This window comes from Vreelandella gomseomensis (genome assembly GCF_031451645.1).
In the GTDB taxonomy this organism is placed as follows: Bacteria; Pseudomonadota; Gammaproteobacteria; order Pseudomonadales; family Halomonadaceae; genus Vreelandella; species Vreelandella gomseomensis.
The window spans coordinates 56,149-171,491 of the sequence record NZ_JARWAI010000007.1 but is presented as its reverse complement, the minus strand read 5'-3'; the positions used below and the strand labels follow the sequence as shown (position 1 = coordinate 171,491).

Sequence of the window (115,343 nt, the reverse complement as noted above, 5' to 3'; positions counted from 1 at the left end):
CGGTTTTTCCACCTACGACGCCAGTATCGGCTACTTCGATAGCGCCACCATCGAAATGATCTGCGTGGGCTTCATGCTGATTTCGGCATTCAGCTTCAGCCTGCATTTCATCGCCTGGCGCGAAAAGCGTCTGACGCACTACTTCCAGGATCCCGAAGCGCGCTTTCTGATGCTGTTCCTGCTTGGGCTGTCCGTGGTCGCGGTGCTGTCGCTGTGGATCACCGATACCTACGACACCTGGCGCGGGCTGCGCCACGGCGTCTTCCAGGTGGTTTCGGTGGCGACCACCGCCGGGTTCGGGGTCGCGGACTTTTCCATGTGGCCCGGCGCGCTGCCCTTTCTGCTGTTCATGGCGGCGTTTGTCGGCGGGTGCTCGGGCTCCACCGCAGGCGGTATGAAAGTCATCCGCATCATCCTGATCATGAAGCAGGGCATGCGCGAGATCATGCGCTTGATTCATCCCAACGCGGTCATCGCCGTCAAGGTGGGCAAGGTCAGCGTTCCGGACGGCATCGCCCAGGCGGTCTGGGGCTTCTTTTCGGTGTATGTGCTGCTGTTCTTCCTGATGCTGGTCGGGGTGATGGCCACGGGCGTCGACCAGGTCACCGCCTGGTCAACGGTGGGCTCGGCCTTGAACAACCTGGGCCCGGCGCTCGGCGAAGCCAGCAGTCACTACGGCGACGTGCCGGAAGCGGCCAAATGGATCCTGGTGGTGGCCATGCTGCTCGGTCGTCTGGAGATTTTTACCGTGCTGGTGCTGTTCACGCCTGCTTTCTGGCGGCGTTGATCCAACCGGTACGGCCTGTTTATTTGTTGAGTTGAGACGTTTTCATGACCCAGGAAGATGTGACACCGACAGTGCCCGATAGCGACGCACTGCCCGCCACAAGCGGACCGCTCAAGGTTATCACGGTGGGGGATACCCGCTATACACTGCTCGGCACCGCCCACGTATCGGTGGAGAGCGCCGATGACGTGCGCCAGCTGATCGACAGCGGCGGCTTCGATGCCGTCGCCATCGAGCTCTGCAATGCGCGCCATCACAGCATGGCCAACCCCGACGCCATGGGCGAGCAGGACCTCTTCCAGGTCTTCAAGCAGGGCAAGGCCGGCATGGTCGCCGCCAGCCTGGCGCTGGGGGCGTTTCAGCAGCGCATCGCCGAACAATCGGGCATTCAGCCCGGCGCCGAAATGCGCGCGGCGGTGGAAAGCTGCCAGACCCACCGGCTGCCGCTGCTGCTGGTCGACCGCGACGTGGGCATCACCCTGCGGCGCATCTACCGCAATGTGCCCTGGTGGCAGCGCTTTTCGCTGTTCACCGGACTGCTGGGCAGCGTGCTTTCAAGGGATAACGTCTCGAAAGAAGACATCGAGAAGCTCAAGGAAGGCGATATGCTGGAGGCCACCTTCAGCGAATTTGCCGCCCAGTCGGAAGCCCTGTACAGCCCGCTAATCCGCGAGCGCGACCGCTACATGGCGCTGCGCCTAGCCGAAGACGCCCCCCCGGGGCGCTACCGCAACGTGCTGGTGGTGCTGGGCGCCGGGCACCTGAAAGGCACCGGCGAGCACCTGGATGCCCCGCTGCCCGATAACCCCCGCGACGAAATTGCCGCGCTGGAAGCCACGCCACCGCCTTCCAAGCTCTGGAAACTGGCGCCCTGGCTGATCACCGCCCTGGTGCTGGTGGGGTTTGCCATTGGCTTCTCGCGCAACACCGACCTCGGCTGGCAGCTGGTTACCGAGTGGTTCCTGATCAACGGCATCCTGTCCGCGGGTGCCACCATCGCTGCGCTGGCGCATCCGGTCACGGTGGTGGCCACCTTCTTCGCCGCCCCGCTCACCTCGCTCAACCCCACCATTGGCGCGGGCTTTGTGGCCGCCGGCGTTGAGCTTTACATGCGCAAGCCCAAGGTGCGCGACTTCGCCACCCTGCGCCACGACGTCGTGCAGCTCAAAGGCTGGTGGCGTAATCGCGTGTCGCGCACGCTGCTGGTCTTCATTCTCGCCACGCTGGGCTCGGCGGTGGGTACCTGGGTCGCTGGCTTCAGGATCGCCGGCGCCCTGTTTGGCAGCAGCGCATGATCACCGCAACGCCCGCCCTCGCGGGCGTTGCGCTGTTATCTGCCGGTAAAAACGTTAACCATGGCCGCTTGCCTGCCGGCCCAGCAGCCGTTGCATCGCGGGGGTTGGGTCGTCGATCCGATGGTAAAAACGGCTGGCGGCGTAGCTGTCGTTGAACACTTCGAAGTAGTCGTCCAACACGGCGGCGGCGGTCTCGTCGCCGCCCTGGCGCAACAGCTCAACGGCCACCTCGGCGGTGCACAGATGCGCACTGGACGCCGGCTTGCGTAGCCGATAGCGGGTTTCCCGCTGGGTACGCAGCGGCAGAACGGGCAGCGCGTCCAGGTAAGGGCTTTTGCGGAAGATACGCCGCGCCTGACGCCAGGTGCCATCGAGCAGAATATACACCGGAATTTTAGCGCTGCGTTTGGCGTCGCTGACCGCCTCCATCGAGACCACGCGGTCAGCGTAGTCCGGCTGGTCATCGGGAAAGATCACAAAGGGCGCGTAGCGCGGGTCTTCGAGCAGCGCCATCAACTGCGCATCCGGCGCGGTGCGATACCAGGTAAACACCTGGGTCTGCGCCAGCACGTCGCCAATCAAGCGCCCGGTGTTGGTCGGCTTGAAGTGCTCAAGCGGGTGCGTCAACAGCCATACCTGGGCGTGGCTCTGGGCGGTGACCCGGTACGGGCACAGACAGTTCAGCTCGGGCAGGTTGCAGCCCTCACAGCGCGTGACAAAGCTGCCCCTCGCCTTGAACTCACGCCGGGGCGGGCGCGGATGCCCCGTCGCCGGATCTCTCTCGGCACCTGGACTAATGGCATCAGCATTGTGCGTACCGGACTCGGAAACTGACATCTGCGCTCCCACGATTGGCAAGGGGCGCCGAGTATAAAGCAGGGTAGCGCTGATCAGCTAGAAGCGTATCTCTGAGGTCAGGACTACGAGAAAATGATTATGAGGCAGAAGAAAGCGCAAGCTTTTGGTCAATCCGCTCCATAATAGACGTCAAACTAGCCACTGACTCAATCGCCAGCGTCAAGATCGCCGCATTTTTATCGGGATCATCCGGATATTCATGGGCGAAGCGATTTCGCAGTATTCTCAGTGCTTGCCATTGCTCACTGTCTTCGATATAGCCCAGTTTTTCCAGACGATGTAGCTTATCCAGCATGGGGCGATCCTCATACGGCTCTTGTAAATACAGCAGCACAGAAGGAAGCAATCGCGCACCAATAGCGTCCTGCAATTTACCAAACCGAAGCACGAATTGATCCAGACTTTGGACCTCCGCATCACTGAGTCGCGTAAGGCGCTCGCCGGTAATGGGTAGCGACATTTGCAAAGACGACAACGCATAGCCAATGAAATGCCGATGACGCTGACACTCACGCCAGGCAGCAAGTAGACGCTGTTGCACACTATCTTGTGTCATAACGCAATACCAGATTGTTCGGCGATGCGGAAAATGGCGGGATGATTACCCAGACCGGGATAATCGATCAACATATCAATTTTCTGTTCGCCAAGCGCTTGCTGTAGCTGTACCTGGCAGCGCATTTCGGCTCGTACAATATCGTTGACGTCCTGCATGTCGGTGATGATCAGCAGATCTATATCACCGCCACGGCGACTATCATCGGTACGAGAGCCAAACAGCTTTACACGCGCCTGAGCCCCAAAGCAGTTTTTTACTGACTGGACAATCATTTGACGCTGATAGTCGCTCAAACGCATAGCGGCCCTCTCCGCCTACTTTTTTAACGGTTTCATTGCATAAAGGCTAGCATATTTCTTCACAGCCGCCGTAAACCGAAAAAGCTTGCAACGTTGACACCTGAGCAGGGACGCCGATAAAGTCTCGTCAACTTTCAAAAGCATATAGGTTTACCTGTGACCGCCACCTTCGCTAACGCCGCCACGGCTACCCCACGCCACGACTGGACGCTCGACGAGATCAACGCGCTTTTCGCGCTGCCGTTCAACGATCTGCTGTTTCAGGCCCAGCAGGTCCACCGGGCGCATTTCGATGCCAACGCGGTACAGGTTTCCACGCTGCTTTCCATCAAGACCGGCGCCTGCCCCGAAGACTGCAAGTACTGCCCCCAGTCGGGCCACTACAACACCCAGTTGGAAAAAGAGAAGCTGCTGGAGATCGAGAAAGTCGTCGAGCAGGCCAAGGCAGCCAAGGAGGCCGGCGCCAGCCGTTTCTGCATGGGGGCGGCGTGGCGCAGCCCGCGGGATAAAGACCTGGTGCTGGTGGAAGAGATGGTTCGCCAGGTCAAGGCCCTGGGGCTTGAAACCTGCATGACGCTGGGCATGGTCGACGGCGAACAGGCCAGCCGCCTGGCATCGGCGGGGCTCGATTACTACAACCATAACCTGGATACCTCGCCGGATTTCTACGGCGAGATCATCACCACCCGCACCTTCAGCGATCGCCTGGATACGCTTGCCACGGTGCGCGAGGCGGGAATGAAGGTCTGCACCGGCGGGATCCTGGGCATGGGCGAGGACGCCAAGGACCGTAGCGCGCTTTTGCAGCAGCTGGCCAAGCTGTCGCCGCAACCGGAATCCGTGCCGATCAACATGCTGGTGAAAGTGCCCGGTACGCCGCTGGAAAATGTCGAGGATCTGGATCCCATCGAATTTATTCGCGCCATTGCCGTGGCCCGCATCATGATGCCGCAAAGCCACGTGCGGCTTTCCGCCGGGCGCGAGCAGATGAGCGACTCGACCCAAGCGCTGGCGTTTCTGGCCGGCGCCAACTCGATCTTCTACGGCGACAAGCTGCTGACTACCGGCAACCCCCAGGCCGATCGGGACCGTGCGCTGTTCACCAAGCTGGGGCTGCACCCCGAGCGCCGCGAGACCTGCGAAGACGAGGCCACCCAGGCCCAGCGCCTGGCCCAGCAGGCCGAGCAGCATGCCCGCGCCGAGCGCGTGGCGGATCTGGCGGTGGATGCCAGTGTCTGACGCCTGGCGTGAACGACTGGCCAGCGCGCGGGATGACCGCCTGCGCCAACGGCGATGGCGAAAGCGCCGCGTCAAGCCTTCAGCGACCCTGGACTTCGCTGGCAACGACTATCTCGGCCTGGCTCAGGAACCGCGTGTTCAGAATGCCCAGGCCGAGGGTGCTCGGCGCTTTGGCGCCGGAGCCGGCGCCTCGCACCTGGTCAGCGGGCACCTGGGTACCCACGAGGCGCTGGAAGCGGCGTTAGCCGAGTGGACTGGACGCGAACGTGCCCTGCTGTTCTCGACCGGCTATATGGCCAACCTCGGCGTGCTGCAATCCCTTGCTGACGCCCACACGGCCATCTTTCAGGATCGTCTCAACCACGCGTCGTTACTCGACGGCGCGACGCTCAGCGGCGCCCGCTCCCGACGCTATCACCACCGCGATGGCGAGGATCTGCAGCGCCTGCTGGCCCGCAGCACGGCCACCCATAAGCTGGTGGTCAGCGACGGGGTCTTCAGCATGGATGGCGACGTCGCCGATATCGCCACGCTTGCCCGGGTCAGCCGCGAGCATAGCGCCTGGCTGATGATCGACGACGCCCACGGGTTTGGCGTGCTGGGCGAGAACGGCCGCGGCTGCGTGGAGGGTGTCACACGCGAGGACGTGCCGATTCTGGTGGGGACCCTGGGCAAGGCGCTGGGCACCGCAGGGGCGTTTGTCGCCGGCGATGCCGCGCTGATCGAGCATATCACCCAGTTTGCCCGCAGCTATGTGTACACCACCGCCCAGCCGCCCAGCATTGCCGCCGCCACGTTGGAAGCGCTGAGTATCGTTCGCCAGGAGCCCCAGCGGCGCCGGCAGCTTTTCGAGCATATCGCTACCTTCCGTCGCGAAGCGCCGTTGCTTGGCCTGCCGCTGGCCCACTCGGCGACCCCCATTCAACCGCTGATGCTGGGTAGCGAGGCGCGGGTGATGACGTGGGCAGACACGCTCGCACAGCGCGGCATCAGCGTCGGCGCCATCCGCCCTCCCACGGTGCCCGAGGGCGAGGCCCGCCTGCGCATCACGCTCAGCGCGCGGCACACTCAGGCTGACCTCCACCGCTTACTGGAAGGACTAAACGCCTGCCAACGCGAGGAGGCCGCATGCCACGCCTAGTGCTGCTGTCGGGCTGGGGGGTGGACCGGCGTATCTGGGCGTCGCTTGAGGCCCACTGGCCTGCCGACATCGACGTGCTCAGCGTCGACTGGCCGGGCTACGGCCACCAGCCCGCACTGCCGGAAAATGCTTCGCTGGATCAACTGGCCGACGCCATGGTCGACCGCCTTCCCGAGGATGCCGTCTGGGTCGGCTGGTCGCTGGGCGGGCTGTTGGCCACCGCGCTGCTGGACACGCTGCCCGCACCGCGCGGCCTCGTCCTGCTGGGCGCAGGCGAGCGCTTTTGCGGCGATGACGGCGTCAGCGACGACGAGCTTGCCAGCTTTCGGCGCGCGTTCGCCCGCGATCCCAGGGTGACCTGGCAGCACTTCTTGCGCTGGCAGGCCCAGGGCGAACCCAATCCCCGTCACGCCCATCGCCAGCTGCAGGCGCTGCTCGGCGACCAGCCGAGCGCCGATCATGCCACCCTGGCCGCCGGCCTTGACTGGCTGGCCACCCTCGACAATACCCAGCGTTTGAACACGCCTGCCTGCCCGGTGATCCGCCTGGTCGGCGAGCATGATCCGCTGGTCGGCCAGCGCGCCCGTGACCGCGCTCGTCGTCTCGCCTATGCCGGGCACTGCCCCATGCTCTCGCAGCCGGCGACGCTCGCCGCCGTGCTGGCCGAGCAGGCATCAGCGCTGGCCGTCAAGGACACCGTATGAGCATCGCAGCGCCAACGCACGCCGCTTCCAGGACGCCTGACTGGCAGGCGAAAGTCGCCCGCGCCTTTTCCCGGGCGGCCCCGCGCTACGACGCCCTGGCCAGCGCCCAGCGGCATATCGGTGAAGCGCTGTGGGCGCGCCTGCCGACAAGCGCCGGGCCGCGCGTGCTGGACCTGGGCTGCGGCACCGGCTACTGGACCCAGCGGCTGGCAATGCGCTATCCCGATGCCCGAGTGGCGGGGCTGGATATTGCCCCCGGCATGCTGGCCCACGCCGAGGCGCGTTACGGCCAGCAGATTGCCTGGCATCAGGGCGACGCCGCCGCGCTGCCGTTTGCCGACGGCGCCTTTGACCTGGTGTTTTCCAACCTGGCGATTCAATGGTGCCGCGACAGCGACGCGGTCATGCAGGCGCTTCATCGGGTGCTTGCCCCCGGCGGCCAGGCGTATATCACCACGCTATTGCCGGGCACGCTTGGCGAAGTCGCCGACGCCTGGCAGCGCCCCGAGGCGCTGCTTACCACGCCCAGTGCCGCCGAGCTCGAGCGTACCGTGGTCGATAGCGGGCTTGGGCTTGCGGAGCAAACAGCGACTTGGCGGACGTTTCACTACCCCGACCTTAACGCCGTAATGGCCTCCATCAAGGGCGTGGGCGCCCAGGTGGCGCGCGCCAACGCCCGGCTGACCCGTGGCGAGGTGGCCGACGCCCGCGCGCGCTATGACGCCCTGCGCGAGCCCCAGGGCCTGCCGGTGAGCTATCACTGTTTGACCCTGCACCTGGAAAAGACACCATGAGCACCTATTTTATTACCGGCACCGATACCGACGCGGGCAAGACCCTGGCCACCAGTGCCCTGCTGTATGCCGCCCGCGCGCAAGGTCTGAGCACGCTGGGGCTGAAGCCCGTTGCCTCGGGCAGTGATGCCACCCCTGACGGGCTGCGCAACCGCGACGCTCTGGCCCTTCAGGTGCAAAGCGTCCCGTCGGTCAGCTACGAAACGGTCAATCCCTGGGCGTTTGAACCGGCCATCGCGCCGCACCTGGCGGCCAGCGAGGCCGGTGATCCGCTGAGCCTCGACGCCATCGTCACGACGCTGGCGGCCACGCTTGAAGAGTTCCCGCGCACGCTGACGCTGATCGAAGGCGCGGGGGGCTGGCGGGTACCGCTCAACGCGCACGCGGATTTTTGCGACCTCCCCCGCGCCATGAACCTGCCGGTGATTCTGGTGGTGGGTCTCAAGCTTGGCTGCCTGAATCACGCCCGGCTCACCGCCGAGGCGATACTGGCCGACGGCCTGCCTCTCGCCGGCTGGGTCGGCAGCGTCGTGGATCCAGCGTTTGCCGCTGACCCGTCACGCTATGCCGCCAACCTGGCCGTCCTCGAGCACCGCTTGCCGGCCCCCTGCCTGGGCATCCTCCCGTTTCTCAATACGCCGGCAGCCGCTACCGCCCACCATTACCTTTCCCTGGCACCGCTACTCACCCTGGAGCCGCAATGAATTCGCCCGTTTGGCACCCCTACGCGCATCTTAAAACCCAAGCGCCCGCTCCCAAGGTCGTGGGCGGCAGCGGCGCTCACTTTACCCTGGAAAGCGGCGAGCGCCTGCTGGACGCCACCTGCTCCTGGTGGTGCATGATCCACGGCTACGGTCATCCGCGCCTTGTCGCGGCCATTCGCGAACAGGCCGGCGAGCTGTGCCATGTGATGCTCGGCGGCCTGACCCACGAACCCGCCAACGCGTTAGCCCGTGAGCTGGTGCGCATCACCCCGGACGGGCTGAACCACGTGTTCTACTCGGACAGCGGTTCGGTAGGCATGGAAGTGGCGATGAAAATGGCCCTGCAGTACCAGGTACTCACCGGTCACCCCGGCAAGCGCAAGATGCTCTCGCTGATGAAGGCCTACCACGGCGACACCGCCGGCTGCATGGCGGTGTGCGACCCGGAAGAAGGCATGCACAGCCTGTTTGCCGGGCTGCTGCCCCAGCACCATTTCGCACCGGCACCCACGGCGCCCTTCAATGCCACTGCCGCTGAGGTCGCGCACGATCTTGGCGCCCTGCGCGAGGTGCTTGAGCGCCATCACCACGAGATTGCCGCGCTGCTGATGGAGCCGCTGCTGCAAGCCGCGGGCGGGCTCAACATGACCTCACCGGACTATCTGCGCGGGGCGCGGGCATTGTGCGATGAGTTTGGGGTACTGCTGATCTTCGACGAGGTCGCCACCGGCTTTGGCCGCACCGGCGAGCTTTTCGCCGCCGACCACGCGGGCGTCACGCCGGATATGATGGTGCTCTCCAAGGGGCTCACCGGGGGCTACCTAGGGCACGCGGCGACGCTGGCCACGGACCGCATTCACGATGCCTTTATCGGCGACAGCGACCACCACGCCTTTATGCACGGGCCCACCTTCATGGGTAACCCGCTGGCCTGCCGGGTGGCGCTGGAAAGTTTGCGGGTGTTTGAGGAAGACGATTATCGGGGCAAGATCGCCGCGCTCAGCCAACTGCTTAGCCGCGAGCTGCTCGACGATGACGCGCTCAACCACCATCCGGCGGTGGCCGACGTGCGCGTACTGGGCGCCACGGCGGTCATCGAGGCACACTCGGCCGAGACGCTGAAAGGCGTGGGTGACTTCGCCCGGAAGCACGGCGTGTGGCTGCGCCCGATCGGCCGCTGGCTGTACACCATGCCCGCCTACATCACCTCAGAGGCCGAGATGACCCGGATTACCGACGTGATGAAGGCATGGTTTCTGGAAAGTTAGACGGTTCAAGGTAGAACCAAATTACCTTGTTTACGCCACTGATTGACCAGCGCAGGGACGCCTTCGCCGGCGGTGGTGTTGATCGCCAGCACCCCCGGCGGCGTTAACGTATCGGCATCCGGGTCGACCAGTGCGCAGGGGGTGTCCAGCTCGATGTACGAGAGCAGCGAAGCGGCGGGCATTACCGCAAGGGACGTGCCCACCACCAGGAAAAAATCCGCCTGGCTTGCGATCTCGCAGGCATCCTCGAACAGCGGCACTGATTCACCGAACCACACCACGTCGGGGCGCAGCTGGCTGCCCTTGTCGCACACGTCGCCAAGGGCAATGCCGCCCTTGGGCAGCGGGTAGCGCAGCCGCCCGTCCACGGTGGAGCGGGCCTTGAGAATCTCGCCGTGTAGATGCAGCACATGACGGGATCCGGCCCGTTCGTGCAGGTCATCGATATTCTGGGTAATGACACTGACCTTGAACCCATCCTGCTCCAGGGCGGCGAGCGCCTTGTGAGCAGCGTTGGGTTTGGCCTTGCGGATCTGGTCGCGGCGCTGGTTATAAAAGGTCAGCACCCGCTCCGGGTCGTGTCGCCAGCCTTCGGGCGTTGCCACCTCTTCCACCGGGTGCTCTTCCCAGAGGCCGTCGCTGGCGCGAAACGTCTTGATACCGCTTTCGACGCTGATACCCGAACCGGTAAATACCACCAGGTGTGGCGTTGATGTCATGATATCCTCATCTTTATCGCCTTCTGTTCGTTCTAATATACCAGTTGGCCGACGGTTCCCGCGAAACGCTGCTTGTTGCGGTAAGGGTAAACGTCGATCACCCGGCCATCGACGATCGCCCGCTGCAGTTCTTTCCAGTAGTCGGGGTCGAAGAGCTCCGGGTGCTGTTCCATGAACACGCGGCGTAGCGCCGCATTGGCGAACATGAAGGGGCCAAACTCCTCGGGGAAGATATCGTTGGGGCCGATGGACATACTCGAGGCATCCATCCCCTGGTTTTTCGGCATGTGCCGGAAGCGACATTCGGTGAGATAGCAGACTTCGTCGTAGTCGTAAAAGATCACCCGCCCGTGCCGCGTCACGCCGAAGTTTTTCAGCAGCATGTCACCGGGAAAGATGTTGGCCGCCGCCATCTGCTTGATGGCGTTGCCGTAATCCTTGAGCACCGTCACCTGCTCTGCCTCGCTGCACTCCTCCAGATAGATGTTCAGCGGCGTCATCATGCGCTCGGTATAGCAGTGCTTGATGATCACCTTGTCGTCCTTGAGCGAGACCGTCGAGGGCGCCACCTCCAGCAGATGCTCCAGGCACGCCGGATCGAAGTGATCCTTGCGCACGATGAAGTTGGAGAACTCCTGGGTATCCGCCATGCGGCCGACCCGGTCGTGACGCTTAACCAGCCGATACTTCTCGCGCACCACGGCATGGGTCACGTCTTTGGCGGGGTCGAACTTGTCCTTGATGATCTTGAACACCGTCCGGAAGGTGGGCAGCACGAACACCGCCATCACCATGCCGCGCACTCCGGGGGCGATAATGAACTGATCCTCGCGCTTGGCCACCTGCTGATTGAGCGCCCGGAAAAACTCGGTCTTGCCGTGCTTGAAGAAACCGATGGCGGCGTAGAGTTCTCCCGCCGGCTTGTGGGGCATCAGCTGTTTCAGGTACTGGACGAACTCCCCCGGCACCGGCACATCCACCTGAAAATAGGCCCGGGTAAACGAGAAGATGATCGAGACTTCATCGGTTTCGGTCAGCACCGTATCCAGATGAAGGCAAGGGTCGCCGCCCTGCTGCTCGCCAAAGCCCTCGCCGTGGAGAATCGGTAACACCAGCGGCACCTGCTCGCCGCCGCCCAGGATGCGACCGACCAGATAAGCCCCTTTGTTGCGATAGAACACGCTGTTCAAAAGCTCGATCTGGGCGTCGTCGGCCTGCCGTATCGCCTCGGGAAGCTGGGCGTCCAGTAGCTCGCTGCCAAGCCGGGTATCGCGCTCAAGGTCGGCAAACCGGTTGTCGAACGGGGCATCGCCAAGGGCCCAGGCCAGGGCACCGGGCCAATCACCGTTCACCGGATGACGACGGCACAGGTCAATCCCCGAGTGATGGGCGGCATCCTCCCGGGAGCTGTAGACAAACATCCAGTCGTTGCGGATATGACGGTGCTGGAACACCGAACAGAACAGCGAATTGAAAAACGTTTCGGCCAGTTCGTAGTCGAGCCGCTGGCTGATCAGGTCGGCGTAGTGGGTGCGCGCTTCGCGCCAGGTCTCGCAGTGGGCCAGCACCTCGTGGGCAAAGGTACGCTGCAGCCGGCCCAGGGTATCGTCGACTTTCTCCCCGTAAAGATTGATGCGCGCCGCCGAGGCCTGCTGGGCATCGCGCCAGGCCGCCTCGCGAAAGCGACGGCTGGCATCATAGGTAATCTGTTTAAAGCGAGCGCGGTACTCATCAAAACCGTGTAGCACGGTGGCCGCCAGGCGATACGCGGGAGAAAGTTTCACGGGCTGGGCTCCTGATCGTTTTGACCAGCTTGGCGTAACCGGACACTACATGCGAGGCGACCTTGGTGGGACTAAACAACTAGCCCTCGGCATCCAGCAGCGCGGTCAGCGACGCCGTCTTGTCCGGGTCGGCCAGCGCCTGTGCCAGCCTGGCGATGTCTTCCGCCAGCGGTCGATCCTGTTCGAGCGGTGCCGCCAACTCACGTACCCATGTGCACAGGGAGCGGGAAGCCAGACTGAGCGATGACATGTTTTTCAGCTCGGCGCCCTGCACCAGCACCAGCGCTTCGATCGCCAACACCTGATAAAGCTGCTCCAGACTGTTACTCGCACGCCGCGCGGCAATGGTGCCCAGCGGGACAATATCCTGGTTGTCGGCGTTGGTGGGAATCGACTGAATCGAGGCGGGCATGGCCTGGCTGCGCAACTCGGCAACCAGCGCCGTGGCGCTGACCTGAGCGCCCATGAAGCCGCTGTGCAGCCCGGTATCCAGCGGCTGCATGAACGCCGGCAGCCCTTTATTCTTCGCGGGATCGGTGATCCGGGCGATGCGCCTCTCGCTGTACAGCGCCATCTGAATGAGGGCATTGTTGAGGTAATCGCTGGCAAACGCGAGCTGCTGACCGAAGAAGTTACCGCCGTGTAGGACGAGATCGTCATCGGCAAAAAGCAGTGGGTTATCGGTGACGGCTTCCAGCTCGATACGCGCCGTTTGGGCATGCTGTTCGACCACATCCCAGACTGCTCCCAGGGCCTGCGGGGCGCAACGCAAGGTATAGGCATCCTGGGGTAACGGACGATGCTGCTCGATATTGTCGGGCATATCGGGCAGCGGCTCGGGCGTGGGCTGCCAGGGAGTCAGCGCGCCACTGTCTGCCGACAGCGACCATAGCCAGTGATGCAGCTGCCGCTGGCCAGGGTGCGGACGCAGCTCACCGATGGCGGGATGAAAGGCCTCCCGATGCCCAGCCAGCAGCTCCGCATACAGCAGCACCAACAAGGTGCTGAGCTTTAACGCTCGCTGGGCTGCCGTGGCATTCAAGGCGGCGATCCCCGCCGTGGCCGAGGTGCCATTGACCAGCGCGATAGCATCTTTTCCCCGCAGCACCAGCGGCTTCCAGCCCAGCTGCTGGTGAGCCTCGCGACTGGGTATCCAGCGCCCACCGCGCAGGCTTACGCGCCCTTCTCCACTGAGTGCCCGTGCCAGGTGCGCCAGCGGCGTCAGGTCCCCGCTGGCGCCGACGGTGCCGCGCGCAGGTACTTCAGGTACTAAATCAACGTCCAGCCACGCTTGCAGCCGATCAATGAGCACGGGGTTGGCCCCGGAGTGTCCGCGCACCAGGCTGGTCAGCCGCGCCACCATCATGGCACGCACATGGCGGAGCGACAGCGGCTCGCCCACCCCGCTGCACAGGTGATACACCAGATTCTGTTGCAGCAGGGCAGACTGCTTGGGGTCGACGTTGGTCGTAGCCAGCGGCCCGTAACCGGTCGTCACGCCATAGATTCGACGGCGCTGGTCGATAGCCTCACACAGAAACGCGTGGGCCCTGGTGACCGCACGCTCCTCATCCTCCGACAGGGTAAGTGACCGACGCCCCAGGGCGATCTGTTCAATCTCTTCAAGCGAGCGACGTCCGTCGTCCATGTCAATATTTCCTGTGTTAAAGCTTGCTTTGTCGAACTACCAGTCCTTGAGCTTGCCCATCGCGTTAGTGGGTAAGGCATCCCCGTAGGTAATAGCAACGGGGCGCTCGGCGGCGGGCCACTGGCTGATGGCCTGGGCGATCTCGGGCGCGGTGTGTTGCTCGCTTTCCACCGGCACCACGAAGGCTTTCAAACGCCGCTTTGCCGATGTCGCCGTGGTGCGTACGGCGCAGTCAGCCACGCTTTCCAGTCCGCGCAGGCGCTCGGCCACATGGCCAGGGCTGACATTGACGCCGCCAATCGCCACGACGTCATCATGGCGCCCCTGGAGCGTGAAGGTGTCGTCATCCAGCCAGTGGGTGTGATCCAGCAGCGGTGTGGCGGTTCGGCCACCCAGGCGCTGAATATGGTGCGCATCAAGGCGCTGCCAATGGGCGAGCAGCTGATACGTTGACTCCGGGTGCCAGCGAGTCGCTACCCCACCGGTTTCGGTGCTGCCATAGATATCCAGCAGCTCGCTTAGCCCGCTGGCAAGTAACGCCTGCGAGGTCTCGGCAGCCAGCGGGGCGGTGGACGAGACGCCGACCACCGCGTCCGGCCAGGCGCGGCGCGAGACGGCCAGGTAGTCCCAGCGAGGCGGGACGGTGACCACCAGGTCGCCGGGCGATAGCGACGGCAGCGCGGCGGCGTCAACGCTGATGCGCGGCACACCTGCCACCCCCGGCAGCGCCACGCCGAGCATGAAACCGTAAAGATGATGCAGGGGCAGCCAGCGAACCACGCGGTTGATCGCTCCCCGCGAGGCAAGACGCTGCGCCAAGGCATGCGCCTCCGCCTCGATGGCGTCCCAGCGATGCAGGTGAGCGGAGGGCGCCCCGGTGCTGCCCGAGGTTCTGAACGTCAGCCCCGAGGTGTCGGAAACGGCATGGGCCACCAGAGCGGCCCAGTCATCGACGTGCTGGGTCATCAGCAGGCGATCTTCCACGCCCGTTTCGTGCAGACAGAAGAACTCGTTGACACAGGCGGCCAGGTGAAGCCGTTCGAGGGAATCAATCGCGGGAGGAGACTGCCAGTCCGGTGCGGGGGTGCCTCGATAGGCAGCCAGTTCCGCGCTCAGCAATGATTGCAGGACGGCTTTGCAATCGGCTTCGCTTAGCCACTGAGGCATCTTGAACATCCTTTACGACGCTAATAACGCACGGTGTGCTTATAAAAAAGCCGCCGGTGCGCAACGATACGCCGGCGGCTCTTGAGGGGAGTTATAGACGCTTGACAAAGATCCAGTAGGTATCGCCGGAAAGGGCTTTCTTCATATGCACTTTTACTTTGGTGGGCGTCATCTGGTAATCGAACACGTACTCGAACATGGTGTTCAGCTCGCCACTTTTGACCCCTTCCTTGAAGCGCCCCTGGAACTCTTTGCTTTGCGTGCAGGGGGCTACTTCGGTAAAGAAGTTCTTGCCAATAACGCTTTTCGGGTCACGGCCGGTAATGCCGCCTTCCGCTGCGTTGTACTGGACAATCTTGCCGTTGGCATCCAGCTGAATCGCCCCGAAGGCTAATTCGTCCAGTTTCTTGTCGTCCATCTTTGCCAGCGAGTTTTCAATATCATCGCCGCCAAATCGAACCGTTTCCATTGCCATTACGATCACCTCCAGATTGAGCGCGCTAGCGTGCATCAACTTGCCACGCACTGTACAAAACATATACAAATATTATATGAAGCATGTTGAAGTTAGCAGGATCTGCTATCCAGAGCAATCATCTAATACTATTTAATGATGTCGATGCGTTATTAGCGCTCATGGTGTAATGCCGCCATATGGGTCACCTGCAAGCAGAAAGGCCCTGCGGTTCGGTCGGCGATCAAGAACCCTACCTGGGTGATATCCGAAGGTTGGAGAGGTGGCGCATCGTTTAACACCGTGCCGCGCCGAACGGCGTCGAAGGCGTGCCATGGAAAGTGCAGCGTCTCGAAGCCATCCTGAGCCGGCGTAAACTTCACCCGATAGGCAGAGGCGTCGCCCAGCGACGTGCTTTTCAAGCGCAGCTGATAGGTACGCCCATCGCCCTTTACGGTCAAGGCAATGCCCTTTGCATCCGCGAGCGTGGGTTCAAACCCATTGGGCTCGCGGCGCACCGAGGCAAAGCCGCCGCCGTTCTCCAGCGACACCTCGCCATGAAACTGCCCCAAACCGTTCGACACGCTGAACGTACTGTGCGACTCGCCACCCATGACGCCGTCATCCACCGCGTACCAGCGCTGCGCTTCGCTTGCTTCCTCGAAGATCAACGTCATCCGACCACCTCGCACTGTGCATCAAGTAAGAAAAACCCCCGTTGCTAGTGCCGGGGGTTTTCACGGTAGACCAATCAGCGGCCCGCTTACAGTTTAGCGTTGGCGGTAGCCGGCGCTTCGGCTTGACCGGGCTCCAGCTCTTCGGGCGATGCCACCACCAGGGCGAACTCCTCCTCGGCGGTTTTGGCCACCAGCTTGTGTTTGCTATACAGGAAGAAGTAAGCCGCCCCGGCAATAAACAGTACGATGGTGTAATTGAAGGCACGGGGGTCAAAGGCGTACACGCCCGTCAGCGCAACCAATGACAGCACCAGCGCGATACCCGAGGTCACCACACCGCCGGGGGTTTTATACGGACGCGGCAGGTCGGGCTGCTGGACGCGCAGCATGATATGGCTCAGCGCCATCAGCGCGTAGGAGATCGTGGCACCGACCACGGCCATGCCCAGGATCAGGTCGCCCTCGCCGCTGAGCGACACCAGAAAGCCGAATACTCCCGGCACGATCAGCGCCATGTGGGGCACTTTGCGACCGCTGGTCAAGGAGAGCGGCTTGGGGAGATACCCCGCCCGGGAAAGCGCAAACACCAGACGGCTGTAGCCGTAGATGATCGAAAAGAAGGAGGCAATCAACCCGGCCAGGCCCAGGACATTCACCAGGGTCGCCAGTGCCGGGCTGCCCGCGGCATTCAACGCATCCACCAGCGGTACGCCGCTCTGGCCGATCATCTCGGCACCCGCCGCGCCGGCCAGCAAGAGTACCACCAGCAGCGCGGTGAACAGCAGAAACAGCATCGCGCCGATAATGCCTTTGGGCATGTCGCGTGCCGGATCCTTGGCTTCTTCGGCGGCCAGCGGCACACCTTCCACCGCCAGGAACAGCCACATGCCGAACGGCAGCGCCGCCCAGATGCCATACCAGCCAAACGGCATGAAGGTGCTCGCGCCCGCTGCGTCGGTGGGCGCGATATCGAACAGGTTGGCGGCGTCAAAATCCCCGATCAGCGCCACTGCCGTGGCGAGAATGGCAAACACTGCCAGGCCGCTGATGACCATCATGACCTTGAGCGCTTCGCCTACACCGGCCAGGTGAATACCGATAAACACCGCGTAGAACAGTAGATAGACGAGCGGCCCGTTGATCCCGAGCAGCGCCTCCACCGCCGAGCCGATGAAAATCACGATCGCCGCCGGCGCCAGGGCGTATTCGATCAATACCGCAAGACCGGTCAAATAGCCGCCGGCGGGGCCCATGGCCTGGCGGGCAAAGCTGTAGCCGCCCCCTGCCGCTGGGATGGCTGCGGACATTTCAGCCAGCGACAGCACCAGCGCCAGATACATCAGCGCCATCAGGCAGGCGGCAATCGCAAAGCCGCCCCAGCCCGCTTCGGCAATACCAAAGTTCCAGCCGGCGAAGTCGCCGGAAATCACGTAGGAAACCCCAAGCCCTGCCAGCAGCATCCAGCCGGCGGTGCCTCTTTGCAGTTGGCGCTTGGCCAGATATGCCTGATCGACAAATGGTTGTGTCATCGTTATGCCCTTTTCAGTGTGGAACGTCATCGTCGTAAGCGGCGTGCTGTGGTGACGAAGCGGGTTCCGTATTGTTGTGTGATCGTTGTTATAGGGTATCGCTTGCGGGAGGACGCTAATCCGCCACCAGAAAGTTACGCGTTGAGCCGGATGCCGAATCACCTTCCAGCACGTCGTCCTCGCTGCGATCCTTGAGTTGCACGCCCGAGAGCTTGCGCTGGCGGGCGTCTTTCAGCAGCAGGCAAAAGCGCCTCGCGGCCTCCTCAACCGCCAGACCCGCCGGGCGCACGTTGGAAATACAGTTGCGCCGGTCGTCCCTGAGGCCTGGTTCCGGCGCCCAGGTCATGTACAGCCCGAGGCTGTCCGGCGAGCTGAGCCCCGGCCGCTCGCCGATCATCACCAGCACGGCGTCGGCGTTGAGCAGTGCGCCTATCTCATCGCCGATCGCTACCCGCCCCTGTTCAACGATGGTCAGCGGGGCTAGCCGCCAGTCGCTTGCGTCGTCGCCGAGCGCCTGATGGAGCGCGTCGAGAAACGGCGCGCTGTTCTGCTGCACCGCCAGGGCGGACAGCCCGTCGACAATCACCACGGCCAGGTCATGGCGCTGCTGGGATACGGCGGCCTGCTGGAGATGCTCGCGACTTTCATCGTCGAGACGCCGACCGTAGTCGGGCCGCTGAAGATAGGTGGCGCGGTTGTGAGCCTGGCTGTGCAGGCCAATCGGTGCGCGGGCCAAGACCAGCGTGTCGCTCAGCTCGGCGCCAAGCGCTTCAACATCCAACGGACAGTGAACGGCGTCCTGGGCCTGGGCGTGAGCTAGCTGAAAGGCCAGCAGCTTGCTGGTCGGCAGGCTGATGCCCGCACGCCCCAGGCCAATCCGCGCGTCGGTGAAGGCGTTAAGCCGCTCCCAGGGGTTGTCGACGACGATAGGCGACGAGGGTTTATCGGTCATGTCGCGGCTCCTCGGGCAGGTGACGCAGGCTATTGGCAAAGGCGGCGGGCAGCTGGTCGTTAAGCCGGTGGGTGCTGACATCCTGGAAAATCTGCATGTCTTCCAGCCAGCGCTCGAACTCCGGCGCTGCCTTGAGCCCCAGCACCCGCCGTGCATAGAGCGCGTCATGAAAGGACGTGGTCTGGTAATTGAGCATGATGTCGTCTGAGCCGGGGATGCCCATAATGAAGTTGCAGCCCGCCACGCCGAGCAGCGTCAGCAGGTTATCCATATCGTTCTGGTCGGCATCGGCGTGGTTGGTGTAGCAAACATCGCAGCCCATGGGCACGCCCAGCAGCTTGCCGCAGAAGTGGTCTTCAAGGCCTGCACGGGTGATCTCCTTGCCGTCGAACAGGTACTCCGGGCCGATAAACCCCACCACGGTATTGACCAGCAGCGGATTGAACTTGCGCGCCACTGCGTAGGCGCGTGCCTCGCAGGTTTGCTGGTCGAGCCCGTGGTGGGCGTCGGCGGACAGCGAGCTCCCCTGACCGGTTTCGAAATACATCACGTTGCGCCCCACCGTGCCACGGTTGAGCGACTGCGCCGCCGCGTCGGCTTCAGCCAGGGTGCTCAAGTCGAAGCCGAAGCTGCGGTTGGTGGCTTCGGTGCCACCGATCGATTGAAACACCAGATCGACCGGGGCGCCCTGCTCGATCGCTTCCAGCGTGTTCGTCACGTGGGTCAGTACGCAGGACTGGGTGGGGATCTGATACTTCTGAATCACCTCGTCCATCAGGCGCATGAGCTTGACGCTCTGGGCGACGTTATCAGTGGCCGGATTGATGCCAATCACCGCGTCACCGCTGCCGTACAGCAGCCCGTCGAGAATGCTGGCGGCAATGCCGGTAACGTCATCGGTAGGATGGTTGGGCTGCAGCCGTGTGGAGAGCCGCCCCGGCAGACCGATGGTGTTACGAAACGCCGTGGTGACTTGGCACTTCTTGGCCACCAGGATCAGATCCTGGTTGCGCATCAGCTTGCTGACGGCAGCGGCCATTTCGGGGGTAATCCCCGCTTTTACGTCTGCTAACACCTCACTGGTAGCGTGGTCGGAGAGCAACCAGTTGCGAAAGTCGCCGACGGTGAGGTGGCGGAGGGGCTCAAAGGCCTTTGCATCGTGGTCGTCGATGATCAGCCGCGTGATTTCGTCCGCTTCGTAGGGAACCAACGCCTCGTTCAAAAAGGTGGTCAGCGGGAGTTCCGCCAGCACCATCTGAGCGACCACCCGCTCTTCAGCACTTTCCGCCATCACCCCCGCCAGGCGGTCACCGGCACGGGCCGGGGTGGCTTTGGCCATCAGTTCGGCCAGACTCGCGAAGCGGTAGCTGCGGCTCCCCACCGTGGTGTGATAGGTTTTTGCCATGGTGATTTCCTTTTTGTTATGGCGGCTTTTACACCGCGCCAACGGCGCATCAAGGTATAAAACCTGCTTGTTTTTACGATAGCGCTATTGCTGGAGAGGGAGTATCGAATTTCGGCAAACCGCCAACCTCTTCAGAAAAACCAACAAAGACATGAAGTTGAGAAATAACAAGGGCGGAAAGAGCCTACCCATGGCTCTGGGAGAGGGGGTCATGAACGAACCGGAAAGCGCACATGCACCAAAAAAATGCATCCAGGAAGCGTTTGACGCCGACGAACATGCCAATAACCTGACGCGCTGGCAGCAGGAGTACGACCAGCTCAGCGCCGGCCGTTTTTACGGCCGACTGGATGAAGTCGCGCTGGCAACAATGCAGGTATTCAAGGAGCACACCGGCCAGGCGCTGCGCCAGGATTGCCGGGTATGGCCCAATGCCCTCTGGCTCGGCATACCGCCGGTATGTGCAGGGTCACGCATCAACGGCCAGGCGCTGGGTGGCGATGAGGTGATGTGCCGACCGGGAGGCCACGACTTTGAGCTGATCACCCCGGCAGCGTTCGATATCTACGGTCTGGTGGTTCACCTGCCCACTTTGAGCGCCGCGGCGGCCCGGCAAGGTATCGTGCTGGATGAATGCTGGCAGCAGACCCCGCGCCGTCATGTCGGCCAAGACACCCTGAGCGCCATGACATTTCTGCTTGAAAGACTCCTGATGCGCCAGCCGGGGGCGATTGCCGAGCAGCTCCATCAGGATATTTTACTGATGGCCCTGCTGGAACTGTTGCAGGCCGAGCGGCCCAGCCGCGAACCACCGCCCAGCTACGCCCACCGCAAGGAGGTGGTCGACCGGGTCAAGCGCCATGTGGATGAACACCTGAAGGGGCCGGTGACAATGGATGCGCTTTGCCAGCTCACTCACGTGAGTCGGCGTACGCTGCAGTACAGCTTTACCAGCATTCTCGGCATCAGTCCGCTGCAGTACCTGCGGCTGACACGGCTCAACCGCGTGCGTCGTGCACTGCGCGCCGCGTCGCCCAGTCAGTCGGTTACCGAGATTGCCACCTACTGGGGGTTTTGGCATCTCGGTCAGTTCGCCCGCGACTACAAACAGCAGTTCGGCGAATGCCCGTCGCACACGTTGAACGCCAAGACTCCCTAGCCAAGCCAGCGCTCGGCAAAGTCGTCGGCGGCCAACGGCCGGTCAAAGTAGTAGCCCTGCGCCTGGCGACAGCCCATGGCCACCAGCGCGTCTGCCTGGGCGGCCTGCTCGATGCCTTCCGCAATCGTCTCGAGCCCCAGGGTGTTGGCCATGGCAATGATGGTCGCCACAATCACGCGGTCATTATCGCTGGTGAGCATGTCGCGGACGAACGAGATATCGATCTTGATCTTGTCGGCGGCGAAACGCTTCAGGTACGCCAGTGACGAATAGCCGGTGCCGAAATCATCGATGGCCAGCCCCAGCCCATGCCCTTTAAGCGTTTCGGTCATGGCAATGGCTTTTTCGGGGTTCACCATGATGCCACTTTCGGTAATTTCCAGGCTGAGCGTGGATGCCGCCACCTGATACCGCTGGCAGCAGGCCAGCAGCTTGCTTTCCAAGTCGTCATCCTCGAACTGGTCTGCGGCAATGTTGATCGCCAACTGCCCCGGAAGCCGCATGCCCTGCTGCTGCCACTGGGCCAGCTGTCGACAGGCTTCTTCGATCACCCAGTTGCCCAGCGCCACCATCATGCCGCGCTCTTCGGCGATGGGGATAAACTTGCCTGGAGAAACGCGGCCCAGCTCGTCATCCTGCCAGCGGCATAGCGCCTCGGCGCCGATCAACTCGCCGGTGTGCAGATCTACCTGGGGTTGAAAGTGCAGCCGCAGCTGACGGTCGGCAATGGCGAGTGCCAGCCGCTTGGCAATATGCAGCTTCTCGGAGACGACCTGGCCCATCCAGGGCTCGAAGTTGCGCACCGCAAGTTTCTGGCGTTTGGCCTGGTACATGGCGATATCGGCAAATTTGAGCAGCTCCAGGGCCGAGGTCGCATGGTGCGGGTACAGCGTGACGCCGACACTGACGGAAAGCTCGAACGACTGCTGGTCAACGGGAACCGGCTGGTCAATGCTGGCGCACAGCCGCTGGGCCGTGGCCATGGCAACCTCGGCGTCGGCGCCGTGGCAGATTACCACGAACTCGTCGCCGCCCAGGCGCGCCAGGTAATCGCCGGGCGCCAGGCAGGCGGCAAACCGCTCGGCCACCATCTTCAAGACCATGTCGCCCGTGTCATGCCCGGCCGTGTCGTTGATCTCCTTGAAATGATTAAGATCCAGCAGCAGCAGGGCTAAAGGAGACGCGAAGGCTGGCGACAGCTGATTGGACAGGTGGCGCATGAAATCCATGCGATTGGGTAGCTGGGTGCCGATGTCCCGGTAGGCTAGCTGGCGTATCTTGGCCTCGTCCCGCTGACGCTCGAGCTCTGAAGCGGCCCGCGCGGCAAAGATCTGCAGCACGCTACGCACCAGCTCCACCTCGGTCAGCGGGGCCTTAAACATCACCCCGACAATGCCCATGGGCTTGCCACAGCTGTCGTTCAGCCGTCGCCCGACATAGGCGCTCACCCAGTCCAGCGCGCCCTTGCTTTCCCCCGGCAGCATGACAGCGGCGCCCTCGGTGACGATGCACTCCTGCTCCAACAGCACCGTCCGGCACGGCACACCGGGAAGGTAGTAGGCAAAATTATCTTCCCGCTGCCCGTTGATATAGAGCGTCAGCGTATTGGCGAAGTCCACATCGTGCTTGTCGATCAGCGAGATGAACCCTACCTCGGCGGAGAGTGCCTCCGCCATGTGGGCGGTCAACTGATGCAGAAAGGCGTCACCCTGCTCGGCGGACACGGCCTTGGCGACATGCGCCACCGCTTGCTGGATACGCTGTTCGGTTTGTGCTCGACGGCGGCTTTCGATACCCAGCGATACTTCGTCGGCCAGATCCTTCAGCAGCGGCAGTTCCTCTTCGCCAAGCGCGCCACCCTGCTGCTGGTAAAGCGTCAGTACCCCGTAGTGCTTGTCGGCGCACTGCAACGGCAGGGCAACCACCTGCTCCACGCCCAACGCCATCAATGCCTGGCAGACCTCGTATGGCAGGTGTTCATCCATCAGCTGTTCGATGACGACGGGCTGTTGACGGTGTAACGCGCGTTCGGTGATCTCGGCGCTGTAGCGGGTAATGAACAGCTGCATGGGGCTCAGCCAGGCGGGCACCTCACCGTCGGCATCCGCCATGGCCATCACCTTCAACGCCTCATGGGGACTGACCCCGGGCGCCGACTGGCTGATCCAGGCGGCGGTATAGCCGCCCACGCCAACGGCCAGACAGCACGCCGCCTGCAGCAGCTGTTGCTCGCTGCCGGTCTGCATCAGCAGGTCCTGGCTGCGACTCATCAGCCTCAGCGCACGGTTCTTGCCGCTCAGCCGCGAATGCACGCTTGACTGGGTGACCCGGCGGGCAAGCTCGGCGCCGCTCAATGCCGCCGTGATGCGTAGGACGTCATCGGTGAAGCCGGGCAACGCAAGCGGCGCGCCATGCATGATGGCCAGCACGCCCAAACAGTCTCCATCCACCGTATGCATCGCCACCCCTTGATACCCCTCGACCGATAGCGCCTCAAGCCGAGCATCTCCCGAGAAGCAATCGGCCGCACCGGACGGGGTGCACCAGTTGGAGCGTGCGATGACCTGCTCGCAGGGCGTGCCTGCTACCCGGTAGGGTGCCATCTCGCCAGGTTTGCCATGGCGCCAGCAGGCCACGGGCGTGGCGACCCCCGAATCAGGATCGACATGCGCCAAGAAAACGTGGTCGACGCCAAGGATGTCCGACAACGCCTTGGCGAGGTGGTAAAAGAAACCTTTTTCACTGACAGAGGTCAAGCTATCCGCCAGCTGTCTAAATACCGCTGGTGCCTTAGTAGAAGACATGATATTAACGCCCCTGGACGTCGTCAGGTACGCCACGCCCGCTAGCCGCAGGTCTTTGCCAAGGCCGTATAAAGTCGCTGAGTGCCATCCCTGAACCCTACGCTCGTCATTGAGTGAATAGCTGCATGTTTCACGCTTTAAAAACCCGACTGGTCATGCCGTATCGCGTAACCTGCGACCGTCGCTTATCTACACCTGCCTTAAAACCGGCTTTACAACGTATTTTTGTTATAAGCAACGCTAACCTGAAAAACTCAAGTTAGCGTTACTTTTATCAATATTAACCGCTCCTAAACAAACGATATTATTGTTACTTAAATGATCAAAAAAATTAACTTAACAGCGTGTCATCCAACGCTATATAACGCCGCAAAAAAAACCATTCAACATGTTGAATATCAACTTATCAGGTTGATATTCAACCCAAACAGTCCTTCATGTCAATAGGTTGATCCTCAACCATTTAGGTCTATATGGAGGACACTGTGAATAAAACTGAACAGAAACGGCTAGCTAGCAACATCGGAAGAGCGATTGCCAAACAGCGAATTCGCAGTCACCTGACCCAGGAAGAAGTGGCCGAACGCCTTGGCATTGGCAATGAGGCCGTCTCGCGGATCGAGCGCGGAAGAGTGATTCCCAACATAGTGAGGCTTTTACAACTGGCCGACATATTTAACTGTGAAGCCGCCGTACTATTGGGTGAGGCCAGCGTTCACCTGGACGACCAGACGAGTCGGGTCAAGCACCTATTAGCACCTCTGGATACCAGTGATCGTCAATTATTACTTGATATCATCGAGCGCTTGAGTAGCCGATTAAACAAACCGGATGACACTTTCATTAAATAACGCAAGGTAATTTAAATTAAACCTTACTCACGCCCGACGCCTGATTGTCATGTCTTGACGTATTTGCACTTGCTTGACCTGCGTCCACTCCAGATACGGGGCACCCCCACCCATGCGCCCCTATGGTGGCATGGGCACATTCGTGCTATAGCTTACTGACTGACGCCGCGCGCTACCGGGGCTTTTGGATATGTTCAACACGACCGCATGGAACCGCCTACGCTACACCGCCTATGCGCCCATCTACGACGCCATTGCGAACCGCGCTTTTCGCAGGCCCCGGCGGGTGGCATTGGGCCAGGTGGACTGGGAGCCTGGCATGCGGGTATTGCTGGTGGGCGCTGGCACCGGGCTTGACCTTCCGTTCATTCCCCACGAGCTGGAGATTCACTTAACCGACCTGACCCCCGCCATGGTCAAACGCGCCGCCGAGCGTGCCCGTCGCCATCAGCGCGATGTTACCTGCCAGACAATGGATGCCGAGGCACTGGCCTATCCAGAAGCTCACTTCGATGTCGTGGTCATGCACCTGATACTCGCCGTCATGCCCGACCCTCGACAAGGGCTGGCCGAGGCCTACCGGGTACTCAAACCCGGCGGTCAGCTGTGCGTGCTGGATAAATTTCAGCCCGACGCACAGCCCGCTGGCGTGGCCCGACGAATGTTGAACGGCATCACCTCACTGGTGGCAACGGATATCACCCGTCAGGCACACCCGCTGCTGAGTCAGGCCGGCTTTATCATTCGCCACGACGAACCCGTCATGATGAACGGTTTGTTTCGTGCCTTGCTGGCCGCCAAACCGGCTTAGTCCGCAGCCGTGACGCCTTGTCACGTCGCCTGGCGAAGGCTGGCCCGCTCGCTTAAACTAAGCGCCTTTTATCGATCAGGTCTGCCATGCCTCGCCCCCTGCCGCTCACTTCCCCGCTGATGCAGCTGGTCAGCCGCCTGCATTTCTATATCGGCTTATTGGTGGGGCCGTTCATTCTGGTCGCTGCGCTGTCGGGCCTCGCCTACGTCGCGAGCCCGGCGCTGGAAGCCTGGGTCTATCGGGACATGCTGCAAGGCAGTGAACACGGCGACACTCAGCCCCTCAGCGCCCAAATCGCCGCCGCCCAGCAGTATCTGGGAACCACTGCGACACCCGGCGCGGTGCGCCCGGCACCCGCCCCTGGCAATACCACCCGGGTCATGTTCAGCGCTCCCTGGCTCGGCCCTTCGCAGCATGACGCCGTGTTTGTCGACCCTGTCACACTCGGTGTGACCGGCCAGACAACGGTTTACGGCACCAGCGGCGTGCTGCCGCTGCGCACCCAGCTCGACCTGCTGCATCGCCAGCTATTGCTCGGCAACGTCGGTCGGCTATATAGCGAGCTGGCCGCTTCGTGGCTATGGGTGATGGCACTGGGCGGCATGGCGCTGTGGCTGACCCGCCGCCGGGCCTTGCGACAGACGCGCGGCCCCCGACGGCTCGCCCATCATCATGCCCTGCTAGGCAGCGTACTGGCGATAGGCCTCTTGTTGTTTTCCGCGACGGGGCTGACCTGGTCGCAGTGGGCGGGCAGCCATATCGCCGAACTGCGCCATGCCTGGGGGTGGGGTACGCCCGCCGTGACCACAGACTTGAATGCCTCCAATGATACGCATCACGGCGGGCACGCCGACCACCAGGCAGCAAGCACACCATCTAACATGCCGACGTTGCCGCTTGCCGACTATGACCGCGCCCTGCAGAGCGCTCGCCATGCAGGCCTGGAGGCTGGACGCCTGCAGCTTACCCCGCCCAGTGCACCGCAACAGGCCTGGCGGGTGGCGGAAATAGACCGCCGCTGGCCCACCCAGGTAGACCAGGTGGCGCTGCACCCGCACAGCATGGCGGTCGTCGACCAAACCGATTTCGCCACCTTCCCCCTCGCCGCCAAACTGACCCGCTGGGGGATCGACCTGCACATGGGGGTGCTGTTCGGCGTCGTCAACCAGCTCGTGCTTGGCTTGATCGCCTCGGGCATTAGCGTGCTGATCGTCTGGGGATATACACTGTGGTGGCGGCGTATACGATCGACCACTGCGCAATACTTTCCCCTGCTTGCCGAGCCCTGGCGCCTGTTGCCGCTGCCGGCCAAGTGTGGACTGGCGGTCATCGCGGTCGCCTTGGGCGTTGCCCTGCCCGTGCTGGGCGTGAGCCTTGCAGCGCTGGTCGTGGTCGACGCGCTGCGCTGGTGTGTTAAGCAGCGCCGCACGGCTCGCCATCTGGATACCCATCCGACGATACATTGAGGTCACTGATGCCCAAAGCTCCCGTGAAACGCTTTCGCCGTTTACCCGACGATGAACAGTCCCGCGTGATTGAGATGGCCTGGGAAGACCGTACCCCCTTCGAGGCCATTGAAACCCTGTTCGGGCTGGCCGAACCGGATGTGATCGAGATCATGCGTCATCAGCTCAAACCCGCCTCGTTTCGGCTCTGGCGCAGGCGCGTCACCGGCCGCACCACCAAGCACCGCGCCTTGCGCTCACCGGACGTGCAGCGCGGCTATTGCCCCACGCAGTACAAGCGATGAAATTTATTAAATTTCAGGTACTTATCTTTAGCAACACACCTCCATGCCTGCAACTGTCTTAAAAACAGTTGTTCGACGTCGGCATAGTCATTCAAAGACCGTTTCGTGGGCAATTGATTGGGGCAGCCACCAATCCACCGCTGCGCTATTGCTTGATCATAGCGGCTCACCTCGTCAAACGATTGTACTTGCGCAACACGGTGTTCCAGCATCAGCAAGGCAGCTCATGGTGCAACCATCTACCGCGTTCTCGGGCTCTCCCTAACCTCATGAATCAAAGCAATGCCGGGCTTGGGGCGATAACTGTAGGAAACAGATGTTGACACAACCCTTGTCTTCAACGCTTCACGAGGTTATTACTAAATTAATACCAATAATGACCTTTTTTAACATGATTATTTGCTATGGCCTTTACCTCCTTTTCAACCGATCACTTTGCCCCCCATGAACGCCTGGAAGCTGCCCAAGATATCTACAGCGCCATTGCACAGGTGCAGCTTGTTGCACCAAAAAAGCAAACGCCGCATGTGGAAACGCGTATCAAGCTACTGCCTGGCATATCGATTGCCAATGTGACGGCTTCCTCGTTACATGCGGCGCGCAAATCGCCTCAAGTAGTCGATGGGAACGACGACATTACCTTCCTGATCCATCCCGGAGGTCAGGGCGGCTGGCTTTCGCATTTACAAGCCCACGATACGCTGGCCTGCACCCCAGGCAGCGCGCGTATTGTGTTTAACCATCAATCAGGCAGCGTTGACTTTCACGGTGAGCGAGTTAACTTTCTCAGCGTTGCGTTTTCGCGTGCGCAGTTGGCGCCGCTCATACAGAACCTGGAGCGCATACCTAAAGCGCTGCTGCCGCCCGTTGAGCCACTGCAGCACCTAACCCGCATCGCTCTGGCACTCACTGAACACCCCAATACCTTTGAGACAACCTCAACGGAAAAGCTTAGGGGCCAGATGTTCGACCTTGCCTGCCTTGCGCTGGGTGCTACCCCTGAAGCGGGCTTTCACTCCCGTCGAGGGGGCCTGCGTAAGGCTCGTTTAAGGGGCATCAAAGCTGACATCAAGCTGCTGGCGAGAACCCCTGTATGCTTGGAGGATCTAGCGGTTCGCCACGGTGTATCGCCAAGCTACATCCGGGCACTGTTTAACAATGAAGGCACGTCGTTTACCGACTATTTGCTTGAGCAGCGGCTGCAAATCGCTTTTGACGCGCTAACCAATGGCCAAGGGCCGAAAAGGCCCGTTAGCGATATTGCCTTTCGCACTGGATTCAACAATCTCTCCTGGTTTTATCGCGCCTTCAAACACCGTTTTGGCATTCCGCCAGGGGAAGTGCGAGAAGTCGCCACCCAATCGCGTCGTTAACACCATGAAAAAACACGGCATCAATCCCTGGTGAAAGCGATTACAAGCTAGAAGACAAAGGCGGGCGTGAGCGCTAATTGCTTTGGTGCGTTACGTTTTTCACGTAGCGCTGGCCAGGAAAAACATGACGTTGCTTTTGTATCAGAAAATCCAGAGCTTCTTTTACTCCTACCACCGCTATAGCCACTGCATCAGAGCATTCATCGGTTCATTAGATAATAGGCCGAGACGACTGCAATTTGATCCTCGTCTCTTGAAGTAGCGGTGGTGGCGCCGTATGCCATACGATCATCCAGGCTCCATTCAACGCTGTCCGGCTGGGTAGAGTCAGCGATAGAATCCTCACGGAATCGGCCAAAACGCGCGTCAGCCTTGCCGTCAATCCCGGCATCCAGATAGCGTGCCAGCGAGGGGGTCAGGTTTTTCAGCACCATGACATTGCGCTCCCGGGCGACGTAGCTGCCCACCGAAGCACCCGGCACGGCCCAGTTCACCGCATCAAAACAGACCCGAACCTCCTGGGGGTTGCCGTTTGCATCTTCATAAACGTAGCGATCATTCTGTCCTTCTGCCCGGCCTTCAGGGAGCTCAATACCGGCGGCGAGAAACGCATTGAGCATCGCGTTGCTTGGCCCATTGCACAACTCTGATCCGTCGCTGTTGATTTTACCGCTGGGGGCAGTCGCGTCATCACCCGGCACGATGCCGGTATTTTGCGTATAGGCGTCGTAGGCGATCTGCCAGCTTTGTACAAACGTGCTGTTGATGCGCTGGTACTGGGCGTTGCGATATACATCCTGGCCGATAGTGACGGCACCGATGATAAGCCCGATCACGACAAGCACGATCGCCATTTCCAGAATAGTGAAGCCGGCCATTGGGCGTCGAGCACTAGCTTTTGTATTCGTAATTACACGCATTGTCGCCACACGTTTTCCGTCCATTAATGAGCTGGCCTGAGTTAAGTCAGCGAGGTAGGTCATTGGCGGCTCCCTTAAAAGCCTCGACTATCAGCCTCTTTGGCGTTGCCTTCGATATCTTGGGCGACAGTCAGCGCTTGAGCTTGTAACGCAACGGATCTGTCGACACGCTCCTCAGCGGCTACAACGCCTGCCGTTGCGTCGGCAAAGCCGATGGCAGCGGTGGCGATCGAAATTGAGTTGGTGACCACGGCGGCGACGGCGGGAATAATCACCGGTGAAAGCGCGCCGTAGCTGCCAATCGCCTGGGCAGTCGAGAGCGCGACTTCGCCTGCTGACGCCATGGCGCCTCCGGTGGCAGAAGCAACGCCCGCGCCCGCTGACATGAGTGACGCATCGGCGAGATCCTTCTGCAAACGAAGTAGCGTCGTGTAATCTTCCAGAGTAATCGCCATCATGCGCGATGCATTCGCCGCGTTGAAATGAGTATGACCAATCGCTGCCAGCGATTCACCGCAGTTTAGAAAGCTCCCCAACGCTTCAAACCCCGCCGCCACGACGCGGTCGTCGTAGGTGGCACTTCCAGGGCGAGTCGGACGATCAAATATCGGCAACAATCGTGACTGGCGACCGTCAAAAACGTCGCCATCGCCGTCCCTGTCGGTCGCGCCTGGGGAAGCGAGGGCATAGGCCACATTACGCTCTGTGGTTCCGTCGCCGACGTGCAACCTGGCGCTATCGGACGCGTTGACGCGCTGCTCAGCAATCACATCCAGCGCGTAACAGGTATCCACTAGATTCGCCGAACTCGATGCGCTCCCTTCGATTAAAAGGGGGGCAAATCGCTGCGCCTCGCGGGCTAGATCCAAGCCATTAGCACTATCGCGGTAGACGCCATAGCGCAGTGTTTCAGCACCGAGCACAGGCAGGCCCAACGTACGCCAAGGGAGAAAGCCTTTTTGATAGCCCCCGCTGCAGTTCTCCTGACCGTCACCATCGGTGTCCGGGCAAGGCAAGCGGGAGCGGGCGTAGAGAAAACCTACCAGGGACTGTTCCGCACGGGTCATCATCGCCTGCTGATCGCTGGCGATCTCAGCCCGCTCCGAGGCGGCCCAGTAGCTAACAAAGCCTACTGCCATCAGTCCCAACACCGCCAACACAACACTCAGCTCAAGCAGCGAATAACCGCCTTCAGCTCTCGACGTAGCGTTCATGGCAGCACCCCGCGACGGTTTTCGGTCTCGGCCTCATCAAGGCGGCGCTGACGCTCGTCTTCGACCTCGTCATGAAACGTCTGGGCGTTGGACAAATTGCCCTCGGCGACGGGTACTGCTGCTTCGGCACCTGCCAACCCGATGCCGGCCTGCACCAGATTCGAGATGGCGATGCTCACCGTTGCGATCGCCATCCCCACAGCAAATGCTGCCGCGCCTTTACTTGAAGTAGCGCCGGAAATAGAAACCGCCTGAGCGCCGATGGTATTGGCAAGATTGACACTGGCAAGCGACACGCCGACGATGGCGGACTCGACGTTACCCTGACGGGCGAATAAGGCCAGATCTCTGAACTCAACGTACAGGTTGGCAGTACGCTCCAGATCATGGGCCGCATAGGCTGCGGCTGCAGAGCCGTTCACCTTCGCCAGCCGTTGCGAACAGCCAAGACGCGTGGCCAATTCAGTAGGGCCGGCGGCGATGACAACATCATCGCTGTCACCGCGCTGCCCGGGCAACGTAAACCCTGAACCCGCATTTAAACCTTGGAAGCGTCCATTATCACCTGGATGGGCCAAGGCATAGACTGCTACCGTGGACTGGGAGCCAGTCCCAACGGTCAAGCCGCTGGCGCCCATGGTGCCCCTTAGCTCAGTGCAGAAATCGAGACCATTAAGCGGGTTCTGTGTAACTCCCGCACCAACTGGTAAATAAGGTGAATAGTCATTGGCCGACCGTTCTGCCGTCAGATCCCGAGCACTGCTCTGGTAAGCTGCGTAGCGAATGCGCACCGCCGGGTCATCCAGCCCGAGCGTACGCCAAGGCAGCGACCCATCACCTCCCCCCGTGCTACCCGCATTACAATCCTCACTGCCATCACCGCTGGTATCTGGACAGGGAAGGCGTTGCCGTCCCAGCGCAAACCCTTCAATGGCACTTTGGGCACGCCGCAAATCAACGCTGCTGGCTTGACCACCGCCAACGTTCAGCGCCTCGGGTATGAGTCGCAGCCCTGCCAAGCCCATAGCCCCGACAATCGCAAGGACAACGGCCAGCTCTACCAGCGAAAAACCGCGTGCAGATTTCATCGGCTGCCCCCTTTGCGGTCAGTCTCTTCCATGATCGCATCCGTGTCATTCCACAAGCTGGGCGAACTACCCGAGCCATCAAATGACGGGTTATCCAGGTCATGCTGATTGTCCCGCGCAATTTGCAGTACGTTTTCTTGTTCTTCCACTACGGTCAGAGTTTCCTGGTATTTGATATCCGCCACGTAGCAAGCCTCGAAACGCGAGAATGGCCCGTCGTCGGAATCCGAACCGTCAGGGGCTGGGCGGTAGTAACCGCCTCTCCTGCCCAATACAGTGATTTCTCCATAGATGGCATTTTGCATTTCGGGTATTTTGTTGAAAACGTCACAACTTTCGTCACCGTCGTCGTTGGTGGTACAGCGGGTGCCGAAGGCTCCTAAAACCGCTTGACTCGCAGCTGCTTCGAAATCGTTCTGGGCCTGCCGCTCTTCATTCTCAGCACTGTCTATATCAGCTTGTAGCTGAGCCTGGTTGGGCTTGATGCTATTGCGCTGGCCTCTGAGTTCACTCAGGGTGTTGTTGAGTTCATCAATTCGATTATTAAGCGCCTCTCGCTCACTTGTCCCCTCGTCTAAGGCGTTTCGTTGTGTTTCCAAGGCGCTTATCTCATTCTCAATGCTGGCAATAGAGGCGTCTATTTCCTCAACTTGCCGATCAATTGACGAACCGCCGGATTTAAGCCTTTCCAGCTCGGCTTTCTGGTTTTCCAAGCGCTCCTTGAAGTCATCATCCTGCGTGTTGGCTATCTGATCGTCGAGCTTGTCGATCTCTGCATCGATTGCCGCCTCCACCTCTTCTCGCGCATCGCTGAGCGCCTCCGGCGCGCCGCTTTCGTCGTCTCCATCAAAGTCATCATTACGCTCGGCGTTGTCATACGCCTCAATCGCTTGTTCAAGGGCGAGTTGCGCCTCCAGGTGGTCCTTGGCTTCCCGCTTAACCGCTTCAATGAGGGCAAAAAGCGAGTCATCACCAATCTCATCCTCCATCTCCTCGGCAATATCACGCATGGCGCTATCGAGGTTGTTGTTATTGGCGGTACCGCCCTGGCAGGCATTGTCACGCGCTTCCCAAGCGTCATCGCGCTCATCACGAGCGTCCTCTAAGCTCTGTACTGCTTTCTCTTCCGCTTCTTCGAGGGCTTCTTGAATTTGATCCGTATCAAATTCGTCGGTATCAAGATCCTCGGTGCCTAAATCATTGGTATCAACACCGGCTCTGACCGCGACGGAAAGCGTCGTGCCAAAGGCAGCGGCTTGCAGAGCATAAGCAGCCACATTACCCGCAATGCCCGCAGCGCTTGCCCCCACGGCGACGCCAGCGGCAACCGTCCATGCCACCGCGTGCGGTATCTCGGCACAACCGACCAGAACGACGCAGGTACCGATAGCAGCAGCCAGTGCCGTGCCTGCCGCCGTTATTTCAATAACGGCGTTGACGAGTTGAATCGTCACCACGATGGTGTTGATAGTAGTCATTGCCATGCCTACCGAGGCATTGACGGCGGCGATGATGGCGGATTCTCGAATGGCCGGAAACTGTGCATGAACCTCATCAACTGCGGTCACCGCTAGCGAAACCGCTTCCACTGAAAGTACCAGGCTGCCGCAGTTAAGGGCATCGGAAAGATTGGCGTGGCCACGGGCGATGACCTTGTCGTCATAGCGCTCACTGCCCCCAGCGCCGGGAGCAACCATAACGGGCTGATTATTGTCGGCATTATCACCGTCGAAGAGCAGGCCGTTGCCGTCCATATCGCGATGACCAGGGTGGGCAATCGCGTAAGCGACTGGGCTGCCACCGGCTTGAACCCCTGCATTGATTGCACTCTGACCGATAGCGACACACAAATCCGTGGTGGCGATATTCGCAGGCGTGTCGCGGACATCGTTATTGTTGCCTGCAGAACCCACTAGCCCTGACGTATCGACTGAGCGCAATTCTGCGGTACCTAGCTTACTTGGTGTAAAATAATTATCAGCGTGAGTCAGGTCGCTGCCCTGACGGTCGACCATATACGCAAGCTGGCGGATACGGGCTCGCAGTTCCGGGTCTTCGATACCTAGATCCCGCCACGGCAAGCTACCCTTGCTCGCACTGCCGCCACAGTTCTCATGGCCGTCGCCGTTGGTGTCGGGACAGGGCAAACGGTAGTTGGCGGTCGCAAAGCCGACGAGGGCACGGTCAGCATGGTCGAGGACGTTTGCCTGCTCGCGCTTTCGATCACTGGCGACGTCAACCTGCAGCCACAGGGCACCAGCGCTTAAGGCACCACCCACCACCACGGTGAGAAGCATCGTCTCGACGAGCCCCATGCCACGCTGGCGTGCCGAGCTTGGGGGTGAGCAAGAGCTCATGGTCATGCGCCTCCTATTTGCATTGCCTGCCGAATAAGGTCGTAAATCGGAATCAGCAGCGCGAGCACCAGCACGAAGAACAAGCCCCCCGCGACCAGAATGATCGCCGGCTTGATGATCTCCGACAGCGACGCAATGACCACACTCAGACGTTTGCGGTACTCCGCGGAGAGATGACTTAACTGCTCGTCAAGAGAGCCGCTTTCTTCACCCACCGCGATCATGCGAACCGTCATCGCCGGAAAGCCCCCAGCCGCCCGCATTGAAGACGCCACACCCTCGCCGCGAGTCACCGCTTGACGAACCTGCATGAGGCGGCGTCGGTAGTACAGGTCGTTGGTGGTTCGGGTGAGAATGTCCAAACTGGTGACGATGTCCAGCCCGGAACGCACCAGAATTGCCAGGTGTTCCGTCATGGCCGCCATTCCTGAAGAAGTGATAAGCACCCGCGTCACCGGCAACCGGTGCCCAATGGTATGAATGGCGTAACGAGTGGGGTCGTGATTGCGTACCAGCCAAATGCCTCCGACGGTCAGCGCTGCCAACACGAGCACCACCATGAGCAAGCGATCCACCACCCATTCCGAGAAGGCAATCAGGCTGACAGTGAAGGCTGGCATGTCGGCATTGAGCTGATCGAAGAGATCGCCCAAGGTGGGTATGACATAGGTGATCCAGAACACCGCCACCGCGATGATAGTAGCGAAGACAAAAACGGGGTAAATCAGCGCCGTGCGGATATCGCGGCGAATATTCAGCACGCGTTCGGTGTGTTCCGCACTTTCAAGCAGCATGCGATCCAGATTGCCGGATTGATCGCCGATCGCCATCATGTTGCGCACGGTCTCGGGGAATACATCGGGGCGACGGGCAAAGGCGTCGCTGACGGAAATACCGGCATCTAGGTCTTTGTGCATCTGCCGTGCGACCCGCGCGATGCCTTTTGAATTGGACGTCTGGCCCTCACTGATAACCGTCCGCAATGCGTCTAGCGCGGGCACCCCGGCACGCAACATGACCCCCATGTCGCGCAGAAAACCGGCAAGATCCTCAGCGGAGATTTCACGTTGAAATAATTGGCGCAGCGTTTCGTAGGTGGCCGTCATCGCCCGCGGCAGGCGCCAGAGACTGATGACGGTGGCATCAAGCTCCTGTTCCAACCTCAACTGCACGGAGAAGTCTCGTTCCACCGCCAGCCGGTAAAACCCTGTTTTCACGCCCCCGTGGGGCATCAGCACGCGATAATAATAAGTGCGTAGCGCCGTCATAGCTGGATTTCTCCTACAGCACGGTAGATTTCGTCCAGCGTCGTTTCCCCATCGGTGATGCGCCGCCGCGCCAGCACGCCGATTGAGCGCATACCGCTGGCCTGGGCAATACGCCGAAGTTCACCCCGAGAGCTATCGACGGCAATGGCATCGGCGATATCGCGATCCGGGAGCAAAATTTCGTAGACCGGAATTCGACCGACATAGCCGCTGCCACGGCAATGCTGACACCCTTCCCCCCGGTAGACGATCTGATCCGCCGCTAGCCCCAGCCATTCGCGTTGCGACGTGGTGGGGTGTGCTTCTACCTTGCACATGGGACAGATACGACGCACGAGTCGTTGATTGACCACACCCACGAGGTTTTCCGCGATGGTTTCCACATCAACACCCAAGAGTTTCAGCCTGGGCACCACGCCGAAAATGCTGCCCACGTGAAGCGTCGAAAGCACCAGGTGGCCGGTGGAGGACGCATCGATGGCGGCCCGAGCGGTTTCTTCATCGCGGATCTCGCCCACCAGAATTACGTCAGGATCGTGGCGCAGAAAATACCGCAGGGCGTTGGAAAAGCCATACCCTGAGCGCGGGTTGACTTCGGTCTGACATACCGCAGGCACTCGGTATTCCACGGGGTCTTCTACCGTGAGTACGTTACGCTCGATCAATGGCTGCATACGTAGTGCCGCGTGCAATGTCGTGCTCTTCCCAGAGCCGGTTGGCCCAGTGAGTAGCACCATTCCATGCGGACGAGAAAACAAGCGTGATAGCTCCGCGACGTCTTCACCGATAAACCCCAGATCCTGTAGCTTATCGAGGTCGCTACGTTCGGGAAGCAAACGCAGCACCATGCGCTCGCCGTGCTTGGTAATCAGGGTGGAGACGCGCAGGGTGAACGGTTGGTCGAGTACAACGTGGGCAAAACTACCGTCTTGCGGCAGGCGCTGCTCCGCAACATCCATTTCCGAGCAGAGTTTAATGTAGCTGTTCAACCGATCCAGTACGACCGATAGACCGAACATCGGCCGGAGTACACCATCTACCCGGAAGAGGACATGGCGACTGTGCTCGGCTGGCGCTATATGCACGTCGGTTGCTCGCTCGCGCACAGCGAGGGTGAGAATATATTCGAGCAGACGCTCGGGGCTATAAACCCGATCCACGTCTTGCTCAAGCATACGGATCTCACGCTTGATCACTTGTTCTGGCGGATTGTCAGCAAAGTAGAAGTGCTGGCGGATGGCCCGGGTGACGCGTGCGAACTCACCCTGGAGAAAGCGCACTTGCCAGCCACAACGCCGCCGGACGAGATCAGCAATCTCATCTGGACTGCCATCCCCAATGATCACTGTGAGCGTCTCGCTTTCCAGGGTAATTGGCAGGAAGCCGCGGGACAGGCACAGGGCCTGATTGAAAGGCGCGGTCGCCTGAGACTGTGGTTCCGGCAAGGTGTCAATGTCGGCGAATTCAGCCGGATGACGATGCTGTTCGGCAAGCAGTCGGGCAATGTCCTTCTGGGTGGCCAGCCCGTGCGCAACCATCAGGTTACCAAGCCGCCCCCCTTCTACCACCTGTTTTTGCAGCACGAATTCCAGCTCCGCTGCGTTCACCAGGCCTTTTTCCACCACCAGGTCACCCAGCCTGTTGGCACCGGCTTTTTGCAGTGGATCGGCGGTAGTCGATTGCTGGCTATTTTGCGTGTCGGGTTGGGGCATGGCGGCAATCTCCGTAGGCATCCCCGAACTGGCCAAAGGCGGGAATGGTTAATCAATCGAGCTTGTCGGTGACCTGCTTGGTTCACGCGTTCTGAAAAGCAATGAGGTTCATGTCACCCTGCTCATAGCACCCTGACGCGCAACGCAATCACAAGCTCTCTGATCTCGGTTAAGCGCTGCTGAGAACCGAAGAGACGGCCAAAAAACGGGACGGATGAAGCGCCAGGTACACCTTCGTCGAGATTGTCGGTGGTCTGGTCGATAAGCCCGCCAATGAGCACAACATCGCCATCGTTCAGGCGCAGGGTCGTGGTTAACCCCTTGAGATTGACCTCTGGCAAGGAAACGCGGGTACTACCGCCGACATCGATAAGCCGAAGACTCGATTGGTCCACGGTGGTCTGGGTAGGGCGTATCAGCAGCTCCACGCTGCCATTTTCGCGCACGAAAGGCACCACACCGACCATCACGCCTGAAAATACAGAGTCGGTTTCCACATCAGCGGTGGTGGTGGTGGCGCCGCCCCCCGGGGCTGTCTGGGTTACCGAACTACTGGAAACGAAGCGCGACGTGGTGCCGACACTGAGCATTGCCGGCGTGCCATTGCGCGCCAGGATATTGGGATTTGAGAGCACCGAAACGCTGCCGAAGGAGTCCAGTGCTTGCAGGATCGCGCCAAAGTTATTGTCACGATAAGCGATACCCAGCCCAGTACCATTCCCGTCGGTCAGGTTCTGTTGCGGAATTGTCAATGATGTACCAGGAAGCTCGCCGCCAGCGTTGGGCAAATTGGCAGTGGTGCTGCCAAGCTGGGTTGCGGCCCCCGTGATAACCCCTCCAAAGTTGTCGCGTAATAGGGTCCAATCGATACCGAACCGGTAGCCATCGCTGAGCCGCACGTCGATAAGCTGGGCTTCAATGAACACCTGGCGTCCAACAAAGTGTTGCAACTGACTGATGTACTGATCAACGGCGTTTACCTTATCGGGCCGACCCTTGACATAGAGCGTGCCTGACAAGGGGTCGATCGATAAATTGGTGTGTTGGCTCCCCTGTCTCCTTTGCCCGCTTTCTGTATCAGCCTCGTCGCTCGTGTCACCCTGCTCTTGGCCGATGATAGCGCGCACGCTTCTTTCAACCGCTTCGAAAGGCTTTTCAGAGCCCCCACCACTGGCGTCCAACGACAGGTTACCGCGCAGGGTTCCCGATCCACCGCCCCCTGTCGCGCCGGTGCCAGCGCCAAACACGTTACCTCCATCGCTGATTTGCAGGTCGCTTGCCGTATTCAGGAAATCAAGCGGATACATTTTTTCCTGCATCAACTGCACACGTAAGGTCTGCCCCCGCACTTGACCGTACACATTGTAAACGTCAAGGATGCTGTCAAGCGCCTCGCGGGTGCTGACATCGCGAAGCGCGAGTGTAGCCCGCTGTTCAAGGTCAAGCACGCTCGGGTCAATGATCAAGCTAAGCGAGGAATTGGCGCTCAATGCGCGTAGTGCATCACTGATATGCGCATCGGAAAGGCTGAGTGACAAGGTTTCCTCTTCCAACGGATCAAATGCCGGTTCCGCCGATGCTGACTCAGTGGCCTCAGAACGCTGCTCGATCTCTGCCTGCAGTCGCTCTACGGTGGCAAGAAGTTTGCGGGATTCCGCTGCCGCGTTCAGCGCGACTTCCTGGCTTGTCTCTGTGTCCACCTCCTCCATATGCTCAAGGCTCAGCGGGGGCTGGTTGGCACACCCAGACAGCCCCATCGCCGCAGCGGTCGGCAACAGTAAGCGTTTCATTGCGTGTTTGACGGCGCTATTCATCCTAGGTGCTCCACGTTTTTATTCACTAAAATCTGGCCGTTATGCGTCATGGCAATGCCCGTTATGACGACCTCAGCCACCCCACCAGAACACTGAACCCTTCCACGATGACCACGTCATCTCGGTCATGGGCGGCGGCGGTGCTCGGGGCATAAGCACAAGATCCCGTGTGCACGGAGTCGAAGCGATCTCCGTCGCCATCACGATCGTCCAAAGGCATTACCACAAAAAAGGCGACATGTCGGACAGGGTTCGCCGCACAATCAATCGCCCCCTCCCTGCCTTCATCCCCCGTCACATAAATATGATCTGTGTTGAGACTCTGGCCGACAGCGTTATTAAGGCCGCGGATTAAGTCGAATGTATTCGTTCGACCATCACCGCTGCGATCCAGGGTAACGGCGAGGTCGGCATCAGCCGCGGCATCAGCATTATCCGGGTGGCGATAAACGCCATAGAACGCCTGTTTTGAAGCATCGGGAATAGCCATACCCAGCGTTTCGTAGGGCACCCATCCGGTGTGTGTTGACGTTGTTATGCAGTCATTCGCACGGCCATCATGGTTGGTATCCGGGCAGGGGAGCCGAGCATTTGCTAGTGCGAACGCTCGAACAGCGCTCTTGACTTCTTCGCCATGCCGCTCGGCGGCCTGGCGCTGCTGCACCCCACCAACGTTTAAAAAGTGTCCGCTGACTGTCCACATCAACAGTCCCATCACGGCCAACACCACGGCCAGCTCGACGAAGGTGAAGCCGCTAGCCGCTTTTAATCCACCAATACGCCGCATCGCTATTCAACGTTTTTCAAGGTGTCGGCGTTAACTGAGACTGTGCCCTGTAACCTTTGCATTTCTGTCATCATCTCCTGGAGCCGCTGTTGATCTTCCTTGCTCGGATTCCTGGCAATGGATTGCATTTCGTTGGCCAGTGATTGAATACGGCCGGCACTTTGCACCGTTTCTTCAAGACGTGCCAGGTTAACGCCCGACACTTCATCGCGTCCGATAGCGACGCGTAGCTCGCCAAGCAGCGACGCCACTCGTTCAGGTGACGGATTACCTGCCATCGTCATGTTGGTAAGTTCGCGCTGAATTCGCTGAACCTCGCCCGGATCAGCAATTCCCATGGGATTACCGATGTCATCCATGACGCCGTTGGGCACCGTCTGGCTGGGCGCTTGCGACGCCTGTTGGGGAAACAACGGGGGCGCACTATCGGAGTCAACGGCAGGAGGCTCCAAATCATCTGCTGGCGATTCACTAATATCAGGCTCTCGGGTCGATACTGTCGGCTCGGGGCTCTCCGCACTGGGCAGGTTTTCACTGGGCGACGGCACGGGTTGCGGCATTACAACGGCGTAAAACCACATAATGGCGGCAGCAAGCACCGCAACACCTACCAAAAAACCGTAAAGCGCTTGGCGATTCATTGGTTACCCCTTTTTAAATTCGTTGTGATCAATCCACATCGTTTGCACCATTGCCGTTGCGCAGCGTCCCTAGCCGCATTGTCTCTTCCTCTGGTAAGCGCAGCGTTTGCTCACGCCCTTCGCGCTCTCGAACCACCGCCACGCGGCTGTCAATCCTTACTACCCGGCCTCCCCCCGGGAGCGAGTCACCGGGTTTTACCAGTGCGCCGTCGATCATCGCCATGCGACTCTGCCCATCCAGCAGAAGCGTCAGGCGACGATCCGGCAGTGGCGCACGGATAAGGCTCTCCGTTGCGTTATGTTGCTCGACGACGGGTTGGGTATCCGGGCGTTGCGCCATTGCCAACAGGCTATTGACGTTAACATCACGTCTTACCGCCATTAGGCTTTCGAGCTTCTCCAGCATCCCACTGGCGTTGGCAAACTGTGTCTGTTCGGCATCGCTGACAGGCGTCACTTCAGGTAAGGAGCCCTGGCTAGTCCCCACGGGCTGGCTGCTCTGCCGACTTTGTGGAAGTTCGGTCAGCGCCCAACCGACGATAACAAGGGCAATGGCGTTGAACCCGATAAACAGATATTTCATAAATCCAGGCTCTCGGGCTCAAGGCGATAGGAAAAACTGCCCGGCTCACTGCCACTGGGCTCCAGTGGCACTGGCCGCCAGCCGTGGCCGCGCAACGTCGATAGAAATATCCTGACGGCATCACTATCAGCGCCATCAGATACCCCATCCACGCGCAACTGATAGCCACTGCGTCGACTTGACTCCAAGTGAACTCGGTAGATGGTGAGCCCTCTGACCGCTGCTGACCGGACGCTGTCCAATACCTGGGTAGGCGTATAGGGCGCGCCCTGATTGAGTCGCGTGGCAAAGTTGGCAAGCTCCGTGAGATCGCTGGAATAGTCGTCGAACTGCACCTGCTGAATAGCGGTACGCTTATCGCGAACATCGCTCATCAATGTCTCGGATTGTGCCCACTCGCCTTTAGCCAGCTGATGGGCAAATGTCCCTGCGACGCCAATGCCGATCGCCAACACACCGATGGTCGTCATTACGGCGGGTGCCATGGATTCTGACCACCAGGCGACTTTTTCTACCCCTGTATTGCTGCTTTCGCGGGCGCCAAGACGATTGAGCGCAAGCGGGAGTGCACTGCTCAAAGCCCCCTGGTTCAAAGCATCCTGACCCGAAGAATCTTGCCGGGTACGGAAACGGCGAGGCATAACGCGATCAATCTTGACGTCTCCTGCCTGCTGGAGGGTGTCCATAATCGCTGTGTCGATCGCGTCATCGTCTTCTTCGGCAGCGGTCAACCATTCATAACGACGACGATTCTGTCGATCGGCTTGACGGTCAAGCTCAGCGATGTTGGCACCCAGCGTCTGTGCCGCCAGTTGCAAATCGTCCATGCCTGTCGTGGCGCTATACACGTCTTCAAACACCAAGCCGTGTTTATCTCTGGCAAACATCAGCAAGCGCCGGCCAAGACGAAGAATGCGTCCTTGGTTCATGTTGACGTCCGCCAGCAAGGCGCCGGTCGGGTAGACCAGGCAATGATCACGCTGGCGGCGAACCCAATCGAGCAACTGTTGCCAGGTGTCAAGGGGGATGGCGGTGTAGAAAGCCTGTCCGCCACCACTTGTCTTGAAAAGGCGGTGTATAACGATATGACTGGGGCCTTCTATCCACCCCTCCCTGCGAACTTGCCGCTCAATCAGCGCCCGCGCAAATTTTGTTTGTCCCTCAAAGCGCAGCAAACCAGTAAAGGCATCGCCAAAGTGAACCAGTAAACGCGCGGGGCTTTCCAGACGCGGGAACGGCTTTACCACATCACACTGCGCCTGGAGGTTAAAAAGCCGCCATTGATCACCGTCAACTAACATCATGTCACTTTTCATTGCGGTGCTTCCTCCAGCAGCAGGTGCAAGGTGCCGGAGAGTTCGAAATTGACATCCCGAACGTTCCATCCTGGCGGTTGGAACAGACCTTGCTGCGGGTTCTGTACGCTGAGTTCGTAAGCATTGGGGATAAAGATGGATTGAGCACTACTGACCGTGGCACCCAGGAGTTCCACCGCTCGCTCGCGTGATACCGAATCACGGCTGAAGCGAATCTTCCGCTCACTCCAGCGGCTCCCGTCGAGTTGCAGTTGCCTGGCGCGGGCAAGCAGAGTATCAACGGAATCCGCATATGCTTTACGTTGCTCAAGTGCATCAAGACGACTATCCAGCGAGGTAATCTGCCGTTGTGCTGTGGCAACCGCGTGTCCTGCATCAGCCAATGCCATCACACCGGAATAAGCGTGATAGACAGCCGCTGCGAGCACCGCCAGCAATAGGCTAAACAAGGTTATTTTTAACTTGCGCGCCACCGCTATTGCTCCATGTTCCAGTGAGCGGTCAACAAGGCAACGCGATCTTCATCGAGAGCGTCGTCAGTATCGCCAGCGCTATCGCCCGACAGGTCACCTCCTCCACCGGTAGCCGCCGTTGGGTTATCGGTTTGCGAAAACGTGTTGTTCGCCTCCCACTGGTAACCGGGGGCATTGGCACCATCGTCACCTGACTGACCAGCGGCCTGGATGCGGAAGCGGCCTTCGCGGGCGTCTGCCTTGCCGTCAATGATTTGATCAATGTAGCGGGCGAGATCCGGGGTCAAACCACGCACCACCATCACATTGCCTGCCCCGGAAGGCGTTCCTTCAGAATTCCACTGAAAACATACCTGAACCTCGGCGGCGTTACCGTTAGTGTCCTGGTAGAGGTACCGATCCTCAAAACCTTCACCCCGCCCGGGAGGCATCTCGATACCTGCCCGTAGCATGAGATCGCGCAGGTTCTGGGTAGCCAATCCAGCGGCGCCGGCATTATCTTCGCCACCGGCATAGCCGGCACCATTGCAGATACGCAGCCCCTTGTTAGTGAAATTATCCGGAATACCCGCAGCGCCGCTACCGCCGCCCCAGGCACTTTGGCGACCACAGACATCACCGCTACCGGAATCGAAATTAGTCTCAGATCCGTTGACCATGTAGGTTGGCGCCTGCTGGCAGTCACCCAGAACCACACCCGTGCGTTGATAATACTGATCGTAGGTTTGCTTCCACTGATTAAGGTACTTGTTCGCGATCTTTGTGTACTCGGCATTGCGCTGCACATCCTTGGCAATCGCAATCGCGCCCAAGATCATGCCGATCACCGCTAGTACGATGGCCATTTCCACTAACGTGAAGCCTGCCGATTTATGATGTTGTTTGGGATTGCGCATGACAGCTCCTTTGATCACTGGTTCATCTTGTAGTGGGCGGTCATGATTGCCACCTGGTCTTCATCCAGGGTTTCACCGGCTCCCGTTGCGGTGGCGCTAGCATCGTCAACGTCGTAGGTGTTGTTCGAGCCCCACTCGCTACCAGGCGTACCTGTGCTGTTATTTGCGGTGACGTCAGCTTCACGAAAGGCGCCTTCGAGCGCGTCGGCTTTCCCGTCGACCGCCTGATCGAGGTAACGGGCCAGATCCGGTGTAAGGCCTTTGATAACCATGACATTGCCCGACCCCGAGACCGTCTCTGGAGGGTTCCACTTGAAGCAGACTTGAATTTCCTGGGGGTTGCCGTTGGTATCGAGGTACACATAGCGATCCTCGGCCCCCTCAGCACGCCCTGGCGGCATTTCAATGCCCGCACGCAGCATATAGTCGCGAAGACCATCACTATCTGCATCACATAGTTCGTCGACGGATGCGTCGGCCATATCGCCACCAGACGGGTCATTATTGTTATCATCGATATATACTTGACCATTAACCATCAGTTGCGGCTCGGTCTGGCTATCGCCGATTGGAACGCCCATACGCTGGTAGTAAGCGTTATAAGCGACTGCCCACTGATCAATAAATTTTTGCTTAATTTTCGTATATTCAGCATTACGCTGAACATCCTTGCCAATCATTACCGCCCCTAAAATCAAGCCTATGACGGCAAGCACAATGGCCATTTCAACTAGCGTAAAACCGCTATTATTGGGCGGCCCGGGTGCTATATGTGTTTTCATCTGCCTGGTCTCCGTCAAAGAGAAAATCAAAAGTTAGTGTTTTTAGTCTCACCGTCTGAGCCACTAACGCATAAAATAAAGATAAAACTCCCGATGCGTTTAGATGGTTTTTTATTGGGTTTCTGGTCACTAAAAACATGTGTCATTTACCTAACAATTTTTCTAACTCATGGCCGTTGCTGTTGTAATTTTTAAGCGATCTTTGGTCGCATACCAGACGTTGATACATTGGGGTCGTATCGTGCCCCTACGGCCAACGCTTTTTAAAAGTCTGGCTCTTTTGCAAGAGGGTGTCTTCCACTCAGCGCTACACTGTGTCGATTAATTTAAAAACCTGAAATCAGGCATGGCCATAAGACACCTGAATGCCTGAATTCGACTGATAAGTGCAGCACCGGCGGCACTCAGGAGTACTGAGCCCCGCCAGGATTACCTGTTTCGGTGTTCGATAACCAAGCCGCTTTCGTGGGCGGTCGCATATTGTTCGCCACGTAGAGACGCTAGGTGCAGCGCGGCTACTGCCCAACTCAGTACAAGCGCTAGACGCTTACCGACTATCAGGCTCATGACAAGGGGCTTTCAAAACGGGCACTTAATGTTATATTATCACATAACATTAAATAACCACTTAGAGATACTCGCAATGACTGCATTTTATCCCCTGCCCGTCACCGTCCTGTCGGGGTTTCTGGGGGCCGGTAAGACTACCGTCCTCAATCATATCCTCGCCAACCGCGACGGTCGCCGCGTCGCGGTGATCGTCAACGACATGAGCGAAGTGAATATCGACGGCGCGCTGGTACGCGGCGTTCCTGGCGAAACGGCGGATGGTGAGGTGGCACTGAACCGCGCCGAGGAACGGTTGGTGGAGATGAGTAACGGCTGCATTTGCTGCACCCTGCGCGAAGACCTGCTGGAAGAGGTCAGCCAGTTGGCCCGTGAGGGCAGGTTCGATTACCTGGTGATCGAGTCCACCGGGATTTCCGAACCGCTACCCGTGGCGGAAACCTTCACCTTTGAAGACGACAGTGGCCAGAGCCTTGCCCAGGTTGCCCGGCTGGATACGCTGGTCACCGTGGTGGATGGCGCCAACTTTCTTGACCAGTACCGCGAAGCGCTAAGCCTGGCCGAGGCGGGCGAGAGCCTGGGTGACGACGACGCGCGCAACGTCGCCGACCTGCTGGTCGACCAAATCGAATTTTGTGATGTGTTGCTGATCAGCAAGACCGACCTGATCGACGCAAAAGCGCTGGAGACACTGAAGGCGATTCTGCACTCGCTGAATCCCGATGCGGCGCTGGTTCCCATCACCCAAGGCGGCGTGCCGCTGAACAAGGTACTGGATACCGGCAGGTTCAGCTTTGAACGCGCCCAACTGGCGCCGGGCTGGCTGAAAGAAATGCGCGGCGAACACGTGCCGGAAACCGACGCGTACGGCATCGGTAGCTTCGCCTACCACGCCCGCCGGCCTTTTCATCCGCAGAAGTTCCACGACCTGCTCAATGCCGAATGGTTTGGGGAGGGCCTTTTGCGCTCGAAAGGCTTCTTCTGGCTCGCCACGCGCCCGCGCTACGCAGGCCAGTGGAGCCAGGCGGGCGGCATCGCCCATCACGGCATGGCCGGGGTCTTCTGGAAAGCTATCCCTGAACACCAGTGGCCGGACGACCCCGAGACCCGCCAGTTCATTATGGAAAAGTGGCAGGCGCCGTTTGGTGATATGCGTCAGGAGCTGGTGTTCATCGGCCAGCATCTTGATCAAGCCCGGATGCGCGACGCGCTGGATGCCTGCCTGCTGAGCGAAGCTGAGCTGCTGGACGGCATGGCGGCGTGGCAGCAGCTACCTGACCCCTTCCCCGCCTGGGAGTGACCGGCACTAAGAACCGACGGTGTGGCCCAGGTGGCTTTCCGCCCATTCGCGCACCTCGGGATAGGCACGCTGCTCAAAGACCGCGAAGCCATTAAGACTTCGCGCCTTGAGCGGGGTAAACACCGGCATGGCAAGGCCACACAGAAAATGCGCCAGCCGCTGGGCATTTGGCGGCTCGCCAAGCTGCTCGGTGTGGCGCTCGATCAGCGGCATGGCGTAGCGCTGGAAATCCGCCGCCGTCAGCGGTGGCTCGGGCGGCGCATCCGGTAGCTTTACCGGGTGGCCGTGACACACCGAGCAGTGACCGCAGCGGCCCTGCCCGGCATTGGCGGGTGTATCAAAGGTGTTGTCACCAAAATATTCGGCCAGTCGACGAGTGAGGCAGCGCTGCGACTCAAACAGCGCCAGCATGGCGCTCAGCCGCTCGATCTCGGCGCGCTCCCGGGTGAGACAGTCGTTGTAAAGCTGTCTGGCCAGGGTCTCAAGAGAAAAGCCTGTATTGCTTACCTCGTACACGTCGGTCATCCGCTTGCCTTCCAGGGTCAGCCAGCCTTTGTCTTGAAAGTATTCAAGGGCGGTAATGACGCGCGCGCGGGAGGCGTCGATCTGCTGCGCCTGGCCCGCTTGGTGCAGGCGGTCAAAATCCACCGTGCCCCAGGTGCGGGCGATGGGAATGTTATCGACGATGAGGCGCACAAAGGCCGCCCGCTCGCCCTCGAAGCGACTCACCAGGGCATCCGGTTCAAGATGGTAGCGCAGCCGATACTCGGCCAGAAACGTAAAGCGCGGCGCAATCACGCCGTGCATTTCCAGCCGCACCAGCAGCGTTTTCAGTGGCAACAGGCGGATATTGGTGTCCCGGGAAAGGGTGTTGAGCAGCACCTCCCACTGGCGATCCGGTACTTGGCCTGCCGCCGCGATCTCTTCCAGCAGGCGATAGATGCCGGCGTATTCAGGGGTATCGCCGTAAACGAAGTTTTCCAGCACCCGCAGACCCTCCCGCCCGGCCAGGGTCAGGCAGGTGGAAGGCTGGCCGTCGCGCCCCGCCCGGCCGATTTCCTGGCTGTAGTTCTCGATGGATTTGGGCAGGTCATAGTGCACCACGTTGCGGATATCGCCCTTATCGATGCCCATGCCAAAGGCGATGGTGGCCACGATGCAGGGCGACTCCCCGCTCATGAACTGGCGCTGGATCTCATCCCGTCGGCTTGAATCCAGGCCCGCGTGGTAGGCCTGAACGGCTATCCCCTGGGCGGCCAGGGCTTTCGCCACCCGTTCGGCGGTTTGTTGCAGGGTCACATAGATAATCGTCGGCGCCTCAAAGCCCGGCTGCATCTGTGGTTTAAGCCAGTTGCTCAGCTGCTGCTGGCGGTCTTCCATGGTCGGCGATACCAGCAGTTCAAGATTGGCACGGTAAAAGCCGGTGGTAATGACGTTCTCCGGCGCGATGGCAAACTTCTCGCCCATATCGTCAATCACCGCAGGCGTTGCCGTGGCGGTGAGCAGCAGCACCTGGGGAATGGCAAAGTCGCGCTGGTAGTCGGGCAGCTTGAGATAGTCGGGGCGGAAGTTATGCCCCCACTCAGACAGACAGTGAGCTTCGTCGACCACCAGCAGCGAGATGGCCACCTGACGGAGAAAATTCCGGAAGCGCTCGTTCTTGAGTCGCTCCACCGAGACCATGAGGATTTTCAGCTCGCCGCGCTTGGCCCGCTCCATGACCGAACGGGTCGTTTCGCGGTCCTGGGTGGAGTCGATACTCGCCGCAGCCACGCCGTGGCGAGTCAGAAATGCCAGTTGGTCCTGCATCAGCGCCAGCAGCGGTGACACCACCAGCGTCAGATGCGGCAGGTGCAGCGCCGGCAGCTGATAGCAGAGCGACTTGCCCGCGCCGGTGGCGAAAATCGCCGCTGTGGAGTGGCCGTCAAGCACGCGCGACACCACAGCCTGCTGGCCGCCGCGAAAATCATCAAAGCCGAAGACGGATTTCAGCGTCTGCTGCGGCGATGTAGAGGGCATAACCGTTCCTTGGATGGGCAGATAGTCCGCTACAAGCTACCGCGTGCAGGCGATTTCTCCAACGCGCAGCGCTACCCAAGTTCAATGCGCCATCTCGCCTAGTCCCAGGCGGCACCTGCCAGGGCATCCAGCGGAACCTTGAGATAGCGCTTGCCGTTGGCTTCGGGCAGCGTGAGGATCTGCTGGATCGAGTGCCACAGCGCCTTGGCATCGCCGCCGGGAAAGTCCGCCCGTGCCGTGCCGAAATCCGGCTGGAACAGGGTGTCGTGCACGAAGGCAGCATCGCCGATTACATAGGTAATCGAGGCCAGCGTATGGCCCGGCGAAAACATCACCCGGCCACTCAGTTCACCGATCTGAAAGGTATCGCCCTCGGCAAACAGGGTGTCCCACTGGCGACCGTCGGTGGGCATCTCCGGCCAGTGATAGATATCTTTCCACAGCGACTGCACCTGGGTGACCTGCTGACCAATCGCCGTTGGCACGCCGGTCTTCTCCTTCAGGTAGTAGGCCGCCGAGAAATGGTCAGCGTGGGGGTGGGTGTCGAGAATCCACTCAACGGTCAGGCCTTCCTTGTCTATATAGGCCAGCAGCTCGTCGGCATGGTGAGTCGCGGTCGCGCCAGCCTTCTCGTCAAAGTCCAGCACCGGGTCGATGATGGCGCAGCGCCGGGTGGCCGGATCGCTCACGACGTACTGAACGCTGAAGATACGCGGATCAAAAAAGCCTGCCACATCGGGCGTGGCTGCCCCGGTACGCTTGGCAAGTGCAAAGGTATTCATGGAGGTCTCCTGAAGGCTTGCTTATCGCGTCAGCGGCGAATGTCTTGAGCCTGGTTCGGCAGGTCGCCAAGGCCGCTGATCCAGACACAAAAACGCCGCCTTGCAGGGACGGCGTCAGGAGGCGTCTAACACGGTGAATCCGCCTGACTAAAACGCCTTCTCCAGCGCAAAGCGCGGCTGGGGATGGCCCTCTTTGGTGACGCTTTCGGTGAACATCTCAAGCGGGCGCACCCAGAGGCCGTAGTCGCCGTAAAGGGCGCGGTAGACCACCAGCGGCTCCTCAGTTTCGCTGTGCTGGGCGGTGCCGAGCACTTCGTAAAGGCTGCCTTTGTAGTGGCGATAAATACCGGTAACGGGGGTGTTCATTGGCTTTCCTCTTGAGCGGCTTTTTGGGCGGCTGGCAGGTTGGCTTTCTTGGCGAGTCGTTCAAGCACTTTGGACGCGGCGACAAAGCCAAAGGTGCCGGTCAGAAAGGCCGCCGCCCCGAAGCCCGACGCGCAGTCCAGGCGCGTGGCGTCGCCGCTGCCGGGCTTTTGCAGGCAGACTTCGCCGTCACTACTCGGGTACACCAGCTGTTCGTCGGAGTAGACGCACTCCACCGAGAAGCGCCGCTTGGGGTTGCGCGAAAAACCGTAGTCCCGGCGCAGCCGCGAGCGCACCTTGGCCAGGAGCGGGTCGTGCTCGGTGCGGGTCAAATCCGCTACCTGAATGCGCGTGGGGTCGGTTTGCCCACCGGCTGCCCCGGTCACGGTAATAGGCAGCTTGCGCCGTTTGCACCAGGCGATCAGTGCGGCCTTGGCGACAACGCTGTCGATGGCATCCACGACGTGGTCGGCATCAGCGGGGATTCGCTCGGCCAGGTTGGTGGGCGTCACGAAGGCGGTATCCGCGATGATCTCAATCTCCGGGGCAATCAAGCGACAGCGTTCAGCCAACACGTCCACTTTTGGCTGGCCGACGGTGCCGTCCAGCGCGTGGAGCTGGCGGTTAACGTTGGATACGCAGACATCATCCAGGTCGATCAGCGTCAATTTGCCGATGCCCGAGCGCGCCAGCGCCTCGACCGTCCAGCTCCCTACCCCCCCGACGCCGACCACCACCACATGGGCATGGCGAAAGGTATCAAAAGCCCGCTGCCCGTAGAGGCGGCGAATCCCGCCAAAGCGAAAATCGTAATCTGACGCGGCCGGCGCCCTATCAGCGGGGGGCGCAGGCGCCGTTGATGGGGTACTTGATGGCATCACTGTGTCACTCATAGCGTTTCCAGGGCCGTGGGCGTGGTCGGGGGAGGTGTGCGCACGCTATCCAGCGGCAAATGACCGGCCCAGCCGAGGTGATCGAAAAGCGCCACCATGGTGTCGTCCAGGGCGCAGTTCAATTGAACACGCTTGTCGAACAGCGGGTGGTCAAAGGCGAGATGGGTGGCGGCCAACAACAGGCGAGGCGCACTCAGTTGCTCGGCAAAGAAACGGTTATGCACGCTCTTGCCGTGCTTGGCATCGCCAATAATCGGGTAGCCCCGCCGCGACAGGTGGCGGCGAATCTGATGCCGCCGCCCGGTCAAGGGGCGCGCCTCGACCAGCGAGTAGCGGGCCACCGGATAGCGGTCGACCTGGACGGGCAGCTCCACGCTATCCAGGCGGCGGATATCGGTCATCGTCGGCATGGCGGGCATTTCCGACTTGGGCCGCGTACCGTCTTCTTCGCGCAGCGGGTAGTCCAGGCGCTCGCGTTCCGGGGCTTTGCCGCGCACCACGGCGAGATAGCGCTTCTCCACCTGGCGCTCGCTGAAGGCCTCGCTGAGCCTACCGGCCACCGCTGACGACAGCGCCAACACCATGACCCCGGAGGTAGGCCGATCCAGCCGGTGAACCGGATAGACCCGCCTACCGAGCTGGTTGCGCAGCCGCTGGAGGAGGAAGTCGGTTTCGCCTCGCGCCAGCGCCGAACGGTGCACTAAAAGCCCCGACGGCTTATGCACCGCGACAAGATGCTCATCCTGATAGAGAACGTTGAGTGGCGGCATGGCGTTCCTCGACGCGACAACATGAAAAAACGTAGCGACCTATTGTCATGGCTGGACGCGTCAATGTCATCCTTATGATGCGCGGATACTCTGGTGGCGGGTTGTCCGCTCGCCAACTACGTTGAAGAGGGTACCTATCGAATACTTTCCACGGATCCGGAAAAGGAGTCACGACCATGCGTTATGTTTCATTACTGAGTGGCGTTGCCGCGTCACTACTGCTTGCCTCTGCGGCTCAGGCCAGTGACAGCATGGAGGTCGACATGCACACGGTCAGCGCCGAAGGCGTTGGGGAAACGATTGGCAGCATCACGCTGGAAGACACTGACCACGGCCTGCTGTTGACGCCGGATCTCAGCGATCTGGGAACCGGCGCCCATGGCTTCCATGTGCACAAGAACCCCAGCTGCGAAGCCCAGGAAAACGACAGCGGCCACATGACCGCCGCCCTTTACGCCGGTGGCCACTATGACCCCGACGAAACCGAACGCCATGAAGGGCCATACGGCGACGGTCACCTGGGGGATTTGCCCGTGCTCAACGTGGATGACGACGGCAACGCCACCCTTCCCGTCCTCGCACCGCGCTTGAGCGTCGAGGAAATGCAGGGACGCAGCCTCATGGTTCATGAGGGCGGCGATAACTACGCGGATGACCCCGAAGCGCTTGGCGGCGGCGGCAGCCGCGTCGCCTGCGGTATCGTGAGAGCCTCAAAGGAATCTGAAGACGCTGAGTAAGACGTCAAACAATGCGTAAGATCTAAAACAAAACGGGCAGCCAAAGGGCTGCCCGTTTTGTGATGGAGGCGTGAAAGAAGCGTTAGGCTTCGTCGCCTGCCATTTGCATCTGACGCTGCAGGTAGTTCTGGATACCTACCTGCTCGATCAGGTGCAGTTCGGTTTCGATGTGATCGATGTGGCCTTCCTCGTCGGCGAGCAGGTCACGCAGCATGTCGCGGGTCACGTAGTCCTTGACGCTTTCGCAGTAGGTAATGGCTTCAATGTAGTCATTACGGCCATCATGCTCGATCTTCAGGTCACACTCGAGCATTTCCTTGACGTTCTCGCCGATGTGCAGCTTGCCAAGATCCTGCAGGTTGGGAATGCCTTCGAGGAACAGGATGCGCTCGATAATCTTATCGGCGTGCTGCATCTCTTCGATGGACTCGTCATATTCCCACTTGGCCAGCGCCTGCAGGCCCCAGTCCTTGTACATCTTGGCATGCAAGAAGTACTGATTGATCGCAACCAGTTCGTTGCCGAGGGCAATGTTGAGATGCTCAATTACTTTCGGATCACCTTTCATGACGTCACCTTTTCCCTGTAATGCTGACGGTTTAACAAGCCGATCAAGCAGTTACGTTAATGAAGGAGCATGAACCACAAAAGGCATACTCCCACCGCTAATGGGAGTATAGAGAGAGGCGTTAAAAATTCAAGTAAATCATATATTTGCTAACGATAATTCTAACAAGAAAGATTTGCGTCACACGGCGTAGGCAAGATCCATATTGGCTTCCAGACGCGCTTCGTAAACCGCTTCGCGGGTGAGCGATTTGGCAAAGCAGGCACACTTGCCGCACTGGGTGGCACAGCCAGTTGCTTCACGCACTTCTCGCCAGCTGCGCGCTCCGTCGCTCACCTGCTGGCGAATCTGGTGGTCGGTTACTCCCTTGCACACACATACGTACATGGCTGCACCTCATAAAGTTCATGAGATGAATGTAAATGATTCGCATACATCTTTGCAAGTAGAAATGTATAGCCTTTAGTAGCAATTTACCTCACGCCCCGTGCAGCGCTCAGTAAGTCGTTGGTGCGCATAATTTTCCGAGTAATGCCGCAACAAAAATTAATTCTTGGGGAGGCGAACCGTCTGCGTTTTGGACGCGATATCCGGCCAGCTGCGCCGCTGTCCATCCACCAATACCCACCAATAACCGATGCCCAGCGCCGCCAGCGACAGCCAAGCCGTCAGACAGCGCAGCAGGCCTTGCTTGACGGAGATGGTCTCGCCTTCGAGGGTCTGCACCCGCAGCCGCCACGCCTGCATGCCCAGCGTCATGCCTCCACGCCGCCAGCAAAAGACAAAGAACAGCGTGGTAAACAGCACCAGCAAAAGCCGCAGGCTCCAGATATCAACGGCGGAGGTGCCGATATCCTCGGCTGGTTGGCCCACTACGAACCTGTAAAAAGCCAGGTGGGCGACGGTCACGGCGATCCAGATCGCCGCCAGCAGCAAGCCGTCGTAAAGCATGGCGCCCAGGCGCGAGGCTAATCCGGCAGGACCTGTATTCGTCGGCTGGGCAAAGTGTCGCTTGGCCATGGAACGCCTTCCCCCTAACCGTTACGGCGCAGGAAATAAACGCCCACCACCACGCAAGCAAGCGTCGGCACCAGAACCGCCCACACGGGGGAAAAGCCAAACAGCGTCGACGCCGGGGCCAGCAGATCCTGGACGTACTTGAACACCAGCCCGGTCACCACGCCGTAAAACACCCGAGTACCCGCCGCCACGGTGCGCAGCGGGCCGAACACGAACGATGCGGCGATCAACACCAGTGACCCCATGGTCAGCGGCATGAGCAGCTTCTGCCAGAAATACAGCAGCGGTTGATCCGCCTGCAGGCCCTGATCTTCCAGGAAGCGGGCGTAAGCCCATAGCTCGCTGGGCGCCTGGCTTTCCACCGAACGCAGCAGGCGCTCCAGCTGCAACGGGGTAAAGTCGGTTTCCCAGCGCTGGGTGTCGACTTGCTCGGACTCGGTGTGGTCGTCAAAGATCCGCGTCGTAGCCACGTCCTCCAACTGCCAGGCACCATCGTTCCAGTTGGCGCGGCGCGCGTAGGTGGCCTCGACCAGGCGCTCGTCATCGAAGCGATAGCGGGTCAGGTCGAGCACCACGTTGTCCGCGCGGATGGCCCCAAAGCGATAGACACTGTCGTCCTCCACCTGCCATCCGCTGCGGCTGGTCAGCATCGCGCCTTCACCCTGCAGCTTTTCAAGCCGCCACGCTTCGGCGAACTGTTCGGTACGCGGGCTGACATACTCCGCCACCAGCAGCACCACGACAACCACCAGCAGCACGGGCTTCATCACGCTCCAGACAATACGCGCAAGCGAGCGGCCTGCGGCGCGCATCACGGTCAGCTCATTGCTGGAGGCCATGCTGCCCAGGCCAATCAGCGCCCCGATCAGCACCGCCACCGGGGCGTATTGATAAAACCGCCAGGGGGTGCGCATGAGCAGATAAAGCAGCGCGTCCAGCGCACTGTAGCCTGCCTGCACATCGCCCAGGTCATCGATGTAGGCGATGGTGATATCCAGCCCCAAGAGGACGAACTGCACCACAACTATCGCCGCCAGCACATTGCGCGCGATGTAGCGGTCGAGACGATCCGTGACGGTGAGCGCATTCAGCATCAGCGCATCCCCTTGCGTTGCGAGCGCCAGATCAGCAGTAGACCCAGCACTAGAAAGACACCATGAACGGGCCAGATGCCCAGCGTGGAAGCCCAGGCCCCGCTACCCACCGCGTCGACAGCAGCCAGCAGCAGGCTCAGGTAGGCGACATACAGGAAGACGGCGGGAAGCAGTTTGGCAAAGCGCCCCTGGCGGGGGTTCACCCGCGACAGCGGCTGCGCCATGATTGCCAGCACAAAGACCATCAGCGGCAACCCTGCCCGCCACTGCCACTGAGCCTGGGCGCGATCATCGTCGTTGCGCCACAGGGCGGCCGTGGTGGCGTATTCCATTGAATCCAGTTCCTGGCGGTCGCGACTCAACCCCAGGCGCAACGTGTAGCGTTCGAAGGTCAAGCGTTCGGCGTTGCGCTGCCCGGGGGTCACGCCGTAACGCTCACCGTCATTGAGCACCAGAAAGCGGCTACCGGTTTCCATGCGCGTCTCCTGATAGCCCGACGACGCCCGTGTCACATAGTCGTGAGTGCCGTCATCACCCGGCTGATGATGCTCATGAATCAGCACTTCCTGCATTTCCGTCCCATCGCGACTGAAATCCTTGATGTAAGCGGTGCGCCCCCCACCGAACTCCTGAAAGCGGCCGGGTGCCAATACCGAGACGTCCAGGCGGCTTTCCTGCTCCTCGATCGTCGCCGCGGTCTGCAGCGCCCCCGCCGGCGTCAGCCACAGGCTACACACCCCGACCACCACGGCCACTGCGGAAGCAGGCAGCAGCGTCACCTTCAACAGCCGTCCAGGGCTCATGCCGCAGGCCACCATGACGGTGATCTCGCTGTTCATGTATAGCTGCCCGTAGGCCAGCAGGATGCCCAGAAAAAACGCCAGCGGCAGGATCAGCTCCATGAAGCCCGGCAGGTGATACACCATCAGGCTGCCCAGGATAGTGACCGGGAAGTCGCCCTCTGCGGCATCGGAGAAATAGCGGATGAAGCGGCTGCCCATGATCACCAGCAGCAAGATGCCCGCCACAGCAGACATGGTGAGCAATACTTCTCGGGTCAAATAGCGAAATAAGATCAACACGCTCTCCGGCTGGTCGTGCAGGATGTCATGCAATGACGGCAGGGCTTGGTTACACTGGGGCCATTATCCTGAATACCTCAATGCTTGTCTTGTTGGAGACGTCATGGAATTTTCCGTTCAGACGGCCAATCCGGCCAGAATAGAAACGGCTTGCCTTGTAGTACCCGTCTATAAAGATAGCGATTTACTGCCTGCCGTGGCGAAACTCGACGATGCCAGCGAGCAGCTGATTGGCCAGCTCGTCAGGCGTGGCGACGTTGATGCCAGCCTGGCCAACGTTCAGCTACTGCCCTATGCCCCCGGCCTGGGCGCTCAGCGCTTGCTGCTCGTCGGCCTTGGCGAGCGCGAAAAATGCCAGGAAGCAGCGTACCTGAAGGCGCTGGATGCGGCCATGGCGGCGCTGGTAAAACTGCCCATCGATGACGCCAGCGTGATGCTCACCGACGTTCCGCTGGTTGATCGCGATACCGGCTGGAAAGCGCGTAAGGTACTCGAGAGCATCGAACGCGCAAGCTATCGCTTCGAGCAGTTCAAGCGCACCCCCGCGCCCGCCCAGAGCCTCGCGCAGCTGACCCTGATGATCAGTAGCGCCGCCGATGCGGACATCGCCCAACAGGGCGCCCGCCAAGGCAGCGCCATCGGCCAGGGCATCAACTATACGCGCACCCTGGGCAACCTGCCGGGCAACGTCTGCACGCCGCGCTATTTAGCCGAGCAGGCTGAACAGCTTGGCCGCGAATCGCAAGGCGCGCTTGAGGTCGATATTCTGGACGAAGAGGCGCTTGCCGAATTGGGTGCGGGCGCCCTGCTATCGGTCGGGCGCGGCAGTCGAGAGCCAAGCCGCCTGATCGTCATGCGCTACAATGGCGCCGAGAACGCGGATGAAGCCCCCCACGTCCTGATCGGCAAGGGGATCACCTTCGATACCGGCGGCATTTCGCTCAAGGCTGGCGAAGGCATGGACGAGATGAAGTTCGATATGGGCGGCGCCGCCAGCGTATTCGGCACGGTCAAAGCACTTCTCACGATCAAGCCCAAGTTGAACCTGGTATTTATCGTTGCCGCGGCCGAAAACATGCCGGACGGCGCCGCCACCAAACCCGGCGATATCATCACCACGCTCAAGGGGCTGACCGTCGAGGTGCTCAACACCGACGCCGAAGGCCGTCTGGTGCTGTGCGATGCGCTGACCTACGCCGAACGCTTCAAGCCGGCAAGCGTGGTCGATATCGCCACGCTCACCGGGGCGGCCATCATTGCGCTTGGCCACCACGCCACCGGCTTGCTGTCCAACGACGACGACCTGGCCCTGGACCTGCTCGACGCTGGCGATGCCGCCTGGGATCGCGCCTGGCACCTGCCGCTATGGGACGAGTACCAGGAACAGCTGGACTCCAACTTCGCCGATCTGGCCAATATCGGCGGCCGCCCGGCGGGCACGATTACCGCGGCGTGTTTCCTGTCGCGCTTTGCCGACCGTTTCCCCTGGGCACACCTGGACATTGCCGGCACGGCCTGGCATTCCGGCAAGCAGAAAGGCGCCACCGGCCGCCCCGTCGGCCTGCTCACCCAATATCTGCTGGACCGGGAAAACGACGTCCAGGTTGAAAATGGCGACGACTAAACAACCAGCGGTTGCCTTTAGGCGCTACAACCGTTAAACCTGAATCTATCAAGGCGTACGGAGGACGACTCGGTGCGCCTGTTTTCATCTTATTCCAAGTGTTCGCCCCGAGAGGCGTGTTGCCAGCGGAGACCAACAGCCGTGCCCACTGCAAGTTCTGATACGCAATTTAAAGCCCTGCCGTCCAATCAGCCGACGGCCGACGAGATTCGCGACAACATCCTGAAAAGCCCCGGCTTCGGGCAGTATTTCACCGATCACATGGCCCACGTTCGCTGGACGATCGACGCCGAGTGGCATGGTCACCAGGTTCGCCCCTACGGCCCCTTGACCCTCGACCCCGCCGCCTCAGTGCTGCACTACGGTCAGGAGATTTTTGAAGGTATCAAGGCCTATCGCCACGCCGACGGCACGGTCTGGACCTTCCGCCCGGAGAAGAACGCCGAGCGCTTTCGGCGCAGCGCCCGCCGCCTGGCACTGCCCGAGCTTTCCGACGAGGACTTCATCGGCTCGCTGAAAGCCCTGCTCGCCCAGGACCACGCCTGGGTGCCCACGCCGTCCAGCGATGCCGACGAGTGCAGCCTGTACCTGCGCCCGTTCATGATCGCCTCGGAAGCCTTTCTTGGCGTACGCCCGGCCCACGAGGTGGATTACTACGTGATTGCCTCGCCGGCGGCGGCGTACTTCAAGGGCGGCATCGAGCCGGTATCGATCTGGTTGTCGTCGCATTACAAGCGCGCCGCCCCCGGCGGTACCGGCTTTGCCAAGTGCGGCGGCAACTACGCGGCCTCACTGGCAGCGCAAAAGGAAGCCGCCGCCAACGGCTGCGGCCAGGTGGCGTTCCTGGATGCCGCGGAAAGCAAGTGGATAGAAGAACTCGGCGGCATGAACCTGTTCTTTGTCTTCAAGGATGGCCGCCTGGTCACGCCGCGCCTGACCGACACCATTCTGGAAGGCGTCACACGCAACTCCGTGCTGACGCTGGCAGAAGACGAGGGTTTGACCCCGGAGGAGCGCCCCATCAGCATCGACGAATGGCGTGAAGGGGCGGCTTCCGGCGAGATCACCGAAGTGTTCGCCTGCGGCACCGCAGCGGTGATCACCCCGGTGGGCGAACTGGTCAGCGAGGACGAGCGCATCCGTCTCACGGCGGGCGGCAATAACGACGTGGCCAAGCGCCTTCGCACCAAGCTGCTCGACCTGCAATACGGGCGCAGCGACGATAAATACGGCTGGCTGACCCAGCTGGCCTAGTCATCCGTCATCGTTTGCGTCGCCGCTGCCCTCAGCGGCGACGTACCTCAGGACGCCCAGCCAGGACCTCGCCATGGCGCGCATCGACTTTTATATCCTGCCGGACACGACGCTGGAGGCACGCCTGCAGTTTGCCTGCAAGCTGGCCGAGACCATCCACCGCAAGGGCTACCGGCTGCACCTTCACTGCGAGGATAAAGCCCTGGCGGAACAGGCCGACGAAGCGCTGTGGGGCTTTCGCGACGACGCCTACCTGCCCCATGCGCTGGAGGACAGCGACATGGCGGAAAGCGTGCCGATCACCCTGGGTTGGCAAACGCTGCCGACGCCCCACGCAGACACCGCCCTGCTCAACCTGCACCCGGACATTCCCGAGGGCGTTGAGCATTACGCGCGGATTGCCGAAATCATCAATCAGCACCAGCAGGTACTGGTCGCCAAACGCGCCTGCTGGCAGCGCTATAAAGAACTCGGCCATGAGGTCGTGCCGCACAAGCTGGGGTAAATGAACGAGTCCACTCGTCATAAACGCGAGACCCCGCACGTGGCGGGGTCATCAATGGAGAAGACAGTCGCTATCGGGCCGGTCAGGCAATCTACCTGACCGGCTCTCCATTACAGCTCTACATCTCTGCTTCCCATCATTACCAGGCGTCTTCGCCTTAGCCTCCCTGCTGTTGCCGCATCTGCTCCTGCATCTGCTGCATTTGCTTCTGCCGCTGAGCCATGGCTTCATCCAGTTGGTCACGCTGTTCCTGAGTGAACACGTCTGCGATCTGGGACTGCATAATGACGCTGTCAGCAGTCATCTCGGCCGTCAGGTCACCAAGACGCTCGGCATCCGCACGAATAGCCGCTTCATCGTAGTCGGGCTGGACATGCTCGCTGAGTTGCTGTTGCAGCTCCCGGGCTTCCTGCTGCTTGGCAGTGCTTTCCTCTTGCATCTGGGTCAAAAGACCGCTGAGTTCTTCCTTTTGGCCGTCATCCAGATCCAGCATTTCGTCGAGCTGGTTAACCTGGTCATCGATACTGGGGGCACCGCCGCCCATTTGCTGAGCCATGGCGGGAACACTGAACGCCAGTGCGGCAACTGCCGGCGCGAAAAACTTGGCTACCTGCATCAAAAACTCCAATTGCGTACAAAGTGAATTGCTTACCCGACACTTTCCTGACGGATCTTGCTGTACTCTCGCATTCCGACAATGCTGTTTTCAAAAAATTCTTCGTAACGGCCAATTGTTGATTACCATCAGCGAGGCCTCGCCCCGCCCCTTACCCTCATGGAGACGTAAACGTGTTGTTGACGCGCTACCCGCTTGTAACGATCGTCATCGCCCAGCTGTTCGGCACCTCGCTGTGGTTCAGCGTCAATGGCGTGGGTTTGGCGCTGCAGGACGCCGTCGGGCTGAGCGGGCGTGACCTTGGCCTGTTGACGATTGCCGTTCAGGCCGGGTTTATCAGCGGCACGTTGTTCATCGCCACAACAGGCCTTGCCGACCGTGTCCGCGCCAGCCACCTTTTCGCGCTGTCCGCCGTGCTCGGCGCGCTGATCAATGCGGCGTTCATCACGGTGGCGGATAACGTCACGCTGGCTGCGGTGGCCCGCTTTGCTACGGGGCTTTGCCTGGCGGGGATCTATCCGCTGGGCATGAAACTGGTAGTCAGCTGGACACCCAGCCACGCCGGGGCCGCGCTGGGTTGGCTGGTCGGCATGCTGACCCTGGGCATCGCCTCGCCGCACCTGTTGCGCGGGCTCACCCTGAGCCTGCCCTGGCAATGGCCGCTACTGCTTGCCTCGCTGCTCGCGCTGGTCGCCGCGCTGATGATTTATAAGCTGGGCGTTGGCCCGCACCTCCCTGCCAAAGCCAATGGCGGGCGGCCCTGGGCGGGGCTGGCAGCGTTTAAACACAAGGACTTTCGCGCGGCGGCGCTGGGCTACTTCGGCCATTGCTGGGAGCTGTATGCCCTTTGGGCGCTGGTACCGTTCCTGGTCACCCGGGAGCTTACGCGTCTCGGCGCCAGCAGCAGCGCCCAGCCGTGGCTGAGCTTTGCGATCATCGCCGTCGGCCTGCCCGGCTGCGTACTTGCCGGGCGCTGGAGCCGACGGGTGGGTAGCGCCCATGTCGCGTTTGTCGCATTGGCTACCTCCGGCACCCTATGCCTGATCTACCCGCTGATCGGCGCCGCCCCACCGCTGCTGCTGATCGCCCTGTTGCTGGTCTGGGGGCTGAGCGTGATCGCCGATTCGGCGCAGTTCTCGGCGCTGGCTTCGGCCACTGCCCCCGCCGAACGGCTGGGGGCAGCACTCGCCATGATGAATGCCATCGGCTTCGGCCTGACCATCCCGTCGATCGCCCTGGTCACGTCACTGTGGGGTAGCCAGGGCCTCGGCGTTATCTGGTGGTTGCTGCCCGGGCCGGTGCTTGGGCTCATCGCCATGCGCGGGCTGAACCGTCGCCCGGCAGGGGCCTGACGCTTCCCCCCTTATCGCGCTATACTTGTCGCCATTTTTTCGACCCCTTTTATGAATTCCATGCTTCCCTGCGGGGAGCATCGTTGCGGTGAGCCAATCCATGGAAAAAACCTACCAACCTGAGCAGATCGAAACCCGCTGGTACGAGCGCTGGGAAGCCGACAACCGTTTCGCCCCGTCAGGCCGCGGTGAGCCGTTCTCGATCATGATTCCGCCGCCCAACGTGACCGGCAGTCTGCACATGGGCCACGCGTTTCAGGACACCATCATGGATACCCTGACGCGCTGGAAGCGGATGCAGGGCAACAACACCCTGTGGCAGGTAGGCACCGACCACGCCGGCATCGCCACGCAGATGCTGGTCGAGCGCAAGGTTGCGGCCGAAGAAGGCAAAACTCGCCACGACCTGGGTCGCGACGCGTTCATCGACAAGGTGTGGGAGTGGAAAGAAGAATCCGGCGACCACATTACCCGCCAGCTGCGCCGCATGGGCGCCAGCGTCGACTGGTCCCGCGAGCGCTTCACCATGGACGACGGCTTCTACAAGGCCGTGCAGGAAGTGTTCGTGCGTCTGCACGAGGACAACCTGATTTATCGCGGCAAGCGGCTGGTCAACTGGGATCCGACGCTGCACACCGCGATTTCCGACCTGGAAGTCGAAAACAAGGAGCAGCAGGGCAGCTTCTGGCACTTCCGCTACCCGCTGGCCGACGGCGTCAAGACCGCTGACGGCAAGGATTACCTGGTGGTCGCCACGACACGCCCGGAAACCCTGCTGGGCGATACCGGCGTGGCGGTCAATCCGGAAGACGAACGCTACGCCTCGCTGGTCGGCAAGTATATCGAGCTGCCGCTGGTTGGCCGCCGTATTCCCATCGTCGCTGATGAACACGCCGACATGGATAAAGGCTCGGGCTGTGTGAAAATCACCCCGGCCCACGACTTCAACGACTACGAAGTCGGCAAGCGGCAGAATCACCTGCTGATCAACGTCTTTTCCAAGGATGCGGCGATCCTCGAGCAGGCCGAGATATTCGACCTGAAAGGCACTCCCCAGCCGGATGAAGACGCCAGCCTGCCCGCCAAGTACGCCGGACTCGACCGCTTCGAAGCACGCAAGCTGATCGTCGCGGACATGGACGCGCTGGGCCTGCTCGAGCAGGTAGAGGCCGTTAACAACACCATGCCCTACGGCGACCGCTCGGGCGACGTCATCGAGCCGCTGTTGACCGACCAGTGGTTTGTCGCCGTGGAGTCCCTCGCCAAGCCCGCTATCAAAGCGGTGGAAAACGGCGACATCCAGTTCGTGCCCAAGAACTACGAAAACATGTACTTCGCCTGGATGCGCGACCTCCAGGACTGGTGCATTTCCCGCCAGCTGTGGTGGGGCCACCGCATTCCCGCCTGGTACGACGAGGCGGGCAATGTCTATGTTGCACGCACGGAAGTCGAAGCTCGCGAGAAGCACGAACTCGGCCCTGATGTCACATTGACGCAGGACGAAGACGTGCTGGATACCTGGTTCAGCTCGGGCCTGTGGACCTTCGGCACCCTGGGCTGGCCGGAGCAAACCCCGGAACTTGAGACCTTCCACCCGACCAGCGTGCTGGTCACCGGCTTTGACATCATCTTCTTCTGGGTGGCCCGGATGATCATGATGACGCTCAAGTTCACCGACGAAGTGCCGTTCAAGACGGTCTACGTACACGGCCTGGTACGCGACGGCCAGGGCCAGAAGATGTCCAAGTCCAAGGGCAACGTGCTGGACCCCATCGACCTGATCGACGGCATCAGCCTGGACGCGCTGCTCGAAAAACGCACCGGCAACATGATGCAGCCGCAAAAGGCCAAGGCGATTGCCAAGGCCACCCGCGACGAATTCAAGGACGGCATCGAAGCCCACGGCACCGACGCGCTGCGCTTTACGTTTCTTTCCCAGGCCACCACCGGGCGCGACATCAAGTTCGACATGAACCGTCTGGACGGCTACCGCAACTTCTGCAACAAGCTGTGGAACGCCTCGCGCTACGTGCTGATGAACGCCGAAGGCGAAGATTGCGGCACCAACGGCGACGAGGTCGAACTCTCCCTGGCCGACCGATGGATTATCTCCCAGTTGCAGAAAACCGAAGCGCAAGTGACCAAGGCGATGGACGAGTACCGCTTCGATCACGCCTCCCAGGCGCTCTACGAGTTCGTCTGGAACGAGTACTGCGACTGGTACCTGGAGCTTTCAAAGCCTGTTTTATGGGACGAAAATGCCACGGCGGAAGCCAAACGCGGCACGCGCCGGACGCTGGTGCGCGTGCTCGAAGCCATTCTACGCTTGGCCCACCCGATGATGCCCTACATCACCGAAGAGATCTGGCAGCGGGTATCGCCCCTGGCGGGCATGTACATGGGCGACGATGCGTCGATCATGCACCAGGCATGGCCGGAAGCCGACAACAGCAAGATCGACGAGCAGGCGACCCGGGATATCGAATGGCTGAAGGGCGTGATCATCGCCGTGCGCAACATCCGCGCCGAGATGAACATCGCCCCCGGCAAGCCGCTGGACGTGCTGCTGACCAAAGGCAAGGACGAGGACGCCGAGCGGCTTGAAAGCTACCGCCACTTCCTGGCCAAGCTCGCCAAGCTGGAAAGCGCACAATGGCTTGCCAACCCCGACGACGCCCCGCTTTCGGCAACGCAGCTGGTGGGCGACATGGAAGTGCTGGTACCCATGGCCGACCTGATCGACAAGGACGCCGAGCTCAAGCGCCTGGCCAAGGAGATCGACAAGCAGGACAAGCTGATCGGCGGTATTGAGAAAAAGCTCGGCAATGAAGGCTTTATCGCCAAAGCCCCCGACGCCGTGGTGGAAAAGGAGCGCGGCAAGCTGGCCGAGTTCCAGGCCGCCAAGCAGCTGCTTGAAGAGCAAAAGGCGAAGATTGCGGCTTTGTAGCCTCTAGTTATTACCAAACCCAAAAGCGGTGCCGAGGAGCGCCGCTTCCATTTGGAGCTTGCATATGCCTACCTGCTGGATAATTGCAGGCCCAAACGGAGCGGGTAAAACAACGTTTGCGTTTGAGTACCTACCGCAAGTCGCCAATGGCTCCCGCTTTGTCAATGCCGACCTCATTGCCGCAGGTCTTTCGCCATTCGCCCCTGAGAAGGAGCTGATGGCGGCAAGCCGGTTATTTCTTAAAGAAATTGATTGGTGTGTCAAAGCAAATGAAGACTTTGCCTTCGAGACCACGCTTTCGGGTATCACTTATCTCCATAGAATTAATCAGTTACGCAGAAGTGGATGGCGCGTAGTGCTATTTTACCTGGCGTTACCCAGCGTTGAGATGTCTCATATGCGGGTTGCTGAGCGAGTTTCACATGGCGGGCATAACATTCCGAAGAGGGATATAGAACGGCGTTTTCCTCGTAGCCTTGCAAACTTGTTCATGCGCTATAGCATCGCGGTAGACGAATGTCTTTGTTTTATGAACAGCGGCATGGAGCCTGAACTGGTATTTGAACAACACGGTTGTACCCGACATATTATCCAGCATGAGCATTTCCAACACCTCCTGGAGGTAGCCGCATCGTGAATACTGACGGACACACTCCCTCACCCTTTGCGCAACAAGCACTTGCTGCAATGAAACAGGCTGTCAGCAAGGAACTAGATCGCAAGAAGCGTTTAGGACACTATGCTGTGGTTTGGAAAGACGGCAAACCGATTAAAATCGGCGAGGACGCTTTACCGCGTTAACAGCAACTTGTGTCTCTACTGCCGACTTGCTCCCTGCTTGACAGGGGGCTTAGCGTCGTTGGAGTGCCCTGTTTGCGATTGGGAGCCTGCTTTAGACGAGCAAGGGGAAATGGATAAGGAACAAAACCGAAGACAGCCTGCCCATAAGATCTGGATCATTTGATCCTGATGGTCCGAGGCGGGTCACCCTCTCTAGCGAGTGACGCTGCCCAGCATTCACCCATCGAGGTCGCTTCCCTATGGCAACATCCTCCGATAAGTTCCTGAGCACGCCACCCACAATACCGCCGCTGGATCCTGACCGCGTGTCGCTATTCGAGCAAGCGGGACTGACGGTCAAGCCCCTGGAACCGCTGGGCGTTGAAATATACGGCGCCGATGTTCGCACCCGACTTCCCCAGCCCGTCATCGACGCCCTGGAAGTGGAAATGGCCCATCGCGGGTTCATCGTCTTCAAGCACCAGACGGATCTTTCGGCGGATGAACTGGTAGAGGCCAGCACGTGGTGGGGCGCCGGCGAAATCCATTCGACTCACGGCGTCCACCCGGCAACGCCGGGCATGAACCGGGACGTCTTCCGCTGCTCCAACGACAACCGCTACGGCATCCTGGGCGTGGGCCCGCAGTGGCACAACGACGGCAGCTTCGAAGCCGCCACCTTCTCGCATTCCGCCTATTATATGGCGCGGGCGCCCGAACAGGGCGGCGGCACCCACTTCGCCCACCAGGGCGCCGCCTTCGACGTGCTCCCCGAGGAAAAGCAGGCTTTCTGGGAGCGCCTTGTCTCGGTCAATTCCGCGTCAGGGGTGAGCCATCCCGTCGTCCACACCCACCCGATCTCGGGACGCAAGAGCGTGTGGCTGCACCTGGGCATGACCGGCGCGGTCATCGAACGGCTGCCGGAGGACAGACGCCCCATCGACGAACTGCAGCAGGATCCCGCCTCGACCGACCAGCTTCGTCTGCTCAATGAAGACGAGATGAAGCAGCTGTTCAACGACTACAACGACCTGCTGAACGCGTCGTTCGAGAAGGGCTACGGCATACGCTACCACTACGACACCGGCGACCTGCTGTACATCGATAACTGGGCGCTGGCGCACCGGGCGGCGCCGGAGGCACACATGTCCGCCGAGGAGCAGGGCCTGCGGATCATGGACCGCGTGACGGTCAAGTCCAGGCAGAACCTGGCGCCGCACTTTGGCTTGCCGCAGTACATCAACCTGGCCGGCCCGCACCCCTTCAATCGCGATGGCGTCTGGAAAACCGGGGGCGTCGGCTTTCGCTGGAAAGACGACATCCCCATGCAAAACTAGGCGGTAAGTCGTATGCGTTGATCATCCCCGTCGCGTCCTGGCCTTTTTTTCTCTGAACCGTGTAAGGTTGGTACAACAACGGCCACTGAGTGGCATCGAATACTGCTTTTACACGGATTGTGCTATGCCGACACCCTCAGAGACGCGCATACAGGCGCTGGCGGGCGAATTACAGCAAGCGGGGATCGCCTACCGCACGCTTTCGCCCATGGCGGATACCGGGCTTGCCCACGACCATGTTTGGCTCCACCGCGACGGCGAAGACTGGGTGGCGCGGCTGCCCAAGCAGAGCCAGATGAACCTGGGGCCGGAAGATAACCTGGCCTACGAGGCGGCATGCTACGCGCGCGCCAGCCAGGGCGGGCAGGTTCCACGCCTGCACGGCCTGCTGGAGGTCAGCAACGCCCTGCCCCGGGGTGGGCTGCTGGTGGAGGCGATCGACGGCCGGTTGGCGCGACTGCCGGAGGATCTGCCGCGCATCGCCGAGACGCTTGCCAGCCTGCATCGCTTGCCACTGCCGGATGAGCCCGCTCCGCTGTTGTCGCCGGTGGATCCGTGGCGGGCCATGCGCGAGGAAGTCGCCCGTCAGTCTGAGTGGCTCGAGCAGGCGGACTTGAGCAGCGACGTCATCGACCGCATCCGCGCCGAGCTGGACGCCCTGCCAGCGGCGCTACCCGATGCCGCCCGCTGCCTGATCAGCTTTGACACCCACCCCGGCAACTTCCTGATCGACGCCGAGGGGCGCGCGGTGCTGGTGGACCTGGAAAAGGGCCGCTACGGTCTGCCGGGCATTGACCTGGCGCATACCAGTCTTTATACCTCCACGACCTGGGACCTCAACAGCCAGGCGAACCTCTCGCTGGACGAAGTGGTCAATTTTTACCGCCGCTGGCAGGCTGCCATGGGCGACTCCCCCAGCGCCGAGACGCTGGTCGCCTGCCGCCGCGCCACCTGGCTGTGGTCGCTGACCTGGTGTGCCAAGTGGCGCGCCCAGCACCTGCGCGCCAAGGATACCCGGCAGCGCGGCGAGGACTGGTCGGCAGAGCTTACCGATCCCGCCGTGATTGCCCACGTGCGCGACCGGGTGGATCACTACCTGTCACCGGCGATCATTGACCGTGTTCAGGACGAACTGCAGCGCCTGCGCGCCACGCTTTAATTTAATGCCGGGCGTTGGATAGACGCCGGCCAGCTCCCTATTGTTCTATTGAGAGGTATGCGATGTTGAATCCCCGCCGTTTTACCCTGATGGCCCCTCTGCTGGCACTGGCGCTGCCCGCCGTGGCAGCCCCCGACCCCGGCAACTGGCAAGACGTGTTAGCCGAGGCCGAGGGCCAAACCGTTTATTGGAACGCCTGGGGCGGGGATTCGCGTACCAATCGCTATATCGACTGGGTGGCCAAGCAAATGCAGGCGCAGCACAACGTGACGGTCGAGCACGTCAAGCTGGACGACACCAGCAGTGCGGTGTCCCGGGTACTGGCCGAAAAGCAGGCGGACAACGACGACGACGGCAGCATCGACCTGATCTGGATCAACGGCGAAAACTTTGCCGCGATGCGTGACCGCGACCTGCTGTTTGGCCCCTTCGCCGAATCGCTGCCCAACTTTGCGCTGACCAACGCCGCCGAGAATCCCGAAGTGGTGACCGACTTTACCCTGCCTACCGAGGGCTTTGAGTCGCCCTGGGGTAAGGCGCAGATCACCTTCTATTACGACGCTGATCAGGTCGACACGCCACCTCAGGACATGCAGGCACTGCTTGACTGGGCGCGCGCCAACCCGGGGCAGTTCAGCTACCCGAAAATCCCCGACTTCACCGGCAGCACCTTTTTAAAGCAGGCATTGATCGAACTGACCGATCAGGATGAGGCGCTTTATCAGCCCGTTGAAGAGAGCGATTTCGAAGCGGTGACAGCGCCGCTATGGGCCTATCTGGATGCGCTCCATCCGCACCTGTGGCGCAGCGGGCGCACCTTCCCTGACTCAGGCCCCAACCTGCGCACGCTGATGAGCGATGGCGAGCTGAGCCTGGCGTTTTCGTTCTACCCCACCGATGCCGCCGTGGCGGTAAGGGAATACGAACTGCCCGAGAGCGTGCGCAGCTATGTCCTGGACGGCGGCACGCTGGGTAACGTTCACTTCGTGGCGATTCCCTACAACTCGCCCCACAAGGCCGGCGCCATGGTACTGGCCGACTTTCTGATGTCGCCGGAAGCCCAGGCCCAAAAGCAGTCGCTCGCGATGTGGGGCGACCGCAGCGTGCTGGATATCGAGTCGCTCGACGCCGAAGATCAGGCGCTGTTCGAACAGGGTGATCGCCATCCTTCCGAGCTACCGGCGGATGCCCTGTCCAACACGCTCCCCGAGCCGCATCCGAGTTGGATGACGGCGCTACAGGATGCCTGGCTCGAGCGTTACGGCGTTAACTGAATATGCTGCGACTCGCGCCGGCGCTGCTTGTTACCCTACTGGTAATGCCGGTGGGGGCCGGCCTGCTGATGGTGCTGCTGCCGGCGTTCGGCTACCTGCCTGCGCTGGGCGGCGACGCAGTCAGCCTGGCGCCCTGGCGAATGCTGTTCGACCATCCCGGGCTTGGCCGTTCGGTGGCGGTAAGCTATGCCAGCGGCCTGGTGAGCACCTTGTTGGCGCTGGCCATCGTCGTGCTGTTTCTGGCCGCCAGCCGCGGTACTTGGCTGGACCGGGGCATTCGTCGCCTGGTATCACCGCTGCTGGCGATTCCCCACGCTGCCGTGGCCTTTGGCCTGGCGTTCTTGATGGCACCCTCCGGGCTACTGGCACGCTGGATATCCCCTGGCCTCACCGGTTGGGAGCGCCCGCCCGACTGGCTCATCGTCAACGACCCCCTGGGGCTTTCACTGATGGCCGGGCTGGTGCTCAAGGAAGCGCCGTTCCTGCTACTCATGTGCCTGGCCGCACTGCCTCAGCTGCGCCCCGAGCAAGGCGTTACCCTGGCGCGCTCGCTGGGTTATTCGCCGAGTATCGCCTGGTTGAAGGCCGTGCTGCCGGCGCTATATCCGCTGATTCGCCTACCGGTTTACGCGGTGATTGCCTACGCCACCTCGGTGGTCGACATGGCCATGATTCTGGGCCCGACGTTGCCGCCCACGCTGAGCGTGTCGATTCTGACCTGGTTCAACGATCCCGACCTGGAGCAGCGTTTCATGGCCTCCGCCGGGGCCGTGCTGCAGCTTGGCGTGACGCTGGCGGCGCTGCTGACCTGGTGGCTGGGCGAGCAGGCTATCAAACGGCTCGGCTATCACTGGGTGGTCAACGGCGTGCGGCGGCGGGGCTCGCTTGCCATCACGCTGGGCGGACGCGGGTTGCTGGGGATGACCACCCTGCTGGTACTGAGCGCGCTGGCCGGGCTGGCGGTGTTTTCGGTGGCCGGTTTCTGGCGCTTCCCTGACGCCTTGCCCGGGTCGTTCACCCTGGATCACTGGCAGCGCGTGCTGCCCACCGTCGCGACACCGCTCCTCAATACCCTGAGCGTGGGACTTGCCGCGACGCTGATAGCCGCGGTACTGGTCGTGGCCACGCTTGAAAGCGCGACGCGAAACCAGCTGCCGCCGCGGGCGGGCCAGTGGCTGCTGTATCTGCCACTGATGGTTCCCCAGGTGGCGTTCTTGTTTGGCCTGGTGGTCGCGGCGGAAAGCCTCGGCCTTGGCCCGCAGTGGTCGCTGGTGATGGTGGCGCATCTGCTGTTTGTGGTGCCCTACCTGTACCTGTCGCTTGCCGAAGCGTATCGGCGGCTGGATCCGCGCTGGCTGCAGGTCGCGCATTCGTTGGGGGCATCGCCGTGGCGAGCCTTCTGGCAGATACGGCTGCCGCTGCTGCTGGCGCCGCTGCTGACCGCCTGCGCGGTCAGCCTTGCCGTAAGTATCGGCCAGTACCTCCCTACGCTGTTGCTAGGCGGCGGCCGCGTCCCCACCATTACCACCGAAGCCGTCGCCATGGCCTCGGGCGGCAGCCGCCGCCTGATGGCGGTGCTGGCGCTGCTCCAGGCGCTGCTGCCATTCATCGGTTTTAGCCTGGCGCTGCTGATACCGCGCCTAATATGGGCCAGACGGCGCAATATGCGAGGCGTTGCATGACCGCCAGTCCCACGCTGCACATCCATCAGGTTCAGGTCTCGCTGAACGGCGATCCACTGCTTGCGATCGACCGATCCATCGCCCCCGGCGAGGTATTGACCGTCATGGGGCCGTCGGGGTCGGGCAAGTCCACGCTGCTGGCCTATCTCGCCGGGTTTCTGTCGCCTACCTTCAACGCCCGGGGCGAGGTATTTCTGGGCAACCTGCGTCTCGACACGCTACCCGCTGAGCAACGCGGGCTGGGGCTTTTGTTCCAGGATCCCCTGCTGTTTCCCCATTTGAGCGTGGCGGGCAACCTGCGTTTTGCGCTCCCCCGCGATGCGCGACACAAACAATCGCAGATCCGCGAGGCCCTTTCACAGGTCGGCATGGCGGATTTTGACACCCGGGACCCGGCCACGCTCTCCGGTGGCCAGCAGGCCCGCGTGGCCTTGATGCGGCTGCTGCTGTCGACGCCCAGAGCGGTGCTGCTGGACGAACCCTTTTCCAAGCTGGACACCGCACTCCGCCAGGACATGCGCGCGCTGGTATTCGGCCAGCTGCGCGACGCCGGCCTGCCGGCGCTGCTGGTCACCCACGACCACGCGGATGCCGAGGCGGCGGGAGGGCCAATCATTGAGCTTGGCTAGTCCACCGCCACCGGCGGCACTGAGCATTGTCATACCGGTGCTCAACGAAGCCGCAGGCCTTGAAGCAACCCTTGAAGCGCTTCAGCCACTGCGTGCCCAGGGCGCTGACGTCATCGTGGTGGATGGCGGCAGCGCCGATGAGAGCGTGGCGCTGGCGACGCCGCTGGCGGATAAGGTGATCAGCGGTGTGCCTAGCCGGGCACGGCAAATGAATCTGGGCGCACAGCTGGCAAGTGCCCAAGCGCTGGTGTTCCTGCATGCCGACACCCGGCTACCCGATGATGCCATGAGCCAGATCACCACGGCGCTGACCCGCCACGCCTGGGGGCGATTTTCGATTGCGCTGACAGGCCGCAGTCGCTGGCTGCCGGTCATCGGCTGGATGATGAACCAGCGCTCCAGGCTCACCGGCATCGCCACCGGCGACCAGGCGATCTTCGTGCGTGCCGCCACGTTTCGTCACCTCGGCGGGTTTGCCGACCAGCCCCTTATGGAAGACGTCGAACTGACGCAACGCCTCAGACGGGTGTCGCGCCCCGCCTGCCTGGCGGCGAAAGTGGTAAGCTCGGGAAGGCGTTGGGATCAACACGGCGCCTGGGCCACCATCCGCCTGATGTGGCGGCTGCGCTATCGCTACTGGCGCGGCGCGAGCCCGACTCAACTCGCCAAGGAGTACCGCGATGCCCGCTGAGCAGCCTCATTTACATTTGTTAGCCAAGGCCCCGCTGCCCGGGCAGGCGAAAACACGCCTGATGCCGCTGCTCGGCGCCGAAGGGGCCGCCGAGGCCCACGCCGAGCTGGTGCGTCACTGTGTGGCCAATGCCTGCCGGGCGCTGCCCGCCGAGCGCATCACGCTGTGGACAGCCCTCGACCACGCCCACCCGCTGTTTGGCGAGCTGGGGGCCCATTTCGGCATTGCCCTGCGTGCCCAGCCCGAAGGCGATCTGGGCGCACGTATTCGCCACGCCCTGGCGAGCACCCCCGGCCCTGGCATGGTCATGGGCAGCGACTGCCCAAGCGTCACCCGCGACTTGATCACGACCTGCGCGCAGCGCCTCGCCAGCTTTGAGGTCGTCCTGCTGCCCGCCGAAGACGGCGGCTACGGGCTCATCGGCACTCGGCACGACCACCCCGGGCTGTTTGAACTGATTCCCTGGGGCAGCAAGAGTGTCTTGACCGCCACCCGCCAGCGTATCGAGGCACTCGGCCTTAGCGCCAGCTATCCCGCCACGGTGTGGGACGTCGACCGCCCTGCTGATTGGCAACGCTGGAAAGGCGTTCAGGCACCGGTGTAAGGAAACACGCTGCCCGCCCACTGAACCTTACCTCTTAAATGGCTTTCGCTGGAGATGACCTTGAACCGACAACGCTTATTGATCGCCGCGCTACTCATCATTGCTATCGGTGCTTTTTTTCTGAGCGGCGCCCACCAATGGTTCACGCTCGACACCCTGAAAGCCTACCAAAATGATTTCCAGGCGGCGTTCAGCCAGTCACCCTGGCAGGTGGCAGGCATCTTCTTTGCCATCTATGTCGTGATGACCGCGCTGTCGTTGCCCGGGGCCACCCTGCTCACCCTGCTCGGCGGCACCCTGTTCGGGCTGGGCTGGGGGCTTTTGATCATCTCCTTTGCCAGTACGATGGGGGCGACGCTTGCGTTTCTGCTGTCGCGCTTCCTGTTCCGTCGCCCCATCGAAAAGCGCTTTCCGCGCCAGTTTGCCTCGGTCAACCGTGGCGTCGAGCGCGACGGCGCGCTGTATCTGTTCACCATGCGGCTGGTGCCGGTGTTCCCGTTCTTCATGATCAACCTGGTCATGGGCCTGACGCGTATCAAGACCGTCACGTTTTACTGGGTCAGCCAGGTGGCCATGCTTCCCGGCACCGCCATCTACGTCAACGCCGGGGGACAGTTGGGCGAGCTCGAGACGCTCAGCGGTATCCTGTCGCCGACGCTGATCGGCTCCTTCCTGCTGCTGGCCATCTTCCCCTGGATCGCCCGCCGCCTCGTGCGGCTGGTGCAGACGCGCAAGGCCTACCAGGGCTTTACCCGGCCCGAGCGCTTTGACTACGACATTCTGGTCATCGGCGGTGGCTCGGCCGGGCTGGTCACCAGCTATATCGCCAGCGCCGTCAATGCCAGGGTGGCGCTGGTCGAAAAGCACAAGATGGGCGGCGACTGCCTGAATACCGGCTGCGTGCCCTCCAAGGCGCTGATCCGCGCCGCCCGGGCGGCCCACGAGATTCGCACGGCTCCCCGCTTCGGTGTCACCGCCAGCGAGCCGCAGGTCGATTTCCCGCGCGTCATGGGGCACGTCCATCAGGCCATCCGCGATATCGAACCCCACGACAGCGTGGAGCGCTACCGCGGGCTGGGCGTCGAGGTCTACCAGGATCACGCCACACTGACCTCCCCGTGGCACGTCCAGGTCGGCGACCAGACCCTGAGCGCCCGGCATATCGTGCTGGCCACCGGGGCGCGGCCCAAGGTCCCGGCGATTACCGGCATCGAAAGCGCCCCCGTGCTGACCTCTGAAAACCTGTGGTCGCTGACCGAACTGCCCAAACGTCTAGTGGTGCTAGGTGGGGGCGCCATCGGCTGCGAACTGAGCCAGAGCTTCGCCCGCCTGGGCAGCCAGGTCACCCTGGTGGAAGGCATGCCTCAGCTGTTGGGTCGCGAGGACCAAGAAGTCGGCGAGGCCGTCGACGCCACCCTGACCCGTGAGGGCGTGACGGTGATGACCGAGGCCAAGGCGTTTGAGGTGGTCAGCGATGACGCCGGGCATCAGCTGGTCGTCGAGCAACACGGCGAGCGCACGACGCTGGCCTTTGATTACCTGCTGGTCAGCGTCGGTCGCCAGGCCAACATCGAAGGGCTGGGGCTCGAGGCCCTGGGTGTTACCACCAGCGCCGCCGGCACGCTGGAGCTCAACGAGCAGTTGCAAACGCGCCTGCCCAATCTCTGGGCCTGCGGTGACCTCGCCGGGCCCTACCAGTTGACCCATGCAGCGGCCCACCAGGCCTGGCATGCGGCGGTGAACGCCCTGTTTGGCGAATTGAAGCGCTTTGCGGTGGACTACCGCTTCATGCCCGCAGTCACCTATGTCCAGCCGGAGGTCGCCCGGGTCGGCCTGAACGAGAAAGAGGCGATCGACAAGGGCATTGACTATGAAGTGACCCGCTACGCCATGAGCGAAAGCGACCGCGCGATTGCCGAAGGCGCCACCGAGGGCTTTATCAAGGTGCTCACCGTGCCGGGAAGGGACAAGATTATCGGCGCGACCATCGTCGCGGAGAACGCCGGCGAATGGCTGGGCGAATTTACCCTGGCCATGAAACACGGCCTGGGCCTGAACAAGCTGCTGGGCACCATTCACCCTTACCCGACACTCGGCGAGGCCGCCAAGGCGACGGCAGGCGTATGGAAAAACGCTCACAAACCCGAGCGGGTGCTGAGACTGTTGAAGCGCTACTTTACCTGGCGGCGCGGCGAGTCGTAGCGATCCCCTCGGGGCGAGGCCTGGTCAGTTTGAATGGGCCTTGGCAAAGGTTTCCATCACCTGGTGCACGGTCTTGCGCTGCTCTGCGGGCAAGCTGCGGTATAACGCCAACAACCGTCGTTCCTCGCTGCTGGCAGACACATCCCAGGCGGCTTTCGGTTCCTGGATGGACGCGTGCTTCTCCCCACCATAGCGCAGCTGATGGGGATCCATGGCCAGCCAGCTTGCCAATACCTGAAGCTTTTCCTGGCTGGGAATGGAGTCCCCCCGCAGCCAGCGCCTGACCGCCTGGTAGGTAACCGGCTTTCCCCAGTAGCGCAGGTTGAATTCGCGCTCCAGGACGGAGGAGCGCACGTCATACCCCGCGCCTTGCATGGCGTTCTTTAATCGCTCGGCGAACATCTGTTTTTCATTCATGCCGCCAATGTGAAGCGATTATTCAATAAAAGTTGAATAACGGTTAACCTTTTGATTGAATCGTAACTTCAATACCCGTCCGTCGTTCCACCCATACCAAGCCACGCCTTGGCTGTTGAAGCCGTGCTTGAGGAGTCATTCAGGATGAGTGGCCTATCTTCCACACCGGTTAATTCGTTTGATTGCCTGTGCCATGCATTGGGCCTCATCAGCCGATCGGAAACGCCTGCGGTGCTTTTCGAGCGACTTTCCAGCACCCTGCACACACTGGTCGGCAGGCAACCCATCGCGCTTTATCGACGCTCACCATCGGGAGAGCTGCGGTTGACCTATTGCCACCCTGTCGACAGCGCCATCACCGCTTGCAGGCAGCTGATGGGCGTTCGCTCGCTGGATGAATTACGGGCGTTCGAATACCAGTATTATGCGCTGCCAGGCGAACACGGCGCATGGGGCTATATAGGCCATCCGTCTGCGCCGCCCAAGGAGGCCCTGCACTGGATCAGCATCGTTGTCGATATCGCTGCGCAGCGGCTCCGGCTGCTGAAAGCGGATCACATGGCCAGGCGTCAGATCGATCTCAAGGCCCGCCGCCGCCAGCTCTCTCGCGACATCAAACGGCTCACATCCCTTGCAGACTGCCTCCAGCATCACGGTCAGGGCTGGTGTGACATCTTTCAAGCGGATGGCATCGCGTTAGCCCACAAGGATGAGCTCTATTGTGTCGGAAAGACACCGGATCGGCGCTGTATTTTTCAACACCTCGGACACTTGGATGCACAAGCCGACCTGGACGACAGCCCGATAGAACTGGAGGGCGAGTGCCAGGGTGGGATTGCGACACCGCTGAGCATGGCCGGCAGTCAACTGGGATGGCTGTTGATGTTCCGTGCGCCGTCGACCGTCAGCTTTGCGGCGCGAGCGGCACCGGACATCCCGCTCAGTGTCTGGCTGCCGGTTGAAGCCTCCATGGTACTGGAACTCGCCGACGACCTGGCGGTTGCGATTACGGCCCTGGAAGTGGTTCACGTCAACCGCCAGTTGAGGAAAACCAATCAGCGCCTGGAAAGCCTTGCCCACACTGACCCGCTCACCCGCTGCTGGAACCGTTATTACACGGAGCACGTTATCGAGGCACTGTGTGCTTCCAGCCCCCCCTGCGCGGTGTCGATGTTTGATATTGATGACTTCAAGGGTATCAATGACACCTATGGCCATGCCGTCGGTGACGACATCCTGCGTGAGGTCGCCAACCTAGCGACGCAACTATTGCGCAGCAACGACTACCTGGGCCGATGGGGCGGCGAAGAGTTTATCGTGATCCTTGCTGACACGGCACAAGACGAAGGCGCTTTCATCGCCCAGCGGCTCTGCCGATACATCGAGCAACACCCCTTTTCCATTCCAGAGACGGTGACCATCAGTGCAGGACTTACCACCGTCCAGCCGGGTGAACCTTCCCACTCATTATTAGAACGCGTGGATAAAGGCATGTATCTTGCCAAGGCGGCAGGTAAAAATCAGGTCATGATCTGCTAGCGTGGCGGGTAAGGCGTTTGATCCAAGGCATGTAGCGAACGTTCCCATGCGGCGCTAGGCAGTTCTCGCCCTTGCGTTTTTACACGCATCACGACCTGTTCGCTACACACGCTATCAGAGAGGCATTGGCATGCAGCATCTATTACTGATTGGCGCGGGCCATGCGCACGCCTTCGTGCTGGAAGCCTTTGCCCGGCGCCCCGATACCAGGGTGGCCATCACCGTGGTCAGCGACAGTCACCTGGCCGCGTACTCAGGCAGCGTACCGGCCTGGCTGGCGGGGGAATGTTCGCTGCGTGACACCCAGATCGACGTCGCGGCACTCTGCCAGCGGGCAGGCGCGCGGTTTGTGTCTTCACCGGTGGTGGCCCTGGACAGCGCGGCGCGCCACGTCACCCTGGCCAGTGGCGAGACGCTGGCCTTCGACGTGGCCTCGCTCAATGTCGGCTCGACCCTGGCATTGCCGATACAGCATGGCGGCCACCTGCCGCATCTGCTGGCCATGCGCCCGCTGAGCTCGCTGCACCATCGCTGGCAGGCGCTGCGCGATGATATCGACCGGCTCCCTCAGGAAAGTCACCAGCGCGTGGTGAGCGTCGGGGGCGGTGCAGCAGGCTGCGAAACCTTGTTGAGCGTCCTGGCCCAGGTGCGCCACCAACGCCCGGATATCCATTGGTCGGGGCATCTGCTCAGCGCGTCGCCAACGCTGCTCCCCGGCGCGGGTCGGCTGCCCCGCTGGCTGACCCGGCGCGCATTAGCCAGGGCGGGCATTCAGCTACATCTCCGGCAGCGTGGGGCCTCGCTGGTCAAGGGCGGCGTCGCCACCACCCAGGGCGGCTTCATCGCCGCTGATATCGTGCTGTGGGCCACCGGAGCGGTCGGCCACGACTGGCTTTCCAGCACCCAGCTGCCGTTGGACGCTCAGGGATTTATTCAGGTCGAAAAGACGCTGGCAATCGTGGGCCAGCCGGGCATCTTCGCGGCCGGCGACTGCGCCGCGTTTGACCCGCCCCTGCCCAACGCCGGGGTGTATGCGGTACGCATGGGCTCCTGCCTGGCGGACAACCTGCGCCGGGCCTGCCACGGCGAGCCACTCACCGACTGGCAGCCGCCTAAACGCGTCCTCGCGCTGATCGGCACCGGCGACGGACGCGCCATTGCCAGCCGGGGCGCGCTGGGCATTAGGGGCAAGTGGGTGTGGGAATGGAAAAAGCGGATCGATGCGCGCTTTATCGCCCGCTTCAATCCGCCTTTTGAGGATCAATGACGACCGTCATATACGCACGGAACGGTCGTCTCGCCATCGCGACTAGTTCGATTCTCGCCAGCCACCGAGCACTCGACTATCCGGGCCAAAAAACACCAGCCGATCATGGTCGATCAAGTAGCGATAGGCGTTTTCGAGCATGTCCGTCACCCGTCGGGCGTCGTCCATGTTAGGGCACGCTTTGCGCGTGGTAGACAGCTCGCTTATCTCGATACGCTGGCTTTCGCCTAGCCGCGCCTCGCCGGTAAACCGATTACAGCCGTCGTGGCCGCTGATGCGGCCGTCCCGGTCGATTGCAAAAAAGGGGGGTTCCGGCATCGACAGCCGCTCGTTGGTGCCGACCAGCAACAGATTCCAGCGCTGCTCGACAACCGGCCCGGAAAGCTCGCCACCGCTTGGTGCTTCCTGGGGTGACGAGCTTGGGCCTGGCGCGCTGCTGCAGGCGCTGAGCAGCAGCGCGGCCGGGGCCAGCCAGAGGCATAAACGCCCGCCTTTCATGGTCATGATGAACCTTCCTTGAATGAGAATTACCAGCTGCCAGTATTTTCCATCGACGCCCAGGGCTCCTGGGGCGCCAGCGCGTCGCCTTTTTGCAACAGCTCAACCGAGATGCCATCCGGCGACTTGACGAAGGCCATATGGCCGTCCCGCGGCGGGCGGTTGATGGTGACGCCATTGTCAGCGAGCTTCTGGCACAGCGCATAGATATCATCGACCCGGTAGGCCAGGTGACCGAAATTGCGCCCGCCGGTATATGCTTCCGGATCCCAGTTGTAGGTCAGCTCAAGTTCCGGCGCCGTCAGCCGCGCTGAACGCTCCTCGTCGCCGGGGGCGGCGAGAAACACCAGCGTAAAGCGGCCTTTCTCGTTTTCCTTGCGACGCACTTCCTTGAGGCCCAGCAGCTCGCAGTAAAAGTGCAGCGAGGCATCCAGATCGCTGATGCGAACCATGGTGTGTAGGTATTGCATGCATCTCTCCTGATGGGGTCATGTAACGATGGTGACATAAAACGCCCGACGCGCGCTCATTATGCGTCAAGTTTAGCATTCCTGTTGCCGTCCTGCGGGCAGAACGGTGGCTCACGTGGCGCGCCGGTTGAGCGCATTAATTAGACAACAGTCTTACATGAGAATACTTTATTAACAATCATGTGCAATTAGCGTCACTTTCACCTTAACGGGGCTCGCCCCAGGGAGACAACGTGGATTCAGTCACACAGGCGGCACTGGGCGCAGCCGTGGGCGGCGCCGTATTGGGGCGACGACTGGGGCGCAAGGCCGCACTGATGGGCGCGCTGCTGGGCACCCTGCCGGACCTTGACGTGGTGCTCGACTACGGCGATGCGGTGGCCAACGTTACCGAGCACCGCGGCTTCAGCCACTCGCTGTTCGTGCTCACCGGCCTGGCCGCGTTGCTAAGCGTATTGAGCGCGGGACTGGCACCCGCCCGGGATATTTCGCTCGCCCGCTGGAGCGCCTTCTTTGGACTGATTCTGATCAGCCACCCGCTTTTGGATGCCTTGACCGCCTACGGCACCCAGCTACTGTGGCCGCTTGCGACCCCACCGGTCGCCTGGCCGCTGGTCTTCATCATCGACCCGTTTTACTCGCTGCCGCTGCTGGCCTGCCTGATCACCGCGTTACTGACCCGCCGGGTCAGGCGCTGGTGCGGCTGGGGACTGGCGATATCCAGCCTGTACCTGGTGCTGGCCTTTGGCGCCAAGCTCAGCGTTGAACACCGACTTGCGCCGGCGCTCGCCGAACAGGGGCTCGACACGGCACCGCACCTGGTACAGCCGACGCCGTTCAACATCCTGCTCTGGCGGGCCACCGTGGTCGACGGTGACCGCTACTATGAAAGCCTGGTGAGCCTGTTCGATAGCGATGCGCCGCCAGCTCTCGAGCCGCTACGCCGCGGCGCGGCGCTGGAAAGTGCGGCCTTCGACAGTCAGGCGGGGAAGCGACTTGCGTGGTTTGCCGGGCCGTTTCTACGCTACGAGATGCGCCCGATCGAGGGCAAGCTCACCTTGATCGCGACCGATCTACGCCTGGGGTTCCCAGGGTTTCATCCGTTCAGCTTCACGCTGGCCACCCGTGAGAACTCAAGGTGGCAGCCGGTCGACCCGACCGTCGAACTTGGCAGTGAGCGGGGCGTTCAGCTCGCCACGCTGTCGCGCCTGGCGGCACGCGCGTTGGGCGAGCGTGGCGCGCTTTGCGCCACTGCCTACGTGGCGGCTGAGTGGCAGCTTCAGCCGCTCAACCTACCCTGTTCGCCTGACGCCTAAGGCGCGATCCCCTGACCGCAGCCGCTGTATTGCTCACCGTCTACGGTCAGGGTGACCCGCGCCGGGAAGGGATGCCCACTCATGCCGTCGAAGCAGGCACCGGCTTCGATGCGCACACGGAAAAAGTCGTCGGCATCGGCATTTTCAAGCACCACGCGCCCGGCGTCGTTATCCATGACGCTGACCATGTAAGGCAGCGTTTCCTCGTTTTGCCCATACTGGGTCGACAGGGTAAGCTGGGGCGAGTCATGGGCCATGGCGACCGTCCAACCGGGTTCGTTGCCCTGCCCCCGGAACATCACGCCCGGGTAGTCCTCGCGGGTCAGGGCATCACGGCGGGCGGCCAGTTCGCACTTGAGCTGGCCGCGTGGCGTTTCGACCATGGCCTGCTCGCCGCGATTCCAGAAGCTGATCTCGCCGTCCTGATAGCGCGCACCGCTGGCCACAACGGCCTGGGGCAGGCGCCAGGCGCCGTGCAGCGACCATAGTCGCAGTATTTCGCCGTCGACAGCGGTCACCAGATGCTGGCGCGCCGGACTGCAGTGCCAGGCCTCGAAGGCATCCGCCTGGCCGGAAAACAGTGCCGAAGGCAGTAACGGCGCTTGGGTATCCAGCGCGGACTTGTCGTCTGAAGGGACAGCGCTCGAGGTCGGCTCCAGTGCAGCGCAGCCGCCGATCGCTACAATAGCAGTACCTAATACAACAAGCCTTACGGCAGGGGTGATCATGGCAAAAGGCTCCTGAGCTAACGAGTGGGTCACTTAGTGACGTTTGAAGGCATGTAAATCCTGGGGGTCGAAGCGCTCGACCTCGGCGGGCAAGCCGAGGGAAACCCGATGCTCGCGGATGCGCCGGGATTCATTATCGTCGCTTGGCTCACGGCCGTTGAACGCGGCAAGCTGCGCCAGCCCCTGATGATAAAAGGCCAGAATATCCAGCGCCGTGCGGTTATCCTCCCCCGTCGCCTGGTGAAGCGCTGGCAGATGGCCGTTGATCCGTGACAGGTGCTGCTTGAGCTGCCAGACATAGCCGACTTCCTGCATCCAGGGGCGGTCGCGTAACGCCGCAAACATGGCGCTGGTGGCAAGCAATCCGAGCACGCCGCCCAACACGTTGAGCCACAGGCTCTGGCCGAAGGCGGTGGTAAGCAGCATGGCAAACAACAGTCCGAAAATCAGCAGTTGCCCGGCCATGATAAAGGTGATCATACGCGCCTTGCGGCGGTAGCTCGTGGGGTCGTGCGGCTCCAGGGTGAAGACCATGGCCAACCTCGCAGGCATAAAAGTGTAGGACGTGCCTATGATACGGGGCTGGCCAGGGCAAACAAGTCATAGCGTTCGTCGCTTCCCAGGACAAGTTTCCGCAAGGGCGCTGTAGACCCATCCATGGGCGCTACTTTCGCCATCCATGGCGAAAGGCCCTTGCTTTAACTTGTCCTGGGCATCTCGCTCGTGTGTTTCGTTACCTACGACAAGCGTTCCGCAGCGTTCTTTAACAGATGTTCGGTGGTTTCCCAGCCGACGCAGGCGTCGGTGACCGAGACGCCGTAACGCAGGGCGCCGGGCTTGAGCGGCTGCTTGCCTTCATAAAGGTGACTTTCCAGCATCAGCGCCACCAGGTTGGCATCGCCTGCCTGGCGCTGGGCCAGAACGTCGAGCATCACCTCGCTTTGGCGGCGGTGGTCCTTGCGCGCGTTGGCGTGGCTGCAGTCGACCATCAGACGGGGATTCTGTCCCGCTTCGCGCAGTGTATTGACGGCGGCGCGTACGTGGTGGGCCTGGTAATTGGGCTCGCCGTGGCCGCCGCGCAGTACCACATGGGTATGCGGGTTGCCGGCCGTCTGCTGCATGACCGGGCGCCCCTGGTCATCGAGGGCAAACCGCTGGTGCGAATGCGCCGCTGCCTGCATGGCATCGACGGCCACCTGGATATCGCCGCTGGTGGCGTTCTTGAAGCCGACCGCCGCAGTGAGGTCGCTGGCGAGCTCCCGGTGCAGCTGGGACTCGGTCGTGCGCGCACCGATCGCCACCCAGCTCAGGACATCTTCCAGATAGGGCGCCAGCATTGGCTGGAGCAGCTCGGTGGCCACCGGCAAGCCGCGACGCGCCACGCTCTGCATGACGTCGCGGGACAGCGCCAGGCCCTTGGGCAAATCACCGTGACCGTTCAACTGCGGGTCATAGGCCAGGCCTTTCCAGCCCACGGTGGTGCGGGGTTTTTCGACGTACACCCGCATGACCGGCAGAATCCGCTCGCTGACCTCGTCGCTCAAGGCGGCAAGACGGTCGGCGTAGTCGAGCGCGGCCTCAGGGTCGTGCACCGAGCAGGGGCCGACCACCACCAGAAGGCGATCGTCCTGTCCGGCAAGGATGCGCTGCACCGCGCGGCGCTGATCGGCAATCTGCGCCGCGAGCGCGGCATCCATGGGCAGCTGGGCGTGTAATTCAGACGGCGTGGGCAGCCGCATCGTCGTCGAATCGTGCGAGGTGGCCGGCGTATTGCGCATGGCGCTGACGGTGGCATTCATGGGGTTAACTCTCCGTAATCGTGGGACATCGTTTGACCAGCAGGCCACCGGTACGGGCACGGTCGGAGGTGGCAGCTGACACCGACCGCGCGTCGCTAAATCGCCAGCCGTCGTCCAGATAGCGATGTTCACCAGCGAATAAATAGGCGCGATAGGTCATGGTCAGCTCCTCAATGAAATACCTGTGAATGGATAAAACGCTCGTCAATGCTGCTTTGCTCAATAATGGTTTGCCTGACATGCAAAAAGCCCCGGTGGGGTTACCCACCGGGGCTTCTTCGTTCGGCAGGCAACCCGTGGGGTGTGCCTGAAAGCGCGACGTTAGGCGTCGGCCATCGGCACACCGTTGCTAAACCAATAGCCATAACCAAAAACGCCAGGCGCGCAGCCACTATCCGCCATTATTGGCAGGCGGAAAACAGAGAACTGGGCACATGGTGATAACATAAAACGTCCTGTTATGGTGTGGCTGCAACACGGCGGCAGCGAACGGTCTGGAACACGTCTTTTATCCTGCCTGTATGCGCTGACAATAGCAACACCCGGTGCGATTTATGCGCCCCGGCGCCTTCAGCGACGCGGCGCGTAGGAGAACACATCGGAGAATACCCGATTCTCGTCGAGCCCCTTGCGCTCCAGCACGTCCATGCAGGCGTACACCATACCGGGAGAGCCGGAGATGAACACGTCCCACTCACTGGGCGTCATCGACGACTGTTCGAGCGCCAAGTCGATGCGCCCCTGGTGGTGATGGATGCGCTCGCCAGAGGCCATCGGCTCGGTCAGCGGAAACTCGGTGACGGCCTGGAAGTCGACGTTGGGATAACGCTGCGCCCAGTCGCAGGCGAGGTTTTCCGCATACAGATCGCGGTGCTCACGTACCGCCCACCACAGCGATACCCGACGTTCGGGCTGATGCGCAAGCGAGGCTTCAATGATCGCTTTCATCTGGGCAAAGCCGGTACCCGCCGCAATCAGCCATAGCGGACGCTCGCTTTGGGTGTCCAGCACGCAGTCGCCGCCGGGTAACCGCACGGTGAGCTGATTGGCGACCTGGAGCAGCTCGCGCAGCCGCGCGGAGTTGTCGCGCTCGGGCCAGTGCTGGATATGCAGCTCGATGATGCCGTCGCCACGCTCGGCACTGGCGATCGAGAAAGGCACCCAAGTGGCATCGTCGAGCTTGAGCTCCAGATACTGCCCGGGGGCGTGCTGCATGGCTTCGGCGCGCCCCTCGAGGGTAACGCCGAATACGTCGGGGTTGAGATCCTCGACGGCCGTAACGTGGCAAGTCAACATCCTTGCGCTCATGAAAGCCTCTATGGTTAGAAAAGGTCTGGAATACTAGGTGTTGCTACCTTTGCGCGCGGGCGGCAAGGGAATATCGATGCCCAGGCTGTCCCAGCGCGCGTCGACGCGGGCTTTGACGTCCTCGTCCATGACGATGGGCGTGCCCCATTCGCGATCGGTTTCGCCTGGCCACTTGTTGGTGGCGTCGAGGCCCATTTTCGACCCTAAACCGGACACCGGCGACGCGAAATCGAGGTAGTCAATCGGCGTGTTTTCGACCATGACGGTGTCCCGTGCCGGGTCCATGCGCGTGGTAATCGCCCACATCACGTCTTCCCAGTTGCGCGCGTCGACGTCATCATCCAGGACGATGACGAACTTGGTATACATGAACTGGCGCAGAAAGCTCCATACCCCCATCATCACGCGCTTGGCGTGGCCGGGGTACTGCTTCTTCATGGTGACCACTGCCATGCGGTAGGAGCAGCCTTCCGGCGGCAGGTAGAAGTCGATGATTTCCGGGAACTGCTTGTGCAGAATGGGCACGAACACTTCGTTCAGCGCCACGCCCAGGATGGCGGGCTCATCCGGCGGCCGACCGGTGTAGGTCGAATGATAGATCGCGTCGCGACGCATGGTCATGCGCGTGACGGTGAACACCGGGAAGTGGTCGACCTCGTTGTAGTACCCGGTGTGGTCCCCATAGGGGCCTTCCGGCGCCATGTCATCGGGGTAAATAAACCCTTCGAGGATGATTTCGCTCGAGGCGGGCACGTCGAGTTCGGCATGCGCGCACTTGACCAGCTCGGTGCGCGAACCGCGCAGCAGCCCGGCAAAGGCATACTCGGACAGCGTGTCCGGCACCGGCGTGACCGCGCCCAGAATCGTGGCCGGGTCAGCGCCCAGCGCCACCGCCACGGGAAACGGCTCGCCGGGGTGGGCCTTTTGGAACTCGAGGAAATCCAGCGCGCCACCGCGATGGGATAGCCAGCGCATGATCAGGCGGTTCCTGCCAATCTTCTGCTGGCGGTAGATACCCAGGTTCTGGCGCTTTTTGTGCGGCCCCTGGGTGATCACCAGCGGCCAGGTCACCAGCGGCGCGGCATCGCCCGGCCAGCAGTGCTGGATAGGCAGTCGCCCGAGGTCGACCTCGTCGCCTTCAAGGATCACTTCCTGAACCGGCGCGCGCTTGACGTGCTTGGGGCCCATGCTGAGCACCTGCTTGAAGATCGGCAGCTTGCTCCAGGCATCCTTGAGCCCCTTGGGCGGATCTGGTTCCTTGAGAAAGGCCAGCAGCTTGCCGACTTCGCGCAGCGCTTCGACCGAATCCTGGCCCATGCCCAGGGCCACCCGTTTGGGCGTACCAAACAGATTGCCCAGCAGCGGCATGTCGTGGCCCTTGACGTTTTCAAACAGTAACGCCGGACCACCGGCACGCAGGGTGCGGTCACAGATTTCGGTGATTTCCAGGTAAGGATCGACTTCAGCGGTAATTCGCTTCAGTTCGCCCTGGGCTTCGAGGGCCGTGATGAACTCGCGCAGATCATGGTACTTCAATGCACACTCCCCGGCTGGCGGTCGTGCCGCGACATCTGTGTGGGCTGACGCTAGCGGCGCTTCATCGCGTCAAAGAATTCCAGATTGGTCTTGGTGTCTTTCAGACGGTCAATCAGAAATTCAGTAGCGGCGGTATCTTCCATGGGATTCAGCAGCTTGCGCAGGATCCACATGCGCTGCATCTCGTCTTCGGAGGCCAGCAGATCTTCGCGACGCGTGCCACTGCGGCGAATATTGATCGCCGGGAAGACGCGCTTTTCGGCCAGCTTGCGATCAAGGTGCGCTTCCATGTTGCCGGTGCCCTTGAACTCTTCGAAAATGACTTCGTCCATTTTCGAGCCGGTATCCACCAGGGCGGTGGCAATAATCGTCAGGCTGCCACCCTCTTCGATATTACGTGCCGCCCCGAAGAAACGTTTGGGCTTCTCGAGGGCGTGGGCATCGACACCACCGGTCAGCACCTTACCGGAGCTGGGGACGACGGTGTTGTAGGCACGCGCCAGGCGGGTGATGGAATCAAGCAGGATGACCACGTCTTTCTTGTGCTCAACCAGCCGCTTGGCTTTCTCGATGACCATTTCGGCCACCTGGACGTGCCGGGCGGGCGGTTCATCAAAGGTCGACGCCACCACTTCGCCACGCACGGTGCGCGACATCTCGGTCACTTCCTCGGGCCGCTCATCGATCAGCAGCACGATCAGATGGCACTCGGGGTTGTTGCGCGTGATCGAGGTGGCAATGTTCTGCAGCATCAGCGTCTTGCCCGCTTTTGGCGGGGACACCAGCAAGCCACGCTGGCCTTTGCCGATGGGCGCGGTCAGATCGATGATCCGCGAAGTCAGATCCTCGGTGGAGCCGTTACCGATCTCCATGCGCAGACGATCGTCCGGGAACAGCGGCGTCAGGTTCTCGAAGAGAATCTTGTGCTTGGCGTTCTCCGGGCGGTCAAAGTTGATCTGGCTGACCTTGAGCAGCGCAAAATAGCGTTCGCCTTCTTTCGGCGGACGTATCTTGCCCGAAATGGAGTCGCCCTTGCGCAGGTTGAAACGACGGATTTGTGAAGGCGAGACATAAATGTCGTCCGGCCCGGCGAGATAAGAGCTGTCGGCGCTGCGCAAGAAGCCAAAGCCATCCTGAAGAATTTCCAGCACACCGTCGCCATAGATATCCTCACCGCTTTTGGCGTGCTTCTTGAGGATGGCAAAGATGATGTCCTGCTTGCGCGAACGGGCCAAGTTATCGATACCCATTTCACGGGCGATATCGAGCAGCTCGGGAACGGTTTTTTGCTTGAGTTCAGTGAGATTCATCGGTGTGTTAGAAAGTTGCTCATGAAAGCTGGGCGCCAGGCGCCGGGATAAGACAGGAGGCGTTCATTCCGCCGTGTGATGCGTTCAGACCCCGAGAAGACACGCGCTCGAATAAAGGGGCTAGACCGAATCGTATTAACCACAGGATTAACAGTGATTCAGTTCGAGGGTGCTGGTGCTGGTAACTCTGGTCAGCACAGGAACGGCTTAACCAGCGGGTTATCTGACGACTTGGACATCTGGCCGACATCAACCGGCGCGATAGTTAAACATTCACCGCGCTATGGCGCCGACGTCGACGCTGAATGATGCCTGGGGCGACCTAGTTTATATATGGGTAAATCCGGTCGGATCAAGCCAGTAGCTCGATGTTAGTCAACCCCTGCGCCAAACGCAAGCTTTTGGCAATTGACAATAAATAAAGCCCCCCGCAACCTTGGCATAGCCAACACGAAGGATAGCCCATGCCCAAGGACATTTCGTTCCCCCTCGACGCGCCTGCCACAGCGGCTGACAGGGACACCCCGCAACGCCTCGCCGCTATCGACCTGGGGTCGAACAGCTTCCACCTGTTGGTGGCCAACTATCAGAATGAGCGCCTTCAGGTCGTGGCGCGGATGGGCGAAAAGGTCCAGCTGGCGGCAGGCCTAGACGACAGCGGTCAGCTCAGCGAAGCGGCCATCCAGCGTGCCCTGGACTGCCTGGGTCGGTTTGCGCCCTTCCTGAGCGATATCACCCAGCAGAATCTTCGCATCGTCGGGACCAATGCGCTGCGCGATGCGCATAACAGCCAGGCCTTTATCGAGCGCGCCGAGGCCCAGCTGGGCCACGCCATCGAGATCATCGCCGGCCGCGAAGAGGCGCGGCTGATCTACCTGGGGGCGGCCCACGCCCTGGCCGAAAACGGTCGCCGCTTGATTGTCGATATCGGCGGCGGCTCCACCGAGTTCATCATCGGCGAGGCCTTTGAACCCAGGGCACTGGAAAGCCTGCGCATGGGCTGCGTGACGTTTTCACGGCGGTTTTTCCCCGAGGGCGAGCTGAGCGAAAAGCGTATGCGCCGCGCCGAGCTTGCCGCGCTTTCGGAGCTGGCCAATATCCAGCGCCCCTACCAGCGCCTGGGCTGGGATGACCCGGTGGGCTCCAGCGGCACCATCAAGGCGGTGGCCGGCGTACTTTACGCCTACGGCGATACGTCGCAGGAAGGACTGATTACCCGCAGCGGACTCAAGAAGCTGCGCGAGCGGCTGATCAAGTGCAAGCAGCTGGACAACGTCGCCCTCGACGGCTTGAAGGCCGACCGCGCCAAGGTGTTTCCCGCCGGCGTGGCCATATTGAGTGCGATTTTCGAAGCCTTTGATCTCAGCCAGATGCGCTTCGCCGACGGCGCTCTGCGCGAAGGGGTGCTGTATGACATGGCCGGGCGCAACAGCGCCGAGGATTCACGCTCGAAGAGCCTGGACGTGCTCAAGCGCACCTACGAGGTGGATAGCCGCCAGGCCGACAACGTGGCGGATACCGCCGCCCGGCTGTTTGACGCGGTGAGCCGCGAGTGGTCGTTAAGCCCTGGCCTGGGGCGCTACCTGCAGTGGGCGAGTCATGTCCACGAGATCGGCCTGGCGATTTCCCACAGCCAGTTCCATCGCCACGGGGCGTACCTGCTCGAACATTCAGACCTTGCCGGGTTTTCGCGCCCGGAACAGCAGCTGCTGGCATTTCTGGTACGCGCCCATCGCCGCAAGTTTCCGCTCAAGGAGTGGCAGGCGCTGCCCAAGCATCAGCAGGCGCAAAACGCCAAGCTGGCACGCCTGCTGCGCCTGGCGGTGCTGCTGAACCATTCGCGGCCGGAGAACGCCCCGCCGCTTCCCGCTATCGCCGCGAGCGGCGATGAGATGACCATCACGCTGCCCGAAAGCGACGAACCAACGCTGCTGAGCACCGACCTCGAGCAAGAGCAAAGCTACATGGAGTCGGCAGGCTTCAGGCTGACCCTCGTTGAGCCCCCTGCCCGTCAAACCTAGCCCCTTCCGCCCGCCACAACAGCGTGTCGGGGGGCTGCACCACGCCCAGGCACGCGTCCCCCTGCATCACCATGATGAGCCGTTCACGCTGCCAGGGCGGCAGCCGTGTTGCTTGCAGCAGCCGCTTCACGTCGCGCCGCCCGCGTTCGGGAAGACGAATTACCTCGCCGCCCTGCCGCCAGCGAAGCGTGACCGGTCGCTGGCTGTCCAGCGCCAGCGTCAGCGGCCCAAGCGGCGTCAAAAGCCCAGGCTGCCCGTCCCACGTCACCTGCCAGGGGGGAAGATCCCTCCAGGGAGGCATCAGATACAGGCAGCGCCGCCAGATGCGCGCTTCGGCCCCGGGCCAGGTGACGCGCACCTGGGCATCGCGTCCGGCGCTCAACTGGTCAAGCAGGGTTTCCAGCCGCTGGCGCGGCGGCTTAGGCAGGCCCGCCTGCTGGCACGCGGTGCGTACCAGCAACCGTTGACGCGGGCGGTCGCGTAGACCAAGCGCGGCCACGTCGAGACTGTCATCGCCATGCGTCAGCGTCTGGAGCTCCTCACCGGCATAGGCGGCCAGTAGCTGGTCGGCCTCGCCGGCGTGTCGCGCGCTTTGCGCAAGCCCACGCTGCGCCCCGGGCCAGCGGGCCTCAAGCGCGGGGAATACCCGATGTCGCAGGCGGTTGCGGTCCAGGCCAACGTCCTGATTGGTCGGGTCGTCGCACCAGTCGAGAGTCAACGTATTGGCGACCTCGGCCAGCTGTTGGCGACTGACGTACAGCCAGGGACGCAGCAGGGTCATGCCCTGCCAATCGCGCCGATAGGGCATCGCCGCCAGCCCGCGAATACCGCTGCCGCGCAGCGCCGCCAGCAGCAGCGTTTCGGCCTGATCATTCTGATGCTGCGCCAGCCACAGCGTATCGCCGGGCGGCACATGGCGCCGAAAGGCATCAAGGCGGGCCCGGCGGGCGGCGCCTTCGAGCCCTTCCCCGTGACGTTTGACCGACACCTGGGCCACCGTGAGCGGCACATCCAGCGCCGCACACAGGGTCTCGCAGTGGGCCTCGAACGCCTCGGCGGCTGGCTGCAGGGCATGGTTGACGTGAAGCGCCCTGAGCGGTCGCTGGTGCCGCCGGCAGACTGCAGCGGCCAGTGTCACAAGCAGCGACGAGTCGAGGCCGCCGGATAGGGCCACCCAAATGGCGCGCCCCGATGGGGTTTCCACCAGGGCGTCGTCAAGCAGGTCAATCAGCGGTTCAGGCGGCTGGGGCGCCATAGCTCATCAGGCGGTCGTAGCGGCGTGCCAGAAGCGCGTCGGTGTCCATCCCCTGCAGGCGATCGATACTGGCCACCATGGCCTCCTTGACGCGCTCGGCAGTGGTCACCGGATGGCGGTGGGCGCCGCCCAGCGGTTCCTTGATCAGCGAGTCGACAAAGCCCAGCTCTTTCAAGCGCTCGGCGGTAATACCCATCGCCTGGGCGGCTTCGGAGGCCTTGTCGGCGCTCTTCCACAGAATCGACGCGCAGCCTTCCGGCGAGATCACCGAATAGGTCGAATACTGCAGCATCTGCAGCTCATCGCAGACGCCGATGGCCAGCGCGCCGCCGGAGCCGCCCTCGCCCACCACCGTGGAGATGATCGGGGTCTTGAGGCGCGACATGACCGCCAGGTTATAGGCAATCGCCTCGGACTGACCGCGCTCTTCGGCGTCGATACCCGGGTAGGCGCCCGGCGTGTCGATGAAGGTCAGCACCGGCATCTTGAAACGCTCGGCCATTTCCATCAGCCGGCAGGCCTTGCGGTAGCCTTCGGGACGCGGCATGCCAAAATTGCGCCGCACCTTTTCCTTCACGTCGCGACCCTTCTGGTGGCCAATCACCATGACCGGCTGGTCATCCAGACGCGCAACGCCGCCTACCAGGGCGGCATCGTCACCGAAATTGCGATCGCCGTGCAGCTCGTCAAAATCGCTGAACATGTGCTCCAGATAGTCCAGCGTATAGGGACGCTGCGGGTGTCGCGACAGCTGGGACACCTGCCAAGGCGTCAGATCCTTGAAGATCGATTCCGTCAGCTTGCGGCTTTTTTCTTCCAGCCGGGCGATTTCGTCGGAAAGATTGACCTGGCTATCGGAGCTGACCAGACGCAGCTCCTCAATTTTTGCCTGAAGCTCGGCAATCGGCTGTTCAAAATCGAGATAGTTGGGATTCATCGGCTCTGCCTGTTAAAAATAAGCCCTGTCGAAACGCGCATGTATCGCGCCATTATCGCACCCTGGCCCTGCCACGCAAGCTAGCGCCGGGAGGTGCCTTACTTGTAGCGTAGCTGGACACCTACCTGCCCCTGGACATCGCGCAGGGTGAGCAGCAAATCGTCGCTGGGCGACACCTTCCACTCGTCGGCAAGCTCCAGCCAACCGACCGCTTCGGGATGGCGATACTGCAGGCGTACCGGCAGCCCGGCCTCGTCGCGGAAGGGCGCAAGGCTTGCGCGCAGGCTATCCACCAGTCGGCCATTGAGCTGCTTGGCATCCAGTGCCAGCTCCACCGCCTGACCGAAGCGCGTGCGCGCCGCGACCATGGGGGTGACGTCCTTGCCGCGCAGCTTGAGCCCGCCGGAAAAGTCATCGTTGGAAACTTCGCCTTCGACAATCACCACCTCGTCGGCGGCGATCTGGCCGCGCAGTTGCTCGAAGAGTTCGCCGAACAGCGACGCCTCGATCCGTCCGGTACGGTCATCCAGGGTAATGAACGCCATGGTGTCGCCGCGCTTTGACTTCATGGTGCGCATGGCGATCACCAGTCCGGCCACCCGCTGCGGATCACGCGACGCTTTCAAGTCGCTGATGCGGGTGGAGACAAAGCGTTTCAGCTCGCGTTCGTACTCGTCGATGGGATGGCCGGTCAGATACAGCCCCAGGGTATCCTTTTCGCCGGATAGCCGCTCACGGTCGGTCCACTCACGCACGTGACGGTATTCCGCGTAAACATCCACTGCCGCCTCATCGGCGGTGAATGCTTCGCCGAACATGTCCAGCATTCCCAGGTTCTGATTGGCGTGATTCTGCGCGGCGGCCTTTAGCGCGTCTTCCATGGCCGCGGCCAGCACGGCGCGGTTCGGCCCCAGGTTGTCCAGCGCACCGGAGCGGATCAGCGCTTCCAGCGTACGCTTGTTCATGCGCTTGGGATCGAGACGCTTGCAGAAATCGAAAAGGTCGCTAAAGTCGCCGCCCGCTTGACGAGCCTCGACGATGGCGCCAATCGGGCCTTCCCCCACGCCGCGGATCGCGCCGAGCCCGTACACGACGCGGCCTTCGGTATCCACGGTGAACTTGTAGCCGCCCACGTTGACGTCTGGCGGCGTCACCGTCAATTTGAGATGGCGACACTCCTCAATCAGCGGCACGACTTTATCCAGGTTATCCATTTCGGTGGACATGACGGCGGCCATGAACGGCCCTGGATAGTGCGCCTTGAGCCAGGCGGTCTGGTAGGAAACCAGCGCGTAGGCGGCCGAATGCGACTTGTTGAAACCGTAACCGGCGAATTTTTCCACCAGGTCAAAGATATTGCCCGCCAGATCCTTGTCGATGCCGTTGGCCGCGCAGCCTTCCATGAAGCCGGCGCGCTGCTTGGCCATTTCCTCGGGCTTCTTCTTACCCATGGCGCGGCGCAGCATGTCGGCCTGGCCAAGCGTGTAGCCGGCCATCACCTGGGCGATCTGCATGACCTGTTCCTGGTACAGGATGATGCCGTAGGTAGGGCCCAGCACGGGTTTCAACAGCTCGTGCTGGTAATCCGGGTGTGGATAAGATACTTCGGCGCGGCCGTGCTTACGGTTGATGAAGTCATCGACCATGCCCGACTGCAGCGGGCCAGGGCGGAAAAGCGCTACCAGGGCGATCATGTCGTCGAGGGAGTCGGGCAGCAGACGCTTGATCAGCTCCTTCATGCCGCGGGATTCGAGCTGGAAGACCGCGGTGGTCTCGGCGCGCTTGAGCATCTCGAAGGTTTTGCCATCGTCGAGCGGAATGGCGTCGATATTGAGCGGGCCCTGACTGTTGGCCTCGCGGACCTTGTCGACCATTTCCAGCGCCCAGTCGATAATCGTCAGCGTGCGCAGCCCCAGAAAGTCGAACTTCACCAGGCCCGCTTCTTCGATATCGTTTTTATCGAACTGCACCATCAGGCCGGAGCCGTCTTCGTCGCAGAGCAGCGGCGAGAAATCGGTGAGCTTGGTGGGCGCGATCACCACGCCCCCGGCGTGCTTGCCGGTGCCGCGGGTGGTGCCCTCCAGCTTGAGGGCCATTTCCCAGATTTCTTCGGCCTCTTCGTCGCTGTCGATAAATTCTTTCAGCGCCGCTTCCTGCTCGATCGCCTTGTCCAGCGTCATGCCCACTTCAAAGGGAATCAGCTTGGAGAGCTTGTCGCCAAGCGAGTAAGGTTTGCCCTGGGCACGGGCGACATCACGTACCACGGCCTTGGCGGCCATGGTGCCAAACGTGACGATCTGCGATACCGCGTTGCGGCCATAGCGGTCGGCGACGTAGTCGATGACGCGGTCGCGCTTTTCCATGCAGAAGTCGACGTCAAAGTCGGGCATGGAGACACGTTCGGGGTTGAGGAAGCGCTCGAAGAGCAGGTCGTAGCCGATGGGATCCAGGTCGGTGATCTTCTGCGCGTAGGCAACCAGCGACCCCGCACCGGAGCCGCGCCCGGGGCCCACCGGCACGTTGTTGTCCTTGGCCCACTGGATAAAGTCCATGACGATCAGGAAGTAGCCGGGAAAGCCCATCTGGATGATGATGTTCAACTCAAAATCGAGCCGCTCCCGGTAGCGCTGGTCGATCGCCTGGTACTCCTCCCCGTCGCGGGGGTAACGCTCTGCGGGGAAGAGAAAATCAAGGCGATCCGTCAGGCCGTCGTGGGACACCTTGCGGAAAAATTCATCCTGGGTCATGCCCTCGGGGATGCCGAACTCGGGCAGGAATATGTCGCCCAGGCGCACGTCGACGCTGCATCGCTCGGCGATCATCACGCTGTTTTCAAGCGCCTCGGGGATATCCGCAAACAGCTCGGCCATCTCCTCGGGGCTTTTCAGGTATTGCTCTTCGGTGTAGCGCCGCTCGCGGCGGGGATCGTCGAGGGCCTTACCTTCGCCGATCGCCACCCGGGTCTCGTGCGCCCAGAAATCGTCGCGCTCCAGGAAGCGCACGTCGTTGGTCGCCACCACCGGGGTGCCTGTCTCGATGGCCAGCTTGACGCTTTGGTGCACGCAGCTTTCTTCGAGGGGGCGGCCGGTACGGATCAGCTCAAGATAGAAACGATCCGGGAAGGCGCACTGCCATTCCTCGAGCAGTGTCTTCGCTTCGCGTTCGTGCTCCGAGAGCAGGTGGCGGCCTATCTCGCCGTCGCGTCCACCCGACAGCGCGATCAGACCGGCGCTTTGCCCCAGAACCCACTGCTTGTCGAGAATCGCCCGGCCCTGGCGCTGGCCGTCGGTCCAGCCTCTGGAAATCAGCTCGGTGAGGTTGCGATAACCCTCTTCGTTCATCGCCAGCAGCGTGATGCGGTAGGGATGCGCGTCGTCGTGGGGGTTATGCAACCATAAATCGCTGCCGATAATCGGCTTCAGCCCCGCGCCCTGGGCGGCCTTGTAGAACTTCACCAGCCCGAAGAGGTTAGCTTCATCGGTCAGCGCCAGCGCCGGCATCCCGCGCTCAGCGGTGGTACTGACCAGTGACTTGAGCTTTACCAGGCCATCAACCAGGGAGTATTCACTGTGCAAACGTAGATGAACGAACGGAACTGTCATGGGACTCTCAGCAAAACGCTAGGCAACCTAGGGGGAGAAAAATACGTTACAGCAGCGCCAACTGACGCTGCACCGGCGCAAAGCTTCGGCGGTGTTCGGCCAGGGGGCCGTGAGCCGCCAGGGCGGCCAGGTGCTCTTTGGTCGGGTAGCCCTTATGGCGCGCAAAACCATACTCAGGATAGCGCATATCCAGGCTGGCCATCTGCGCATCGCGGGTGACCTTGGCCAGAATCGAGGCGGCGGCAATCGCTGCATGGCGCGCGTCGCCCTTGACCACCGCCTGTCCGGGCAGCGCATGCCCGGGCAGCCGGTTGCCATCCACCAGCAGGTATTCCGCTGCCGGCGCCAGGCCATCGATGGCGCGGCGCATGGCCAGATGCGTGGCATGGTAGATATTGAGCTGGTCGACTTCGGCAGCACCGGCCTCGGCCACGCTGAACGCCAGCGCCCGCTCGCGGATCAGCGCATCCAGCATCTCGCGCTTCCGGGCGGTCAGCTTCTTGGAATCGGTCAGCCCGTCAATGGGCTTGGCCGGATCCAGCATGACAGCGGCGGCCACCACGCTGCCGACCAGCGGCCCACGGCCGACTTCATCCACCCCGGCGAGGCGTACCCCGGCGTAATCAATGACCAGCGGCGGATAGTCAGTGGCGTTAATACCCATCGATAGCGTCGTCCTGTACGTCCAGCGGCTGCCCAGCCACCAGGGCGTCGATGGCATCCGCCGCACGGCGGCTGGCGTTGCGCTGGAGCGAAGCATGCAGCGTGGCAAAGCGCGTTTCCAACGCCTCCCGACCGGCCTTGTCGGTCAACAGCGTGCTCAGCTGGTCGGCAATCGACTCGGGGGTCGCCGCGTCCTGAATGAGTTCGGGAACCATCGTCTGCTGCGCGATCAGGTTAGGCAATGACACCCAGGACGTCTTGACCAGTCGTTTGGCCAACCAGTGGGTCATCGGCGCCATTTTATAGGCAACCACCATGGCGCGGTGGCACAGCATGGCCTCCAGAGCGGCCGTACCCGAGGCCAGCAGGACGGCATCGCTGGCCACCATTGCCTCGCGGGCCTGACCGTCGAGCAATACCACCCGCTCACTCAGTGCCGGATACGCCTGCAGTAGCTGATCGATTTCGTCGTGGCGCTGGGCGCTGGCGGCCGGAATGACCACCTGAAGCGACGGATGCCGCTGGCACAGCTGCTCCGCCGCCTGTAAAAACGTGGTGCCCAGAAAGCGGATCTCGTTGCCCCGGGAGCCGGGCAGCAGTGCCAATACCGGCGCTTGCGGATCAAGGCCAAGCCCCTGACGGGTACGTTGACGGTCATTGTCAAGCGGCAGCTCATCGGCCAGCGGATGGCCGACAAAGGCCACCGGCACCTGATGGTGGCGATAAAAGGCCGCTTCAAAGGGCAGCAGCGTCAGCATGCCGTCGACGGCCCTGGCGATTTTTTTCACCCGCCCCTGCCGCCAGGCCCAAACCGACGGGCTGACGTAGTGCGCGGTCTTGATGCCCGCCTCGCGCAGCTGCTTCTCCAGGCCGATATTGAAGTCGGGAGCATCGATGCCGATCATGATATCAGGCTGCCAGGCTTTGGCTTCTTCACGGAGCGTGCGGCGCACGCGAATCAGTGCCGGCAGATGCTTGATGACTTCAACAAGGCCCATCACCGAGAGGGTTTCGAGGGGAAAGCGACTGCTGAGACCCTGAGCTTCCATGCGCGGGCCCCCGATGCCGCGAAACTCGACCCCGGGGTGGCGCGCGTTCAGCTCGCGCATCAGGCCCGCCCCCAGAATATCCCCGGAGAGCTCGCCTGCCACTAGGTAGATGCGCTGCAATGCCATGCCGGCTAGCGGGTAATGCCGCGGGTGGAACGCTCGATGGAATCAGCGAAGTGAGACACTTCCGGCAATGGGTACTGGCGACGCATTTCGCTGAGCGCCTGCTCGACGGTCAAGCCCTGACGGTAGACCAGCTTGTAAGAGGCACTCAGCGCATTGACCGCTTCACGGCTGAAACCGCGGCGTTTAAGACCCACCAGATTGAGCCCGCGGGCTTCCGCGGGGTTGCCGTTGATCATGACATAGGCAGGGGTGTCTTTGGTAATGATCGAGCCACCGCCCGCCATGGCATGGTCGCCAAAGTAGCAGAACTGATGCACGGCCGCCAAACCACCCAGAATCGCGAAATTACCCACCGTCACGTGGCCGGCCAGGGTCACCTGATTGGCCAGGATACAGTCATCGCCGATCACACAGTCGTGACCGACGTGCACATACGCCATCAGCAGATTGCGCGAACCGATGGTGGTTTCCCCGCGATCCTGCACGGTACCGCGATGTATCGTGGCGCCCTCGCGAATGACGTTGTCATCGCCCATGACCAGACGCGTCGGCTCACCGGCGTACTTCTTGTCCTGGCAATCCTCACCCACGGAGGCAAACTGAAAAATACGCGTCCGCTCACCCAGGGTCGTCGGGCCCTTGACCACCACATGCGGGCCAATAACCGAGCCGGCTCCGATGGTGACATCCGGGCCGATCACGCTAAACGGGCCGACCTCGACGTCGTCGGCAAGCCGCGCGGCGGGGTCAACAAGGGCAGTAGGATGTATCAAGCCACTTTCCTCTCAGCACAAATAATCTCTGCTTCGCAGGCGAGTTCACCGTCCACCGTGGCCCGGCAGGCAAATTTCCAGATGCCGCGCTTGCCACGGATGACATCGGCCTCGAGCATCAACTGGTCGCCGGGCATGACCGGGCGCTTGAAGCGCACGTTATCACTCCCCACCAGATAATACACGTAACCGTCGGCGGGAAGCTTGTTGACCGTCTTGAACCCCAGGATACCGCAGGCCTGTGCCAGCGCTTCGATCACCAGCACGCCCGGCATGATCGGATGATGGGGAAAGTGGCCGTTGAAAAACGGCTCGTTGATGCTAACGTTTTTATACGCAACGATGGATTCGCCCTTGGTTAGCTGCGTTACCCGATCAATCAGCAAAAACGGGTAGCGATGCGGCAAGTACTCGCGAATTTCGTTAATATCCATAACCATCGTAGCGACCTCTAAAAAGACAAAACACCTGTCATTGCAGGCAAATATCGGCGCACGGGCCGATCAAAAGGCAGTGGATTATAACGCGCTGCGGGTGAGCCTCAACCGACCCACTGCCATATTTACACCGTTACGGCTGGCCGCGTTGATGTTTTTCCAGGCGTGACAAGCGCTTGGCAATGTCATCAAGCTGTTTGAAACGCACGGCGTTCTTTCGCCACTGGGCATTGCTCATGGCACCGGTGCCGGAAGAGTAGACGCCGGGCTCGTGGATAGAGTTGGTCACCAGGCTCATGCCGGTCACCTGAACCCCGTCGCAGATCGTCAGGTGGCCGGAAAGCCCCACCCCGCCGCCGAGCATACAGTGTCGTCCCACATGGGTGGAGCCGGCGATACCCACGCAGCCGGCCAGGGCGCTGTGATCCCCCACCGTCACGTTGTGGGCGATCTGCACCTGGCTGTCGATCTTCACGTCGTTGCCGATCACGGTATCGCCCAACGCTCCCCGGTCGATACTCGAACAGCTGCCGACTTCCACGTCGTCACCCAGCACAACGCCGCCCAGTTGGGCGATCTTGTGCCACTGCCCGCCGTCATGGGCAAAGCCGAAGCCATCGCCGCCAATCACGCAGCCACTTTGCAGAATCACACGCTGGCCCATCACCACACCATGACAGACGGTCACGTTGGCATGCAGGCGGGTATCATCGCCCAGCACGCTATCGGCACCTACCACGCTCCCGGCGCCGATGACCACGCCGTCACCGAGCACCACGCCGTCTTCAATCACCGCGTTGGCGTGAACGCTGACGCCAACGCCCAGCGTGGCGCTTTCGGCCACCACGGCGCCGGGATGGATCCCGGGCACATCACGCATAGGTAGCGGATCGAAAAGCTGGGACAGCTGGGCGTAACCCAAATAGGGATTGTTGATCTCGAGGCGGGGAACCGGGCAGTTCTTGGCGTGCTCGGGATGCAGCAACACTGCTGCCGCCTGAGTCTCGGCCAAATCTTTCAGGTAGGCCCGGTTGGCCAGAAACGCCACCTGGTCGTTCTGGGCCTCCTTGAGCGTCGCCAGTCCTCTGATGGGGCGATCTCCGTCACCCTCGAGGGCGACGTTCAAATGGCGGGCAATATCCGCAAGCGTTAGGTCGTGAGAAGTGTGGGTCATGGGCGGCCAAGGCACCTTTGGTGCGGCGGGGCCGCACCGATCATTATGGGTAGTTAGTTGAGCGAATTAAAAATCTGCGTCACTTCATCGGTCACGTTGGGCAAATCCCTGGAGGAATGCAGGACACCCTGTGGATCCACCAGCACTTCGATGCCGTGGCGGTCGATGACCTGTTCGACGGCTTGCTCCAACTTGGACTCAGCGCCTTCTAGAAACTGCTGCTCGGAGCGCTGCTGGGCCTGGCCGATTTGCTGGCGTAACTGCTCAAAACGGCGCCCCTTCTGCTGCAGTTCGGCAATCAACGACTCGCGCTCGGCTTCAGGCATCATTTCACCTTCATTCTGCAGGCGTTCTTGCAGTCCCTGCAGCTCGTTACCGAGGCTTTCCGCCTCGCGTTGCTGATCGCCAATTTCACCTTCCAGGCGACTGATGGAGGATTGCGCAGATTCGCTGTTCATCAACGCCGCACGCCAGTCGAGGACGGCAACTTCTTCCGCCTGCGCCTGTGCCGACAACACCATGGCACCCAGTAGACACACGACCCCAGTGAGCTTACGCATGGTAACAACTCCTTTTTTGTAAAGCGGGCGCGCCTTGCGACGCGCGTCAAGACGTCAGAATGACTGGCCTAACGAGAACTGGAAGAACTGAGTATCATCACCACTTTCCTCGTTCAGCGGCTCGGCCACCGCAAAGGTCAGCGGCCCCACCGGCGTCAGCCAGGATAACCCCAATCCGGCGCTGTAGCGTAGATCGCCAAGATCAACGCCGGAATTGCACTGCTGGCGGCCAGCGTCTTCGTCGAGGACGTCGTAACAGGACGACAGGAACGTATTACCCGCATCTAAGAACAGAGAAGCCTGCAAAGAGTTCTGATTTTCGACAAAGGGCACCGGGAATATTACTTCGGCACTACCTTCAACGAGCACGTTGCCACCCAGGGTACGATCACGCCCACCTTCCGTTGCCGGCGTCGTACGCTGACCCAGGGTATTGGAGGTAAAGCCGCGCACCGACCCCAAACCACCGGCATAGAAGTTCTCATAGAACGGATAGGGGTCGTCGCCCCCCAGTGTGTCGGCATAGCCGATGTCGCCCGTAAACTTCAATGACCACGCATCGTTGAGGGCAAACAGCTGTTGCGCACGAGCACTGAGTTTATAGTATTCCGCATCGCTGCCCGGCGTACTGGTTTCCAAGGAGAGGCGCTGGTAATTACCCGCGGTCGGCATGATACCGCGATTGAGATTGTTGCGCGTCCAGTTGGCATTGAGTTTCAGCGCCTGTGCATCTTCCCCTTCGTCCTGAACGTAACGGCGAATCTCGGAGGCGGTATCACGGTAAGTCTTGACGGTAATATCTTCGGCGCTGGCGCCAAAATTCAGCCTTGATAGCTCGCTGATTGGATAGCCGAAGTTGATCCCGGCACCAAACGCATCCGTGGAGTAGCTGGAGATATCGGAATCTTCATAGTCCGTTTCGCGGTAGAAAACATTGTAGCCCCGCGAAATGCCGTCCAGCGTCCAGTAGGGATCCGTGAAGCCGAAGTTGATGCTGGTAAAGGTATCGCTTCGCTGGGCACCGATATTGACGCGATTGCCGGTGCCGAGGAAGTTGTTCTGGGAAAGCGACGCGCCGTAGATCACCCCGGCACTCTGCGAGAAGCCGATGCTCGCTGAAATGGAACCCGACGGTTGCTCCTCGACGTTATAGGTAACGTCTAGCTTGTCGGGCTCGCCGGGCACCTGCTCGGTATCGACTTCCACCTGACTGAAAAAGCCTAGTCGCTCGAGACGCTGGCGCGACTGGGTAATCGAATCCGTCGAGGCGGGTGCGCCCTCCATCTGGGTCATTTCCCGACGCAGGACTTCATCGTCAGTGGTCGTGTTGCCGACGAACTCGATGCGTCGCACATAGGCGCGCCGGCCAGGATCCACGGCAATCACCAGATCCACGGTTTCGCCGTCGTCCGCGACGTCGGGCGAGCCCTGGACATCAGCAAAGGCAAAGCCTTCGGCACCCAACCGCTGGCGCAGCGCTTCCGTGGAGGCATTGAGCGCCTGACGCGAGAAGATTTCGCCGCGCTCGACGGTCAACAGATCCCGGGCCTCCTGCTCGCCGATTTCCAGGTCACCGGTGAAACGCACGTCGCCAACGCGGTACTGGCTGCCTTCATTGACATTAAGGGTAATGAAGATTTCCGACTTGTCGGCGCCAATGGATACTTGGGTCGAGGTCACTTCAAAATTGACGTAGCCGCGATCCAGGTAGTAAGAGCGCAAACGTTCGATGTCACCGGCCAATGCCTCGCGGGAATATTCGTCACTGGAGAACCAGCCAAACAGGAAGCCCGGACGGTCTTCCAGCTCGAAGATATCCAGCAGCGTTTCATCGTCAAAGGCGTCATTGCCGACAATATTGATCTGGCGGATCTTGGCCACGTCGCCTTCGTTGATATCGATATCAACGCTGACCCGCCCCTCGTCGACTTCCTCGACGCTGGTTTCGATTCCGGCGCTGTAACGGCCCTGGGACTGATACACGCCTTCCAGCTCACGCTCCATCTCTTCGAGCGTGGAGAGCTGCAGCACCTGGCCCTCGGCTATACCGGCATCACGCAGGCCCTGGCGCAGATCGTCTTCCGAGATCTGATCATTGCCGCTGATATTCAACTGGGCGATAGTCGGACGCTCGACGACCTGAACGATCAGCACATCGCCTTCCCGGGCCAGCGATACATCTTCAAACAATCCGGTTTCGAAGAGTTCCCGTGCCGCTGCCGCCAGCTCGCTTTCGCTCACCCGGTCATCGGCACTGACAGGAAACGCATTAAAGACCGAGGCGGCGGATACCCGCTGCAGTCCTTCCACACGAATGTCCGAAACATCAAAGGATTGTGCCTGGGCACCGCTGGCACCCGCCAGCAGGAGTACCGCCATTCCAAAGGTCTTGATTTTCATGCAGTCATTTCGCTCGCGTTGGTCTGCCCATGGATTCAAACAGGCACCATATACATTTGTGCAGGCAGATGACAAGGCATCCTTGGCACTACACGCGTCGTTACCAGAGGCGCATCAGATCAAAATACAGGGCCATCAGCATCAGGGTGCCAACCATGGCCAGCCCGATACGCAAGCCGATGGCCTGGGTTTGCTCGGAGACCGGTCGACCGCGCACGACCTCCAGAAAATAATAAAGCAGATGCCCCCCATCCAGCACGGGAATGGGCAGCAGGTTCAGCACCCCAAGGCTGATAGAAAGATACGCTAGAAAGCTAACAAATGCTTCCAGGCCTGCCCGGGCGGAATCTCCCGAAATCTGCGCGATGGTGATCGGGCCCGACAGATTGGACGGTGATATCAACCCTATCAGCATCTTGCGAATGGCATCCACGGTCAACAGGGTCATGTCCGCCGTGCGCTCGAGTGACTGGCCGACGGCCTCGATGGGACCGTAGCGAATCTCGCGCTGGTACTCTTCAGGCCAGGCCACCGGCTCGGCCCCGGCGCCAATGTAGCCAATCTCGACGCCGGTCTCCAGGCGGTTGCGCCCTGGGGTCAAGGTGGTGGTCCGGCGTTCGCCATCGCGTTCGAATTCGATTTCCAGGGACTCACCGGGGCTGCCGCGAATCACGTTGACGAACGCCATCCAGTCCGCGATGGGCGAGCCGTCCACCGCGACCATGCGATCGCCGACCTCAAGCCCCGCTGCGGCGGCCGCTTCGCCGTCGATCACCTGGCCAAGCGTGGCCGGCACCTCAGGTTGCCAGGGGGTGAGGCCAAGCGTTTCCAGCGGCTGGGGCGGATCCTGCCGGGTCAGGTAGTCGCGCAGCGGCAGCTGATAAACCACCACGTCGTTCTCACCTTCAGGGCGCGCCTCGATGGCCAGGTCGCCGCTGAAGCCGATCATCGAGACCAGCTTGAAATTGATCGCTTCCCAGTTACTGACCGCCTCTCCCTGAATCGCGGTAATTTCATCGCCCTGGGCAAGGCCGGCTTCCGCCGCCGGCGAGTTCGGCGTGGTGTCGCCGACCATCGGCGCCACCGCCGTGGTGCCAACCACAAACAGCGCCCAATACGCCACAATGGCCAGCAGGAAATTGGCAATGGGGCCGGCGGCCACGACCGCAATACGTTGCCAGACCGTCTTGCGGTTGAAGGCCTGGTCGAGCTGATCATCGGGCACAGGCGCTTCGCGCTCGTCGAGCATCTTTACGTAGCCGCCAAGGGGGATGGCGGCGATGGCAAACTCGGTGCCGTGACGATCCACTCGCGACCACAGCGGCTTGCCAAAGCCCACCGAAAAGCGCAGCACCTTGACCCCACAGCGGCGTGCCACCCAGAAGTGCCCGAACTCGTGGAAGGTGACCAGCAGGCCCAACACCACGATCACCGCCAAAATGTTTTGTATCAGGCCCACAGGATACTCCTTGGTGTACGACTCAGCCGCGCTGAGATGATTAAGCGGACCAACGTTTCAACCAGCCAGCGGCATGTTCGCGGGCGCGCTGATCGGCCGACAGGACACTTTCCAGGCAGTCGGCGTGACCGCCGATGGGCGCCGACAGGGCTTCTTCAACCAGGTTGCCAATCTCGAGAAACCTCAGCCGGTGGTCAAGAAACGCCTCGACCGCCACTTCATTGGCCGCGTTGAGCACTACTGGCGCCACGCCGCCGAGACGCATGGCTTCACGGGCCAGCGGCAGACAGGGAAAGCGCGCTTCGTCGGCCGTCTCGAAATCAAGACGCGCCACCTGGAAAAGATCCAGCGCCTCGACGCCCGCATCAATGCGCTCTGGCCAGGCCAGGCCATACGCGATAGGCGTGCGCATATCGGGGTTGCCTAGCTGGGCAAGCACCGAACCGTCGTGATAGGCCGCCATCGAGTGAATGACACTCTGGGGATGCACCACGACCTGGATCTGGTCGGGCGTAGCGTCAAACAGCCAGCATGCTTCTATCAGCTCAAGCCCTTTATTCATCAAGGTGGCACTATCCACGGATATCTTGCGGCCCATCGACCAGTTGGGATGCGCGCACGCCTGTTCGGGCGTGACCTGTGCAATCGCCGCGTCACTCCAGGTGCGAAAGGGGCCGCCAGAGGCCGTCAGCAGTAGCTGCGAGACACCATGACGCGCAAGCCCGCCACGATGCTCGGAGGGTAGACACTGATAGATGGCGTTATGTTCGGAATCGATCGGTAAAAGCGTCGCCCCGGAGCGCGCCACGGCCTGCATGAACAGTGCCCCGCTCATCACCAAAGCTTCCTTGTTCGCCAGCAGCACGCGCTTGCCCGCCTCTGCCGCCGCCAACGAGGGCAATAGCCCAGCCGCCCCGACAATCGCTGCCATGACCACATCGACGCTTGAATCGCGGGCCACATCGCATAGCGCTTCGGGGCCTGCCACGACCTCGGTGACCTGCTGCCGCTGCCCCAGCTCGGCGCGCAGCCACTCGGCGTCCCGCTCGCTGGCGAGCACCGCAACGGCCGGACGAAAGGCCAGGCATTGAGCAAGCAGTGTTTCCTTGGACGTATGGGCGGTCAGCGCATGCACTTGATAGCGCTCGGGATGGCGGGCGATGACGTCAAGCGTACTGGTGCCGATGGAACCGGTAGAGCCCAACACCGTGACGCGTTGCCTGGCAGTCGAGGTCATAGACTCAGCACCTGTAGGTAAAGCAGTGCGAACAGCGGAATCGCCGCGGTCAAGCTGTCGATACGATCCAGCACACCACCATGGCCAGGCAGCAGCTGGCTCGAATCTTTCACGTCCCGGTAACGCTTGAGCATGCTCTCCAATAGATCACCCAGCACCGAGATCAACGTGACCAGCAGGGTAATCACGACCAGTGCGACGCTTTCACCAAGCCCAAGCGACAGGCCGATAGCAAAACCGATCGCCAGCAGGGTGGTGGCCGCCATGCCACCAAACACGCCTTCCCACGACTTGCCGGGGCTGACGCTGGGCGCCAGCTTGCGCTTCCCCCAGCGACGGCCCGCAAAGTATGCGCCGATATCCGCCGACCAGACGAGCAACAGCACAAAAAGCAGCCAGATCGCGCCGCTCTCGCGCAGGATATTAAAGCCCACCCAGCAGGGCAGCAGCACCCACAGCCCCATCAACAGACGGCCCGGAGTTGAGTGCCACTGTATGGCGAGACGGGGGTAGCGTGCGACCCACACAAGATTGGCCAGCCAGCCGGCGGCAGCCAGCCACAGCGGCCACTCGGCATGCGCCGAGCCGGTCAGCCACATGAGCAGCATCAGGACGGCACACCCCGCGACCAGCAGCGTTCGCTTGAGCGGCTGTTCCACCCCCGCCAGATTCGTCCACTCCCACGCGCCCAGCAGCACGATACAGGCCGTGAAGAGCGCATAGCCGCCACCCTGCAAACCAAACAAGCCGGCCAGCACCAGCGGCGCCAGCCAGGCAGCTGTCATCACTCGCTGTTTAAGCACCTTGGGCCTCTAACTGTTCGTCGGTCATGCCAAATCGCCGCTGACGCCGGCAGAAATCCGCCAGCGCCTCGTCGAAGGCGTCCGCCTGAAAATCGGGCCAGAGTAACGGTGAAAAATGCAGCTCCGCATAGGCTAGCTGCCAGAGCATGAAATTGGACAGCCGCTGTTCACCGCTGGTGCGAATGCACAGGTCGATGGGCGGTACGCAGGTGTTACTGGCCATGGCCTGATCCATTGTCTGCTCGTCGATCGCCGCCGGCGAAATGTCGCCGGCCACCGCCTGTTCCGCCAGCCGACGGGCGGCCTGGGCAAGATCCCACTGGCCGCCGTAATTGGCTGCGATCACCAGATGCATGCCGGTGTTGCTGGCGGTCAGCGTCTCGGCGCGCTGAATATGCTTCTGGATCGCATGGGAAAAGCCACGCTGCTCGCCGATGATCGACAGCCGGATATTGCGCTCATGGAGCTTTTTGACCTCGCGCTTGAGGGCCATCAGGAATAGCTCCATCAGCGCATTGACCTCTGCCGCCGGGCGTTTCCAGTTCTCGCTGGAAAAGGCGAACAGGCTGAGCGTGTCAACCCCGCGCTCGGCGGCGCGCTGAATGACGGCTCTGACGGCTTCCACGCCCGCTCGGTGCCCGCGCACCCCTGACAGGCCGCGGGCACGCGCCCAGCGATTGTTACCGTCCATAATAATCGCTACGTGGGACGGCACCGTTTCCTGCGCGGACTCGCGCGCCTGGGCATCGTCCGGTCGTTGTCCGGGAAGCTGCGGTGACGTCATGAATGCTTGCACCAAGGATCAGTTATAGAAAAAGCCAATCATGGATGGCAGAGCGGGCAGCGCTGCTGCCCGCGGCGTGAACATCCGCTTATTACACCTGCATCAGGTCGTGCTCTTTCGCGGCAAGGGCCTTATCGATCTCGGCGATATACTTATCGGTCAGCTTCTGAATGGCGTCTTCACCTTCACGCTGATCGTCTTCGGTAATGTCCTTGTCTTTCAACAACGTCTTGAAGTCACCGTTGGCATCGCGGCGAACGTTACGTACCGCCACTCGGGCATGCTCGGCTTCGCTGCGCGCCTGCTTGATATAGCCCTTGCGCGTCTCTTCGGTGAGCATCGGCATCGGCACGCGAATCACGTTGCCCGCACTGGCCGGGTTGAGGCCCAGATCAGCGGTCATGATGGCCTTCTCGATCTTCTGCACCATGCTCTGCTCCCAGGGGGAGATCGACAGCGTACGCGCGTCCTCGACGTTCACCGAGGCCACTTGATTGAGCGGCACCTGCCCACCGTAATATTCCACGGTAACCGCATCCAGGATGCTTGGATGGGCGCGCCCGGTGCGGATCTTGTTGAAGTTGCTGTGCAGCGCCTCCACGCTTTTCTTCATGCGCGACTCGGCGTCTTTCTTGATATCGTTAATCACGTCGTTACCCTCTGTCTATCAGCGTACCTTCCCTGCCCCCGACTACTAAATTCAGCAGGGCACCAGGCTTGTTCATGTCAAACACCCGCACCGGCATGTCATGGTCACGTACCAGGCAGATAGCGGTCAAATCCATGACGCCAAGCTTTTGATCGAGCGCATCATCATAGCTGAGCTGCTCATACTTGACGGCGTCGGGATGCTTCACCGGGTCTTTATCGTAGACACCGTCAACCTTGGTTGCCTTGATCACCACGTCGACATCGACCTCGATGCCCCGCAAGCAGGCGGCCGAGTCGGTGGTAAAGAACGGGTTGCCGGTTCCGGCGGAAAACAGCACCACGTCGCCGGACGTCAAATAGCGGATGGCCGTACGCCGGTCATAGTGCTCGACGACCCCGCTCATGGGAATCGCCGACATCACCCGCGAACGGATATTGGAGCGTTCCAGCGCGTCGCGCATCGCCAGGGCATTCATGACGGTGGCCAACATGCCCATGTGATCACCGGTAACGCGATCCATGCCGGCTTCATTCAGCGCCGCCCCACGGAAGAGGTTGCCGCCACCGATGACAATGCCCACTTGAACGCCAATACCCACTAGCTGGCCAATTTCCAGCGCCATCCGATCCAGCACCTTCGGATCAATGCCAAAATCATGCTCTCCCATGAGCGCTTCGCCGGACAGCTTGAGCAAGATACGTTTGTATTTTGACTTCGAGCCATCGGCTTTTGACTTGCTGGACACGGAAGTTAGCGGTTCTTGAATATCGCGCGACATGGCAATTCTCCTGGGGGCAGACCTGGGCACCGACAAGCGGCATCACCCCTCCCATTATGCAGGGGCTGGATACGCGAAGGCGTGCGCTCGCGCGCACGCCAACCTACAACTGGACACTCTGACCTTAGCGACGGCCAGCCTGTTCCATGACTTCCTTGGCGAAATCGACTTCTTCTTTCTCGATACCTTCGCCCACCCCAAAGCGGGTAAAGCCAACCACTTCGCCACCAGCCGCCTTGACGTATTCGGCAACGGTCTGGTTGGGATCCTTGACGAACGCTTGCTCGGTCAGGCTGTTCTCGGCCAGGTACTTCTTGAGACGACCCTGCACCATTTTTTCAGCGATCTGTTCCGGCTTGCCGGCCATGTCGGGCTGCGCCAGGATGATCGCCTTTTCAGCGTCCAGCTCTTCCTGCGGCATGTTTTCCGGATGGGCAACGGACGGGTTGATCGCCGCCACGTGCATGGCAACGTCTTTCGCCACTTGGGCATCGCTACCGGTCAGCACGGTCAGCACGCCGATACGGCCGCCGTGGACGTACTCACCAACCACACCACCGCCGGCCGCTTCAACGACCACGGCACGGCGTACGCCGATGTTTTCGCCGATTTTCTGAACCAGCTGCTCACGGGCGGATTCCAGCTCGCCGTCCATTACCGCCGCCACGTCGTCGCTCTTGGCGGCGAAGAATGCATCGGCAATCTTGTCGGCAAAGGCGATGAAATTATCATCGCGGGCAACGAAGTCGGTCTCGGAGTTGATTTCCACCATGACACCGTAGCTGCCGTCATCGGCAACGCGGGTCACGACGGCGCCTTCCGCGGCGGTGCGGCCGGCCTTCTTCGCGGCTTTCAAGCCGGAGCTTTTACGCAGGTTCTCGATGGCAACGTCGATGTCGCCACCCGCTTCGGTGAGTGCCTTTTTACACTCCATCATGCCCAAGCCGGTGCGTTCGCGAAGATCTTTAACCTGAGAGGCGCTGATAGCGGCCATGAGATTTCACCTCTGAAATGGTTCTAGCTGAGAGTTAGTTATACGCCTTGCCGAGTGTCGCAACGGTTCATGACCGAATGATCTCACTCTGCACGACGCCGCCGGCATTGATGCCGGCCCAAGACTGCCCACTCCAAGCCTTAACCCAAAGCGGGAAAAAGGGGGCCCAGGCCCCCTCTTGAATGATGCGGCACCCGTGACGACACCGCATCGGCCACCGATTTACTCGGCGGCGGCGCTGCTGTCGACGTCAGCGGCTTCTTCGGCGTCAGTCACTTCGACGAACTCGTCGGGGCGACCTTCCTTGGAGCGTGCACAGGCATCGGCAATCGCTTTTACGTAAATCTGGATAGCGCGGATGGAGTCATCGTTGCCCGGAATTACGTAGTCCACGCCGTCGGGGTTGGAGTTGGTATCCACCACGCCGATAACAGGAATGCCCAGCTTGTTGGCTTCGTTGATCGCGATGCGCTCGTGGTCAACGTCGATCACGAACAGCGCGTCCGGAAGGCCGCCCATGTTCTTGATACCACCTACGGAGCGCTCAAGCTTGTCCTGCTCGCGGGTGGCCATCAGCACTTCTTTCTTGGTCAGCTTCTCGAAGGTGCCGTCTTCATGCATCGCTTCAATTTCGCGCAGACGCTTGATGGATACGCGAATGGTCTTGAAGTTTGTCAGCATGCCGCCCAACCAGCGATGGTTGACGAACGGCTGACCAACGCGGTTGGCTTCTTCCTTGATGATCTTGCTGGCGCTGCGCTTGGTGCCAACAAACATGATCTTGTTGTTGGATGCCGCCATCTTCTCGACCACGTCGATCGCTTCGTTCAGCGCCGGCAGGGTGTGTTCGAGGTTGATGATGTGAATCTTGTTGCGCGCGCCGAAGATGAACTTACCCATCTTCGGATTCCAGTACTTGGTCTGGTGACCGAAGTGAGCGCCTGCTTTGAGCAGGTCACGCATATTGACGTGAGACATGGTAAAACTCCTGAAACTCGGGTTAGGCCTCCACGCACCCCATGGATCCGACCGTTGGCATCGTCAGACGTTGCCGGCGGCACCCGGGACCATGTGCCGGTGCATGTGTGTTTTCAAGGCTTGCTGTTCAATATCGCAACGGTGATCCGCCCCACTGGCAGATACCGGCGATGCCGTGATTACGCTCTGCTGCTGCATCAACCTGGCAATTGTCTTGGATGACGATTGCAGGAAAGCGCGCAGCTTTATACCATAGATCCTCGTCAAGATGAAGCTGTCATCCGTTCAGCGGGCCTTTTATTGCCGCTCAACTTGCCATTCTGAGTCACTATCGAGAATTCATGAACGTTCCCATTAAAACGCCTTCTGAAATCGACAAGATGCGCGACGCGGGCCGCCAGGCCGCCAGCGTCATCGAGATGATCACGCCCCACGTCCAGGCGGGCATCAGCACCGGCGAAATCGACCGCCTGTGCCACGCATATATCGTCGACGAGCTGGGCTCCACGCCGGCCCCGCTCAACTACCACGGTTTCCCCAAGGCCACCTGCACGTCGATCAACCACGTGGTGTGCCACGGGATTCCCGACGACGCCAAGAAGCTCAAGAACGGCGACATCATGAACCTGGACATCACCGTGCGCACCGCCGAGGGCTACCACGGCGATTCCAGCGTGATGTTCGTGGTCGGCGAGACCATCCAGGGCGAACGCCTGTGCCGCATTACCCAGGAATGCCTGTATAAAAGCATCGAGCTGGTCAAACCCGGCGTGCACCTCTCGGAGCTTGCCCGCGTGATTCAAAAGTACGCCGAAAGCAACGGCTACTCCGTGGTTCGCGACTTCTGCGGTCATGGCATCGGCGCCGAATTCCACGAAGACCCCCAGTTCCTGCACTACGACGGCTACGCCCCGGGAGCGGACATCCGCCTTGAAGCTGGCATGTGCTTCACCATCGAGCCCATGATCAACGTTGGCGGCTACAAGACCAAGGTGCTGCGCGATGGCTGGACGGCGATCACCAAGGACCGCAGCCTGTCAGCCCAATGGGAGCACACGCTACTGGTCACCGATAGCGGCGTTGAGGTGCTGACCGCACGCGGCGACGAAGACTTCAGTTTTCTGACGCACTGATGCTACTTCACCATTACCGGTTTGAACCGGACACCACGCTGTTCGACCTCGAGCTGTTTCGCACCGAGCTCGCCGGCTCACGCTCGCCCATCGCGCCGTTCAAGGCGGCGCTTGGCGACATCCAGACCCGCCTGGACGAACGCTTTCGCGCCGGCGCCGATATTCGCGACCTGGTGCGCGGTCGGGCATGGTACCTGGATCAGCTGCTGGCCATCGCCTGGGAACAGCACGACTGGCCCGACGACGGCGTCGCCCTTGTGGCCGTGGGAGGTTACGGCCGTGGCGAACTGCACCCGCATTCGGACATCGACCTGCTGTTGCTGCTCGAGCAAGATGACGACACTCCCTATCGCGAACCGCTGACCGCCTTTATCACCTTTCTATGGGACATTGGCCTGGAAATCGGCCACAGCGTGCGCTCGCTCAATGACTGCGAGCGCGAAGCGGCCGCCGATGTCACGGTGATCACCAACCTGCTCGAGTCACGCCTGATCGCCGGTCCGGAAGCGCTGCGGGAGCGCATGCGCGAGCGGCTCAATGCCGACCATGTCTGGCCGGCGGATCGCTTCTTCGAGGCCAAGTGGCAGGAGCAGATAGCCCGTCACTACCGCTACAACAACTCCGAATACCACCTCGAACCGAACCTGAAGAGCTCCCCCGGCGGACTGCGCGATATCCAGATGATCGGCTGGGTTGCCAAGCGCCACTTCGGTACCGAACAGTACGCCGACATCGTCGCCAACGGCTTCATGAACGATGCCGAGCTGCGCATCTTGAGCCAGGGGCAGGCCTTCTTATGGCAGGTTCGCTACGCCCTGCACATGCTCACCGACCGCGCCGAAGATCGCCTGCTGTTTGATCACCAGCGCACCATTGCCGAGATGTTCGGTTTTCGCGACACCCCCGAACGCCTGGCCGTCGAACAGTTCATGAAGCGCTACTACCGGCACGTGACCGCGCTCGCCGGCCTCAACGACATGCTGCTCCAGCACTTCGATGAGGCCATCCTGCGCGGCAAGGAATCGCTGGAAACGGTCAACCTCAACGAGCGCTTTGAAACCAAGGGCGGCTATATTCAGGTGCGCTCGCGCAACCTGTTCCGCGAACAGCCTGCCGCCATGCTGGAACTGTTCCTGCTAATGGCCGAGCATCCGGAAATCGAAGGCGTGCGGGCCGATACCATTCGCCTGATCCGCGACCATCGCCACCAGATCGACGACCACTACCGGGACGACCCCCGCCACCAGCGGCTGTTCATGGCCATCGTGCGTGCGCCGGGCAACGTACCCCGCCAGCTGCGGCGCATGAACCGCTACGGCATACTCGGCAAGTACCTGCCCGAGTTTGGTCGCGCCGTGGGCCTGATGCAGCACGACCTGTTCCACATTTACACGGTCGATGCCCATACCCTGCTGCTGCTCAAGTTTCTGCACAATTTTCGCAAGCCGGAAGCGAAAGGCGAGTTTCCCGTCGCGGTGGCGCTGATGCAGCAGCTTCCCAAACTGGATCTGCTTTGGATAGCAGGGCTGTTTCACGATATCGGCAAGGGCCGCGGCGGCGATCACTCGGAAATCGGCGCCCGGGACGTCGAACAGTTCTGCCAGCGCCACCAGATTTCCCAGCACGATACCAACCTCGTCAGCTGGCTCGTCGAACATCACCTACTGATGTCCATGACCGCCCAGAAGCGCGACATCAGCGACCCGGACGTGATCCGCGAATTCGCCACCGAGGTGCGCACCGAGACGCGACTGGACTATCTCTACGTGCTGACGGTGGCCGATATCAACGCCACCAACCCTACCCTGTGGAACGGCTGGCGGGCATCGCTGATGCGCCAGTTGCACGCCGAAACCAAACGCGCCCTGCGCCGCGGCCTGAAAAACCCGCCCGACCGCGACGACTGGGTTCGCGAGACGCGCTCTGAAGCTCGTTCGCTGCTGCAGTCGATCGGCGTCAATGAAGCCGAAATAGACCGGCTGTGGGAATCCCTCGGCGAAGACTACTTCCTGCAGTACGCGCCCAGCGAAATCGTCTGGCAGACCCAGGGGATACTCACCCACCAGCCCTCCCAGCTGCCGCTGGTGCTGATCAGCGCGCCCACGGCGGACATGGCCGAAGGCGGCACCAAGGTGTTTATCCACACCCGCTCGGTCGACGACCTGTTCGCCGCCACCGCCGCTGCCATGGAGCAGTTGGGGCTGTCGATCCACGATGCGCGCATCGCCACCTCAAACAATAACTGGACGCTCAACACCTTCATCGTGCTCGACAACCTGGGCCAGCCGATTCGCGACCCGGCGCGCATTGAAGAAATGCGCCAGCACCTGGTGGAAGAGCTGGACGATCCCGACGACTATCCGGATATCGTCACCCGGCATACGCCGCGCCAGCTCAAGCATTTCCGGGTCGCCACCGAGGTCCTGATCGAACAGGACCCCGCCAATGACCGCACGCTGCTGGAGCTCAGCGCACCGGACCGGCCCGGGCTTCTGGCCCGCGTCGGGCGCATCTTCATGGAGCAGGATATTGCGCTCTCCGCGGCGAAAATCGCCACCCTGGGCGAACGCGTGGAAGACGTGTTCTTCATTACCACCAAAGACGGCGAGCCCCTGACCGACCCCGACCGCCAGCAGCAGCTGCGCGAACGTCTGATTGAGGTGCTGGGGGTTTGAGCAAGCTCCGGGGCTTGCCTATAATCGTCGGCTACTTTCGCGAAACGACGCCTACAACGACGCCGGCACGGCGTTCTGGACACCCATGAACCCTGATCTCGACGCCCTGCATCCGTATCCGTTCGAAAAGCTGGCGGCCCTCAAGGCGGATCTAACGCCACCTTCGACGCTAACGCATATTCCGCTGACAATCGGTGAACCTCAGCACGCCCCCTATCCCGGGGCTCTCGCCGCGCTGGTTGCCCACCAGGCCGAGATGGCGCGCTACCCGGCCACCAACGGCCTGCCTGCCCTGCGCGACACGATCGCCACCTGGGCCACCCAGCGCTTCGCGCTGTCAGGGCTCGACGCCGAGCGCCAGGTACTGCCGGTCAACGGCACGCGGGAAGCCATTTTCGCCTTCGTTCAGGCAGCCCTTGATCGCACGCGCCCGGCACAGATAGCGGTTCCCAACCCCTTCTACCAGATTTACGAAGGCGCCACGCTGCTGGCGGGGGGCGAGCCGCTCTACCTGGACTGCACCGCTGATAACGACTTTCGCCCGGACGTTTCGTCCGTCAGCGCGGACACCTGGCGCAATGTGCAGATTGTGTTTGTCTGCTCACCCGGCAACCCCACCGGCGCGGTCACGCCGCTTGCCGAATTCAAGCAGCTGATCGCGCTGGCCGACGAGCACGACTTCATCATCGCCTCCGATGAGTGCTACTCGGAGCTCTATCTGGATGAAGCGGCGCCACCCCCGGGGCTCCTGCAGGCCTGCGCCGAGCTCGGCCGCCACGACTATCGCCGCTGCGTGGTGTTTCACTCGCTGTCCAAACGTTCCAACCTGCCGGGGCTTCGCTCAGGGTTTGTCGCCGGCGATGCAGACCTGCTTGCACCGTTCAAGCGCTACCGCACCTACCACGGCTGTGCAATGTCATTGCCGCTGCAGCACGCCTCCATGGCCGCCTGGCAGGATGAAAGCCACGTGCGCGCCAACCGCGAGGCCTACCGCGAAAAGTTCAGCGCGGTTACCGAGGTGCTCGCCCCGGTAATGGACTTCCCCACCCCGGAAGCCAGCTTTTACCTGTGGCCCGCCGTGCCGGGTGGCGACGACATTGCCTTCACCCAGCGGCTGTTCGTTGAACAGCATGTCAGCGTGCTGCCGGGCAGCCTGATGGGCCGCCCCGGACGCGGCGGCCATAATCCCGGTAGCGGTCGGCTACGCTTGGCGCTGGTGGCGGAGCTGGCCCCGACGCTCGAAGCCGCCGAACGCCTGCGCCAACTCGTTGAGCGCGGCTAACGCACGTTAATGACAACTCGACGCCATTGCCAGGAGGTCATCCATGCTCACGCTCTACATTATCAGCAACTGCGATACCTGCCGAAAAGCGCGCAAGGCGCTTGACGAAAAAGGTATCCCCTTCAAGACCTACGACCTGCGCAAGGACGGCCTGTCGGCGCCGCTTCTGGAACACATCCTGCATCGTGTGCCGCTGGTCGAAGCGATCAACAAGCGCAGCAAGACCTGGCGGGAACTATCCGATGAAGAGAAGGACTTTGACGCCAATTCGGGACGCGAACTGCTCCTGAAGCACCCCACCCTGTTAAAACGCCCGCTACTGGAAGTCGACGATGACACGATACTCGTCGGCTACCAGGACGGCGACTACGACAAACTCTGACATCCTGATCAAACACTGACCCAAAGGAACGCAGTTATGCTGAGCTTTGCGCTTGGAATCGGCACTCAAAACACCCAGGGCGACTGGCTGGAAATCTACTACCCGGCGCCGCTGATCAACCCGCCCGAAAGCCTGGTCAGTGCCGCCAAGGAAGCCCTTGACGCACCCAGCGGTAACGCGGCCATCAGCTTCCTGCCGGAAGACTGCGCGCGCCTGGCCAAGGTGCTTGAAACGGCCGGCCACGCCGAACAGGCGGAGCTGGCGGCATCCTTCGCCGCCAGCCAGCGTCCGCTGGTCGCCATGTTCCTGGACACCAACCAGCCCCCGCAGACCGCCCCCGAGGTCTACCTCAAGCTGCACCTGCTCTCCCACCGGCTGGTGAAACCCCACGGGCTGGATCTGACCGGCATGTTCGGCCTGCTGCGCAACATCGCCTGGACCAACGAAGGCGCGATCGACATCGAAGAGTTGCCCGCACGCCGCCTCAAAGCCCGTTTGGAAGGCCGCGCCCTGTCGGTGGACTGCGTGGATAAATTCCCCAAGATGACCGACTACGTAGTGCCTCACG

The 115,343-nt window shown here is 61.3% G+C and carries 106 protein-coding genes (2 of these 106 only partly in view); 40 read left to right on the top strand and 66 right to left on the bottom strand.

What is annotated here, in order from left to right; translation table 11 throughout:
• Together QC815_RS11085 and QC815_RS11080 are read left to right on the top strand one after the other, a co-directional pair.
• Positions 1-787 carry the 3' portion of a TrkH family potassium uptake protein gene (locus tag QC815_RS11085; RefSeq protein WP_230447120.1) on the top strand. The gene continues 662 nt to the left of window position 1, outside the view, so 787 of the gene's 1,449 nt are visible here — the last part of the coding sequence; its start codon lies off the left edge, out of view; it ends in the stop codon at positions 785-787.
• Positions 788-831: 44 nt separating this feature from the next.
• A complete protein-coding gene (locus QC815_RS11080) occupies positions 832-2,082 on the top strand; it encodes a TraB/GumN family protein (protein ID WP_310539748.1) in 1,251 nt (416 codons plus the stop codon).
• A gap of 54 nt (positions 2,083-2,136) precedes the next feature.
• On the opposite strand, the gene QC815_RS11075 is transcribed toward QC815_RS11080, so the two are convergent.
• The 3 genes from QC815_RS11075 to QC815_RS11065 form a co-directional block, all read right to left on the bottom strand.
• Positions 2,137-2,919: a tRNA-uridine aminocarboxypropyltransferase gene (locus QC815_RS11075; RefSeq protein WP_230447122.1), complete on the bottom strand. Its 783-nt coding sequence runs from the start codon at positions 2,917-2,919 to the stop codon at positions 2,137-2,139.
• A 97-nt stretch (positions 2,920-3,016) separates the two neighbouring features.
• Positions 3,017-3,496, bottom strand: coding sequence for a hypothetical protein (locus tag QC815_RS11070; protein ID WP_230447123.1), 480 nt, complete (start codon positions 3,494-3,496; stop codon positions 3,017-3,019).
• The gene (locus QC815_RS11065; RefSeq protein ID WP_230447124.1) at positions 3,493-3,798 is read right to left on the bottom strand and encodes a nucleotidyltransferase domain-containing protein; all 306 of its coding nucleotides are present in this window, start codon (positions 3,796-3,798) and stop codon (positions 3,493-3,495) included. Before QC815_RS11065 ends, QC815_RS11070 begins: the two co-directional genes overlap by 4 nt.
• Positions 3,799-3,954: 156 nt before the next feature.
• On the opposite strand from QC815_RS11065, the gene bioB reads away from it, so the two are divergent.
• From bioB to bioA, 6 genes are read left to right on the top strand one after another with little or no spacing between them, the layout of a single operon-like run.
• Positions 3,955-5,037: a biotin synthase BioB gene (gene bioB, locus QC815_RS11060; RefSeq protein WP_230447125.1), complete on the top strand. Its 1,083-nt coding sequence runs from the start codon at positions 3,955-3,957 to the stop codon at positions 5,035-5,037.
• The gene (bioF, locus tag QC815_RS11055; protein ID WP_310539745.1) at positions 5,024-6,178 is read left to right on the top strand and encodes an 8-amino-7-oxononanoate synthase; all 1,155 of its coding nucleotides are present in this window, start codon (positions 5,024-5,026) and stop codon (positions 6,176-6,178) included. Before bioB ends, bioF begins: the two co-directional genes overlap by 14 nt.
• Positions 6,166-6,882 (top strand): alpha/beta fold hydrolase, encoded by a 717-nt coding sequence (locus QC815_RS11050; protein WP_310539743.1) that lies wholly within the window; start codon positions 6,166-6,168, stop codon positions 6,880-6,882. Before bioF ends, QC815_RS11050 begins: the two co-directional genes overlap by 13 nt.
• Positions 6,879-7,676: a methyltransferase domain-containing protein gene (locus tag QC815_RS11045; RefSeq protein WP_310539742.1), complete on the top strand. Its 798-nt coding sequence runs from the start codon at positions 6,879-6,881 to the stop codon at positions 7,674-7,676. Before QC815_RS11050 ends, QC815_RS11045 begins: the two co-directional genes overlap by 4 nt.
• Entirely contained in the window at positions 7,673-8,380 is a 708-nt protein-coding gene (gene bioD, locus QC815_RS11040; protein ID WP_310539740.1) for a dethiobiotin synthase, read from the top strand. The genes QC815_RS11045 and bioD overlap by 4 nt, the downstream gene beginning before the upstream one ends.
• Positions 8,377-9,648, top strand: a complete 1,272-nt coding sequence (bioA, locus tag QC815_RS11035; protein ID WP_310539738.1) for an adenosylmethionine--8-amino-7-oxononanoate transaminase — start codon at positions 8,377-8,379, stop codon at positions 9,646-9,648. Before bioD ends, bioA begins: the two co-directional genes overlap by 4 nt.
• 5 nt (positions 9,649-9,653) lie before the next feature.
• Here bioA and QC815_RS11030 read toward each other — a convergent pair whose 3' ends face one another.
• The 9 genes from QC815_RS11030 to QC815_RS10990 all read right to left on the bottom strand — a co-directional run bounded on the left by QC815_RS11030 (position 9,654) and on the right by QC815_RS10990 (position 19,983).
• The gene (locus QC815_RS11030; protein ID WP_230447131.1) at positions 9,654-10,367 is read right to left on the bottom strand and encodes an SIR2 family NAD-dependent protein deacylase; all 714 of its coding nucleotides are present in this window, start codon (positions 10,365-10,367) and stop codon (positions 9,654-9,656) included.
• Positions 10,368-10,399: 32 nt separating this feature from the next.
• Positions 10,400-12,151 (bottom strand): bifunctional isocitrate dehydrogenase kinase/phosphatase, encoded by a 1,752-nt coding sequence (aceK, locus tag QC815_RS11025; RefSeq protein ID WP_310539736.1) that lies wholly within the window; start codon positions 12,149-12,151, stop codon positions 10,400-10,402.
• Positions 12,152-12,230: 79 nt separating this feature from the next.
• Positions 12,231-13,799, bottom strand: coding sequence for an HAL/PAL/TAL family ammonia-lyase (locus QC815_RS11020; RefSeq protein ID WP_230447133.1), 1,569 nt, complete (start codon positions 13,797-13,799; stop codon positions 12,231-12,233).
• A gap of 36 nt (positions 13,800-13,835) precedes the next feature.
• Positions 13,836-14,966, bottom strand: a complete 1,131-nt coding sequence (locus QC815_RS11015) for an AMP-binding protein (RefSeq protein WP_310539733.1) — start codon at positions 14,964-14,966, stop codon at positions 13,836-13,838.
• A gap of 91 nt (positions 14,967-15,057) precedes the next feature.
• On the bottom strand, positions 15,058-15,477 hold the full coding sequence (pyp, locus tag QC815_RS11010; protein ID WP_230447135.1) for a photoactive yellow protein: 420 nt from the start codon (positions 15,475-15,477) through the stop codon (positions 15,058-15,060).
• Positions 15,478-15,593: 116 nt separating this feature from the next.
• Positions 15,594-16,097, bottom strand: a complete 504-nt coding sequence (locus tag QC815_RS11005) for a CIA30 family protein (RefSeq protein ID WP_230447136.1) — start codon at positions 16,095-16,097, stop codon at positions 15,594-15,596.
• 86 nt (positions 16,098-16,183) lie between these two features.
• Positions 16,184-17,626 (bottom strand): ethanolamine permease, encoded by a 1,443-nt coding sequence (eat, locus tag QC815_RS11000; RefSeq protein WP_310539730.1) that lies wholly within the window; start codon positions 17,624-17,626, stop codon positions 16,184-16,186.
• A 115-nt stretch (positions 17,627-17,741) separates the two neighbouring features.
• Positions 17,742-18,578, bottom strand: a complete 837-nt coding sequence (eutC, locus tag QC815_RS10995; protein ID WP_230447138.1) for an ethanolamine ammonia-lyase subunit EutC — start codon at positions 18,576-18,578, stop codon at positions 17,742-17,744.
• Positions 18,568-19,983 (bottom strand): ethanolamine ammonia-lyase subunit EutB, encoded by a 1,416-nt coding sequence (locus QC815_RS10990; protein WP_230447139.1) that lies wholly within the window; start codon positions 19,981-19,983, stop codon positions 18,568-18,570. The genes eutC and QC815_RS10990 overlap by 11 nt, the downstream gene beginning before the upstream one ends.
• Before the next feature lie 211 nt (positions 19,984-20,194).
• Here QC815_RS10990 and QC815_RS10985 point away from each other — a divergent pair, with 211 nt between their 5' ends.
• Entirely contained in the window at positions 20,195-21,142 is a 948-nt protein-coding gene (locus QC815_RS10985) for a helix-turn-helix domain-containing protein (protein WP_310539728.1), read from the top strand.
• Here the strand turns inward: QC815_RS10985 and QC815_RS10980 are convergent.
• On the bottom strand, positions 21,139-23,946 hold the full coding sequence (locus QC815_RS10980; RefSeq protein WP_310539727.1) for a putative bifunctional diguanylate cyclase/phosphodiesterase: 2,808 nt from the start codon (positions 23,944-23,946) through the stop codon (positions 21,139-21,141). The genes QC815_RS10985 and QC815_RS10980 overlap by 4 nt on opposite strands.
• A 485-nt stretch (positions 23,947-24,431) precedes the next feature.
• Between QC815_RS10980 and QC815_RS10975 the strand changes: the two genes are divergently transcribed.
• From QC815_RS10975 to QC815_RS10955, 5 genes are all read left to right on the top strand, one after another.
• Entirely contained in the window at positions 24,432-24,797 is a 366-nt protein-coding gene (locus QC815_RS10975; protein WP_310539725.1) for a helix-turn-helix domain-containing protein, read from the top strand.
• Positions 24,798-24,987: 190 nt separating this feature from the next.
• Positions 24,988-25,608 carry a class I SAM-dependent methyltransferase gene (locus QC815_RS10970; RefSeq protein ID WP_230447142.1) on the top strand — a complete coding sequence of 207 codons (621 nt, stop codon included), beginning with the start codon at positions 24,988-24,990 and terminating at the stop codon, positions 25,606-25,608.
• A gap of 86 nt (positions 25,609-25,694) precedes the next feature.
• A complete protein-coding gene (locus QC815_RS10965) occupies positions 25,695-27,074 on the top strand; it encodes a PepSY-associated TM helix domain-containing protein (protein ID WP_310539723.1) in 1,380 nt (459 codons plus the stop codon).
• 8 nt (positions 27,075-27,082) lie between these two features.
• Complete coding sequence (locus tag QC815_RS10960; protein ID WP_230447144.1) at positions 27,083-27,358, top strand: TIGR03643 family protein; 276 nt, start codon at positions 27,083-27,085, stop codon at positions 27,356-27,358.
• Between the two features lie 404 nt (positions 27,359-27,762).
• Positions 27,763-28,731 (top strand): AraC family transcriptional regulator, encoded by a 969-nt coding sequence (locus tag QC815_RS10955; protein WP_230447145.1) that lies wholly within the window; start codon positions 27,763-27,765, stop codon positions 28,729-28,731.
• 200 nt (positions 28,732-28,931) lie between these two features.
• Here the strand turns inward: QC815_RS10955 and QC815_RS10950 are convergent, their stop codons facing one another.
• From QC815_RS10950 to QC815_RS10885, 14 genes are all read right to left on the bottom strand, one after another.
• Positions 28,932-29,714, bottom strand: a complete 783-nt coding sequence (locus QC815_RS10950) for a type II secretion system protein (protein ID WP_310539720.1) — start codon at positions 29,712-29,714, stop codon at positions 28,932-28,934.
• Positions 29,715-29,725: 11 nt separating this feature from the next.
• Positions 29,726-30,865 carry a type II secretion system protein gene (locus tag QC815_RS10945; RefSeq protein ID WP_230447147.1) on the bottom strand — a complete coding sequence of 380 codons (1,140 nt, stop codon included), beginning with the start codon at positions 30,863-30,865 and terminating at the stop codon, positions 29,726-29,728.
• Positions 30,862-31,953: a type II secretion system protein gene (locus QC815_RS10940; RefSeq protein WP_230447148.1), complete on the bottom strand. Its 1,092-nt coding sequence runs from the start codon at positions 31,951-31,953 to the stop codon at positions 30,862-30,864. Before QC815_RS10940 ends, QC815_RS10945 begins: the two co-directional genes overlap by 4 nt.
• Entirely contained in the window at positions 31,950-34,316 is a 2,367-nt protein-coding gene (locus tag QC815_RS10935; RefSeq protein WP_230447149.1) for a type II secretion system protein, read from the bottom strand. The genes QC815_RS10940 and QC815_RS10935 overlap by 4 nt, the downstream gene beginning before the upstream one ends.
• Positions 34,313-35,578, bottom strand: a complete 1,266-nt coding sequence (locus QC815_RS10930; protein ID WP_230447150.1) for a type II secretion system F family protein — start codon at positions 35,576-35,578, stop codon at positions 34,313-34,315. The genes QC815_RS10935 and QC815_RS10930 overlap by 4 nt, the downstream gene beginning before the upstream one ends.
• Positions 35,575-37,290: a GspE/PulE family protein gene (locus tag QC815_RS10925; RefSeq protein WP_310539717.1), complete on the bottom strand. Its 1,716-nt coding sequence runs from the start codon at positions 37,288-37,290 to the stop codon at positions 35,575-35,577. Before QC815_RS10925 ends, QC815_RS10930 begins: the two co-directional genes overlap by 4 nt.
• Before the next feature lie 122 nt (positions 37,291-37,412).
• Complete coding sequence (gene mshL, locus QC815_RS10920) at positions 37,413-39,104, bottom strand: pilus (MSHA type) biogenesis protein MshL (protein WP_230447152.1); 1,692 nt, start codon at positions 39,102-39,104, stop codon at positions 37,413-37,415.
• A gap of 61 nt (positions 39,105-39,165) precedes the next feature.
• A complete protein-coding gene (locus tag QC815_RS10915; protein ID WP_230447153.1) occupies positions 39,166-39,891 on the bottom strand; it encodes a type II secretion system protein in 726 nt (241 codons plus the stop codon).
• Positions 39,892-39,893: 2 nt separating this feature from the next.
• Positions 39,894-40,532: a hypothetical protein gene (locus tag QC815_RS10910; protein WP_310539714.1), complete on the bottom strand. Its 639-nt coding sequence runs from the start codon at positions 40,530-40,532 to the stop codon at positions 39,894-39,896.
• A 28-nt stretch (positions 40,533-40,560) separates the two neighbouring features.
• Entirely contained in the window at positions 40,561-41,115 is a 555-nt protein-coding gene (locus QC815_RS10905) for a hypothetical protein (RefSeq protein ID WP_310539712.1), read from the bottom strand.
• Positions 41,112-42,419, bottom strand: coding sequence for a hypothetical protein (locus QC815_RS10900; RefSeq protein ID WP_230447156.1), 1,308 nt, complete (start codon positions 42,417-42,419; stop codon positions 41,112-41,114). Before QC815_RS10900 ends, QC815_RS10905 begins: the two co-directional genes overlap by 4 nt.
• Before the next feature lie 8 nt (positions 42,420-42,427).
• The gene (locus QC815_RS10895) at positions 42,428-42,904 is read right to left on the bottom strand and encodes a hypothetical protein (protein WP_230447157.1); all 477 of its coding nucleotides are present in this window, start codon (positions 42,902-42,904) and stop codon (positions 42,428-42,430) included.
• 2 nt (positions 42,905-42,906) lie between these two features.
• Entirely contained in the window at positions 42,907-43,800 is an 894-nt protein-coding gene (locus tag QC815_RS10890) for a type II secretion system protein (RefSeq protein WP_230447158.1), read from the bottom strand.
• Between the two features lie 14 nt (positions 43,801-43,814).
• Positions 43,815-44,582, bottom strand: coding sequence for a type II secretion system protein (locus QC815_RS10885; RefSeq protein WP_230447159.1), 768 nt, complete (start codon positions 44,580-44,582; stop codon positions 43,815-43,817).
• Between the two features lie 643 nt (positions 44,583-45,225).
• Here QC815_RS10885 and zigA point away from each other — a divergent pair.
• Entirely contained in the window at positions 45,226-46,449 is a 1,224-nt protein-coding gene (zigA, locus tag QC815_RS10880) for a zinc metallochaperone GTPase ZigA (RefSeq protein WP_230447160.1), read from the top strand.
• A gap of 6 nt (positions 46,450-46,455) precedes the next feature.
• Here the strand turns inward: zigA and QC815_RS10875 are convergent, their stop codons facing one another.
• From QC815_RS10875 to QC815_RS10855, 5 genes are all read right to left on the bottom strand, one after another.
• Entirely contained in the window at positions 46,456-48,468 is a 2,013-nt protein-coding gene (locus QC815_RS10875; protein WP_310539708.1) for a RecQ family ATP-dependent DNA helicase, read from the bottom strand.
• 98 nt (positions 48,469-48,566) lie between these two features.
• Complete coding sequence (locus QC815_RS10870) at positions 48,567-49,250, bottom strand: MBL fold metallo-hydrolase (RefSeq protein ID WP_310539706.1); 684 nt, start codon at positions 49,248-49,250, stop codon at positions 48,567-48,569.
• Between the two features lie 147 nt (positions 49,251-49,397).
• Positions 49,398-49,616, bottom strand: coding sequence for a DUF1653 domain-containing protein (locus QC815_RS10865; protein ID WP_230447163.1), 219 nt, complete (start codon positions 49,614-49,616; stop codon positions 49,398-49,400).
• Positions 49,613-50,506, bottom strand: a complete 894-nt coding sequence (gene tcdA, locus QC815_RS10860; RefSeq protein WP_422828715.1) for a tRNA cyclic N6-threonylcarbamoyladenosine(37) synthase TcdA — start codon at positions 50,504-50,506, stop codon at positions 49,613-49,615. Before tcdA ends, QC815_RS10865 begins: the two co-directional genes overlap by 4 nt.
• Positions 50,503-51,276, bottom strand: coding sequence for a pseudouridine synthase (locus QC815_RS10855; protein WP_310539703.1), 774 nt, complete (start codon positions 51,274-51,276; stop codon positions 50,503-50,505). The genes tcdA and QC815_RS10855 overlap by 4 nt, the downstream gene beginning before the upstream one ends.
• Before the next feature lie 176 nt (positions 51,277-51,452).
• Between QC815_RS10855 and sodC the strand changes: the two genes are divergently transcribed.
• Positions 51,453-52,013, top strand: a complete 561-nt coding sequence (gene sodC / locus QC815_RS10850) for a superoxide dismutase [Cu-Zn] SodC (RefSeq protein ID WP_310539701.1) — start codon at positions 51,453-51,455, stop codon at positions 52,011-52,013.
• 82 nt (positions 52,014-52,095) lie between these two features.
• Here the strand turns inward: sodC and bfr are convergent, their stop codons facing one another.
• The 5 genes from bfr to lptF all read right to left on the bottom strand — a co-directional run bounded on the left by bfr (position 52,096) and on the right by lptF (position 55,774).
• Positions 52,096-52,581: a bacterioferritin gene (gene bfr / locus QC815_RS10845; protein ID WP_230447166.1), complete on the bottom strand. Its 486-nt coding sequence runs from the start codon at positions 52,579-52,581 to the stop codon at positions 52,096-52,098.
• A 180-nt stretch (positions 52,582-52,761) separates the two neighbouring features.
• Entirely contained in the window at positions 52,762-52,968 is a 207-nt protein-coding gene (locus tag QC815_RS10840) for a bacterioferritin-associated ferredoxin (RefSeq protein WP_310539698.1), read from the bottom strand.
• Positions 52,969-53,127: 159 nt separating this feature from the next.
• Positions 53,128-53,601: an RDD family protein gene (locus QC815_RS10835; RefSeq protein ID WP_309768448.1), complete on the bottom strand. Its 474-nt coding sequence runs from the start codon at positions 53,599-53,601 to the stop codon at positions 53,128-53,130.
• A 14-nt stretch (positions 53,602-53,615) separates the two neighbouring features.
• Complete coding sequence (gene lptG, locus QC815_RS10830; RefSeq protein WP_309768446.1) at positions 53,616-54,695, bottom strand: LPS export ABC transporter permease LptG; 1,080 nt, start codon at positions 54,693-54,695, stop codon at positions 53,616-53,618.
• Positions 54,695-55,774, bottom strand: coding sequence for an LPS export ABC transporter permease LptF (gene lptF, locus QC815_RS10825; protein WP_230447282.1), 1,080 nt, complete (start codon positions 55,772-55,774; stop codon positions 54,695-54,697). Before lptF ends, lptG begins: the two co-directional genes overlap by 1 nt.
• Before the next feature lie 106 nt (positions 55,775-55,880).
• On the opposite strand from lptF, the gene QC815_RS10820 reads away from it, so the two are divergent.
• From QC815_RS10820 to QC815_RS10810, 3 genes are all read left to right on the top strand, one after another.
• On the top strand, positions 55,881-57,401 hold the full coding sequence (locus QC815_RS10820; protein ID WP_230447169.1) for a leucyl aminopeptidase: 1,521 nt from the start codon (positions 55,881-55,883) through the stop codon (positions 57,399-57,401).
• A 141-nt stretch (positions 57,402-57,542) separates the two neighbouring features.
• The gene (locus QC815_RS10815) at positions 57,543-58,655 is read left to right on the top strand and encodes a branched-chain amino acid aminotransferase (protein ID WP_309768444.1); all 1,113 of its coding nucleotides are present in this window, start codon (positions 57,543-57,545) and stop codon (positions 58,653-58,655) included.
• 73 nt (positions 58,656-58,728) lie between these two features.
• Positions 58,729-59,160 (top strand): DNA polymerase III subunit chi, encoded by a 432-nt coding sequence (locus tag QC815_RS10810; RefSeq protein WP_230447171.1) that lies wholly within the window; start codon positions 58,729-58,731, stop codon positions 59,158-59,160.
• Positions 59,161-59,317: 157 nt separating this feature from the next.
• On the opposite strand, the gene QC815_RS10805 is transcribed toward QC815_RS10810, so the two are convergent.
• Positions 59,318-59,776 (bottom strand): Spy/CpxP family protein refolding chaperone, encoded by a 459-nt coding sequence (locus QC815_RS10805; protein WP_230447172.1) that lies wholly within the window; start codon positions 59,774-59,776, stop codon positions 59,318-59,320.
• Between the two features lie 176 nt (positions 59,777-59,952).
• On the opposite strand from QC815_RS10805, the gene QC815_RS10800 reads away from it, so the two are divergent.
• The 12 genes from QC815_RS10800 (at position 59,953) to QC815_RS10745 (ending at position 74,433) form a co-directional block, all read left to right on the top strand.
• Positions 59,953-61,128 (top strand): MFS transporter, encoded by a 1,176-nt coding sequence (locus QC815_RS10800; protein WP_310539832.1) that lies wholly within the window; start codon positions 59,953-59,955, stop codon positions 61,126-61,128.
• Between the two features lie 100 nt (positions 61,129-61,228).
• Entirely contained in the window at positions 61,229-64,075 is a 2,847-nt protein-coding gene (locus QC815_RS10795) for a valine--tRNA ligase (RefSeq protein ID WP_309768442.1), read from the top strand.
• Between the two features lie 64 nt (positions 64,076-64,139).
• Entirely contained in the window at positions 64,140-64,712 is a 573-nt protein-coding gene (locus QC815_RS10790) for an ATPase (protein ID WP_230447174.1), read from the top strand.
• Positions 64,709-64,876: a hypothetical protein gene (locus QC815_RS10785; protein WP_309768439.1), complete on the top strand. Its 168-nt coding sequence runs from the start codon at positions 64,709-64,711 to the stop codon at positions 64,874-64,876. Before QC815_RS10790 ends, QC815_RS10785 begins: the two co-directional genes overlap by 4 nt.
• 239 nt (positions 64,877-65,115) lie before the next feature.
• Entirely contained in the window at positions 65,116-66,192 is a 1,077-nt protein-coding gene (locus QC815_RS10780) for a TauD/TfdA dioxygenase family protein (protein ID WP_230447175.1), read from the top strand.
• Between the two features lie 124 nt (positions 66,193-66,316).
• Complete coding sequence (locus QC815_RS10775) at positions 66,317-67,351, top strand: phosphotransferase family protein (RefSeq protein WP_230447176.1); 1,035 nt, start codon at positions 66,317-66,319, stop codon at positions 67,349-67,351.
• Positions 67,352-67,413: 62 nt separating this feature from the next.
• Positions 67,414-68,625: an ABC transporter substrate-binding protein gene (locus QC815_RS10770; RefSeq protein ID WP_309768437.1), complete on the top strand. Its 1,212-nt coding sequence runs from the start codon at positions 67,414-67,416 to the stop codon at positions 68,623-68,625.
• Positions 68,626-68,627: 2 nt separating this feature from the next.
• On the top strand, positions 68,628-70,307 hold the full coding sequence (locus QC815_RS10765) for an ABC transporter permease (RefSeq protein ID WP_309768435.1): 1,680 nt from the start codon (positions 68,628-68,630) through the stop codon (positions 70,305-70,307).
• On the top strand, positions 70,304-70,936 hold the full coding sequence (locus QC815_RS10760; RefSeq protein ID WP_230447179.1) for an ATP-binding cassette domain-containing protein: 633 nt from the start codon (positions 70,304-70,306) through the stop codon (positions 70,934-70,936). Before QC815_RS10765 ends, QC815_RS10760 begins: the two co-directional genes overlap by 4 nt.
• Positions 70,923-71,627: a TIGR04283 family arsenosugar biosynthesis glycosyltransferase gene (locus QC815_RS10755; protein WP_230447180.1), complete on the top strand. Its 705-nt coding sequence runs from the start codon at positions 70,923-70,925 to the stop codon at positions 71,625-71,627. Before QC815_RS10760 ends, QC815_RS10755 begins: the two co-directional genes overlap by 14 nt.
• Entirely contained in the window at positions 71,617-72,231 is a 615-nt protein-coding gene (locus QC815_RS10750) for a TIGR04282 family arsenosugar biosynthesis glycosyltransferase (protein ID WP_230447181.1), read from the top strand. The genes QC815_RS10755 and QC815_RS10750 overlap by 11 nt, the downstream gene beginning before the upstream one ends.
• 60 nt (positions 72,232-72,291) lie before the next feature.
• Positions 72,292-74,433, top strand: coding sequence for an FAD-dependent oxidoreductase (locus tag QC815_RS10745; RefSeq protein ID WP_230447182.1), 2,142 nt, complete (start codon positions 72,292-72,294; stop codon positions 74,431-74,433).
• Positions 74,434-74,457: 24 nt separating this feature from the next.
• Here QC815_RS10745 and QC815_RS10740 read toward each other — a convergent pair whose 3' ends face one another.
• The gene (locus tag QC815_RS10740; RefSeq protein ID WP_230447183.1) at positions 74,458-74,835 is read right to left on the bottom strand and encodes a transcriptional regulator; all 378 of its coding nucleotides are present in this window, start codon (positions 74,833-74,835) and stop codon (positions 74,458-74,460) included.
• A gap of 159 nt (positions 74,836-74,994) precedes the next feature.
• On the opposite strand from QC815_RS10740, the gene QC815_RS10735 reads away from it, so the two are divergent.
• Together QC815_RS10735 and QC815_RS10730 are read left to right on the top strand one after the other, a co-directional pair.
• Entirely contained in the window at positions 74,995-76,389 is a 1,395-nt protein-coding gene (locus QC815_RS10735; RefSeq protein ID WP_309768431.1) for a sensor domain-containing diguanylate cyclase, read from the top strand.
• Positions 76,390-76,519: 130 nt separating this feature from the next.
• Positions 76,520-77,656, top strand: a complete 1,137-nt coding sequence (locus QC815_RS10730; protein ID WP_230447185.1) for an FAD-dependent oxidoreductase — start codon at positions 76,520-76,522, stop codon at positions 77,654-77,656.
• Positions 77,657-77,698: 42 nt separating this feature from the next.
• On the opposite strand, the gene QC815_RS10725 is transcribed toward QC815_RS10730, so the two are convergent.
• A complete protein-coding gene (locus tag QC815_RS10725; protein ID WP_309768429.1) occupies positions 77,699-78,160 on the bottom strand; it encodes an META domain-containing protein in 462 nt (153 codons plus the stop codon).
• A 23-nt stretch (positions 78,161-78,183) separates the two neighbouring features.
• The gene (locus QC815_RS10720; protein WP_309768427.1) at positions 78,184-78,624 is read right to left on the bottom strand and encodes a VOC family protein; all 441 of its coding nucleotides are present in this window, start codon (positions 78,622-78,624) and stop codon (positions 78,184-78,186) included.
• Positions 78,625-78,857: 233 nt separating this feature from the next.
• Here QC815_RS10720 and QC815_RS10715 point away from each other — a divergent pair, with 233 nt between their 5' ends.
• Positions 78,858-79,940 carry a metal-dependent hydrolase gene (locus tag QC815_RS10715; RefSeq protein WP_309768425.1) on the top strand — a complete coding sequence of 361 codons (1,083 nt, stop codon included), beginning with the start codon at positions 78,858-78,860 and terminating at the stop codon, positions 79,938-79,940.
• Here the strand turns inward: QC815_RS10715 and QC815_RS10710 are convergent.
• From QC815_RS10710 to rho, 7 genes are all read right to left on the bottom strand, one after another.
• On the bottom strand, positions 79,937-80,668 hold the full coding sequence (locus QC815_RS10710) for an MliC family protein (protein ID WP_309768424.1): 732 nt from the start codon (positions 80,666-80,668) through the stop codon (positions 79,937-79,939). The genes QC815_RS10715 and QC815_RS10710 overlap by 4 nt on opposite strands.
• Before the next feature lie 33 nt (positions 80,669-80,701).
• Entirely contained in the window at positions 80,702-81,202 is a 501-nt protein-coding gene (locus tag QC815_RS10705; RefSeq protein ID WP_309768422.1) for a DUF3087 family protein, read from the bottom strand.
• Positions 81,203-81,405: 203 nt separating this feature from the next.
• Positions 81,406-82,467: a 3-deoxy-7-phosphoheptulonate synthase gene (locus QC815_RS10700; RefSeq protein ID WP_309768420.1), complete on the bottom strand. Its 1,062-nt coding sequence runs from the start codon at positions 82,465-82,467 to the stop codon at positions 81,406-81,408.
• Between the two features lie 4 nt (positions 82,468-82,471).
• Complete coding sequence (locus QC815_RS10695; RefSeq protein ID WP_230447191.1) at positions 82,472-82,627, bottom strand: hypothetical protein; 156 nt, start codon at positions 82,625-82,627, stop codon at positions 82,472-82,474.
• Between the two features lie 410 nt (positions 82,628-83,037).
• Positions 83,038-83,775 carry an FAD-binding oxidoreductase gene (locus tag QC815_RS10690; RefSeq protein WP_230447192.1) on the bottom strand — a complete coding sequence of 246 codons (738 nt, stop codon included), beginning with the start codon at positions 83,773-83,775 and terminating at the stop codon, positions 83,038-83,040.
• 33 nt (positions 83,776-83,808) lie between these two features.
• Entirely contained in the window at positions 83,809-85,311 is a 1,503-nt protein-coding gene (ubiD, locus tag QC815_RS10685) for a 4-hydroxy-3-polyprenylbenzoate decarboxylase (protein WP_309768417.1), read from the bottom strand.
• A gap of 50 nt (positions 85,312-85,361) precedes the next feature.
• The gene (gene rho, locus QC815_RS10680) at positions 85,362-86,621 is read right to left on the bottom strand and encodes a transcription termination factor Rho (protein ID WP_230447194.1); all 1,260 of its coding nucleotides are present in this window, start codon (positions 86,619-86,621) and stop codon (positions 85,362-85,364) included.
• A 464-nt stretch (positions 86,622-87,085) separates the two neighbouring features.
• Here rho and ppx point away from each other — a divergent pair, with 464 nt between their 5' ends.
• Complete coding sequence (gene ppx / locus QC815_RS10675) at positions 87,086-88,642, top strand: exopolyphosphatase (protein ID WP_230447195.1); 1,557 nt, start codon at positions 87,086-87,088, stop codon at positions 88,640-88,642.
• Here ppx and tilS read toward each other — a convergent pair.
• From tilS to rpsB, 18 genes are all read right to left on the bottom strand, one after another.
• Positions 88,602-89,897: a tRNA lysidine(34) synthetase TilS gene (gene tilS, locus QC815_RS10670; protein ID WP_309768414.1), complete on the bottom strand. Its 1,296-nt coding sequence runs from the start codon at positions 89,895-89,897 to the stop codon at positions 88,602-88,604. The two genes, ppx and tilS, sit on opposite strands and share 41 nt — an antisense overlap.
• Positions 89,878-90,834 carry an acetyl-CoA carboxylase carboxyltransferase subunit alpha gene (locus tag QC815_RS10665; RefSeq protein WP_230447197.1) on the bottom strand — a complete coding sequence of 319 codons (957 nt, stop codon included), beginning with the start codon at positions 90,832-90,834 and terminating at the stop codon, positions 89,878-89,880. The genes tilS and QC815_RS10665 overlap by 20 nt, the downstream gene beginning before the upstream one ends.
• 98 nt (positions 90,835-90,932) lie before the next feature.
• Positions 90,933-94,436: a DNA polymerase III subunit alpha gene (gene dnaE / locus QC815_RS10660; RefSeq protein ID WP_230447198.1), complete on the bottom strand. Its 3,504-nt coding sequence runs from the start codon at positions 94,434-94,436 to the stop codon at positions 90,933-90,935.
• A 46-nt stretch (positions 94,437-94,482) separates the two neighbouring features.
• Positions 94,483-95,100, bottom strand: a complete 618-nt coding sequence (gene rnhB, locus QC815_RS10655; protein WP_230447199.1) for a ribonuclease HII — start codon at positions 95,098-95,100, stop codon at positions 94,483-94,485.
• Positions 95,090-96,274, bottom strand: coding sequence for a lipid-A-disaccharide synthase (gene lpxB, locus QC815_RS10650; RefSeq protein WP_230447200.1), 1,185 nt, complete (start codon positions 96,272-96,274; stop codon positions 95,090-95,092). The genes rnhB and lpxB overlap by 11 nt, the downstream gene beginning before the upstream one ends.
• Positions 96,275-96,279: 5 nt before the next feature.
• Positions 96,280-97,047 carry an acyl-ACP--UDP-N-acetylglucosamine O-acyltransferase gene (gene lpxA / locus QC815_RS10645; protein WP_309768410.1) on the bottom strand — a complete coding sequence of 256 codons (768 nt, stop codon included), beginning with the start codon at positions 97,045-97,047 and terminating at the stop codon, positions 96,280-96,282.
• On the bottom strand, positions 97,044-97,487 hold the full coding sequence (gene fabZ / locus QC815_RS10640) for a 3-hydroxyacyl-ACP dehydratase FabZ (RefSeq protein WP_230447202.1): 444 nt from the start codon (positions 97,485-97,487) through the stop codon (positions 97,044-97,046). Before fabZ ends, lpxA begins: the two co-directional genes overlap by 4 nt.
• A gap of 130 nt (positions 97,488-97,617) precedes the next feature.
• Positions 97,618-98,658: a UDP-3-O-(3-hydroxymyristoyl)glucosamine N-acyltransferase gene (gene lpxD / locus QC815_RS10635; protein ID WP_309768407.1), complete on the bottom strand. Its 1,041-nt coding sequence runs from the start codon at positions 98,656-98,658 to the stop codon at positions 97,618-97,620.
• A 53-nt stretch (positions 98,659-98,711) separates the two neighbouring features.
• Positions 98,712-99,218 (bottom strand): OmpH/Skp family outer membrane protein, encoded by a 507-nt coding sequence (locus QC815_RS10630; RefSeq protein ID WP_230447204.1) that lies wholly within the window; start codon positions 99,216-99,218, stop codon positions 98,712-98,714.
• 54 nt (positions 99,219-99,272) lie between these two features.
• Positions 99,273-101,618: an outer membrane protein assembly factor BamA gene (gene bamA / locus QC815_RS10625; protein WP_422828714.1), complete on the bottom strand. Its 2,346-nt coding sequence runs from the start codon at positions 101,616-101,618 to the stop codon at positions 99,273-99,275.
• 100 nt (positions 101,619-101,718) lie between these two features.
• On the bottom strand, positions 101,719-103,077 hold the full coding sequence (gene rseP / locus QC815_RS10620) for a sigma E protease regulator RseP (RefSeq protein ID WP_309768405.1): 1,359 nt from the start codon (positions 103,075-103,077) through the stop codon (positions 101,719-101,721).
• Between the two features lie 40 nt (positions 103,078-103,117).
• Entirely contained in the window at positions 103,118-104,314 is a 1,197-nt protein-coding gene (gene ispC / locus QC815_RS10615; RefSeq protein ID WP_230447206.1) for a 1-deoxy-D-xylulose-5-phosphate reductoisomerase, read from the bottom strand.
• Complete coding sequence (locus QC815_RS10610) at positions 104,311-105,117, bottom strand: phosphatidate cytidylyltransferase (RefSeq protein WP_230447207.1); 807 nt, start codon at positions 105,115-105,117, stop codon at positions 104,311-104,313. Before QC815_RS10610 ends, ispC begins: the two co-directional genes overlap by 4 nt.
• On the bottom strand, positions 105,110-105,901 hold the full coding sequence (gene uppS / locus QC815_RS10605; RefSeq protein WP_309768401.1) for a polyprenyl diphosphate synthase: 792 nt from the start codon (positions 105,899-105,901) through the stop codon (positions 105,110-105,112). Before uppS ends, QC815_RS10610 begins: the two co-directional genes overlap by 8 nt.
• A gap of 91 nt (positions 105,902-105,992) precedes the next feature.
• Positions 105,993-106,550 carry a ribosome recycling factor gene (gene frr / locus QC815_RS10600; protein WP_230447209.1) on the bottom strand — a complete coding sequence of 186 codons (558 nt, stop codon included), beginning with the start codon at positions 106,548-106,550 and terminating at the stop codon, positions 105,993-105,995.
• A 4-nt stretch (positions 106,551-106,554) separates the two neighbouring features.
• Positions 106,555-107,331 (bottom strand): UMP kinase, encoded by a 777-nt coding sequence (pyrH, locus tag QC815_RS10595; RefSeq protein ID WP_230447210.1) that lies wholly within the window; start codon positions 107,329-107,331, stop codon positions 106,555-106,557.
• Positions 107,332-107,455: 124 nt separating this feature from the next.
• The gene (tsf, locus tag QC815_RS10590; RefSeq protein WP_309768398.1) at positions 107,456-108,325 is read right to left on the bottom strand and encodes a translation elongation factor Ts; all 870 of its coding nucleotides are present in this window, start codon (positions 108,323-108,325) and stop codon (positions 107,456-107,458) included.
• Positions 108,326-108,547: 222 nt separating this feature from the next.
• A complete protein-coding gene (rpsB, locus tag QC815_RS10585; protein WP_230447212.1) occupies positions 108,548-109,303 on the bottom strand; it encodes a 30S ribosomal protein S2 in 756 nt (251 codons plus the stop codon).
• Between the two features lie 341 nt (positions 109,304-109,644).
• Between rpsB and map the strand changes: the two genes are divergently transcribed.
• The 5 genes from map to dapD form a co-directional block, all read left to right on the top strand.
• Complete coding sequence (map, locus tag QC815_RS10580) at positions 109,645-110,436, top strand: type I methionyl aminopeptidase (protein WP_230447213.1); 792 nt, start codon at positions 109,645-109,647, stop codon at positions 110,434-110,436.
• Entirely contained in the window at positions 110,436-113,111 is a 2,676-nt protein-coding gene (locus QC815_RS10575) for a [protein-PII] uridylyltransferase (RefSeq protein ID WP_309768395.1), read from the top strand. The genes map and QC815_RS10575 overlap by 1 nt, the downstream gene beginning before the upstream one ends.
• Before the next feature lie 85 nt (positions 113,112-113,196).
• Positions 113,197-114,393 (top strand): succinyldiaminopimelate transaminase, encoded by a 1,197-nt coding sequence (gene dapC / locus QC815_RS10570; RefSeq protein ID WP_230447215.1) that lies wholly within the window; start codon positions 113,197-113,199, stop codon positions 114,391-114,393.
• 43 nt (positions 114,394-114,436) lie between these two features.
• The gene (locus tag QC815_RS10565; protein WP_230447216.1) at positions 114,437-114,775 is read left to right on the top strand and encodes a Spx/MgsR family RNA polymerase-binding regulatory protein; all 339 of its coding nucleotides are present in this window, start codon (positions 114,437-114,439) and stop codon (positions 114,773-114,775) included.
• Between the two features lie 36 nt (positions 114,776-114,811).
• On the top strand, positions 114,812-115,343 hold the 5' portion of the coding sequence (gene dapD, locus QC815_RS10560; protein WP_309768393.1) for a 2,3,4,5-tetrahydropyridine-2,6-dicarboxylate N-succinyltransferase. 494 nt of this gene lie beyond the right edge of the window; 532 of the gene's 1,026 nt are visible here — the first part of the coding sequence; its start codon is at positions 114,812-114,814; its stop codon lies beyond the right edge, outside the window.

Bases quoted from the DNA above. Each gene is read 5' to 3' on its own strand.
- QC815_RS11080 (WP_310539748.1), top strand. From the start codon at position 832: ATGACCCAGGAAGATGTGACACCGACAGTGCCCGATAGCGACGCACTG.
- QC815_RS11075 (WP_230447122.1), bottom strand. From the start codon at position 2,919: ATGTCAGTTTCCGAGTCCGGTACGCACAATGCTGATGCCATTAGTCCA.
- QC815_RS11070 (WP_230447123.1), bottom strand. From the start codon at position 3,496: ATGACACAAGATAGTGTGCAACAGCGTCTACTTGCTGCCTGGCGTGAG.
- QC815_RS11065 (WP_230447124.1), bottom strand. From the start codon at position 3,798: ATGCGTTTGAGCGACTATCAGCGTCAAATGATTGTCCAGTCAGTAAAA.
- bioF (WP_310539745.1), top strand. From the start codon at position 5,024: ATGCCAGTGTCTGACGCCTGGCGTGAACGACTGGCCAGCGCGCGGGAT.
- QC815_RS11050 (WP_310539743.1), top strand. From the start codon at position 6,166: ATGCCACGCCTAGTGCTGCTGTCGGGCTGGGGGGTGGACCGGCGTATC.
- QC815_RS11045 (WP_310539742.1), top strand. From the start codon at position 6,879: ATGAGCATCGCAGCGCCAACGCACGCCGCTTCCAGGACGCCTGACTGG.
- bioD (WP_310539740.1), top strand. From the start codon at position 7,673: ATGAGCACCTATTTTATTACCGGCACCGATACCGACGCGGGCAAGACC.
- bioA (WP_310539738.1), top strand. From the start codon at position 8,377: ATGAATTCGCCCGTTTGGCACCCCTACGCGCATCTTAAAACCCAAGCG.
- QC815_RS11030 (WP_230447131.1), bottom strand. From the start codon at position 10,367: ATGACATCAACGCCACACCTGGTGGTATTTACCGGTTCGGGTATCAGC.
- QC815_RS11020 (WP_230447133.1), bottom strand. From the start codon at position 13,799: ATGGACGACGGACGTCGCTCGCTTGAAGAGATTGAACAGATCGCCCTG.
- QC815_RS11015 (WP_310539733.1), bottom strand. From the start codon at position 14,966: ATGCCTCAGTGGCTAAGCGAAGCCGATTGCAAAGCCGTCCTGCAATCA.
- pyp (WP_230447135.1), bottom strand. From the start codon at position 15,477: ATGCACGCTAGCGCGCTCAATCTGGAGGTGATCGTAATGGCAATGGAA.
- QC815_RS11005 (WP_230447136.1), bottom strand. From the start codon at position 16,097: ATGACGTTGATCTTCGAGGAAGCAAGCGAAGCGCAGCGCTGGTACGCG.
- eat (WP_310539730.1), bottom strand. From the start codon at position 17,626: ATGACACAACCATTTGTCGATCAGGCATATCTGGCCAAGCGCCAACTG.
- eutC (WP_230447138.1), bottom strand. From the start codon at position 18,578: ATGACCGATAAACCCTCGTCGCCTATCGTCGTCGACAACCCCTGGGAG.
- QC815_RS10990 (WP_230447139.1), bottom strand. From the start codon at position 19,983: ATGGCAAAAACCTATCACACCACGGTGGGGAGCCGCAGCTACCGCTTC.
- QC815_RS10985 (WP_310539728.1), top strand. From the start codon at position 20,195: ATGAACGAACCGGAAAGCGCACATGCACCAAAAAAATGCATCCAGGAA.
- QC815_RS10980 (WP_310539727.1), bottom strand. From the start codon at position 23,946: ATGTCTTCTACTAAGGCACCAGCGGTATTTAGACAGCTGGCGGATAGC.
- QC815_RS10970 (WP_230447142.1), top strand. From the start codon at position 24,988: ATGTTCAACACGACCGCATGGAACCGCCTACGCTACACCGCCTATGCG.
- QC815_RS10965 (WP_310539723.1), top strand. From the start codon at position 25,695: ATGCCTCGCCCCCTGCCGCTCACTTCCCCGCTGATGCAGCTGGTCAGC.
- QC815_RS10960 (WP_230447144.1), top strand. From the start codon at position 27,083: ATGCCCAAAGCTCCCGTGAAACGCTTTCGCCGTTTACCCGACGATGAA.
- QC815_RS10955 (WP_230447145.1), top strand. From the start codon at position 27,763: ATGGCCTTTACCTCCTTTTCAACCGATCACTTTGCCCCCCATGAACGC.
- QC815_RS10950 (WP_310539720.1), bottom strand. From the start codon at position 29,714: ATGACCTACCTCGCTGACTTAACTCAGGCCAGCTCATTAATGGACGGA.
- QC815_RS10945 (WP_230447147.1), bottom strand. From the start codon at position 30,865: ATGAACGCTACGTCGAGAGCTGAAGGCGGTTATTCGCTGCTTGAGCTG.
- QC815_RS10940 (WP_230447148.1), bottom strand. From the start codon at position 31,953: ATGAAATCTGCACGCGGTTTTTCGCTGGTAGAGCTGGCCGTTGTCCTT.
- QC815_RS10935 (WP_230447149.1), bottom strand. From the start codon at position 34,316: ATGACCATGAGCTCTTGCTCACCCCCAAGCTCGGCACGCCAGCGTGGC.
- QC815_RS10930 (WP_230447150.1), bottom strand. From the start codon at position 35,578: ATGACGGCGCTACGCACTTATTATTATCGCGTGCTGATGCCCCACGGG.
- QC815_RS10925 (WP_310539717.1), bottom strand. From the start codon at position 37,290: ATGCCCCAACCCGACACGCAAAATAGCCAGCAATCGACTACCGCCGAT.
- mshL (WP_230447152.1), bottom strand. From the start codon at position 39,104: ATGAATAGCGCCGTCAAACACGCAATGAAACGCTTACTGTTGCCGACC.
- QC815_RS10915 (WP_230447153.1), bottom strand. From the start codon at position 39,891: ATGCGGCGTATTGGTGGATTAAAAGCGGCTAGCGGCTTCACCTTCGTC.
- QC815_RS10910 (WP_310539714.1), bottom strand. From the start codon at position 40,532: ATGAATCGCCAAGCGCTTTACGGTTTTTTGGTAGGTGTTGCGGTGCTT.
- QC815_RS10905 (WP_310539712.1), bottom strand. From the start codon at position 41,115: ATGAAATATCTGTTTATCGGGTTCAACGCCATTGCCCTTGTTATCGTC.
- QC815_RS10900 (WP_230447156.1), bottom strand. From the start codon at position 42,419: ATGATGTTAGTTGACGGTGATCAATGGCGGCTTTTTAACCTCCAGGCG.
- QC815_RS10890 (WP_230447158.1), bottom strand. From the start codon at position 43,800: ATGCGCAATCCCAAACAACATCATAAATCGGCAGGCTTCACGTTAGTG.
- QC815_RS10885 (WP_230447159.1), bottom strand. From the start codon at position 44,582: ATGAAAACACATATAGCACCCGGGCCGCCCAATAATAGCGGTTTTACG.
- zigA (WP_230447160.1), top strand. From the start codon at position 45,226: ATGACTGCATTTTATCCCCTGCCCGTCACCGTCCTGTCGGGGTTTCTG.
- QC815_RS10875 (WP_310539708.1), bottom strand. From the start codon at position 48,468: ATGCCCTCTACATCGCCGCAGCAGACGCTGAAATCCGTCTTCGGCTTT.
- QC815_RS10870 (WP_310539706.1), bottom strand. From the start codon at position 49,250: ATGAATACCTTTGCACTTGCCAAGCGTACCGGGGCAGCCACGCCCGAT.
- QC815_RS10865 (WP_230447163.1), bottom strand. From the start codon at position 49,616: ATGAACACCCCCGTTACCGGTATTTATCGCCACTACAAAGGCAGCCTT.
- tcdA (WP_422828715.1), bottom strand. From the start codon at position 50,506: ATGAGTGACACAGTGATGCCATCAAGTACCCCATCAACGGCGCCTGCG.
- QC815_RS10855 (WP_310539703.1), bottom strand. From the start codon at position 51,276: ATGCCGCCACTCAACGTTCTCTATCAGGATGAGCATCTTGTCGCGGTG.
- sodC (WP_310539701.1), top strand. From the start codon at position 51,453: ATGCGTTATGTTTCATTACTGAGTGGCGTTGCCGCGTCACTACTGCTT.
- bfr (WP_230447166.1), bottom strand. From the start codon at position 52,581: ATGAAAGGTGATCCGAAAGTAATTGAGCATCTCAACATTGCCCTCGGC.
- QC815_RS10840 (WP_310539698.1), bottom strand. From the start codon at position 52,968: ATGTACGTATGTGTGTGCAAGGGAGTAACCGACCACCAGATTCGCCAG.
- QC815_RS10835 (WP_309768448.1), bottom strand. From the start codon at position 53,601: ATGGCCAAGCGACACTTTGCCCAGCCGACGAATACAGGTCCTGCCGGA.
- lptG (WP_309768446.1), bottom strand. From the start codon at position 54,695: ATGCTGAATGCGCTCACCGTCACGGATCGTCTCGACCGCTACATCGCG.
- QC815_RS10820 (WP_230447169.1), top strand. From the start codon at position 55,881: ATGGAATTTTCCGTTCAGACGGCCAATCCGGCCAGAATAGAAACGGCT.
- QC815_RS10810 (WP_230447171.1), top strand. From the start codon at position 58,729: ATGGCGCGCATCGACTTTTATATCCTGCCGGACACGACGCTGGAGGCA.
- QC815_RS10805 (WP_230447172.1), bottom strand. From the start codon at position 59,776: ATGCAGGTAGCCAAGTTTTTCGCGCCGGCAGTTGCCGCACTGGCGTTC.
- QC815_RS10795 (WP_309768442.1), top strand. From the start codon at position 61,229: ATGGAAAAAACCTACCAACCTGAGCAGATCGAAACCCGCTGGTACGAG.
- QC815_RS10790 (WP_230447174.1), top strand. From the start codon at position 64,140: ATGCCTACCTGCTGGATAATTGCAGGCCCAAACGGAGCGGGTAAAACA.
- QC815_RS10780 (WP_230447175.1), top strand. From the start codon at position 65,116: ATGGCAACATCCTCCGATAAGTTCCTGAGCACGCCACCCACAATACCG.
- QC815_RS10775 (WP_230447176.1), top strand. From the start codon at position 66,317: ATGCCGACACCCTCAGAGACGCGCATACAGGCGCTGGCGGGCGAATTA.
- QC815_RS10770 (WP_309768437.1), top strand. From the start codon at position 67,414: ATGTTGAATCCCCGCCGTTTTACCCTGATGGCCCCTCTGCTGGCACTG.
- QC815_RS10765 (WP_309768435.1), top strand. From the start codon at position 68,628: ATGCTGCGACTCGCGCCGGCGCTGCTTGTTACCCTACTGGTAATGCCG.
- QC815_RS10760 (WP_230447179.1), top strand. From the start codon at position 70,304: ATGACCGCCAGTCCCACGCTGCACATCCATCAGGTTCAGGTCTCGCTG.
- QC815_RS10750 (WP_230447181.1), top strand. From the start codon at position 71,617: ATGCCCGCTGAGCAGCCTCATTTACATTTGTTAGCCAAGGCCCCGCTG.
- QC815_RS10740 (WP_230447183.1), bottom strand. From the start codon at position 74,835: ATGTTCGCCGAGCGATTAAAGAACGCCATGCAAGGCGCGGGGTATGAC.
- QC815_RS10735 (WP_309768431.1), top strand. From the start codon at position 74,995: ATGAGTGGCCTATCTTCCACACCGGTTAATTCGTTTGATTGCCTGTGC.
- QC815_RS10730 (WP_230447185.1), top strand. From the start codon at position 76,520: ATGCAGCATCTATTACTGATTGGCGCGGGCCATGCGCACGCCTTCGTG.
- QC815_RS10725 (WP_309768429.1), bottom strand. From the start codon at position 78,160: ATGACCATGAAAGGCGGGCGTTTATGCCTCTGGCTGGCCCCGGCCGCG.
- QC815_RS10720 (WP_309768427.1), bottom strand. From the start codon at position 78,624: ATGCAATACCTACACACCATGGTTCGCATCAGCGATCTGGATGCCTCG.
- QC815_RS10710 (WP_309768424.1), bottom strand. From the start codon at position 80,668: ATGATCACCCCTGCCGTAAGGCTTGTTGTATTAGGTACTGCTATTGTA.
- QC815_RS10705 (WP_309768422.1), bottom strand. From the start codon at position 81,202: ATGGTCTTCACCCTGGAGCCGCACGACCCCACGAGCTACCGCCGCAAG.
- QC815_RS10700 (WP_309768420.1), bottom strand. From the start codon at position 82,467: ATGAATGCCACCGTCAGCGCCATGCGCAATACGCCGGCCACCTCGCAC.
- QC815_RS10695 (WP_230447191.1), bottom strand. From the start codon at position 82,627: ATGACCTATCGCGCCTATTTATTCGCTGGTGAACATCGCTATCTGGAC.
- QC815_RS10690 (WP_230447192.1), bottom strand. From the start codon at position 83,775: ATGAGCGCAAGGATGTTGACTTGCCACGTTACGGCCGTCGAGGATCTC.
- rho (WP_230447194.1), bottom strand. From the start codon at position 86,621: ATGAATCTCACTGAACTCAAGCAAAAAACCGTTCCCGAGCTGCTCGAT.
- ppx (WP_230447195.1), top strand. From the start codon at position 87,086: ATGCCCAAGGACATTTCGTTCCCCCTCGACGCGCCTGCCACAGCGGCT.
- tilS (WP_309768414.1), bottom strand. From the start codon at position 89,897: ATGGCGCCCCAGCCGCCTGAACCGCTGATTGACCTGCTTGACGACGCC.
- QC815_RS10665 (WP_230447197.1), bottom strand. From the start codon at position 90,834: ATGAATCCCAACTATCTCGATTTTGAACAGCCGATTGCCGAGCTTCAG.
- dnaE (WP_230447198.1), bottom strand. From the start codon at position 94,436: ATGACAGTTCCGTTCGTTCATCTACGTTTGCACAGTGAATACTCCCTG.
- rnhB (WP_230447199.1), bottom strand. From the start codon at position 95,100: ATGGGTATTAACGCCACTGACTATCCGCCGCTGGTCATTGATTACGCC.
- lpxB (WP_230447200.1), bottom strand. From the start codon at position 96,274: ATGGCATTGCAGCGCATCTACCTAGTGGCAGGCGAGCTCTCCGGGGAT.
- fabZ (WP_230447202.1), bottom strand. From the start codon at position 97,487: ATGGTTATGGATATTAACGAAATTCGCGAGTACTTGCCGCATCGCTAC.
- lpxD (WP_309768407.1), bottom strand. From the start codon at position 98,658: ATGACCCACACTTCTCACGACCTAACGCTTGCGGATATTGCCCGCCAT.
- QC815_RS10630 (WP_230447204.1), bottom strand. From the start codon at position 99,218: ATGCGTAAGCTCACTGGGGTCGTGTGTCTACTGGGTGCCATGGTGTTG.
- bamA (WP_422828714.1), bottom strand. From the start codon at position 101,618: ATGAAAATCAAGACCTTTGGAATGGCGGTACTCCTGCTGGCGGGTGCC.
- ispC (WP_230447206.1), bottom strand. From the start codon at position 104,314: ATGACCTCGACTGCCAGGCAACGCGTCACGGTGTTGGGCTCTACCGGT.
- uppS (WP_309768401.1), bottom strand. From the start codon at position 105,901: ATGACGTCACCGCAGCTTCCCGGACAACGACCGGACGATGCCCAGGCG.
- pyrH (WP_230447210.1), bottom strand. From the start codon at position 107,331: ATGTCGCGCGATATTCAAGAACCGCTAACTTCCGTGTCCAGCAAGTCA.
- tsf (WP_309768398.1), bottom strand. From the start codon at position 108,325: ATGGCCGCTATCAGCGCCTCTCAGGTTAAAGATCTTCGCGAACGCACC.
- rpsB (WP_230447212.1), bottom strand. From the start codon at position 109,303: ATGTCTCACGTCAATATGCGTGACCTGCTCAAAGCAGGCGCTCACTTC.
- map (WP_230447213.1), top strand. From the start codon at position 109,645: ATGAACGTTCCCATTAAAACGCCTTCTGAAATCGACAAGATGCGCGAC.
- QC815_RS10575 (WP_309768395.1), top strand. From the start codon at position 110,436: ATGCTACTTCACCATTACCGGTTTGAACCGGACACCACGCTGTTCGAC.
- dapC (WP_230447215.1), top strand. From the start codon at position 113,197: ATGAACCCTGATCTCGACGCCCTGCATCCGTATCCGTTCGAAAAGCTG.
- QC815_RS10565 (WP_230447216.1), top strand. From the start codon at position 114,437: ATGCTCACGCTCTACATTATCAGCAACTGCGATACCTGCCGAAAAGCG.